Annotated in this window: 104 protein-coding genes, 4 tRNA genes and 1 pseudogene (2 of these 109 cut by a window edge); 53 read left to right on the forward strand and 56 right to left on the reverse strand. The window is 58.9% G+C overall.

The genetic code is table 11. The features are described from left to right. From nhaC to ABD806_RS11785, 6 genes are all read left to right on the forward strand, one after another. Positions 1-209 carry the 3' portion of a Na+/H+ antiporter NhaC gene (gene nhaC / locus ABD806_RS11760; RefSeq protein WP_344958176.1) on the forward strand. 1,255 nt of this gene lie to the left of the window's left edge, so the window shows 209 of its 1,464 coding nt (coding positions 1,256-1,464); the start codon falls outside the window, past its left edge; its stop codon occupies positions 207-209. 53 nt (positions 210-262) lie between these two features. Then, positions 263-1,138: a dihydrodipicolinate synthase family protein gene (locus ABD806_RS11765; RefSeq protein ID WP_344958178.1), complete on the forward strand. Its 876-nt coding sequence runs from the start codon at positions 263-265 to the stop codon at positions 1,136-1,138. Positions 1,139-1,148: 10 nt separating this feature from the next. Continuing rightward, positions 1,149-2,633, forward strand: coding sequence for an aldehyde dehydrogenase (locus tag ABD806_RS11770; RefSeq protein ID WP_344958180.1), 1,485 nt, complete (start codon positions 1,149-1,151; stop codon positions 2,631-2,633). Positions 2,634-2,830: 197 nt separating this feature from the next. Then, a complete protein-coding gene (dctP, locus tag ABD806_RS11775) occupies positions 2,831-3,892 on the forward strand; it encodes a TRAP transporter substrate-binding protein DctP (protein WP_344958182.1) in 1,062 nt (353 codons plus the stop codon). Between the two features lie 246 nt (positions 3,893-4,138). Next, positions 4,139-4,672 carry a TRAP transporter small permease subunit gene (locus ABD806_RS11780; RefSeq protein ID WP_344958184.1) on the forward strand — a complete coding sequence of 178 codons (534 nt, stop codon included), beginning with the start codon at positions 4,139-4,141 and terminating at the stop codon, positions 4,670-4,672. Beyond that, a complete protein-coding gene (locus ABD806_RS11785; protein ID WP_344958186.1) occupies positions 4,665-5,978 on the forward strand; it encodes a TRAP transporter large permease in 1,314 nt (437 codons plus the stop codon). The genes ABD806_RS11780 and ABD806_RS11785 overlap by 8 nt, the downstream gene beginning before the upstream one ends. Positions 5,979-6,041: 63 nt before the next feature. On the opposite strand, the gene rsuA is transcribed toward ABD806_RS11785, so the two are convergent. The 3 genes from rsuA to yihA are packed head-to-tail and all read right to left on the reverse strand — an operon-like array spanning position 6,042 to position 8,092. Continuing rightward, a complete protein-coding gene (gene rsuA / locus ABD806_RS11790; protein WP_344958188.1) occupies positions 6,042-6,728 on the reverse strand; it encodes a 16S rRNA pseudouridine(516) synthase RsuA in 687 nt (228 codons plus the stop codon). A gap of 16 nt (positions 6,729-6,744) precedes the next feature. Then, positions 6,745-7,401 carry a GntR family transcriptional regulator gene (locus ABD806_RS11795; protein ID WP_344958192.1) on the reverse strand — a complete coding sequence of 219 codons (657 nt, stop codon included), beginning with the start codon at positions 7,399-7,401 and terminating at the stop codon, positions 6,745-6,747. Between the two features lie 37 nt (positions 7,402-7,438). Next, on the reverse strand, positions 7,439-8,092 hold the full coding sequence (gene yihA, locus ABD806_RS11800) for a ribosome biogenesis GTP-binding protein YihA/YsxC (protein WP_344958195.1): 654 nt from the start codon (positions 8,090-8,092) through the stop codon (positions 7,439-7,441). A gap of 142 nt (positions 8,093-8,234) precedes the next feature. Here yihA and ABD806_RS11805 point away from each other — a divergent pair, with 142 nt between their 5' ends. From ABD806_RS11805 to hemN, 5 genes are all read left to right on the forward strand, one after another. After that, positions 8,235-8,852, forward strand: coding sequence for a c-type cytochrome (locus tag ABD806_RS11805; protein ID WP_344958198.1), 618 nt, complete (start codon positions 8,235-8,237; stop codon positions 8,850-8,852). 93 nt (positions 8,853-8,945) lie between these two features. Further along, positions 8,946-9,554, forward strand: coding sequence for a class I SAM-dependent methyltransferase (locus ABD806_RS11810; protein WP_344958202.1), 609 nt, complete (start codon positions 8,946-8,948; stop codon positions 9,552-9,554). Beyond that, positions 9,551-10,129, forward strand: a complete 579-nt coding sequence (gene yihI / locus ABD806_RS11815) for a Der GTPase-activating protein YihI (RefSeq protein ID WP_344958204.1) — start codon at positions 9,551-9,553, stop codon at positions 10,127-10,129. Before ABD806_RS11810 ends, yihI begins: the two co-directional genes overlap by 4 nt. After that, positions 10,126-10,584, forward strand: a complete 459-nt coding sequence (locus ABD806_RS11820; protein ID WP_344958207.1) for a DUF2489 domain-containing protein — start codon at positions 10,126-10,128, stop codon at positions 10,582-10,584. The genes yihI and ABD806_RS11820 overlap by 4 nt, the downstream gene beginning before the upstream one ends. A 16-nt stretch (positions 10,585-10,600) precedes the next feature. After that, positions 10,601-11,971 carry an oxygen-independent coproporphyrinogen III oxidase gene (gene hemN / locus ABD806_RS11825; protein ID WP_344958209.1) on the forward strand — a complete coding sequence of 457 codons (1,371 nt, stop codon included), beginning with the start codon at positions 10,601-10,603 and terminating at the stop codon, positions 11,969-11,971. A 54-nt stretch (positions 11,972-12,025) separates the two neighbouring features. Here hemN and ABD806_RS11830 read toward each other — a convergent pair whose 3' ends face one another. Continuing rightward, on the reverse strand, positions 12,026-13,078 hold the full coding sequence (locus ABD806_RS11830; RefSeq protein WP_344958211.1) for a LacI family DNA-binding transcriptional regulator: 1,053 nt from the start codon (positions 13,076-13,078) through the stop codon (positions 12,026-12,028). Between the two features lie 347 nt (positions 13,079-13,425). Between ABD806_RS11830 and ABD806_RS11835 the strand changes: the two genes are divergently transcribed. The 3 genes from ABD806_RS11835 to ABD806_RS11845 are packed head-to-tail and all read left to right on the forward strand — an operon-like array spanning position 13,426 to position 16,973. Next, the gene (locus ABD806_RS11835) at positions 13,426-14,784 is read left to right on the forward strand and encodes a uracil-xanthine permease family protein (RefSeq protein WP_344958213.1); all 1,359 of its coding nucleotides are present in this window, start codon (positions 13,426-13,428) and stop codon (positions 14,782-14,784) included. Between the two features lie 52 nt (positions 14,785-14,836). Further along, positions 14,837-16,276 (forward strand): amidohydrolase family protein, encoded by a 1,440-nt coding sequence (locus tag ABD806_RS11840; protein WP_344958215.1) that lies wholly within the window; start codon positions 14,837-14,839, stop codon positions 16,274-16,276. Beyond that, positions 16,266-16,973, forward strand: coding sequence for a sulfite exporter TauE/SafE family protein (locus tag ABD806_RS11845; RefSeq protein ID WP_344958218.1), 708 nt, complete (start codon positions 16,266-16,268; stop codon positions 16,971-16,973). Before ABD806_RS11840 ends, ABD806_RS11845 begins: the two co-directional genes overlap by 11 nt. A gap of 69 nt (positions 16,974-17,042) precedes the next feature. On the opposite strand, the gene add is transcribed toward ABD806_RS11845, so the two are convergent. The 4 genes from add to ABD806_RS11865 all read right to left on the reverse strand — a co-directional run bounded on the left by add (position 17,043) and on the right by ABD806_RS11865 (position 21,183). Beyond that, positions 17,043-18,047, reverse strand: coding sequence for an adenosine deaminase (add, locus tag ABD806_RS11850; RefSeq protein WP_344958220.1), 1,005 nt, complete (start codon positions 18,045-18,047; stop codon positions 17,043-17,045). 36 nt (positions 18,048-18,083) lie between these two features. Further along, positions 18,084-19,511: a nitrogen regulation protein NR(I) gene (gene glnG, locus ABD806_RS11855; RefSeq protein WP_344958222.1), complete on the reverse strand. Its 1,428-nt coding sequence runs from the start codon at positions 19,509-19,511 to the stop codon at positions 18,084-18,086. Positions 19,512-19,519: 8 nt separating this feature from the next. Continuing rightward, positions 19,520-20,572 carry a nitrogen regulation protein NR(II) gene (gene glnL / locus ABD806_RS11860; protein WP_425583121.1) on the reverse strand — a complete coding sequence of 351 codons (1,053 nt, stop codon included), beginning with the start codon at positions 20,570-20,572 and terminating at the stop codon, positions 19,520-19,522. 71 nt (positions 20,573-20,643) lie between these two features. After that, positions 20,644-21,183 (reverse strand): DUF4124 domain-containing protein, encoded by a 540-nt coding sequence (locus ABD806_RS11865; RefSeq protein WP_344958224.1) that lies wholly within the window; start codon positions 21,181-21,183, stop codon positions 20,644-20,646. 120 nt (positions 21,184-21,303) lie between these two features. Between ABD806_RS11865 and slyA the strand changes: the two genes are divergently transcribed. The 3 genes from slyA to ABD806_RS11880 are packed head-to-tail and all read left to right on the forward strand — an operon-like array spanning position 21,304 to position 23,853. Beyond that, the gene (slyA, locus tag ABD806_RS11870) at positions 21,304-21,744 is read left to right on the forward strand and encodes a transcriptional regulator SlyA (RefSeq protein WP_344958225.1); all 441 of its coding nucleotides are present in this window, start codon (positions 21,304-21,306) and stop codon (positions 21,742-21,744) included. Positions 21,745-21,751: 7 nt separating this feature from the next. Continuing rightward, positions 21,752-22,801: an HlyD family secretion protein gene (locus ABD806_RS11875; protein ID WP_344958226.1), complete on the forward strand. Its 1,050-nt coding sequence runs from the start codon at positions 21,752-21,754 to the stop codon at positions 22,799-22,801. 8 nt (positions 22,802-22,809) lie between these two features. Beyond that, entirely contained in the window at positions 22,810-23,853 is a 1,044-nt protein-coding gene (locus tag ABD806_RS11880; RefSeq protein ID WP_344958227.1) for a DUF2955 domain-containing protein, read from the forward strand. A 134-nt stretch (positions 23,854-23,987) separates the two neighbouring features. On the opposite strand, the gene glnA is transcribed toward ABD806_RS11880, so the two are convergent. Further along, a complete protein-coding gene (glnA, locus tag ABD806_RS11885) occupies positions 23,988-25,397 on the reverse strand; it encodes a glutamate--ammonia ligase (RefSeq protein WP_344958229.1) in 1,410 nt (469 codons plus the stop codon). A 333-nt stretch (positions 25,398-25,730) separates the two neighbouring features. On the opposite strand from glnA, the gene typA reads away from it, so the two are divergent. Next, on the forward strand, positions 25,731-27,557 hold the full coding sequence (gene typA / locus ABD806_RS11890) for a translational GTPase TypA (RefSeq protein ID WP_344958231.1): 1,827 nt from the start codon (positions 25,731-25,733) through the stop codon (positions 27,555-27,557). A 67-nt stretch (positions 27,558-27,624) separates the two neighbouring features. Here typA and ABD806_RS11895 read toward each other — a convergent pair whose 3' ends face one another. Beyond that, positions 27,625-28,272, reverse strand: a complete 648-nt coding sequence (locus tag ABD806_RS11895) for a DUF2959 domain-containing protein (protein ID WP_344958233.1) — start codon at positions 28,270-28,272, stop codon at positions 27,625-27,627. A 111-nt stretch (positions 28,273-28,383) separates the two neighbouring features. Between ABD806_RS11895 and ABD806_RS11900 the strand changes: the two genes are divergently transcribed. The 4 genes from ABD806_RS11900 (at position 28,384) to ABD806_RS11915 (ending at position 31,642) form a co-directional block, all read left to right on the forward strand. Next, positions 28,384-29,286, forward strand: coding sequence for a virulence factor BrkB family protein (locus ABD806_RS11900; RefSeq protein ID WP_344958235.1), 903 nt, complete (start codon positions 28,384-28,386; stop codon positions 29,284-29,286). Next, positions 29,286-30,245, forward strand: coding sequence for a prolyl aminopeptidase (gene pip / locus ABD806_RS11905; protein WP_344958237.1), 960 nt, complete (start codon positions 29,286-29,288; stop codon positions 30,243-30,245). Before ABD806_RS11900 ends, pip begins: the two co-directional genes overlap by 1 nt. Next, the gene (gene dtd, locus ABD806_RS11910) at positions 30,242-30,679 is read left to right on the forward strand and encodes a D-aminoacyl-tRNA deacylase (protein ID WP_344958239.1); all 438 of its coding nucleotides are present in this window, start codon (positions 30,242-30,244) and stop codon (positions 30,677-30,679) included. Before pip ends, dtd begins: the two co-directional genes overlap by 4 nt. Before the next feature lie 72 nt (positions 30,680-30,751). Continuing rightward, entirely contained in the window at positions 30,752-31,642 is an 891-nt protein-coding gene (locus ABD806_RS11915) for a bifunctional GNAT family N-acetyltransferase/hotdog fold thioesterase (protein WP_344958241.1), read from the forward strand. A gap of 64 nt (positions 31,643-31,706) precedes the next feature. On the opposite strand, the gene ABD806_RS11920 is transcribed toward ABD806_RS11915, so the two are convergent. The 7 genes from ABD806_RS11920 to ABD806_RS11950 form a co-directional block, all read right to left on the reverse strand. Further along, positions 31,707-33,737: an AsmA family protein gene (locus ABD806_RS11920; RefSeq protein ID WP_344958243.1), complete on the reverse strand. Its 2,031-nt coding sequence runs from the start codon at positions 33,735-33,737 to the stop codon at positions 31,707-31,709. Between the two features lie 165 nt (positions 33,738-33,902). Next, the gene (gene recG / locus ABD806_RS11925; protein WP_344958245.1) at positions 33,903-35,975 is read right to left on the reverse strand and encodes an ATP-dependent DNA helicase RecG; all 2,073 of its coding nucleotides are present in this window, start codon (positions 35,973-35,975) and stop codon (positions 33,903-33,905) included. 150 nt (positions 35,976-36,125) lie between these two features. Continuing rightward, positions 36,126-37,475: a CDP-diacylglycerol--serine O-phosphatidyltransferase gene (gene pssA, locus ABD806_RS11930; protein WP_344958247.1), complete on the reverse strand. Its 1,350-nt coding sequence runs from the start codon at positions 37,473-37,475 to the stop codon at positions 36,126-36,128. 108 nt (positions 37,476-37,583) lie between these two features. Then, entirely contained in the window at positions 37,584-39,374 is a 1,791-nt protein-coding gene (locus tag ABD806_RS11935; protein WP_344958249.1) for an aminopeptidase P family protein, read from the reverse strand. Positions 39,375-39,383: 9 nt separating this feature from the next. Next, complete coding sequence (locus ABD806_RS11940; protein ID WP_344958251.1) at positions 39,384-39,653, reverse strand: hypothetical protein; 270 nt, start codon at positions 39,651-39,653, stop codon at positions 39,384-39,386. A 33-nt stretch (positions 39,654-39,686) separates the two neighbouring features. After that, the gene (locus ABD806_RS11945; protein WP_344958253.1) at positions 39,687-40,607 is read right to left on the reverse strand and encodes a DMT family transporter; all 921 of its coding nucleotides are present in this window, start codon (positions 40,605-40,607) and stop codon (positions 39,687-39,689) included. A gap of 68 nt (positions 40,608-40,675) precedes the next feature. Beyond that, positions 40,676-40,876, reverse strand: coding sequence for a hypothetical protein (locus ABD806_RS11950; RefSeq protein ID WP_344958255.1), 201 nt, complete (start codon positions 40,874-40,876; stop codon positions 40,676-40,678). 197 nt (positions 40,877-41,073) lie between these two features. On the opposite strand from ABD806_RS11950, the gene ABD806_RS11955 reads away from it, so the two are divergent. From ABD806_RS11955 to ABD806_RS11990, 8 genes are all read left to right on the forward strand, one after another. Further along, on the forward strand, positions 41,074-41,730 hold the full coding sequence (locus ABD806_RS11955; protein WP_344958257.1) for a LysR family transcriptional regulator: 657 nt from the start codon (positions 41,074-41,076) through the stop codon (positions 41,728-41,730). Beyond that, the gene (locus ABD806_RS11960) at positions 41,730-42,029 is read left to right on the forward strand and encodes a hypothetical protein (protein WP_344958259.1); all 300 of its coding nucleotides are present in this window, start codon (positions 41,730-41,732) and stop codon (positions 42,027-42,029) included. Before ABD806_RS11955 ends, ABD806_RS11960 begins: the two co-directional genes overlap by 1 nt. A gap of 349 nt (positions 42,030-42,378) precedes the next feature. Further along, the gene (eat, locus tag ABD806_RS11965) at positions 42,379-43,815 is read left to right on the forward strand and encodes an ethanolamine permease (RefSeq protein ID WP_344958261.1); all 1,437 of its coding nucleotides are present in this window, start codon (positions 42,379-42,381) and stop codon (positions 43,813-43,815) included. 84 nt (positions 43,816-43,899) lie between these two features. Continuing rightward, positions 43,900-44,238, forward strand: coding sequence for a hypothetical protein (locus tag ABD806_RS11970; RefSeq protein ID WP_344958263.1), 339 nt, complete (start codon positions 43,900-43,902; stop codon positions 44,236-44,238). A gap of 9 nt (positions 44,239-44,247) precedes the next feature. Next, positions 44,248-45,270 (forward strand): glutamine synthetase family protein, encoded by a 1,023-nt coding sequence (locus ABD806_RS11975; RefSeq protein ID WP_344958880.1) that lies wholly within the window; start codon positions 44,248-44,250, stop codon positions 45,268-45,270. A 19-nt stretch (positions 45,271-45,289) separates the two neighbouring features. After that, positions 45,290-46,681: an aldehyde dehydrogenase family protein gene (locus ABD806_RS11980; RefSeq protein ID WP_344958265.1), complete on the forward strand. Its 1,392-nt coding sequence runs from the start codon at positions 45,290-45,292 to the stop codon at positions 46,679-46,681. 9 nt (positions 46,682-46,690) lie between these two features. Then, entirely contained in the window at positions 46,691-47,854 is a 1,164-nt protein-coding gene (locus tag ABD806_RS11985; RefSeq protein WP_344958267.1) for an iron-containing alcohol dehydrogenase, read from the forward strand. A 19-nt stretch (positions 47,855-47,873) separates the two neighbouring features. Continuing rightward, on the forward strand, positions 47,874-48,575 hold the full coding sequence (locus ABD806_RS11990; protein WP_344958269.1) for a glutamine amidotransferase-related protein: 702 nt from the start codon (positions 47,874-47,876) through the stop codon (positions 48,573-48,575). A 79-nt stretch (positions 48,576-48,654) separates the two neighbouring features. Here the strand turns inward: ABD806_RS11990 and ABD806_RS11995 are convergent, their stop codons facing one another. From ABD806_RS11995 to ABD806_RS12005, 3 genes are read right to left on the reverse strand one after another with little or no spacing between them, the layout of a single operon-like run. Further along, positions 48,655-51,732: a multidrug efflux RND transporter permease subunit gene (locus ABD806_RS11995; RefSeq protein WP_344958271.1), complete on the reverse strand. Its 3,078-nt coding sequence runs from the start codon at positions 51,730-51,732 to the stop codon at positions 48,655-48,657. A gap of 12 nt (positions 51,733-51,744) precedes the next feature. Then, positions 51,745-52,866 (reverse strand): efflux RND transporter periplasmic adaptor subunit, encoded by a 1,122-nt coding sequence (locus ABD806_RS12000; RefSeq protein WP_344958273.1) that lies wholly within the window; start codon positions 52,864-52,866, stop codon positions 51,745-51,747. Between the two features lie 20 nt (positions 52,867-52,886). Next, the gene (locus tag ABD806_RS12005; protein ID WP_344958275.1) at positions 52,887-53,456 is read right to left on the reverse strand and encodes a TetR/AcrR family transcriptional regulator; all 570 of its coding nucleotides are present in this window, start codon (positions 53,454-53,456) and stop codon (positions 52,887-52,889) included. A 222-nt stretch (positions 53,457-53,678) separates the two neighbouring features. On the opposite strand from ABD806_RS12005, the gene ABD806_RS12010 reads away from it, so the two are divergent. The 4 genes from ABD806_RS12010 to ABD806_RS12025 all read left to right on the forward strand — a co-directional run bounded on the left by ABD806_RS12010 (position 53,679) and on the right by ABD806_RS12025 (position 54,106). After that, a tRNA-Arg gene (locus ABD806_RS12010) sits at positions 53,679-53,755 on the forward strand. Between the two features lie 27 nt (positions 53,756-53,782). Next, positions 53,783-53,858: transfer RNA gene (locus ABD806_RS12015), tRNA-His, on the forward strand. 36 nt (positions 53,859-53,894) lie between these two features. Then, a tRNA-Leu gene (locus ABD806_RS12020) sits at positions 53,895-53,980 on the forward strand. Between the two features lie 49 nt (positions 53,981-54,029). Beyond that, positions 54,030-54,106 (forward strand) — tRNA-Pro (locus ABD806_RS12025). 138 nt (positions 54,107-54,244) lie between these two features. Here the strand turns inward: ABD806_RS12025 and ABD806_RS12030 are convergent. The 5 genes from ABD806_RS12030 to ABD806_RS12050 form a co-directional block, all read right to left on the reverse strand. Continuing rightward, the gene (locus ABD806_RS12030; RefSeq protein WP_344958277.1) at positions 54,245-54,451 is read right to left on the reverse strand and encodes a hypothetical protein; all 207 of its coding nucleotides are present in this window, start codon (positions 54,449-54,451) and stop codon (positions 54,245-54,247) included. Between the two features lie 263 nt (positions 54,452-54,714). Further along, the gene (locus ABD806_RS12035; protein ID WP_344958279.1) at positions 54,715-55,089 is read right to left on the reverse strand and encodes a RidA family protein; all 375 of its coding nucleotides are present in this window, start codon (positions 55,087-55,089) and stop codon (positions 54,715-54,717) included. Between the two features lie 90 nt (positions 55,090-55,179). Then, on the reverse strand, positions 55,180-56,742 hold the full coding sequence (locus tag ABD806_RS12040) for a BCCT family transporter (protein ID WP_344958281.1): 1,563 nt from the start codon (positions 56,740-56,742) through the stop codon (positions 55,180-55,182). Positions 56,743-56,799: 57 nt separating this feature from the next. Beyond that, positions 56,800-57,810, reverse strand: coding sequence for a dipeptidase (locus tag ABD806_RS12045; RefSeq protein WP_344958284.1), 1,011 nt, complete (start codon positions 57,808-57,810; stop codon positions 56,800-56,802). 13 nt (positions 57,811-57,823) lie between these two features. After that, on the reverse strand, positions 57,824-59,266 hold the full coding sequence (locus tag ABD806_RS12050) for an aldehyde dehydrogenase family protein (protein ID WP_344958286.1): 1,443 nt from the start codon (positions 59,264-59,266) through the stop codon (positions 57,824-57,826). Between the two features lie 94 nt (positions 59,267-59,360). On the opposite strand from ABD806_RS12050, the gene ABD806_RS12055 reads away from it, so the two are divergent. The 4 genes from ABD806_RS12055 to ABD806_RS12070 all read left to right on the forward strand — a co-directional run bounded on the left by ABD806_RS12055 (position 59,361) and on the right by ABD806_RS12070 (position 64,294). Further along, on the forward strand, positions 59,361-60,251 hold the full coding sequence (locus ABD806_RS12055; protein ID WP_344958288.1) for a LysR family transcriptional regulator: 891 nt from the start codon (positions 59,361-59,363) through the stop codon (positions 60,249-60,251). Between the two features lie 416 nt (positions 60,252-60,667). Beyond that, the gene (locus ABD806_RS12060) at positions 60,668-62,389 is read left to right on the forward strand and encodes a hypothetical protein (RefSeq protein ID WP_344958290.1); all 1,722 of its coding nucleotides are present in this window, start codon (positions 60,668-60,670) and stop codon (positions 62,387-62,389) included. Beyond that, positions 62,389-63,138, forward strand: a complete 750-nt coding sequence (locus ABD806_RS12065; protein ID WP_344958292.1) for a DUF3726 domain-containing protein — start codon at positions 62,389-62,391, stop codon at positions 63,136-63,138. The genes ABD806_RS12060 and ABD806_RS12065 overlap by 1 nt, the downstream gene beginning before the upstream one ends. Positions 63,139-63,559: 421 nt before the next feature. Then, positions 63,560-64,294: a TSUP family transporter gene (locus ABD806_RS12070; RefSeq protein ID WP_344958294.1), complete on the forward strand. Its 735-nt coding sequence runs from the start codon at positions 63,560-63,562 to the stop codon at positions 64,292-64,294. Positions 64,295-64,352: 58 nt separating this feature from the next. Here ABD806_RS12070 and ABD806_RS12075 read toward each other — a convergent pair whose 3' ends face one another. Then, positions 64,353-64,541: a hypothetical protein gene (locus ABD806_RS12075; protein WP_344958296.1), complete on the reverse strand. Its 189-nt coding sequence runs from the start codon at positions 64,539-64,541 to the stop codon at positions 64,353-64,355. Between the two features lie 400 nt (positions 64,542-64,941). On the opposite strand from ABD806_RS12075, the gene ABD806_RS12080 reads away from it, so the two are divergent. The 3 genes from ABD806_RS12080 to ABD806_RS12090 are packed head-to-tail and all read left to right on the forward strand — an operon-like array spanning position 64,942 to position 68,443. Further along, the gene (locus ABD806_RS12080; protein WP_344958298.1) at positions 64,942-66,438 is read left to right on the forward strand and encodes a sugar ABC transporter ATP-binding protein; all 1,497 of its coding nucleotides are present in this window, start codon (positions 64,942-64,944) and stop codon (positions 66,436-66,438) included. Further along, a complete protein-coding gene (locus ABD806_RS12085; RefSeq protein WP_344958300.1) occupies positions 66,435-67,409 on the forward strand; it encodes an ABC transporter permease in 975 nt (324 codons plus the stop codon). Before ABD806_RS12080 ends, ABD806_RS12085 begins: the two co-directional genes overlap by 4 nt. Before the next feature lie 14 nt (positions 67,410-67,423). After that, positions 67,424-68,443 carry a substrate-binding domain-containing protein gene (locus ABD806_RS12090; protein ID WP_344958302.1) on the forward strand — a complete coding sequence of 340 codons (1,020 nt, stop codon included), beginning with the start codon at positions 67,424-67,426 and terminating at the stop codon, positions 68,441-68,443. A 609-nt stretch (positions 68,444-69,052) separates the two neighbouring features. On the opposite strand, the gene ABD806_RS12095 is transcribed toward ABD806_RS12090, so the two are convergent. Together ABD806_RS12095 and ABD806_RS12100 are read right to left on the reverse strand one after the other, a co-directional pair. Next, positions 69,053-69,823, reverse strand: a complete 771-nt coding sequence (locus ABD806_RS12095) for an amidohydrolase (RefSeq protein ID WP_344958304.1) — start codon at positions 69,821-69,823, stop codon at positions 69,053-69,055. Continuing rightward, a complete protein-coding gene (locus ABD806_RS12100; RefSeq protein ID WP_344958306.1) occupies positions 69,811-70,956 on the reverse strand; it encodes a pyridoxal phosphate-dependent aminotransferase in 1,146 nt (381 codons plus the stop codon). Before ABD806_RS12100 ends, ABD806_RS12095 begins: the two co-directional genes overlap by 13 nt. Before the next feature lie 386 nt (positions 70,957-71,342). Here ABD806_RS12100 and ABD806_RS12105 point away from each other — a divergent pair, with 386 nt between their 5' ends. The 4 genes from ABD806_RS12105 to ABD806_RS12120 all read left to right on the forward strand — a co-directional run bounded on the left by ABD806_RS12105 (position 71,343) and on the right by ABD806_RS12120 (position 73,392). Continuing rightward, positions 71,343-71,957, forward strand: coding sequence for a methylthioribulose 1-phosphate dehydratase (locus tag ABD806_RS12105; protein ID WP_344958308.1), 615 nt, complete (start codon positions 71,343-71,345; stop codon positions 71,955-71,957). Further along, complete coding sequence (gene mtnC / locus ABD806_RS12110; protein ID WP_344958310.1) at positions 71,954-72,640, forward strand: acireductone synthase; 687 nt, start codon at positions 71,954-71,956, stop codon at positions 72,638-72,640. Before ABD806_RS12105 ends, mtnC begins: the two co-directional genes overlap by 4 nt. 2 nt (positions 72,641-72,642) lie before the next feature. Then, positions 72,643-73,185, forward strand: a complete 543-nt coding sequence (locus ABD806_RS12115; protein WP_344958312.1) for a 1,2-dihydroxy-3-keto-5-methylthiopentene dioxygenase — start codon at positions 72,643-72,645, stop codon at positions 73,183-73,185. Positions 73,186-73,269: 84 nt separating this feature from the next. Continuing rightward, a complete protein-coding gene (locus ABD806_RS12120; RefSeq protein ID WP_344958314.1) occupies positions 73,270-73,392 on the forward strand; it encodes a hypothetical protein in 123 nt (40 codons plus the stop codon). 561 nt (positions 73,393-73,953) lie between these two features. Here ABD806_RS12120 and ABD806_RS12130 read toward each other — a convergent pair. The 10 genes and pseudogenes from ABD806_RS12130 to ABD806_RS12175 all read right to left on the reverse strand — a co-directional run bounded on the left by ABD806_RS12130 (position 73,954) and on the right by ABD806_RS12175 (position 84,152). Continuing rightward, positions 73,954-74,982, reverse strand: a complete 1,029-nt coding sequence (locus ABD806_RS12130) for a methionine synthase (RefSeq protein ID WP_344958316.1) — start codon at positions 74,980-74,982, stop codon at positions 73,954-73,956. Between the two features lie 27 nt (positions 74,983-75,009). Continuing rightward, positions 75,010-75,993 carry a DUF1852 domain-containing protein gene (locus ABD806_RS12135; RefSeq protein ID WP_344958318.1) on the reverse strand — a complete coding sequence of 328 codons (984 nt, stop codon included), beginning with the start codon at positions 75,991-75,993 and terminating at the stop codon, positions 75,010-75,012. 762 nt (positions 75,994-76,755) lie between these two features. Further along, entirely contained in the window at positions 76,756-77,640 is an 885-nt protein-coding gene (locus ABD806_RS12140) for a LysR family transcriptional regulator (protein ID WP_344958320.1), read from the reverse strand. 259 nt (positions 77,641-77,899) lie between these two features. Next, positions 77,900-78,051, reverse strand: a pseudogene (locus ABD806_RS12145) (transposase); the annotation flags it as partial. Between the two features lie 261 nt (positions 78,052-78,312). Continuing rightward, on the reverse strand, positions 78,313-79,917 hold the full coding sequence (locus ABD806_RS12150; RefSeq protein ID WP_344958322.1) for a gamma-glutamyltransferase family protein: 1,605 nt from the start codon (positions 79,915-79,917) through the stop codon (positions 78,313-78,315). Positions 79,918-79,931: 14 nt separating this feature from the next. Next, a complete protein-coding gene (locus ABD806_RS12155; protein WP_344958324.1) occupies positions 79,932-81,455 on the reverse strand; it encodes a tripartite tricarboxylate transporter permease in 1,524 nt (507 codons plus the stop codon). Positions 81,456-81,473: 18 nt separating this feature from the next. After that, the gene (locus ABD806_RS12160) at positions 81,474-81,926 is read right to left on the reverse strand and encodes a tripartite tricarboxylate transporter TctB family protein (protein WP_344958326.1); all 453 of its coding nucleotides are present in this window, start codon (positions 81,924-81,926) and stop codon (positions 81,474-81,476) included. Between the two features lie 44 nt (positions 81,927-81,970). Continuing rightward, positions 81,971-82,945, reverse strand: a complete 975-nt coding sequence (locus tag ABD806_RS12165) for a Bug family tripartite tricarboxylate transporter substrate binding protein (protein ID WP_344958328.1) — start codon at positions 82,943-82,945, stop codon at positions 81,971-81,973. A 137-nt stretch (positions 82,946-83,082) separates the two neighbouring features. Continuing rightward, on the reverse strand, positions 83,083-83,616 hold the full coding sequence (locus ABD806_RS12170; RefSeq protein ID WP_344958329.1) for a chromate transporter: 534 nt from the start codon (positions 83,614-83,616) through the stop codon (positions 83,083-83,085). Next, complete coding sequence (locus ABD806_RS12175) at positions 83,613-84,152, reverse strand: chromate transporter (protein ID WP_344958331.1); 540 nt, start codon at positions 84,150-84,152, stop codon at positions 83,613-83,615. The genes ABD806_RS12170 and ABD806_RS12175 overlap by 4 nt, the downstream gene beginning before the upstream one ends. 265 nt (positions 84,153-84,417) lie before the next feature. On the opposite strand from ABD806_RS12175, the gene ABD806_RS12180 reads away from it, so the two are divergent. After that, complete coding sequence (locus ABD806_RS12180) at positions 84,418-85,044, forward strand: GntR family transcriptional regulator (protein ID WP_344958333.1); 627 nt, start codon at positions 84,418-84,420, stop codon at positions 85,042-85,044. A gap of 56 nt (positions 85,045-85,100) precedes the next feature. On the opposite strand, the gene mtnA is transcribed toward ABD806_RS12180, so the two are convergent. After that, positions 85,101-86,132, reverse strand: coding sequence for an S-methyl-5-thioribose-1-phosphate isomerase (mtnA, locus tag ABD806_RS12185; RefSeq protein WP_344958335.1), 1,032 nt, complete (start codon positions 86,130-86,132; stop codon positions 85,101-85,103). Between the two features lie 242 nt (positions 86,133-86,374). On the opposite strand from mtnA, the gene mtnK reads away from it, so the two are divergent. Together mtnK and ABD806_RS12195 are read left to right on the forward strand one after the other, a co-directional pair. Next, entirely contained in the window at positions 86,375-87,571 is a 1,197-nt protein-coding gene (gene mtnK, locus ABD806_RS12190) for an S-methyl-5-thioribose kinase (RefSeq protein WP_344958337.1), read from the forward strand. Between the two features lie 66 nt (positions 87,572-87,637). Beyond that, positions 87,638-88,498 (forward strand): IclR family transcriptional regulator, encoded by an 861-nt coding sequence (locus ABD806_RS12195; protein WP_344958339.1) that lies wholly within the window; start codon positions 87,638-87,640, stop codon positions 88,496-88,498. A gap of 75 nt (positions 88,499-88,573) precedes the next feature. Here ABD806_RS12195 and ABD806_RS12200 read toward each other — a convergent pair whose 3' ends face one another. From ABD806_RS12200 to ABD806_RS12240, 9 genes are all read right to left on the reverse strand, one after another. Further along, a complete protein-coding gene (locus ABD806_RS12200) occupies positions 88,574-89,767 on the reverse strand; it encodes an MFS transporter (RefSeq protein ID WP_344958341.1) in 1,194 nt (397 codons plus the stop codon). A gap of 411 nt (positions 89,768-90,178) precedes the next feature. Further along, a complete protein-coding gene (locus ABD806_RS12205; RefSeq protein ID WP_344958343.1) occupies positions 90,179-90,925 on the reverse strand; it encodes a cache domain-containing protein in 747 nt (248 codons plus the stop codon). A gap of 215 nt (positions 90,926-91,140) precedes the next feature. Continuing rightward, entirely contained in the window at positions 91,141-91,884 is a 744-nt protein-coding gene (locus ABD806_RS12210; protein WP_344958345.1) for a FadR/GntR family transcriptional regulator, read from the reverse strand. 231 nt (positions 91,885-92,115) lie between these two features. Then, positions 92,116-92,826, reverse strand: a complete 711-nt coding sequence (locus tag ABD806_RS12215; RefSeq protein ID WP_344958347.1) for a substrate-binding periplasmic protein — start codon at positions 92,824-92,826, stop codon at positions 92,116-92,118. Further along, the gene (locus ABD806_RS12220; RefSeq protein WP_344958349.1) at positions 92,823-94,199 is read right to left on the reverse strand and encodes a glutamine synthetase family protein; all 1,377 of its coding nucleotides are present in this window, start codon (positions 94,197-94,199) and stop codon (positions 92,823-92,825) included. The genes ABD806_RS12215 and ABD806_RS12220 overlap by 4 nt, the downstream gene beginning before the upstream one ends. 163 nt (positions 94,200-94,362) lie before the next feature. Further along, positions 94,363-95,094 carry a type 1 glutamine amidotransferase gene (locus ABD806_RS12225; protein WP_344958351.1) on the reverse strand — a complete coding sequence of 244 codons (732 nt, stop codon included), beginning with the start codon at positions 95,092-95,094 and terminating at the stop codon, positions 94,363-94,365. A 49-nt stretch (positions 95,095-95,143) separates the two neighbouring features. Then, positions 95,144-95,584: a flavodoxin domain-containing protein gene (locus ABD806_RS12230; RefSeq protein WP_344958353.1), complete on the reverse strand. Its 441-nt coding sequence runs from the start codon at positions 95,582-95,584 to the stop codon at positions 95,144-95,146. After that, positions 95,581-96,861 carry an FAD-dependent oxidoreductase gene (locus ABD806_RS12235; protein ID WP_344958355.1) on the reverse strand — a complete coding sequence of 427 codons (1,281 nt, stop codon included), beginning with the start codon at positions 96,859-96,861 and terminating at the stop codon, positions 95,581-95,583. Before ABD806_RS12235 ends, ABD806_RS12230 begins: the two co-directional genes overlap by 4 nt. Beyond that, positions 96,858-98,078: a cytochrome P450 gene (locus tag ABD806_RS12240; protein ID WP_344958358.1), complete on the reverse strand. Its 1,221-nt coding sequence runs from the start codon at positions 98,076-98,078 to the stop codon at positions 96,858-96,860. The genes ABD806_RS12235 and ABD806_RS12240 overlap by 4 nt, the downstream gene beginning before the upstream one ends. A 309-nt stretch (positions 98,079-98,387) precedes the next feature. On the opposite strand from ABD806_RS12240, the gene ABD806_RS12245 reads away from it, so the two are divergent. Further along, positions 98,388-99,122 (forward strand): type 1 glutamine amidotransferase, encoded by a 735-nt coding sequence (locus ABD806_RS12245; RefSeq protein WP_344958360.1) that lies wholly within the window; start codon positions 98,388-98,390, stop codon positions 99,120-99,122. A 20-nt stretch (positions 99,123-99,142) separates the two neighbouring features. Continuing rightward, positions 99,143-100,639, forward strand: a complete 1,497-nt coding sequence (locus tag ABD806_RS12250) for an aldehyde dehydrogenase (protein WP_344958362.1) — start codon at positions 99,143-99,145, stop codon at positions 100,637-100,639. 189 nt (positions 100,640-100,828) lie between these two features. Here ABD806_RS12250 and ABD806_RS12255 read toward each other — a convergent pair whose 3' ends face one another. The 6 genes from ABD806_RS12255 to gcl all read right to left on the reverse strand — a co-directional run bounded on the left by ABD806_RS12255 (position 100,829) and on the right by gcl (position 109,485). Then, complete coding sequence (locus tag ABD806_RS12255) at positions 100,829-102,280, reverse strand: YfcC family protein (RefSeq protein WP_344958364.1); 1,452 nt, start codon at positions 102,278-102,280, stop codon at positions 100,829-100,831. A 1,116-nt stretch (positions 102,281-103,396) separates the two neighbouring features. Then, positions 103,397-103,897, reverse strand: a complete 501-nt coding sequence (locus tag ABD806_RS12260; protein WP_344958367.1) for an ureidoglycolate lyase — start codon at positions 103,895-103,897, stop codon at positions 103,397-103,399. Between the two features lie 226 nt (positions 103,898-104,123). Beyond that, on the reverse strand, positions 104,124-105,392 hold the full coding sequence (locus ABD806_RS12265; protein ID WP_344958369.1) for a glycerate kinase type-2 family protein: 1,269 nt from the start codon (positions 105,390-105,392) through the stop codon (positions 104,124-104,126). A 317-nt stretch (positions 105,393-105,709) separates the two neighbouring features. Next, the gene (locus ABD806_RS12270; RefSeq protein WP_344958371.1) at positions 105,710-106,597 is read right to left on the reverse strand and encodes a 2-hydroxy-3-oxopropionate reductase; all 888 of its coding nucleotides are present in this window, start codon (positions 106,595-106,597) and stop codon (positions 105,710-105,712) included. 266 nt (positions 106,598-106,863) lie between these two features. Next, positions 106,864-107,646 carry a hydroxypyruvate isomerase gene (hyi, locus tag ABD806_RS12275; protein WP_344958373.1) on the reverse strand — a complete coding sequence of 261 codons (783 nt, stop codon included), beginning with the start codon at positions 107,644-107,646 and terminating at the stop codon, positions 106,864-106,866. 72 nt (positions 107,647-107,718) lie between these two features. Next, positions 107,719-109,485 carry a glyoxylate carboligase gene (gene gcl / locus ABD806_RS12280; protein WP_425583124.1) on the reverse strand — a complete coding sequence of 589 codons (1,767 nt, stop codon included), beginning with the start codon at positions 109,483-109,485 and terminating at the stop codon, positions 107,719-107,721. An 896-nt stretch (positions 109,486-110,381) separates the two neighbouring features. Here gcl and phaP point away from each other — a divergent pair. Beyond that, positions 110,382-111,026, forward strand: coding sequence for a TIGR01841 family phasin (phaP, locus tag ABD806_RS12285; protein WP_344958377.1), 645 nt, complete (start codon positions 110,382-110,384; stop codon positions 111,024-111,026). Positions 111,027-111,067: 41 nt separating this feature from the next. On the opposite strand, the gene phaR is transcribed toward phaP, so the two are convergent. Together phaR and ABD806_RS12295 are read right to left on the reverse strand one after the other, a co-directional pair. Continuing rightward, entirely contained in the window at positions 111,068-111,601 is a 534-nt protein-coding gene (phaR, locus tag ABD806_RS12290; protein ID WP_344958379.1) for a polyhydroxyalkanoate synthesis repressor PhaR, read from the reverse strand. A gap of 126 nt (positions 111,602-111,727) precedes the next feature. Next, positions 111,728-112,210 (reverse strand): cupin domain-containing protein, encoded by a 483-nt coding sequence (locus tag ABD806_RS12295; RefSeq protein ID WP_344958381.1) that lies wholly within the window; start codon positions 112,208-112,210, stop codon positions 111,728-111,730. 373 nt (positions 112,211-112,583) lie between these two features. Between ABD806_RS12295 and ABD806_RS12300 the strand changes: the two genes are divergently transcribed. Further along, on the forward strand, positions 112,584-113,066 hold the full coding sequence (locus ABD806_RS12300; RefSeq protein ID WP_344958383.1) for an FKBP-type peptidyl-prolyl cis-trans isomerase: 483 nt from the start codon (positions 112,584-112,586) through the stop codon (positions 113,064-113,066). Positions 113,067-113,662: 596 nt separating this feature from the next. After that, positions 113,663-113,977, forward strand: partial view of a TRAP transporter substrate-binding protein gene (locus ABD806_RS12305; RefSeq protein WP_344958385.1) — the start only. The gene runs 651 nt beyond the window's last position; the window shows 315 of its 966 coding nt (coding positions 1-315); the start codon lies at positions 113,663-113,665; its stop codon lies off the right edge, out of view.

Below are 113,977 nucleotides of genomic sequence, written 5' to 3' on the forward strand. Positions count from 1 at the left end.
CCTGGTCCGACGGTGGTGTCTTCATGGCCACCACCCTGGGGGTAGGCACCCTCAGCTATCTGCCTTTCCTCTGGTTCCATTTCCTGGTGCTGATCATCTCGCTGATCTACGGCTACGCCAATATCGCCATCTGGCGGGCTGGTGGTCATGGCTCCGTGCCCGCCGACGAATCCGAACAAAGCCTGGCCCCGGCGAAGTCTGCTTCATAACCCACTGTTCCGGGCCTGTGCTCAGGCCCTTTATCACGATAAGGATATAAATAATGAAAATTGAAGGTGTAATGGTTCCTGTAGTGACCCCCTTTGCTCAAGACGGCCAGATCGATTACCCGGCGCTGGCGGCCTTGCTGGCCCATCAACTGGAAGCGGGCGTCAGCGGCATAGTGGCCTGCGGCACCACCGGTGAGTATTACGCCCTGAGCCAGGCCGAGCGCCGCGAGTTGATGGCCTTTATCGCCCGGGAAGTGGGCGACAAGGCGCTGTTGGTGGCCGGCGTCAACGACACCCATTCGGCGGGCTCCGTCGCCAAGGCACTGGAGGCGAAGGAACTGGGTTATCGGGCATTGATGCTGGCGCCGCCCATCTATTGCCTGCCGGAGCAGGACGAGATCATCGGCCATTACCAAACGGTAAGCCGCGAGGCGGGCATGCCCATCATCATGTACAACTTCCCGGCCCGCTCCGGGGTGGAAATCGGCATCGAGGCTATCAAGGTGCTGGCCAGGGATCCCAATATCGTCGGTATCAAGGAAAGCAGCGGCGACTTCACCCGCGCCGTGACCCTGCTCAACCTGGGGCTGAAAGACTTCGAGGTGGTGTGCGGCTCCGATGACCAGGGGGCGGATTACCTGTTCTGGGGCGCCCGCGCCTGGATTGGCGGCGGTGCCAACTACCTGGCCGGGGATCACGTCAAGATGATCGAAGCGGCCAAGGCCGGCGACTGGCAGCAGGTAAGGGGCATCATGGCCCGCATCCTGCCGGTGCTGCAGAACATGGAATCCGGCGGTTATAACCAGAAAGCCAAGCTGGGCTGCGGCCATATCGGTCATCCGGTGGGGCCCGTCAGGGCGCCCCTGTACCCGGTAAGCCGGCAGGACGAAGACGACTTCCTGGCCCTGCTGGCCCAGGTGCTGAATTAAGGAGATGGTCATGTCAGTACAAGTGGAAAGCGTTTTTGCCAGGGCGAAGCGGGGGGAGCTACGGGCCGATGCCATCATCGTCGGCTATATTCCCGGGGATCAGACCCTGGACACCCGGGATCCCTATGACGGCTCCGTGATCGGCCGGGTCGAGGCCTGCACCGAAGAGCAGGTGACGCTGGCGGTGGCCGCCGCCCGGACCAGTTTCGAGCGGGGGGAGTGGCGCACGCTGGCCCCGGCCGAGCGTAAACGGCGCATGCAGGCCTGGGTCGCGCTGCTGGAACAACATAAGGAAGAGCTGGCGGCGCTGGATTGTGTCGATGGCGGCAAGCCGATCGGCGAGTGCCTGAACACCGACATCCCGGAAACCATCAACACCCTGGCCTGGTATGCCGAAGCGGTAGACAAGGTGTTCGGCAAGGTGGCACCGACCGGGGATGACACCCTGGGCCTGGTCGTCAACGAACCCATAGGGGTGGTCGCCGCCGTGCTGCCCTGGAATTTTCCGGCGCAGATGTTTGCCTGGAAGGTGGGACCTGCCCTGGTGACTGGCAATTCGGTGATAGTGAAGCCGGCCGAGCAGACCTCGTTGAGTGCCTGGCGCATGATACAGCTGGCTCATCAGGCGGGGATCCCGGAGGGGGCGCTGCAGCTGGTGACCGGTCTGGGTGAACAGACCGGCATGCCGCTGGGCCTGCATCCGGATGTGGACATGGTGTCCTTCACCGGCTCCACCGAAGTCGGCCGCCTGTTCCTGCAGTATTCGGCCCAAAGCAACCTGAAAGAGGTGGTGCTGGAGTGCGGCGGCAAGAGTCCGCAGCTGGTGTTCGATGATGTGGAGGACCTGGATGCCATCGTCGACGACGTGCTGGCGGCGGCGTTCTGGAACATGGGCGAAAACTGCAGCTGTGGTTCCCGCCTGCTGGTGCAGCGGGGCATCAAGGAAGCGCTGCTGGACAAGCTGTGTTCCCGCCTGTCGGGCTGGACGCTGGGTGATCCCAAGGAGGCGGCCACCATGGTCGGGCCCATGGTGGAGCCGGTGCACTTCAACAAGGTGAAGGACATGGTCGAGCAGGCCAGGGAGCAGGGCGCCCGGCTGCGTTACGGCGGCAACACCCCGGCCTTGGGTGCCGGCTTGTTCATTGAACCGACCATCTTCGATGGGGTGAGCCCCGCCATGACCCTGTTCCGGGACGAGGTATTCGGCCCTGTGCTGGCGGTGACCGAGTTCTCCAGCGAGGAAGAGGCGGTGTCCCTGGCCAACCAGACTCAGTATGGCCTGGCCGCTTCCCTCTACACCAGCCATATGGGGCGGGCCCATAGAGTCTCCCGGGCGCTGAAGGCGGGTACCGTCTCCATCAACTGCTTCAGCGAGGGGGACATCACCACCCCCTTCGGCGGTTACGGCCAGTCCGGCTTCGGCGGCAGGGACAATGGCCTGGAAGCCATGGAGCAATACCTGCAAAAGAAAACCATCTGGTATAACCAGGCCTAAATTAAATAACTGGGGTCGGTGGAGGCAATCCCTGTTGCCTCCTTAATCCCCGGTGCCGTCCGAGGGGAACACCCGCGGGCGACACTCGCGCCCGGGGGGAGGATAACGGATCTGCATATCGGATCCCGGGCGCTGTATCAAATGCCATACGGTTTTCCAAGCATGGGAAACATAAAAGGATTTTAAAGGAGATGGACATGAAAATAGCTAATTCCTGTGGAGCCATTCTGACTGCCTGTGCTCTCTTTGTGGCTCCCGCCATATCAGCCAAGGAAGTGACCTGGAAGGTTCCGACCTCGGTGCCGGAGGGATCTTTTTTCTACAATAACTTCCTGCAACGCTTCAGCGATCATCTGGCGGTCTATTCCGAAGGCGAGGTCAAATTGCGGGCCTTTGGCGCCGGTGTGGTGGTGCCGGCATTCCAGGTATATGAAGCCGTCCAGGACGGTATTGTAGAAGCGGGACACTCCACCCCCTCTTACCTAGTCAACAAGGATCCGACCAATGCCATTTTCGCCGGTTTCCCGGGCGGCATGTCGCCCGAGGCCACCATTACCTGGCTGTATGAGGGGGGCGGGTTGGAAAGCCTGCGGCAATACCGGCAGGAAACCATGGGCCTGCATACCATGGTGGTCGGGTTGGGTACCTCGGAAATACTGGCGCATGCCAATAAACCGATTAACAGCATAGCCGATTTCGAAAACCTCAAATACCGGACCTCCGGCGCCTGGGCCGGGGTATTGAAGAACTACCTGAAGGGGGTGCCCACGGTCGTGCCCCCCGGCGAGATTTATACGCTGCTGCAACGCAAGGGGGTCGATGCGGTGGAATGGGCGACCCCGGGCTCAAACATCATGGAGGGATTCCATGAGGTCGCGCCCTACATCATTACCCCGGGTATCCATCAGCCGACCTTCGTATGGGAATTCTTTGTGAAGCAGGAAACCTGGGATGCCCTGTCTCCCGAGCTGCAGGGGCGCATCGAAGACGCCGCCCGCTTGACCACCCTGGAGTCTTATCTGCATTTCGCCCATGAGGATATGCAGGCCATGGACAAATATAAGGAATATGGCACCCAGGTGATCACCCTGGATAAGGAGGTCATCGCGCAGGTACGGGGATTCGGCCATCAATGGATGCAGGAACAGGCCAGGGAGCAGGCTGAGAAAGGCAACGATAAAATGCAGGGGCTGCTCAAGGACTATCAGGACTACCAGGAGCGCTGGGCGAGGAATTCCTCCGTCCTGGTAAGGGACTGAGCCATCCCGGCTTGTCATTTCTGGTGATGAACGTTGTCTGAAAGTGATAAATGGCGCCCGAGGGTGCCATGCCGTTCACTTAAGGTGAAAAGGGGTGCCCTCCTCCACACACCGACTCGCCGAAATCCCATCCCTGGGGGCTCGGCGACGTCATCCATGACGCCAACGGTCGGCTTGGTAGATGAGGACTCCCCTTAATTGAACAGCATTAGCCCGACGGCGTCATTTATTAACGGGGTATAACCTATGAATGTTTTTTTAGCTCGGCTCGATAGTCTCTCCGACTATTTGGCAAGGATTTCCATGGCCATGGTGGTGGTGCTGGTGCTGTCCATCCTGTATGAAGTTGTCTCCCGCTACGCATTTGGTGCGCCGACACTATGGTCGTTCGACATATCCTATATGGTCAACGGCTCCCTGTTTCTATTGGCCAGCGGTTATTCGCTCAAGGTTGAGGCGCATGTCAGAATAGATTTCCTGTCATCCAGGCTCGCCTTGCGCCACCAGCAGCTTATCAACCTGTTTTTTTATTTTTTCATGATAGGTCCCGCATTTGCCTTTTTCAGCTATGTGGCCGCGGAAAAGGCCATTCATGCTTGGCTGACGGGGGAGGTCGAAAGCGTCAGCCCCTGGTCTCCCCTGGTCTGGCCTTTTTATGGCGCCATCGCCCTGGGCTTGATGGTGTTTACCCTGCAGGTCTATATCGACGGCATCAGGTATTTATCGGGTGATAAGGCTCCGGGCGAGTCGGCAATAAAGGATGAGATGAGTCATGGCTGAATTAATTCCATTATGGATGTTTATTATCCTGTTTGTATTTGTCTTTCTCGGTATCCCCGTGGCCATGTCGCTGATCGTGACCTCGGTGATATTCGGATTTTTTACCTTTGGCGATCTGCTGTTTAATCAGCTTTATGGTGCCATATTGCATACCGCCTCAAACTTTACGCTGTCGGCCATTCCATTATTCATCTTGATGGGAGCCATCCTCGAGAAGACGGGGCTGGCGCTCAGGCTGTTTCAGGCCCTGCAGCTGTGGTTTGGCCGCCTGCCCGGCGGCCTGGCACTGTCCACCATAGTGATGTGCGCCATCTTTGCCGCCGCCTCGGGCGTGGTGGGGGCGGTGGAAATCGTGGTGGGTATGATGGCCTTGCCCGCCATGGCGAAATACAAATACAACAAGGGGCTGATGGCGGGCACCGTCTGTGCCGGCGGCTCTCTCGGAACCATAATACCGCCGTCTATCGTGGTGGTCGTTTACGCCTCCATGGCCCAGCTGTCGATCGGCCAGCTGTTTGCGGCCAGCCTGATCCCCGGGGTAATGATGGTGGCATTCTTCATGATCTATATGCTCGTTGCCTGTCGTTTCAAGAAGGATTTGGGGCCGGCGGTGATCCTGGAACAGGAGGTGGCGCTGTCCGAGAAGTTGCTGATTACCGCCAAGGCCATCCTGCCGCCGCTGTTGCTGATCAGCTCGGTGCTGGGTTCCCTGCTGTTGGGAATCGCATCACCGACGGAAGCGGCCGCGGTGGGTGCCGCCGGCGCGGCGCTGGTGGCCCTGGTCTTTCGCGAGCTGTCCTGGTCCAGTTTCATCGGCGCATTGAAAACCACCATACAGATCACCGCCATGATCATGATGATTGTGGTCGGCGGTACCATGTTTACCAGCATTTTTGCGGTTTCCGGCGGAGGCTGGATGATAGTGGATGCCATCAACAGCCTGGACATCGGCGTCTATCAGCTCACCTTTATCCTGATGGCGGTGATCTTCCTGGCCGGCTTCGTGCTGGACTGGATCTCGATTGTGCTGATCTTTGTGCCTATCTTTACGCCGCTGATCAAAACGGCCGGCATCGATCCCATCTGGTTCGCGGTTATGTTTATGGTGGTGATACAGACCTCTTATCTCACCCCGCCGATGGCGCCTTCGATCTTCTACCTGAAGTCCATAGCGCCGGCCGATATGAGCTACCGGCATATGTACCAGGGGGTGGTGCCCTTCGTCATCCTGCAGCTGCTGGTGCTGTTGTCGGTGGTGGTGTTTCCGATGGCGGCCACCTATCTGCCTAGCCTGATAGCGAGTTAAGTATTACGACTGTGCAGATGAAAATGGCGCCGACAGGCGCCATTTTCATTGGAAAGATTGCATTTATATGGAGCCGATTTCTTCTTCAGTAAGGTGCCGCCACTGGCCGGGTTCCAGGCAGTCGTCCAGCCGGATAGGACCAACCTGCAACCGGTGCAGACCCACGACCTTGTTGCCGACGGCGGCAAACATGCGCTTCACCTGATGGTACTTGCCTTCCTGTATGGTCAGCAGCACCCGGGTGGGAGTGATGACTTCAAGCTGGGCGGGCAGGGTGGCCTTTTCTTCGCCGTGGAGCATCAGGCCCTCGGCAAAGTGCCCGGCCACGTCGTCGGCCAGCGGCTCGGCCAGGTCGACCCGATAGATCTTGCCGCAGGCTTTTTTCGGCGAGCGGATGCGGTGTGACCATTGGCCATCGTCCGTGAGCAGCAGCAGGCCCGTGGTGTCCAGGTCCAGGCGACCGGCGCACTGCAGTCCCCGCTGCAGCCCCTCGGGCAGCAGCCGCAGCACGCAGGGGTGATCTTCATCCTGGGTGGCGCTGATATAGCCGGCGGGTTTGTGCAGCATGAGATAGCGCGGGGAGCTCAGGCTGAGCAACCTGCCCTGGTAGCGGACCGCTTGCTGGTCGATCTGCAAGTCGCCCTTTTTTACTACCACTCCATCCACCTCGACCAGCCCTTTATGGAGGGCCTTTTTGGCGAAAGAGCGGGTCAGGTCCGTGGTTTCCGAGAGAAATCTGTCGAGGCGCATTAGGCTTCCAATGTTGTCAGCAATCCTGTTGCTGTTTATGTAATAGGGCGACGATGTCATCGGCCGCGACCAGGATGTGGCGACGCAGCAGCTCACAGGCTCCCGTTACGTCACCCGCCCGGCACAGTGCCAGTAACTCCCGGTGTTCCGTCTCCGCTTTTTGGACACCGGCGGCATGCAGCAACTGGATACGGATATAGCGGTCCGACTGGGTGTTCAGCTGGGTGATCAGCGCCATGGTTTCCGGTTTCTCGGCGGGGGTATACAGGGCCCGGTGGAAGGCGAAATTATAGTCGCTCCAGTGATCGATATGGCTGGAGGTGTCCAGCATATGATCCAGCTCGCTCAGCAGGGCCTCGGCATTATCCAGCTGCTCCGTTGTCATCCTGGGGATGGCGGCGGCCAGGGTATGGCATTCGAGCAGCACCCGTAACTCAAACAGCTCCAGGATCTTGGGCACCGATAATTCGGTGGCGTAGGCGCCCTTATGGGCCTCAAACTCCACCAGGCCTTCGGCTTCCAGGGTGAGCAGGGCTTCCCGGACCGGTATCCGGCTGACGTCGAACTCCTTTGCCAAGGCATCCTGACGCAGGGCCGAGCCGCCCTTTATTTCGCCGCGTAGAATCTTGGTCCTGATGGCGTCGGCCACAAATTGCGTTCGGGTCTTATGCATATCATTCCTGGCAAAGGTGAAGTGGATGGGGCACTTATTATTCTTGCTCGGCGTCCGGTACCTCTGCGGCGACGGTCTCGCCATCCCCCTGCAGCAGCCAGTCGCTGAGGATTTCCTTGGCCTGGTCCAGCCCCGTGCCCTTGAGCGAGCTGAAGGCTTCGACCCGGATGTCGTCGCCGAACACCTTGACGGCTTCGCGCACCTTCAGCACCTCTGCCTTACGGGCACCGGATTTGAGCTTGTCACACTTGGTCAGCAGTGCCAGCACCGGCAATTTGCTTTCGCAGGCCCATTGCAGCAGCTGCTGGTCGATGTCCTTGAGCGGATGGCGAATATCCATCAGCACCACCAGGCCCTTTAGACAGGCGCGTTTCTGCAGGTATTCCGACAGGGCCTCCTGCCATTTCAGCTTCATTTCTTCCGGCACCTTGGCATAGCCGTAGCCGGGCAAATCGATGAGCCGCTTGCCTTCGCTCAGTTCGAAGACGTTGATCAGCTGGGTACGACCTGGGGTCTTACTGGTTCTAGCTAGACTTTTCTGCTGTGTTATGGCGTTAAGAGCAGATGATTTGCCGGCATTTGACCTTCCTGCAAATGCAATCTCTACACCGGTATCTTCCGGCATATGCTTAATATTGGGCGCGCTGGTGATAAAGCGGGCGACTTGAAAATTTATCTGCTTGCTATTCAATGTTAAATCCCCGTGGTTCTGAACCAGCCTTGCTTACTTTCTCGCAAATTTGTGTAAAATGGTGCCGTTTTCTAAGTCGCATTGTAACATGCCCCATCAGGTATGTGATCTGGAAGCTATTACAACGAGAAGTCGGAACATCATGAAAAAAATTGTCTTCACGCTAGCCTTAATGCTCGGAGTGGTCGGTGTAGCGCAGGCCCAGGGCGATGCCGAAGCCGGCAAAGCCAAGGCAGCCACCTGTGCCGCCTGTCATGGTGCTGATGGTAACAGCCCTACCGACATGTATCCCAAGCTGGCGGGCCAGCATGCCAGTTATCTGGAAAAACAGTTAGTCGAATTTAAAGCCGCCGCCAGCGGTGGTGCCGGCCGTAGCAACGCCATCATGGCCGGTATGGTGATGCCCCTGTCCGAGCAGGACATGGCTGATCTGGCCGCCTATTTTGCCAGCGAATCCGTCACCCCCGTTGCCGTTTCTGAAGACGTGATCGAGCAGGGCTCGGCCCTGTATCAGGGTGGCGACATAGAGCGTGGCATTACCGCCTGCATCGCCTGCCACGGCCCCCGTGGCGAAGGCCTCGAGTCTGCCAAGTTCCCGCGCATTTCCGGTCAGCATCCGGCCTATGTGGTGGCCCAGCTGAAGGCATTCCGTGCCGGCGAGCGGGAAAACGATCCCAATGGCATGATGCGCGATATCGCCAAAAAGCTGACCGATGAGGATATCGAAGTCCTGTCTCAGTATGTAGTTGGTTTACGCTAACGCCGAAGGGGGCCTGCGCCCCCTTTCCCAGGCTTTCCCATGTAATGTCGGTCTAGCTCCTTGTTGTGTCCCCTCTGCGAACATACCGGAATTTTGCCTTTCTGGCAGGATAAAACCCGAAATTATTACCGTTGTGACCGTTGCCGGCTGATTTTTGTCGATCCCGCCCAGCGGCTGAATGCGGATGCGGAAAAGGCCATTTACGATACTCATCAGAATGATCCCGGCGATCCCGGTTACCGCCGTTTTCTGGCACGTCTGGCCGAGCCGTTGGCGGCCCGGCTGGCGGCGGGCAGCCGGGGCCTGGATTTTGGCTGTGGTCCGGGTCCGGCACTGGCTTTGATGATGGAGGAGGCCGGTTTCGCCACCCGGACCTATGATCCCTATTATGCGCCTTATCCCGAGCACCTGGCGCAGAGCTATGATTTCGTTACCTGTACCGAGGCGATCGAGCATTTTTATCATCCCGGCCGGGAATGGCGGCGCCTGCTGGGCTTGCTCAGGCCCGGTGCCTGGCTTGGTATCATGACCAAGCTGGCCCTGGATAGAAGCGCCTTTGCCAATTGGCATTACAAACAAGACCCCACCCACGTCAGTTTTTTCAGCCGGGAAACCTTTCACTGGCTGGCCGAGCGGGATGGGCTTAACATCGTCATCATTGGTGCCGATGTGATATTACTGCAAAAACCGGAGTCCGTATGACACGTATTAAGAAGACCCGTACCCCGGGTCAAATCGGTTCCCGCAAGGAAAGTCGCGAAAGTGCCGATCAGAGCAGGGAACGCAAACGCAAGGCCAAACGCAAGGGTCTGGCGCCCGGTTCCCGTCATAATACGGAATCGGGTTCGGGCCAGGGTGGCAGTGGCGCCAAGGCAGCCCAGGATCCCCGACTGGGCTCTAAAAAGCCGATCGCGCTGCGTCCGGATGAACCGTCGGCAGCGGTAGTCAAGCAAGCTAAGCCCAGGGCCGACAAGGTCAAGGCGCCGGTCGCCGAGCCAGTCGCCGAACTGACTCTCGAGCAGGAGCTGGAGCAGCTGGAAAATAACGAGTGGCTCAATGAGCTGCTGGATCGGGTGGAGGCCGGCGACAAGCTGAACAAGGATGATACCCTCTGGCTGGACAAGACCCTGGCCCGTCATCAGCAGCTGCTGGAGCAACTGGGCCTGCTGGACGAAGACGACACTGAGGCCGGGGACGAACCCGACGATCTCTGGAATCGTTTTATGGATGCAGAGTTTGATCCTGCTCAATATCAGGAGAAGAAAGACAAGTCATGATCTCCCCCTGGCTCATCGCCGCCTTCGCGGGCGGCGTCATCATCGTCGGCCTGGCCGGCTATGCCGGCATCCTGCTGGCCAGGCTCAGGCAACAGCAGCTGCATCGTGAGCGGGCCATCGCCCGGCGCAATGCCCGTATTCTCGACAGCATAAGGGTAATTGCCTCGGCGGTGCGGGAAGATCAGTGCAACCTGTCCGAAGGGGCGATTCGGCTGACCAACCTGCTCAATACCCTGCAGTTTCGTCGGCCGCGAGACTTTACCGGTGAATATCCTGGCCTTTATGGCCTATACGACAAGGTCAAGGATATGCCGACTCATGAAGCCCGCAAACAGTATAAGCGCAATGAAATCATGCGCATGGATCTGGAGCGGGCCGGTTTTGAACATGAATTGGAAGGGCAGATAAAAGCCGAGGTAGCGCAGCTGGCGGCCCTGGAGCTGCCCGACCGATAACTTATCGGAGGCGGGCATGTCGCTACAGGCAGAATGGGATCAGCGGTTAATCGAAAAATATAATTACTCGGGTCCCAGGTACACCTCCTACCCGACGGCGCTTGAATTCAACGAGGCCTTCGGCATGGGGGAATTCGAGGCCGCCGCCGGTCGCTACCCCGAGCGGCCCTTGTCCCTCTATGTGCATATCCCCTTCTGCCACAAGCTCTGTTACTACTGCGGCTGCCAAAAGGTCATCACCCGCCATCAGGGCAAGGCCGACACCTATCTGGATTTTCTCGAGCGGGAAATCAAGACCCTGGCGCCCCGCTTTGCCGGCCGGCTCGTTACCCAGTTGCACTGGGGCGGCGGTACGCCCAGCTTCCTCACCGAGGCGCAAATCCGCCGACTGACCGGCCTGCTGCGCCGCCACTTTAATTTTGCCGAGCAGGGCGAGTTCTGCATCGAGATCGACCCGCGGGAAATCGAACTGGATGTGCTGGAGCTGCTCAAGCGGGAAGGCTTCAACCGCATCAGCCTGGGGGTGCAGGACTTCAACAAGGCCGTGCAGGAGGTCGTCAACCGGGAGCAGGATAACGACTTTATCCGGGCGCTGGTGCTGCGCGCCCGGGAGCTGGGTTTTGTATCCACCAGCCTGGACCTGATCTACGGCCTGCCGCTGCAGACGCCGGAAAGCTTCCGCCATACCCTGGAGCAGATAGTGGCCCTGTCGCCGGATCGGCTGTCGGTGTTTAACTATGCGCACCTGCCCAGCCGCTTCCCGGCCCAGCGCAAGCTGAGCGAGGCGGATATGCCCAAACCGGCCCAGAAGCTGGCCATGCTGCAGGATACCATCGGCTACCTGACCGCCCAGGGCTACCAGTTTATCGGCATGGACCACTTCGCCAAACCGGACGACAGCCTGGCGGTGGCCCAGCGGCAGGGTCAGTTGCACCGTAATTTCCAGGGCTACACCACCCAGGGTGATTGTGATCTGCTGGGCCTGGGGGTCTCGGCGATCAGCATGATCGGCGATGCCTACTCCCAGAACCATAAAGATCTCAAGCGTTACTACGGGCAGCTGGGCGAGCTGGGCCATGCCCAGTGGCAGGGCTATGCCCTGAGCCGGGATGACCGCCTGCGCCGGGATCTGATCAAAACCCTGATCTGTCATTTCGAGCTGGATTTTGCGTCGCTGGCGCAGGCCTACGATATCAACTTTTCCGATTATTTCGCCGAAGATATTCGCCTACTACAGACCTTTATCGATGATGGATTGCTGGAGCTCACCGCCGCTGGCCTCTTTGTCCCACCCAGGGGGCGGCTGTTGATCCGCAATATCTGTATGTGCTTCGACGCGCACCTGCGCCGGCAGGCCCGGCTGCAGCAGTATTCGCGGGTGATTTAATGGTGCGCTCGGAGCACTGACAGTCGCTGTTTGGGGCTCCTTGGCGCGTGCCGTTCAGAGGGCCGGTTTATCTCCTGTCCTCCCCGAGGAGGCACGGACGATCAGCTGTGGGCTGGGGCCTCTGACGATGGTGCGTTTTCCTTTGCCGTTGATGTGTTCCAGCAGCAGTGCGATGGCCTGGGCGGAGATATCTTCCAGGTGCAAATTCACGGCCGTCAGCGGCGGCTGGCATTGCTGCGCCCGCAGGCCGTCGTAGCGGGTTACCACCCTGACGTCTTCCGGTATTCGCCGACCGGCCTGCTGTAGGGCCCTGACGGCACCGACGGCAAAGGCATCCACGGGGGCGCAGATGGCGTCCAGATCCGGATGGCTGGCCAGCAGTTGGCGGCAGGCTTCGGCTCCCGCGGCTTCGCCTCCGGCCTCGTCGGCCTTGGCAACCAGGCAGGGCATGCCCCAGGCCGAAGTGAACTCCCGATAGGCCTGCTCTACGTCCACATAGGAGTGACGGCGTTGGTCGCCGATCAGCAGGGCTATCTGCCTGGACCCCTGCTCTGCCAGATGATCCAGCAACAGCAGGCCGGTTTCCCCGGCCTGCAGATCGATATAGGGCAGGGCTGTGTCTGCCTCCGGCTGACGGCCGATGGACACTATACCGATACCACGACGCTGAAGTTGGGCTATCTGGGGATCCTGAGCCACCGGCTCTATGATGATGGCGCCGTCTATATCCAGCTCGTCCAGCAGCCTCCTGGCTTCCGCCAGGGGCGGTACCAGCACCAGCGCCAGCCCCTGTTTCAGGGCCGCTTCCGCCGCCGTGGCGGCAATCTCCATCATAAAACCCAGGCGGGAGGCTCCGCCGGCCACGGCAAAAGGCATGGAGGAGAGCAGGGCGATGGAGTTGGTGCGCCCGGTGCGCAGCCGCTGGGCCCGTAAATTGGGCCTGTATCCCAGCAGCTTGGCGACCTCCTTGACCCTGGCCCGGGTCTGGGGATCCACCTGTCCCCGGTCGTTGAGGGCATGGGATACCGTGGTACGGGACACCCCCGCCGCCTCGGCGACATCGGCAATGGTAAGGCGACGCGACCCGTCGTGCTTGACTGAGCTCATAACTTCCCTGGACGCTGATAGCAGGATCTATCGAGTATACAGGAGCCCGGGCCCCAACCAAATCGATTTAGGCTTGCACGGAAGCCCGACTAAATTCGTGCCGATTCCCGGTTGACAAGCCGATAAACCCGGATTATGGTTTAACCAAATCGATTTGGGTAAACGATGTATAACTCCGAAATCGATTTTATCTGAACCTGCTCCGATGGGGAGGGGCGACCCGTAGCGAAGATACCCGGTACGGGTTGTTTTTTACCCATCTCCCAAATCGATTTGGGGTTGGTTCATGATGACAAGGACCCGGTTTATACCGCCACCAAGCAAGGTATTGCTTTAAGGAGATTATCATGTTGAAAGAGCACAAGGACGTCACCGCCCCGGTAGACGAAAAGTTGCCGCTGAAGACGCTGCTGGCGTTCGGACTGCAGCATGTACTGGTGATGGCGGCTTCCCCCATCGCCTCCGTGTTCCTGATGGCCACGGCCCTGAACTTCCCTCCCGAACTCACCATTAACCTGCTGAGCGCCACCTTTATCATCTGCGGCATAGGTACCCTGCTGCAGTCGGTCGGCTTCAAGGGTTTCGGCGCCCGCCTGCCCTTTATCATGCTGCCGGGCGGCGCACCCATCATCCTCTTTATCCTGATCGCCCAACAGACCGACGTGGCCACGGCCTCGGGGGCGGTGATACTGACGGCGCTGTTCTATTTCCTGGTATTGCCCGTCTTTAAGAAGTTCCTGCGTTTCTTTCCCTCGGTGGTGGTGGGCACCATGCTGTTGCTGGTCGCCGTCAACCTGGTGAAGATCTCCGGTTTCCTCATCGTGGGTAAGGCCGGCTCGGCGGATTATGCCAACCCTACGCATATCTTGCTGGCTTTCGCCACCATAGCGTTCACCGTGCTGTTCGCCCGTCTGCTCAAAGGTATGTGGAGCCAGCTGGCCATCCTTCTCGGCCTGCTGGGGGGCACCCTGGTGGCGATGGCCCTGGGCGCTTTCCATTTCGAGCACCTGTCGCTGTTTCCCCTGTTCAGCCTGCCGTTGCTGATGCCTTTTGGTATGCCCAAGTTTGACCTGTTCGCCGCCCTGCCGCTGATGATCTTCTGCGTCATCTCCATGGTGGAGGCCACGGGCCAGACCATCGCCATCGGTGAGGTGGTGGACAAGAAACTCGACATCGAAAACGACGTCGCCAGGACTATCAGGGGGGATGCCGCCGTTTCCCTGCTGGGGGGGCTGTTCGGCACCTCGCTGATCATCACCAGCGGTGAGAACATCGGCGTGGTGCGGGCCACCGGTATCCGCTCCCGCTATGTCACCCTGATGTCCGGCCTGATGCTGATTGCCTTTGCCCTGCTCGCACCCCTGGCCCGGGTTATCCACGGCGTGCCCGAGGCCGTGGTCGGCGGCACCGGCCTGGTGGTGTTCGCCATCGTCGGCACCATGGGCATCGACATGCTGCGGCGGGTCGATCTGCGTCATCACGCCAACATGTATGTGGTGTCCGTGGCCCTGGCGGTGGGTCTCTTCCCGATACTGGTGCCGGGGGTGTACAGCCAGTTCCCCGCCGGGCTGGCCTCCTTCTTGGGTAACGGCGTGGCCATGGGTGCCATCACCGCCGCCCTGATGAACGCCCTCTTCCACTGCCTGGGCAAAAAAGCGGCCCAGGCTCCGGTTACCGAGGAAAAGCCTGAGTTACAGGGCCAATAACCCCATGGGCGGGGCGGTTTCGCCCTGCCCCCAGTTTGACACAAGGATCAATATGAACAGTCAACTCAGCCCCCAACAGTTCGACAACCAGGCGCAGCTCCTGGCCCCCGACTGGTTGCTGCTGCCGGAAGGACCGGCACGGGATCAGGCCATCCTGGTGGACGGCGATAAATTTGCCGCCGTCGGCCCCCTGGCCCAGCTGCAGGACAAGTACCCCGGCCTGCCGTTGACCCGGCTCCCCGGCAAGCTGCTGATGCCCGGTTTTATCGATACCCATCATCACCTGACCCAGGCCTTCGGCAAGGCCCTGGTATTCGGCGAACCCTCGGAGATCTTTCGCCGGGTCTGGGTGCCGATGGAAGCCAGCCTGAACCCGGAACGCCTCTACCTTACTGCCAAGCTGGCGGCCCTGGAGGCCCTGCGCGGCGGTTTTACCACCGTCTGCGATGCCGGCACCCGGGCAAGCCAGGGTCTGGACGCCATCGCCCGGGCGACCACAGAGGCGGGCATCCGCTGCGTGTTGGGCCAGGTCTGTAACGACAAACGGGGCCCGGAGCAGCTGGACAGGGCTCCGCTGTTGAGCCAGGCCGAACGGCACATCGCCGCCTGGGAAGGGCATGATCTGGTGGTGCCTTCCCTGGCGATCCCCATCCCGGAGATCGCCACAGATCCCATGCTGCACGCGGTTTCCTCGCTCTGTGCCGAGGCCGGCATCGTGTTCCAGACCCATGTCAACGAGCATCTGGTGGCGGTTGAGCGCTCCCTGGAACAGCGTGGCCTGAGGCCGGTGGAGCACCTCTACCGGGTGGGCGCCCTGGGCCCCCAGGCCCTGTTGGCCCACGCCACCCTGCTCACTCCCACCGAGCTCAAGATGGTCAGGGACACCGACGCCGCCGTCAGCTACAACCCGGTGGCCAGCGCCTGGAAAGGCAACGCCGTGGCCCAGGCTCAGCTGATGGACACCCTGGGTATCCGCCTCGGTCTGGGTACGGACGGCACCCGCAGTGACGGCTTCCGGCTGCTGGACTATGCCGAGGCAGCCCAGCGCTTCGCCTTCGGGCTGGCGGTGGGGGATGCTTCCTGCGGTGGCGGTTGGCCCTGGCTGGAGCAGGCCACCCAAGGCGGGGCCGGGGTGTTGGGCTTGGCTACGGGGGTGATAGCCGAGGGCAAGGCTGCCGATTTCCTGCTGGTGGATCTGGAGGTGCCCGAGATGCTGCCCTCCTGGGATCTGTCCTGGGAACTGGTGCGGCTGGCTAACCGGGATCAGATCCAGGGCGTTTTTGTCGCCGGACGGCTGAGGCTGTGGCAAGGCTGGCCCCTGGACTGGGATGCCAGGACATTGATGCGGGAAGTCAGTATGCTGGCCAAGACGGCCGTGGAGCAGGCCCCAATCCAGAAGATCCACGCCTTCTCTTCCCAGCACCGGAGCGAGCGCAAGGAGCTGCCGACCCCGCCTTGCTGCACGATGACGGAAAGTACACATGAATCCTGATACCTTTATCTGGGTCGCCTTGGCGGTGGCGGGGGGCGCCTTTATCCAGGGTACTACCGGCATGGGCTTTGCCTTGGTCGTGGCGCCCGTGCTGGGGCTGCTGGCACCGTCGTTGCTGCCGATTAGCCTGCTGTTGCTGATGTTGCCGCTCAACGCACTGGTCGCTTGGCGGGAACGGCACGCCATCGATTTGTTGGGCACTAAATGGATATCTCTCGGCCGGGTATTGGGGACTTTTGGCGGGCTCTGGGTGCTGGTGGTGTTGCCCCTGAATCAGCTCAATATCCTGATCGGTGTGTCTACCATCGCCGCCTCCCTGGTCAGCTGGTTGGCTCCGGCCTTCTCTCCGGGCCGCAAGGCCTTTGTTTCTACCGGGATCATCACCGGCATTACCGAGACCGCCACCGGTATCGGCGGGCCGCCCCTGGCCCTGGTCTATCAGCATATGCCGGTGGCGACCCTGCGTGCCTCGGTGGCGCTGTGCTTTCTGATTGGTGAACTGGTGTCATTGCTGGTGTTGGCGGCCAGCGGCCATCTGCACGGTGAGCTGCTGCTACCGGTGGGCTGGATGCTGCCGGCCTTGGCGGCCGGCCTGATCCTGAGCCAGCTGGTACACAAGACGGTCAACGCCCGTTTCCTGCGTCAGTTCGTGCTGGTGTTTGCCTTGGGCTCGGGCATCTTAGTGTTGTTGCAATAACCCGGAGGTGCCGTGCCCTGTCGGGCACGATCAGCCTATCCAGAGACAGAGCCAGAAGGAGTCCTGCTGCTATTGTCGTTCGGCGCTGGCCGTCAGCAGCGCGGCTTTTTCCCCGGCGCTGATAAAGGCCATGGCCAGGGCGTTTTCCTGGCATAGGCGGGTCTGAGCCGGGGTCAGCCCGGCCCTGACGGCGGCGATCTGGTATTCATGGCGCAGTTCAATGCCTTCTACCGCCGGGTCGTCGGTATTCAGGCAGACCGGTATGCCGAGCTCCAGGAAGCGGTGTATTGGATGGCTGCTCAGCTCGGCCACCGTGCTGGTCTGCAGGTTGGAGGTCAGGCAGGATTCGATGCCGATACGTTGTTCGGCCAGGTAGCTCAACAGAGCGGGATCCTGCACGGCGTTGACCCCGTGGCCGATACGCTCGGCGCCAAGCGACCGGATGGCTTGCCAGATGCTGGCGGCGCCGGCGGCTTCGCCCGCATGGACGGTGATGCGCAGGCCCGCCTCCCGCACCCGCCTGAAATGATCGTTGAACAGTTCGCCGGGAAAGCCCAGCTCGTCACCGGCCAGGTCCATCGCCACCAGCCTGTCTTTGTGGGCTAGGCAGGCGGCCAGCTCCCGCTCGCAGGCGTCCTGGCCGAAGGTACGGCTCATGATGCCAATCAGCTTGACCGGTATGCCGAAATCCCGGCTGCCGGCGGCCACGCCATCGATCACCGCCTCTACCACCCCCTGCGGATCCAGACCGTGGCTCATGGCCATATAGGCCGGGCTGAATCTGAGCTCGGCATAATCGATGCCGGCGCTTTGCAGATCTTCGACATTTTCGAAGGCGACCCGGCGGCAGGCATCGTAGTCGCCCAGCACTTTGACGCCCCAGTCCAGCTTGCTGAGGAAAGACACCAGATCCGGGGCATTGTCCACTACCTGCACATGGGGTCTGAGTCCGGCCAGTTCGGTGGCCGGCAGCATCATGTCGAAGGCGCGCCCCAGCTCCAGTATGGTGGCGGCCCGAATGTTGCCGTCCAGGTGGCGGTGCAGATCGAGCAGGGGCAGGCTTGGGTCTATCATGGTGTTTTCCTTAATCGTTGCAGTCTCCGCTAGATGTTAGTCCTCGACCAGGCTGTCGTCACCATGCAATTCTTTTAACTTGCGGGTCAGGGTGTTGCGCCCCCAGCCCAGCAGGCGGGCGGCTTCCTGTTTATGGCCCTGGCTGTGGCTCAGGGCGCAGTCCAGCAGGATGCGCTCAAATTCCGGCTGCACATCGGCCAGCAGATCCTGCTGGCCCTTGGCCAGCGCCTGTTCGGCCCATTCTTTCAGGGACTGGCGCCAGTCATAGCCGGTGCCGTCCCGTTCTTTTTCTCGCTCTTTGTGCATCAACTCGGGGGGCAGATCGGCGATCAGCACTTCCTGGCCGGACGCCATCACCGTCAGCCAGCGGCAGACATTTTCCAGCTGACGTACATTGCCCGGCCAGGACAGGGTTTGCAGATAGGCCTGGGTATCCGGATGCAGGCTTTTGGCCTCTACCGACAGCTCCTTGGCCGCCCGGGCCAGGAAATGCCGGGCCAGCTTGGGGATGTCTTCCCGCCTGTCCTTCAGCGCTGGCATATGCACCCGGATCACGTTCAACCGGTGGAACAGGTCTTCCCGGAAATCCCCGGCCTCCACCTTCTGTTCCAGATCCTGGTGGGTGGCGGCGATGATACGCACATCCACCTTGATCGGCTGATGGCCGCCGACCCGATAAAACTGGCCATCTGCCAGCACCCGCAGCAGCCGGGTCTGGATATCGAGCGGCATATCGCCGATTTCATCGAGGAACAGGGTGCCGCCGTCGGCCTGCTCGAAACGGCCCTGACGCACGCTGTTGGCACCGGTAAAGGCGCCTTTTTCATGGCCGAACAGCTCGGATTCGATCAAGTCTTTGGGGATGGCCGCCATATTGAGGGCGATAAACGGATTACGCGCGCGCGGGCTGTGCTTGTGCAGGGCGTGGGCGACCAGCTCCTTGCCGGTCCCGCTCTGGCCGTTGATCAGCACGGAGATGGAGGAGCGGGCCAGCCGGCCTATGGCCCGGAATACCTCCTGCATGGCCTGGGCTTCGCCGATGATCTCCGGGGCATTGACGGCCTCCTGCTCGACGACCTTGCCCTTGGACTTGCTCTCCTTGAGATGGGCCACGGCGCGCTGCACCAGGGCGACCGCATCGTCGATATCGAAGGGCTTGGGCAGATACTCGAAGGCGCCATGCTGATAGGCGCTGACCGCGCTGTCCAGATCCGAGTGGGCCGTCATGATGATGATCGGCAGCTGGGGGGCCTGACGGTGGATGGCATTGAGCAGTTCCAGGCCATCCATGCCGCCCATGCGGATATCGGAGATCACCACGCTGGGCCGGCCCTGAGGCAGGGCCGCCAGCACGCTCTCGCCATCTTCAAAACTGTGGCAACGAAAACCGGCCTGACCCAGGGCCCGTTCCAGTACCCAACGGATTGAGCTGTCGTCGTCCACTATCCATACCAGTTCAGCCATAAGTCCTCCTATCGTCGTAGCGGCAGATAGATTATAAATTCGGTGTGCCCCGGCCGGCTCTGGCATTCGATGCGGCCCTGGTGCTGATGGATCAGATCCTGGGCAATCGACAGGCCAAGCCCGGTACCGCCTTCCCGGCCGGTCACCATGGGATAGAAGAGGGTGTCCCGCAGTTGCTCGGGAATACCGGGGCCGTCGTCGATGATGCGGATTTCCGCCGCCAGCCGGTAGCGACGCCCCTGCAGCATTACCTGGAAGGCGGTGCGGGTGCGGATTTGGATCTGCCCCCGGCCGGCCAGGGCCTCGACCGCGTTGCGCACTATGTTGAGTATGGCCTGCTGCAATTGCTCGGGATCCATTTCAAAGTCGGGGATGCTGGGGTCATAGTCGCGGCCGATGTGGATTTCCTGGGGGATCTCCATGGCCACCAGCTGCCGGACCTGCTCCAGCACCGAATGCAGATTGGTGACCTGACGCAGCCCCGGTCGCTGAGGCCCCAGCAGCCTGTCTACCAGGTTCCGCAACCGGTCGGCCTGGGCGATGATCAGCTGGGTGAATTCTTTCAATTCTTCCTGCGCCAGCTCCCGCTCCAGCAACTGGGCCGCGCCGCGCAGGCCGCCCAGCGGGTTCTTGATTTCATGGGCCAGGCCGCGCACCAGCTCCCGCGCCGCCTGCTGCTGGGCCCGCTGCTGCAGTTCCTGGCTGATTTTCTTTTGCTGATCGATCAGGCGCAGTTCGATCAGGGCCAGGGTATTACCCTCGAGAATAAACGGCGAGACGGTCACATCGACCCAACGGGGGGCGCCGTCGATCACCAACTGCACCTCGCTGTCGGTAAAACCCTGCTCGGTCTCGATGCAACGCTTGATACGCCGGGTATCCAGGGAAATATCCTCGACCAGATGATCAAGATAGGCCTCCTGCAGCCGGCGTTGGCTCAGGGTCAACAACTGCTCGGCGGCGGTATTGGCAAAACAGACCGACAAGCTGCCGTCGACCACCAGCACGGCGGTCAGCAGGTTATCGATAATCGCTTTGGTGGTGATTTGGGATCCCAACACCTTGCCCTCTCAATGGTGGTTGCACCAACATGGTGCATTTATTCTAACCGGCTCGGATGCGGTCTGCAGCCTTATGGTGCGTCCTGGCTGGCCTGCTCGACCCGAGCCCGGTGTAGGTAGAAGGTTATGGTAGAAGATTCTGCAAGAAACTTGCCGTCTTTATCGAGCAGCTTGAAAAAAGCCTGGTATTGCTCCTCCGCCAGGTTTTCCAGGGTCAGGCTGGTGCAGTTACTGACCCGGACGGCGGCCTGGCCATCCAGCCACAGCTCCAGTTGATAGTGTTCCGGTAGCGGGTCGAGGAGGGCGGTCAGGCGGACCCTGTCCTGGTGTTCGAAGAGGGTGTCACCATCTCTCGGATGGCCGAAGCTAACCTGGTAGTTGGTAATGGGCAGGGGCGGAGCCGCGGCCATGGGCGAGGAGTCGTCGGCGGCGGGCATGGTTGCCGGTGGCAGGCTGTCCGGGACAGGCACTACAGGGTTCACCGGGGCGGTCTTGGCGTCCGGGTGGGGGCGTTCGGAAGCATGGCCGACCCCGCTGTCATCGACCCGCTGGTACAGGGGGTCGGCCGCCGCCGGCAGGCTCAGCAGCAGGGGTAACAAGCAGTATTTCATCACAGCCCCCAAAGGCTTGAGCATGTTCTAAGCATAGTGAACGGCATCGGTGAGATAAATAAATCTTGTACAAAAAATTAGCAAGAATATAATTAGCATGCTAACTATATTGGAGCTGAGATGAATACATTGGGTATGACCCTGGCCTATATCGTGCGTCAGTGGCGCTGGGTGAATGACGAACGGCTTAAACCGCTCGGCCTGACCCAAAGCCGCTGGATCACCCTCTACCACCTGAGATTGAAAGACGGTGTGTTGCAGACCCAGCTGGCTCGCTGTGTCGGGGTGGAAAATCCGACCCTGGTACGCACCCTGGACGGGCTGGAGGCGGCAGGCCTGATCGAGCGCCGCCCCTGTCCCGATGACAGACGCGCCAAAACAGTGCATCTCACCGAGCAGGCCACGCCCCTGCTGGTGCAGATGGAAAAAGTACTGGACGACAGCAGGCAGCAGATATTGACGGGCCTGAGTGAACAGGATTTACAGCATTTCAGTCGGGTGATGGAGCAAATCAAGGATAACCTGCAGCACATCAGCGGCCATTCCCACTTATCAAGCTGAGGTAATCATGACTCCAGAACAAAGTTTCAGCCGCTGGGTCAGGGGGGCGCTGCTCGCCTTCTTCCTGCTCTTTGCCTATTTTATTCTCGCCGACAACTATATGCCGATGACGCCCCAGGCCCAGGTTCAGCGCTTTGTGGCACCGGTTGCGGCTCGGGTGGCCGGCCAGGTGAGCCGGGTATATGTAGAGAATAATCAGCACGTCGAGGCGGGCACCCTGCTGTTTGAGGTGGATGACAGCGACTATCGGCTGGCCGAGCAGCAGGCCGAACTCAAGCTGGCGCTGGCCAGGGTGGAGCAGGGGCGCTTAGGGGCGGCCCGGCAGGCCGCCGAAGCGACCCTGCAGCAGGAGCGGATCCAGGCGGATGAACTGTCGCGGGAGGCCAGGCGGGTCGGCCGCCTGCACCGGCAGGGGCATATGTCGGTGCAGCAGCGGGAACAGGCGGCCAGCCGGGCGGAGCAGGCGCAGAGCCGGCTGCGGGCCATCGAAGCCCGGCTGGGCGAGACGGTGCAGGCGGGCAAGGCGGGCGAGGTGCAGTTGCGGCAGGCGGAAAATGCCCTCAGCCAGGCCCGGCTGGCCCTGTCCCGCACCCGGGTGCGGGCCGAGGTGTCCGGGAAGATCGGCAACCTGCAGTTGCAGGAGGGCACCTATACCCAGGTCGGTCAGCCGTTGCTGGCGCTGGTGTCGGACCAGGCCTGGGTGACGGCGGATCTGCGGGAAAAAAGCCTGCGTCATGTGGCCGGGGGCACGCCGGTCGATATCGTCTTCGATGCCTTGCCCGGGCAGATCTTCAGCGGTCGGATCAGCAATATCGACAGTGGGGTGCGCGACGGCCAGCAGCTGGCCGACGGCCGGCTGGCGCAGCCGGCCAACTCGGATCGCTGGGTGCGTGACGCCCAGCGGCTGCGCACCCATATCCGCCTGGAGCAGGACTGGCCGCCGCTGGCCACCGGTGCCAAGGCCACGGTGCAGCTGTATCCCAGCGATAACCTGTTGTTGCGTGGGCTGGGCAGGATGCAGGCCTGGTTGGTCAGTCAGCTGCGCTATCTGTACTAGGAGGCGGCATGGAGCTGAGTGAAGATCGGCTGCGACTCTGCCTGCGGGTTGCCATCGGCAGTACCGCCGGCATGCTGCTGGCCAAGGGGATGAACTGGAACTTCGGGGTGTTCTTTACCGTCTACCCCATGTTGCTGCTGGGCATGGTGCCGGTGCTCAACCGTTTGGTGGCGTTGCAGTTTATCGGCTCGTCCCTGCTTACTTCCCTGGAGATCATGCTCCTGCCCGGGCTGCTGAGCCACTGGCCGCCGGCCTATACGGTGGCGGTGTTCGTGTTGTTCCTGGCGCGCTTCTTTTTAATGGCCAAGGGGCCGCTGATGCTGTTCGGGGCCACGGGCTGCGTCAGCCTCAGTATCATGCTGCACTTTGCCAGCTATCGGCAGTTCGATCTGATGGATATGGCGATGAGCAATATCACCGCCTCGGTGCTGGCGGTGGCGGTGGCCTATCTGCTCTATGCCCTGCTGCCCAATACCGAGCCACCCCAGGCGCGGGCCTTGCCGGAGAAGGGCGCCAGCCTGATCCGCCACCAGGCGCTGTTGGGAGCCATAGTGGCGACCTTGAGTTTCGTGGTCTTCCAGACGGTGGATCTGGCCGACTCGTTGTCGGCTCAGGTGGCCACCGTGCTCGTCCTGTTCCCCATGAGCTTTGCCGGGTCGGTACAGTCGGGCCGGCAGCGCTGCACAGGTACCCTGCTGGGTTGTGGTCTGGGCATGCTGTTCCAGCTGCTGCTCTATGACCATTACCATCACTTGTTGTTGCTGATGCCGGCGTTCTGGGTTTGCGCCATGCTGTTTGCCCGTGTGCACGCCAAGGAGGGCTTGCCCGGGGTCGGTTTCGCGGGATTGACCACCATAGGTATTCTGTTTGGTCAGTATGTCACGCCGGAGCACGATCTGGTGTACAGCGCCCTGTACCGGATGAGTTCACTGACGGTGGCCGTACTGCTGACCCTGTGCTGCGTCTATCTGGTGCACAGGCTGCTGAACCTGTTTCCCGCCACCAGGTGCTGTGAGCGGGAAGTGTTTAAGCCTGCCAGCCCGGCTGTTTGAATTGACGAAGAGAAAGGCAACAGGGCACCTCCGCCGATAAGCCGCAAGCGGCGGTATCCAAGGCTCGGACCAAAGAAAAGGGCCCGGTTTCCCGGGCCCTTTGACTTCCAGCTTCCAGCCTGTGGCTGTTGGCTTTATACGGAATAGTACAGATCGAATTCCAGCGGATGAACAGCCATGTTGATCATCTCGGCTTCCTTGCGCTTGTACTTGATGTAGGAGTCGATCAGGTCGTCGGTGAACACGCCGCCACGGGTCAGGAACTCGCGATCCTTGTCCAGGCAGTCCAGGGCGTTGTCCAGAGAAACGGCCACGGTCGGGATCTCGGCGGCTTCTTCCGGCGGCAGGTCGTACAGATCCTTGTCCATGGCATCGCCCGGGTGGATCTTGTTCTGGATACCGTCCAGGCCGGCCATCAGCAGCGCGGCGAAGCACAGGTAAGGGTTGGCGGCCGGATCCGGGAAGCGGGTCTCGATGCGACGGGCCTTGGGTGAGCTGACCAGCGGGATACGGATGGAAGCGGAACGGTTACGGGCGGAGTAGGCCAGCATCACCGGGGCTTCGAAGCCGGGCACCAGACGCTTGTAGGAGTTGGTGGACGGGTTGGTGATGGCGTTCAGGGCACGGGCGTGCTTGATGATACCGCCGATGTAGAACAGCGCCATTTCTGACAGGCCGCCGTACAGGTCGCCGGAGAACAGGTTTTCACCGTTCTTGGCCAGGGACTGGTGCACGTGCATGCCTGAGCCGTTGTCGCCTACCAGCGGCTTGGGCATGAAGGTCGCGGTCTTGTTGAACGCGTGGGCGACGTTGTGAACGACGTACTTGTAGATCTGGATCTCGTCCGCTTTCAGGGTCAGGGTATTGAATTTACAAGCAATTTCATTCTGACCTGCGGTGGCCACCTCATGGTGGTGGGCTTCAACCACCAGACCCATTTCTTCCATGATCAGACACATGGCGGAGCGGATGTCGTGGGAGGAGTCAACCGGGGCAACCGGGAAATAACCACCTTTCACGCCGGGCCTGTGGCCCTTGTTGCCTTCTTCGTAGTCGCGGCCAGAGTTCCATTTGGCTTCCACATCGTCGATCTTGAAGAAGCTGCCGGACATGTCGGTGCTGAAGCGCACGTCATCGAACATGAAGAATTCGGGTTCCGGGCCGATCAGCACGGTGTCGGCGATGCCGGTGGATACCAGGTATTCTTCGGCGCGGCGGGCGATGGAGCGCGGGTCACGGTCGTAACCCTGCATGGTGCTGGGCTCGAGCACGTCGCAGCGGATGTTCAGGGTGGCATCTTCGGTGAAGGGGTCCATCACCGCGGTAGAGGCGTCAGGCATCAGCACCATGTCAGACTCATGGATGGTTTTCCAGGCGGTCATGGAAGAACCATCGAACATCTTGCCGTCTTCGAAGAAATCTTCATTGATCTGGTTGACCGGCAAGGTAACGTGCTGCTCTTTACCTTTGATATCGGTAAAACGCAGATCGATGAATTTGACATCGTGTTCTTTGATCATAGCCATTACGTTTTCAGCTGACATCTGTGTCGACCTCCAAAATTAATTATCCTAGGGTCTGATGAGCAAATTCATCAGTTGCCAAAATATAAAGCGAAAACCATGCCAGATCGTCAACCCGTTGTCACACAGGGATTTTAACCTCAGGCACAGGCCAGAATATGCCGGCATTGCACCACTGTGGTGCATTCCTGGATCTTTTTGGTGCAAATGCCCGCTGGCAATGGCCATCATGGTGCATTCTGGCCCGCTTGAACAGTCGTTGCACAGTAATTTTCAAATCTGCTAGGCAGATCATCGGTGGCCGAGTAAAATGACCGACCATTTTTTATCCACCCCGGTATTTTTGAGGCAGGAATGTTAGACAACTTACGTAATATCGCCATCATTGCCCACGTTGACCATGGCAAGACCACCCTGGTAGACAAGCTGCTGCAGCAGTCAGGCACGCTGGAGTCACGCGGTGAAGCCGAAGAGCGGGTCATGGACTCCAACGATATAGAGCGGGAGCGCGGCATTACCATTCTTGCCAAGAACACCGCCATTCGCTGGACTTCTCCCGAAGGCCAGGACTACCGCATCAACATCGTGGACACCCCGGGCCATGCCGACTTCGGTGGCGAAGTCGAGCGGGTCATGTCCATGGTAGACTCGGTGCTGCTGCTGGTCGATGCCCAGGAAGGTCCCATGCCGCAAACCCGCTTCGTGACCCAGAAGGCGTTTGCCCAGGGCCTGAAGCCGATCGTGGTGATCAACAAGGTGGACAAGCCCGGTGCCCGTCCCGACTGGGTAATGGACCAGGTGTTCGATTTGTTCGACAACCTGGGCGCCACCGATGACCAGCTGGACTTCCAGGTGGTCTACGCTTCCGGCCTGAACGGCTGGGCTTCTCTCGACGCCGATACCCCGGCCGAGGACATGACCGCCCTGTTCCAGACCATAGTGGATCAGGTGCCGGTACCCGATGCCGACATCGAAGGCCCCCTGCAGATGCAGATCTCCCAGCTCGATTACTCCTCCTATGTGGGTGTTATCGGCGTCGGCCGTATCAAGCGCGGTACCGTCAAGGTGAACCAGCAGGTTACCGTGATCGGTGCCGACGGCAAGACCCGTAACGGCAAGATTGGCCAGGTCATGGGTTACCTGGGCCTCAAGCGCCATGAAGTCACCGAAGGCAATGCCGGCGATATCGTGGCCATCACCGGCCTGGGCGAGCTGAAGATCTCCGATACCGTCTGTGCCCAGGGCGCGGTAGAAGCCCTGCCGCCGCTGTCGGTCGATGAACCGACTGTGACCATGACCTTCCAGGTTAATACCTCACCCTTCGCCGGCCAGGACGGCAAGTACGTCACCTCCCGTAATATCCTCGAGCGCCTGACCCAGGAGCTGGTGCACAACGTGGCCCTGCGCGTGGAAGAAACTGGTGATCCCGATAAGTTCCGCGTTTCCGGCCGGGGCGAGCTGCACCTGGGGATCCTGATCGAGAACATGCGTCGCGAAGGCTTCGAATTGGCGGTGTCCCGTCCCGAGGTTATCCTGAAGGAAGAAGACGGCGTCAAGATGGAGCCCTTCGAAACTCTGACCGTGGACGTGGAAGAAAACAGCCAGGGTTCGGTGATGGAAAAACTGGGCGAGCGCAAGGCCGAAATGACCAACATGGTTCCGGATGGCAAGGGTCGGGTGCGTATCGACTTTATGGTTCCTGCCCGTGGCCTGATCGGTTTCCAGACCGAGTTCATGACCATGACTTCCGGCTCCGGCCTGATGTACCACACCTTCGATCATTATGGTCCGCATAAGGGCGGCAACATCGGCCAGCGTAACAACGGTGTGCTGATCTCCAACGGCAAGGGCAAGGCCCTTGCCTATGCCCTGTTCAACCTGCAGGAGCGTGGCCGTCTGTTTATCGAGCATGCCACCGAGGTGTACGAAGGCATGGTGATCGGTATCCACAACCGTTCCAACGACCTGACCGTCAACTGTCTGAAAGGCAAGCAGCTGACCAACATCCGTGCCGCCGGTACTGATGAAGCGCTGACCCTGGTGCCGCCGATCAAGATGACCCTGGAGCAGGCGCTGGAATTCATCGATGACGATGAACTGGTGGAAGTCACTCCCAACCATATCCGTATCCGCAAGCGTCTGCTGACCGAGAACGATCGCAAACGCGCCGGTCGTGCATAAGCCGATAGGCAAGTTGGATGCAAACAAGGGCGCTTCGGCGCCCTTTTTTATGGTGGCGGGTCCGGGCTCAAGCCTTGAGATGGCGGATAAAGGCCTCGGACTCGCGGATGGATTTATCCATGTCCTGCAGCAGCCGGCCGACATCGCGTTGCAGGCTGTCCACCTCGCCCCGCAGGGCACCGATGGCGGCGGCGTTCAGGTTGTGCTTGAGATACAGCATATTGTCCCTGAGGGTCGCCAGTACCGGTTCCATGGTCCCCTCGGCCCGGCGCATGGCGGCCAGCAGCTGGCGATAACGCTCCCGGGTGCTGCCAAGCTTGGCGGCGCTGTCCCGGCGCAGGCTGGCACTGCTGTATTGCTTCAACTCGTTTTCCCATTCCTTGAACAAGGCACCGGCAACGTCGTCCACCGCTTCGATCCGTGCACTGACCTCCCGGGCGGCGGTCGCGCTGTGCTCATAGGCGGAGCGGGTCTGCTCATAGGCCTGCTCCAGCTCGCCGCCCCGAAAGCCGGTGAGTTCCTTCATCCGGGTCAGGGCATCCTTAAACTCGGCCTGGGCTTGCTGTTGGGCGTCGCGGGCCGCGGTTACCCGGGTGACCAGAATGTCCCGTTTATGCACCCCCACCTGTTCCATGGCGTCGTAATAGACACTGGAGCAGCCGGCCGGTAACAGGGCGAGCAACACGGGGCAAAACAGAAACAGGACCCTTTTCATCGGTATTATCCTTAATCAAGCCGCTTATTCGTCAAGATTAACATATATCCAACTGGAACTTAGACGGCGTAATTTGTCAGAATAGGCCAGAGCAGCGCAGCCGGAGTCCTTATGAGTACGTTTTTTGCCCGCCTCGGGCATCGCCTGAGCTTTATTCAGCACCACGGTACCGATTATGGCCGCTTCTTGCTTAAACGAGTCAGCCAGGATCGGCTGACGGTGACCGCTGGTTACCTGGCCTATATCACCCTGCTGTCGCTGGTGCCCCTGGTCTCCGTGGTGTTCGCCATGATGTCGGCGTTCCCTATGTTTGCCGAGTTGAGGGATAGCCTGCAGAACTTTGTTTTTGCTAACTTTGTGCCGACCGCCGGTGAGGTGGTCAAGCAGCATATCCAGGGCTTTGTGGACAATGCCACCGGCATGACCGCGATAGGGGTGACGGCCCTGGCGGTGACCGCCATGATGCTGATCTCCACCATAGAGCAGAGCTTCAACCATATCTGGCGGGTCACCAACAAACGGCGCTGGTCGGTGGCTTTTTCCACCTACTGGATGATCCTGACCCTGGGGCCGATACTGGTGGGGACCAGCCTGGCGGTGAGTTCCTATGTGATCTCGCTGGGTATCTTTGAGGGCGAAAGTTTCTTCGGTGTCGGCGCCTTGTTGCTGCATCTGCTGCCGTTTCTGCTGTCGACCCTGATGTTTTTGGTGTTTTACATGGTGGTGCCCAATACCCGGGTGCGCTTCGGGCATGCCATCTGTGGCGCCCTGGTGGCCGCCCTGTTGTTCGAACTGGCCAAGCGGGCGTTCGCTTTCTACATCACCCAGTTTCCCTCCTACCAGGTGATTTACGGCGCCCTGGCGGCCATACCCATACTGTTTGTCTGGGTATATGTCAGCTGGCTGGTGGCGTTGCTGGGGGCTGAATTGACTGCCAGCCTGGGTGACTATGAACGCAGCCACGGGCTAAGCTTTAGGGAAAATGAAGAACAATCAGCGAAGGATGGGCCTTGATGCGTGTTTTATATCCGGCGATTGCCGAGAATCACAGCCGCTGGCTGGCGGTATCCGACCGTCACCGGCTCTATGTGGAAGAAAGCGGTAATCCGCTGGGTATTCCGGTGGTGCTGGTCCATGGTGGCCCGGGGGCCGGAACCAGTCCGGAACACAGGCGTTTTTTCGATCCGCAGCTGTATCGAATCATACTGTTCGATCAGCGTGGCGCGGGCCGCTCCGAGCCTCACGCGGAGCTGGCCGACAACCATACCCAGGCGCTGGTGGAGGATATGGAAGCCATCCGCGGCGAACTGGGCATAGAGCGCTGGCTGGTGTTTGGCGGCTCCTGGGGCTCTACCCTGGCGCTCTGTTATGCCCTCGCCCATACCGACCGGGTACTGGGGCTGGTGTTGCGGGGCCTGTTTCTGGGCAGGGAGCAGGATCTGCATTGGCTGTATCAGCCCGACGGCGGGGCAGCCCAGTTGTTTCCCGATTATTACCGGGATTTCCTGGCGCCCCTGGACGGCGATGCCCGACACCTGCTGAGTCATTATTACCGGCTGCTGACCAGTAACGATGAGCTGGCCCGGCTGCAGGCCGCCCGGGCCTGGGCCATCTGGGAAGGGCGTATCTCCACCCTCTTGCCCAGGCTCGATGCCGAACAATATTACGGCGAAACCCACAGCGCCCTGGCGTTGGCCAGGATAGAATGCCATTACTTTGTAAATCATTGTTTTTTCGTAGAAAATCATATCATCCGTAATATAGAAAAGATTCGCCACCTGCCGGCTGTGCTGGTCCATGGCCGTTATGACGTCATCTGCAAGCCGGCCGGGGCCCTGAGCCTGAGCGACCATTGGCCCGAGCTGGAGCTGCAAATCGTGCCCAATGCCGGTCATTCCGCCTTTGAACCGGGTATGATAGATGCTTTGGTTAAAGCCACGGATACCATGGCGCGGGAGTTGGCACACGCATGATTGCATTGATCCAGAGAGTGACCCGGGCGTCGGTGACCGTCGCGGGAGAGCAGGTGGGGGCCATAGGGCCCGGCCTGTTGGTGTTGTTGGGTGTTGAGCGGGAAGACGACAAGCCCAAGGCCGATAAGCTGCTCAACAAGGTATTGGGCTACCGGGTGTTTACCGACCCGGCGGGCAAGATGAACCTCAACCTGAAGCAGGCCGGCGGCGAGCTGCTGGTGGTGTCCCAGTTTACCCTGGCGGCGGATACCAACAGCGGCTTGCGGCCCAGCTTTTCGCGGGGAGCCAGTCCGGCGGACGCCGAGCGCTGGTACGATTACTTCGTCATGGCGGCCCGCGATCAGGGGGTCCGGACCGAGACCGGCCGCTTCGCCGCCGAGATGCAGGTGTCCCTCAATAACGACGGCCCGGTAACCTTCTGGTTACAGGTATAATTCCCCGCCTTAATTGCACTCTGCCGGCACTCGCGGCAAGATGGGTACTGACAAACCAAACAGGAGCAGACCATGTACCGGGTGGTCACCCCGCAAACGGACGCGGAACTGGAAGCCTATTACCAGCTGCGCTGGCAGTTGCTGCGCAAACCCTGGCAGCAACCCAAGGGTTCTGAACGCGATGAATTTGACGAATATGCCCTCCATCGCATGATGGTGGACGATGACGGCAGGCTGGCCGCCATCGGACGTCTGTATGTGAGCGGGGACGAGGCCCAGATCCGCTTTATGGCGGTGGTACCCGATTGCCGCGATAAGGGCCTGGGCACGCAAATGGTGCAGGCACTGGAGCAGGTCGCCCGTCAGCAAGGGGTACGCCGGCTAGTAATGAATGCCCGGGAAGAAGCCGTGGCCTTCTACAGCCGCTGCGGTTTTACCGTGGTGGGGGAAGGCCCGATCAGCTTCGGCAAGATCCCCCATCGGCAGATGATCAAGACCTTGGCGCCCATCCACCAGATCAGTCATAGGCCCGAATTATGTGACGAACTACAACGGCTGTGGCACAGGCGCATCCCCATCAGCGACAAGATGGGGGTCAAGATCATTCAGTACACGGGCTCCAGGTTTAAAACCAAGGCCAACCTCAATGCCAACCTCAACCTGCATGAGTCCATGTTTGCCGGCAGTATCTACAGCCAGTGCGTGTTGACCGGCTGGGGGCTGATCTGGCTGCAGATGCAGGAGTTCGGCGTTACCGGCGACATAGTGCAGGGCCATGGTGAAATCAAGTACCTGACACCGGTATGGGACGAGCCCACAGCCGAGGTCCAGGGGCGGCTGCGGGAGCAGCTGATGCCGCTGAAGCGGGGCGAAAGGGTCAAGATTGAGCTGGATGTAACCCTCTATAGCGGCGAAACCAAGGGCGCCCGGTTCAGCGGCCGTTACGTGATACTGCCGCAATAAACCTTTTTGCAATCAGGGAGCTATAAATCAGGCTCCCTATTCCTTATTCCTTATTCCTTATTCCTTATTCCTTATTCCCCGGGCTCAGCGCCCCCTTCAGCCGTCCCGGAATCCCGGCGGCGGGATAGGGTACGGGTCCCCGATACCAGGCCTTACAGGGCTCGGCCAGGGGCGGCTGATAGAGGCTGAGGGAGGGGGTTTGCCAGCCTCCGCCGAGGCGGATGGCCAGCTCGCGACAGCCACTGTCGTTGATGGCACCCAGTTCAAGCTGCCAGCCACCGGCCAGATCCAGCTCGCCGCGGATGGCAAGCAGGTGGCGCACCGTCTGCAGGGCGCTGCCGGTCAGCCGCCAGCGTCCCCGGTTGATGGGGCCGGCCAGCTCTGCCTGGTGGATAAAGGCACTGCCCCCGGTCAGCGCCATGGCGGCCAGCAGGGGGTCCACCTGCCTGGGGGAGGGATACTGTTCCTGCAGCCTGTCCCTCAGCCAGGCGTCCAGGTTGAACTGCTCGATAAAAATATCCTGGCCGGACAGCGCCAGCTGCCCCTGCCAGCCGGGAATATCTCCAGGCGTCCCCGCCAGCCGGCCACTGATATCCAGCTTGCCGGAGAAATCCTGGTCGGTCCGCAGCCAGCGACTGATCCGGCTTAAATCGAGCTGGTGGCCGTTGAGTTCAAGCTCGGCCAGGTAAGGAGGGAAGACGGCCATGCTGCCATGGGCACTCAGCTGACCGTCCAGCAGCTGGCCGCTCAGTTGGTCCAGATAAAGGCGGGTATCGGTCAGCCGCGCCGCGACGCTGGTCTGGCGGGCGATCAGGCTGTCATAGGCCAGCTCAAACCAATTGCTGTCCAGCCGTGCCTGTTCGGTCAACGGCCGCCACTGATCCCCGGCCCAGGCCAGGTCGGTGACGAACAGCTGCCAGCCGTGGATCGACAGGGGCAGCGCCGGATCGGCCGACAGCAGCTCGCCCTGGCTCAGGTTCAGCTTGTGGATGCGAATGTCCGGCAGCGGCCAGCGCAGTTCGGGCAGCCATGCCAGCTTGGTGTTCAACAGCTGCAGCTTGTCTATATCCAGCCGGCCCTGCTCCGGATACCAGCCCAGTTCCGCATCGACACTGCCTTGATAGGCCTTGCCCTGCAGGCTCAGGCCCAGGCGCTCCCGGCTGCCGAGCAGCTGACCCCTGTGCTGACCCAACCGGAGCCAGTCGAGAACGGCTTCTTCCGCCTGCCATTGACCGCGCATCTCGGGTAGACCCTCTTCCTGCCATTCTCCGTACCTCAGGGTACCGCTGACGCCGTTGGCGGTCAGGGCCGGAAAGTTCAGGCTGAGATCGCTGAAGCTGGCCCGGTTGACAAAGATTTTCCAGTCCGGTGCCAGGCTGGGCAGACGGGAAAACTGCAGCCGGTTGTGGCTGAATTGGGGGCCGGTCAGTGTCAGCTCCCGCGCGGGCCATTTCAGGCTCAGCTGGCTGTCGAACAGGCCGTCATAGAGGCGGCTCTGCAGCTTGTTCAGGGTGAGTTGCTGCCCGCGGATATTGCCTTCCAGCTCGATCTGGGAGGCTTCCAGCAGGGGATGGGACAGCTCGCCGGCGGTGCCCGATACCATGAGCGGAGACCACAGCTGCCACCGACCGTCCTTCCTCGGCTGCCAGCCGCTCAGATGGAGATTGATATCATGCGCCTGCCAGTCGGCCAGGGTCAGCGACAGGTTGTCGGTATTCAGTTCCTGGATCTGTACATTGGCCAGGTTGGCGGGTAAGGCGACCTCGGTGGCCCGATCCAGGGCGATATAGGGGTCTATCAGATCGACCAGCTTCACGCTGACCCTGCCTGAGCGAGGCGACAGCTCGGCCAGCTCCAGATAGACCTCTTTGGCGCTGAACCAGTCGCCCAAGCGCACATCCTTGGCCAGCAAGGTGTAGGGATGCAGGGGGTTGAAGTCGAGGCTGCCGACCTCCAGGGCCAGCTCGGTCTGTTGGTTCAGCCAGGACAGCACCGGCTTTTTCAGCCTGTTGGCATCGAAAAAGCCCAGCAGCAGCCAGCCGGCGACCAGCAGCAGCAACACCAGCACCAGCAAAAAACCGCCCAGCTTCTTCATGCATCATCCCTTTTAAATCCATGACTTAGCCATCATACCCGGCTTGGGGTAATGCGCAAACCAGCGGTCACCGAAAACGGGGTTAACAGGCCTTGATGCCGGCCGTTGGCCCCAGGGAAGGCGTGTGCGAGTCGGCACGAGGGCGGTCAATTCCGTGATGGCCGCTCACACCTTGCCGTAATGATCGCGCAGCCCCAGCCAGCGGCGGATCAGCGGTGCCACCACCTGGGGGTGCCGGTCCGCCAGGTAACGGGCCAGCCGCTGGACTTCGGGCAGCAGGTGCTGATCCCGCACCAGATCGGCAATCTTCAGGTCGGCCAGGCCGGTCTGGCGGGTGCCGAGCAGCTCGCCCGGGCCGCGGATTTCCAGATCCTTCTGGGCGATGACGAAGCCGTCGGCGGTATCCCGCAATACCCCCAGCCGCTGGCCGGCGGTTTTCGACAGGGGCGCGTGGTAGAGCAGCACACAGTGGGAGGCGGCGGCGCCCCGACCGACCCGGCCACGCAGCTGGTGCAGCTGGGCTAGCCCCAGCCGCTCCGGGTTCTCGATGATCATCAGCGAGGCGTTGGGCACATCCACCCCCACCTCGATCACGGTCGTGGCCACCAGCAGGTCCAGCCTGCCGTCCTTGAAGTCGGCCATCACGGCCTGTTTATCCGCCGCCTTCATCCGGCCGTGGACCAGGCCCACCTTCAGCTCGGGCAATTGCTGTAGCAATTGGGCGGCCGTGTCTTCCGCCGCCTGGCATTCCAGCACCTCCGACTCTTCGATCAGGGTGCACACCCAGTAGGCCTGCCGGCCCTGTTCCCGGCACACCTCTCGCACCCGGGCAATCACCTGCTCGCGGCGGGTATCCGGGATGGCGACCGTGGTCACCGGGCTGCGCCCCGGTGGCAGCTCGTCGATGATCGAGGTGTCCAGATCCGCATAGGCGGTCATCGCCAGGGTGCGGGGTATGGGGGTGGCGGTCATGATCAGCTGATGGGGATAGACCTCGCCCTGGCTGCCCTTCTCCCGCAGCGCCAAGCGCTGATGGACGCCGAACCTGTGTTGCTCGTCGATGATCACCAGTTCGAGGGCGTTAAACACCACCTGTTCCTGAAACAGGGCATGGGTGCCCACCACCATCGCCAGCTCGCCGCTGGCGATCCTGGCCAGCTGCTCGGTGCGGGCCTTGCCCTTGACCTTGCCCGCCAGCCAGCCGACCTCTATGCCCAGCGGCTTGAGCCAGGCGGAAAAGTTGGCCGCATGCTGTTCGGCCAGCAGTTCGGTGGGGGCCATCAGAGCCACCTGAGCCTGATTGCCGATCACCTGCAGCGCCGCCAGGGCCGCCACCAGGGTCTTGCCCGAGCCCACGTCGCCCTGTACCAGCCGCATCATGGGCACCGGCTTGTGCAGATCCCGGCCGATCTCGGCCACTACCCGCGACTGGGCGCCGGTCGGTTCGAAGGGCAGCCGGGCCAGGAAGTCGTCTATCAGGGACCGGGGGCTGGGCAGGGGGCGGGCGGCATGGGCCTGGCTCTGCTCGCGCACCTGTAGCACCGACAGGTTTTGGGCCAGCAGCTCTTCCATGATCAGCCGGGTCTGGGCCGGATGGCTGCCCAGCTCCAGCTGTTCCAACGCCACATCGGGCGGTGGCCGGTGCAGCAGGCGAACCGCCTGGTTCAGGCCGAGCTGATGGGGATAGAGGCCATCGGGCAGCCATTCCTGCAGCGGCTGCTGTTCCAGCAGGGTCAGCGCCTGCTCGGTCAGCTGGCGCAGGCTCAGCTGACGCAACCCCTCGGTGGTGCCGTAGACGGGGGTCAGGCTGGCCTCGGCCGACACGGGTTCGTCGGCACCGAGCAGGCTGTATTCGGGATGGATTATTTCCAGGCCATGATGGCCGGGGCGAACCTCGCCGAAGGCCCGTATCCGGGTACCGGCGGTCAGGCTGTTTTTCTGGGCGGCGGCGAAGTTGAAGAAACGCAGGGTGAGCGAGCCGCTGTGATCCTGCATCCGACAGGTGAGCATGCGCTTGCGGCCGAAGACCAGGCGGTTGTCGGTGATCTCGCCCACCACTGTTACGTGCATACCGGGTATCAGCCCGGCGATGGGGTAGACCCGGGTCCTGTCTTCGTAGCGCAGGGGCAGATGGAACAAGAGATCCTGCACCGTTTCCAGACCCAGACGGTGCAGTTTTTCCAGCATCTTATCACCCACGCCCTTGAGCAGGCTGAGGGACATCTTGTCCAGATTCATAGCGGCCCTACACTGTAAATATTTACAGAGGATAGCAAAGCCGGGTTCAAAATGGGACTGGGGACTGGGGACTGGGGACTGGGGACTGGGGATTGGGGATTGGGGATTGGGGATTTTCCTGTCCCCAATCCCCGGTCTCAAGTCCCCGTCTCAGAGCAGCCGTTTCAGCAGTACATTGGCGCGGGTGCGCTGGACGCGTTTCAGCAGTTTCTGTACTGCCTGAGGATAGTCATCCAGCTCTTCTATCTCGCTGAAATGTTCGATGCGCTGGCAATGGGCCAGGATATTTTCCCGCTCCGCCTCGAAACGGGGCTTAAGCAACAGCTCAGGATCCTGCACCAGCAGGCCGTTTTCCAGATCCAGGCCCCAGGCACGGGGGTTGAGGTTGTTGCCGGTGATCATCGCCAGGTCGTCATCGACGAAGAGCCCTTTGAGGTGGTAGGAGTTACGCTCGTGGCGCCAGAGCATGATATTGAGATGACCCTGGTAGATAAAGGTCTGATTGGCGCGGGCGAAGCGGCGCAGGTTGGATTCGTAAAGATAGGGCAGGCCGCCAATGGTACGAAAGCTCTCTTCCGGCGCGATATAGAAGTCGTTGGCGGTTTTATCGCCGAGTACCAGGGTGACCTCGATCCCCTTCTTCAGCAGGTTGCGGATATCCCGGGCCAACGGCTTGGGCAGGTTGAAATAGGGGGTGCAGACAAACAGCCGCTGGCGGGTGCCCCGCACCAGGGTGCGGATGGTACGGTTCAGCCGGTTGCCGCGTTTGCCCAGGCCGGCCAGCGGGGTGATGCACACCTGTCCCGGGTTGCGGGGGGTGTCGCGAAACTGGTACTGGGTGCGGCGCAGCGCCTGCTTGAACAGGCGGATTTCGTTGCGCAGCTGGCGGGCCCGGGGGATATCCGCCCGGGTCAAGGGGGGCACCGCCGGGTTATCGATAAACAGCTCGCGGACATAGTTGACCATGGTCTGGGCCAGCTGGGGATGGGTTATCTGGTGGTAGCGATCGAAGCGGTACCTGTCCTGCTGGTGCAGATAGATATCGTTCAGGCTGGCGCCGGAATAGAGCAGGGTGTCGTCGAAGATAAAGCCCTTGAGGTGCAGTACCCCCAGGATTTCCCGGCCCTTGACCGGCACCCCGTGGATGGCTATCTGTTGCGGGTAGCGGGCGGCGAATTCCTGATACATCAGGTGGTTGCCGCCTTGCCCCTGATGGCCGATCAGGCCCCGCTGGGCCCGGTGGAAGTCGACGAACAGGCGGATATCCAGGGCCGGGTTGGCCTGTTTGGCCTCATAGAGGGCGGTGAGGATTTCCCGGCCGGCCTGGTCATCCTGCAGGTACAGGGAGACCAGGTAGATGCGGGTTTGGGCCCGGCTGATCAGTTCCAGCAACCGCTGCTTGAATGCCCTGGCAGAATGGAGCACCTGCACCTGATCGGCGTCGACCGCCAGCTTGGGCATGCGTTCGAGCAATTTTCTGTAGTAATTCGCTAGCTGCATAGATAACCCTGAAGAAGATAGGTTGCCGTTTAAGACCATACCCAAACGACAAAATTCGGGGGCAGTGTACCGAATTTATCGGAAGGGCGGCAAATTGCCGCCCGGGTCTTACAGCGGCCTGGTCGCCTGCTTCAGCCAGTCCAGCTCTTCCCCGTCCAGCTGCGGGCTGACTTTTTCCCATACCTGCCGGTGGTAGTCGTCGAGCCAGGCGATGTGCTTGGGCTCGAGCCAGGTTGGATCGATCAGCCGGCGGTCGAAGGGCACGAAGGTCAGGGTTTCCAGCTCGAACACCGGGATGTCGCCGTCGGTGGCGGCGGGCTGCACCACCACCAGATTTTCACAGCGGATGCCGAAGGCATCCTCCCGGTAATAGCCGGGTTCGTTGGACACTATCATGCCGGTGGTCAGCGGTACCATGCTGCCTTTGGGCGAGATCCGCTGGGGACCTTCATGCACGCTGAGGAAGTGGCCGACCCCGTGGCCGGTGCCGTGATCGAAGTTATAGCCCTGCTGCCACAGGGGCATGCGCGCCAGGGCGTCGAGCTGCAGGCCGCCGGTACCGGCGGGGAAGCGGGCCTGGGCCAGATCGATATGGCCCCGCAGCACCAGGGTGAACAGCTTGCGCATGTCGTCGTCGGGCCGGCCGACCGCCACGGTACGGGTAATGTCGGTGGTGCCGTCCAGATACTGGCCGCCGGAGTCGACCAGGTAGATGGCATCCTGGCCCAGGCGGCGGGGCACGCCATTGACATGATGGTAGTGGCACATGGCGGCGTTGGGCCCCAGGGCCGAGATGGTGCTGAAACTGGGCTCGACAAACTCCGGGCTCTGCCGGCGGCAGGCCGCGAGCCGATCGGCCAGGGTCCCTTCGTCTTCCTGTTCGGGATTGGGTTCGGCCAGCCGGCGGTCGAGCCAGGCCAGGAAGCGGCATACGGCGGCGCCATCGCGCAGATGGGCGGCGCGGCTGCCGTGCACTTCGACCGGATTCTTGCAGGCCTTGAGCAGCATGCAGGGATCGTCCCCGTAGATCAGCTCGGCTCCGGCCCGGCTCAGCACCAGGGCGCTCCAGGCGTTGGCGGTGCTGGGGTCCAACTGGACCCGGGCACCCTGCCGGCCCAACTCGGTCAGCGCCTGTTCCAGGGCATCCATGGGCGCCAGGGTCACGTCCTGGCCGCAGTGGGCCTGCAGCTCCAGATCGGTGAATTTGTCCGGGTCGGCAAACAGCTGTACCCGGCCGTCCCGGTGCAGCAGGGCGAAGCTGAGCACCACCGGCAGGCAGGGGATGTCCCGGCCACGAATATTGAGTAGCCAGTTGATCGGCTCCGCCTGGGTCAGCAACTGGGCGTCTATGTTGCCGGCGGCCAGGGTTTCGGCAATGCGGTGGCGTTTGGCCTCGCTATGCTGGCCGCTGTACTCCTGGCTGAGCAGGCTGGCGGGATGGTGGCCGGGGGCGGGCCTGTCATGCCAGAGCCGGTCGATGGGATTGTGACTCATGGGCACCAGGTTGATCCCCTGGTCCGCCAGCCTGGCATCCGCATCCTGATACCATTTCTGGCTGTGCAGCCGGGGGTCGAAGCCGACCCGGGCACCGCCCTCGAGCCGTTCGGCCAGCCAGTCCAGGTAGGGTTCGTTGATCAGGTGGTGGAATGCAAACAGCGTCGGGTCGCACTGGTGGCGCACCTGCACCGTGTAGCGGCCGTCGACAAAGATGGCCGCCTGTTCGGCCAGCACCACGGCGGCCCCGGCCGAACCGTTGAAACCGCTGATCCAGTCCAGCCGCTCGGCGTAGGGGGGAATGTATTCACCCAGGTGTTCGTCGTCATGGGGAATAATAAAGGCATCCAGGCCCTGTTGCTGCAGGCGCTGGCGCAGATCGGCAAGACGGTTGGCGTGCATCATAAAGCTTCCTTAGCGAGAATTGAGCGGTTGTTTAATGGACTGACCCGCCGATTCGATATGCGGTTTCAGCAGGGCCGCGGCTTCGAACTTGCGGCGCTGGCGGCACAGCTGCGACAGCCGGCTATATTCCCGCTCGGCGGTGATGATGCCCTGGCGGGAGTGGAGCAGTTCCGGCTGAATATACCGGTCGCAGCCAGGGTCGAGCTGCTCGACCGGCGCCAGGGCAAGCAGGTATTCAACTACCGGCGGGGTCAGGGTTTTATGGAGAGCCCGGCTCATCTGAGATCGTATAGGGTCTTGGTTCTGGTCACTCTACTCCGCCTTACGACCCTTGGCAAACGGGCGCGAGGCCCGTACCGGCCCCCTGATCTGCTGGATCAGCAGGGCCGCCACTATCATCAGCAGGCCCACCAGGGTGGCGGTATAGATTTCTTCGCCCACCAGCAGGCGCAGCAGCAGCAGGGAGGCGAAGGGCGCGATGAAGATCAGGTTGGAGATGCGCGCCGTGTTCTCCGCGTGTTTCATGGCCATCAGCCACATCACGAAGGCGAAGCCCATCTCGAACAGCCCCACATAGACGGCGCCGACCCAGCCCTGCCAGGCGCTGAGGTTAAAATCCGACCAGATGGCGGTGGCCAGGGCAATCACCGGCAATGCCAGCATAAAGCTCAGGGTCAGCGCCACCACCGGATCCCCCTGGTTGCGGGTGTTGAGGATCCAGTAACCGGCCCAGATCAGGGTGGAGATCAGCGCCAGGGCTACGCCTATCGGGTCTTCAAAATCCAGGCTGAGCAGGTCGCCTCTGGTGGCGATCACCATGGCGCCCAGGTAGCCGAGCACGATGGCAACCCAGTCCTGCCTGCGTATCCTCTGACCCAGGAAGGGCACCGCCAGCAGGGTCAGGGTGATGGCCCAGGTGTAGTTCAGGGTCTGTGCCTGCTGGGCCGGCAGCCGGTCATAGGCCTGGAACAGGATCAGGTAATAGAGCGCCGGGTTGAGCAGGCCCAGCAGCAGGTAGAAACCGGGACGGGCCCGCAGGTAGGTGCCGAGCAGGGCCAGCTTGCCCTGCCGGACGAGCAGCCCCAGCAGCACCAGGATCGAGCTGGCGGTGGCCACCAGCAACAGCTGGGGTGGGGAAAAATAGTTCAGCGACAGCTTGAAGGCGGTCGCCACCGTCGACCAGCAGGCGACCGCCCCCAGTCCGAACAGATAGGCTTTCTTTTGATCTTTCATTGTGGTTATCGACCCGGGCACAGAATGGGCCAGTGTAGGAAGCTCAGTGACGGGGAGCAAGGGCCCGCTCATTCCAATTCCTCGAAGGGCCGCCGCTTTTCCTTTTCCAGCACCAGGCTTTCCAGGGTGGACACCCGTTCGTGCAGACGCCGGTTTTCTGCCTCCAGGGCATTCAGCCTGGCCTCCAGGTCGGCCCGGGAGCGTCCGTGATTGATGAACAGGAACAGCAGCAGGCTGGCACTGGCGAGCAGGAGTATCCACATCAGCATAAGGGCCCGCCTTTAGGTCACAAGATGATTCTATGGCTGTTTGAACAAACTAACCCATGTGTCTTGTGGAATATAGACCCGCTTGCATGGGGATGAGTATAACGGGCATAGATAAGAGAATTTGTGCTTATGGTCCATGTTCATTGATCTGGCTAACCGTTACAGTGAGCGGACGTTAAGGATTGATGACGAAGCCTATGCATAACTCATTCGGTTTTGATCTGCGGGCACTGGAAGTGTTCATCCAGATAGTGGACGGCGGCAATATGACGGCGGCGGCGGAACGCCTGGGCATGACCCAGTCATCCATTTCCCAGAGCCTGGCCAACCTGGAAAAGAACCTGGACACCCAGCTGTTGGATCGCTCGGTGCGCCCCATAGAGATCACCCGGGCGGGGCGTTTTTTCTACGATAAGGCCTGCCAGCTGTTGCAGGAGGCCAGGACCACCAGCCAGGCCATGCAAAAGGGCCGTTTCGACAAGCTGCGCCATGTGCGCATCGCCTTGGTGGATTCGCTGGCCACCGCCGTGGGCAAGCCGCTGGCGGATGCGGTCAAACGCCACACCGAGCAGTGGTCGATGACCACAGGCCTGTCCCATATGCATGGTGAAGCCCTGCTCTCCCGCACCGTGGATATCATCATTTCCGATGATGCGCTGATGGATTATCCCGAGTTGAGCCGGTTTCGTATCCTGCGCGAGCCTTTCATGCTGGTGTTGCCCAAGAGCTTTACCGGCGAAGTCAAACAGCTGGAGCCGCTGATCAAGCAGCTGGATTTTGTCCGCTATCCCGCCCATTCCCTGATCGGGCAGCGTATCGAGCGCAACCTCCGCTACCGCCGCACCGGCTGGTGATGGACAACAGCTATGCGGTCTCATCCATGGTGGCTGCCGGCCTGGGCTGGACCATCACCACCCCCCTGTGCCTGTTCCAAAGCGGGATCTGGTTGTCCCAGGTACGCTGCCTGCCGCTCCCCGGGGGCAGTTTCTACCGAAATCTGACCCTGCTGACCCGCAAGCACGAACTGCATGAGTTGCCTCAGGTGATCGCCAACGACATCCGCCACATCCTGACCAGCGAGTATTTATCGGAGGTAACCAGGCACCTGCCCTGGGTAAGGGACATGATTGAAATAGGCGAGTTGTCTCATTGATACCCAAGGGAAGACTGCCATTGATGGATGCTCCCAGGCGGAGCCCCATGGGTTCCCTCGTGTCCCGTCGCAGGCTCCTGGTTTGCCTGACGATGTCATCCCGTCCTGCTCCGGGGAATGGTGGCACAAGGAGAATAACCGAGAGTGGATTTTATCATCTTGAAATATAAGCACTATTTATAAAACTTATACTGCTTCTGCAATAAAAAGTGATGCTTGTTGAGATGTTCTCAATGAGCTTTAGACTGGTTCCGACGACTAAAGACACGCAAGGAATGCTGGAGCTCGTCGGTTCGATGTCTGCCTGTCTTTTACCCAACAAACACACCACAAAGGATGAAGGTGAGTTATGTCTGAGTATGAAATGACCAAAACGGTGTCGTACGATTCCGTATCACAGGACTATCTGGAAAAACGCCAGTTGCAGAAGGGGGCCGCCGGCTGGATATTGCTGGCCGGCCTGGGGGTTTCCTATGTGATTTCCGGCGACTTCGCCGGCTGGAACTTCGGCTTGAGCCAGGGCGGCTTCGGCGGCATGTTGGTGGCGACCATACTGATGGCGGCCATGTATATCTGCATGGTACTGGGGCTGGCGGAACTGTCTTCTTCCTTGCCCACCGCCGGTGGCGGTTACAGCTTCGCCCGGCGCGCCTTCGGTCCCTGGGGCGGCTACCTGACCGGCACCGCCATCCTGCTCGAATATGCCATCGCCCCCGCCGCCATCGCCATCTTTATCGGCGGCTACGTCAATGAGCTGTTCGGCTGGGACGGTCCGCTGGTGTATGCCCTGTTCTACACTGTGTTCGTGGGCATCCATTTGTGGGGGGCCGGCGAAGCGTTGAAAATCATGTTTGCCATTACCGCCCTGGCGGCGGTGGCCATACTGGTGTTTATCCTCGGCCTGCTGCCCCATTTCCAGTGGGACAACCTGTTCAATATCGCCGTCAATTCCGCCGCCATCGGTGCGTCAGATTTCCTGCCCCAGGGCTATATGGGCATCTGGGCCGCCCTGCCTTTTGCCATGTGGTTGTTCCTCGCGGTGGAAGGGGTGCCGCTGGCGGCAGAGGAAGCCGGCGATCCGGCCAGGGACATGCCGAGGGGCATCATCACCGCCATGGTGATCCTGCTGGTGTTCGGCGGTTGTGTGCTGTTGCTGGCGCCCGGCGCCGCCGGAGCCGAGCTGATCCAGTCTCATGGCGCGCCGCTGGTGGGTGCCTTGCAGGCGGTGTATGGCAGCGATTCGCAACTGGCGTCCTTTGTTAACCTAGTCGGTCTGGCCGGTCTGATCGCCAGCTTCTTCTCCATCATCTATGCCTATTCCCGCCAGGTGTTCGCCCTGTCCCGGGCCGGTTACCTGCCCCGCTTCCTGTCGCTGACCAGCAAGCGCAAGGTGCCGGCCCTGGCGCTGATTGTCCCGGGCGTGATCGGCTTTATGCTGTCCCTGAGCGGGGAAGGAGACCTGATGATCACCATGGCGGTGTTCGGCGCCACCCTCTCCTACGCCATGATGATGCTGGCCCATATCGTGCTACGCCTGCGTGAGCCCGGGCTGGCCCGCCCGTACAGGACGCCGGGCGGCATACTGACCACCGGCATAGCCCTGATCCTGGCGGTGGCGGCCTTTATCTCCACCTTCCTGGTGAGCCTGGAGGCGGCCCTCTGGTCGGCCCTCTTCTACGCGCTGATGGTCGGTTACTTCTTTTTCTATAGTCGTAAACGCCTGGTCGCCCAGGCTCCGGAAGAGGAATTCGCGGCCATCGCCCAGGCGGAAGCAGAACTGCAATAACCATAATTCAGGCCCGGTGTGGCCGGGCCGACAGGCGGCCAGAGTGAATTTGGCGCGACACTGACAAGGAACCAAGGTGACAATATGTTAGACCCAAGACAGGTAACCAATGCCGAACAGGCCCGCCAGATCGTCGAAGAGCGCGGCCTCACCCATGTCAAGGTGGGCATTTTCGACCAGGACGGTGTCTTGCTCGGCAAGTACATGAGAAAGGACAAGTTCTTCTCGGCCCTGGAAGGCGGCTTCGCCTTCTGCAGCGTGGTGCTGGGCTGGGATTCCAAGGATCAGCTCTACGACAACGTCAAGTACACCGGCTGGCATAACGGCTACCCCGACGCCGAGGTGCGCATCCTGCCCCATACCTGCCGCGAGCTGCCGCTGGAAGACAATATGCTGTTGTTCCTGTGCGAATTTACGGGGTAGGCCGAGGCCATTTGCCCGCGGGGCACCCTCAGGCGGGTGCTGGAGATGGCCGACAACATGGGCCTGAATGCCAAGGCGGCCCTGGAATATGAATTCTTCATGTTCAAGGAGACCCCCGAGTCGGTGCGCCAGAAAGGCTATCGTAACCTGGAGCCGCTGACCCCCGACTGGTTCGGTTATTCGGTGCTGCGCAACTCGGTGCATGCGGAGCTGTATCACCAGATCATGGGGCTGGGAGAAAGCATGGACTTCCCTTTGGAGGGCATCCATACCGAAACCGGCCCGGGGGTCATAGAGGCGGCCATCGCCGTGGATGACGCGGAAAGCGCCGCCGACAAGGGCGCCCTGTTCAAGACCTTTATGAAGGTGCTGGCCCAGCGCAACAACCTGATGGCCACCTTTATGGCCAAGTGGTCCAATAAGTACCCGGGCCAGAGCGGCCACATCCATATCTCCCTCTACGACGGCCAGGGCAACAACGTCTTCTTCGACCCGGGCCAGGAGCACAACATCAGCCAGGCTCAACGCCACTTTATCGCCGGGCAACAGCAGCTGATGCCGGAATTCCTGGCCATGCTGGCCCCGACGGTAAACAGCTATAGCCGGCTGATCCCCGGGTTCTGGGCGCCCACCGAGGCCACCTGGGGGGTGGAAAACCGCACCACGGCGTTGCGGGTCATCCCCGGCAGCAACAAGAGCCAGCGGGTGGAATACCGTCTGGGTTCGGCCGATGCCAATCCCTACCTGGCGCTGGCGGCAGCGCTGGCGGCGGGTTTGTATGGCATCAAACACCAGTTGGAGCCTGCGGCCGAAGTCCAGGGTAATGCTTATGCCCTGCAGCATCCGGAGCATCTCCAGCTGCCCCGCACCCTGTGGGAATCGGCCCAGCGGCTGAAGCAGTCGGAGGCGGCACGGGAGATGTTCGGCAATGACTTCGTCGAGCATTTCGCCGCCACCCGGGAGTGGGAGGAACGGGAGTTCCGCAAACACATTACCGATTGGGAAATGGATCGTTATTTCGAAATTATCTAATTGAACGGAGCCTGCTGATATGAACGACAAGGTAACAACCATTTCTCCCATCGACGGGCGCGTCTATGTGGAACGCCCCTTCGCCGACCAGACCGCCATCGCCGAGGCGCTGTACCTCGGCAAGCGGGCACAACAGCATTGGTGCCGGGTGCCCTTGGCCGAGCGGGCAGCCCTGTGCAACCGCGCGGTGGACGCCTTCGTGGCCAACAAGGCGGCGATCGCCGAGGAAATCAGCTGGATGATGGGGCGTCCGATCCGCTACGCCGGTGGCGAAGTCGACGGCCTGGCCGAGCGGGCACGTTACATGATCGGGGTGGCGGAAGAGGCGCTGGCGCCGGTACGCCTGCCGGAGAAGCCCGGTTTCGAGCGTTATATCAAGCGGGAGGCCCTGGGCCTGGTGCTGGTGGTCGCGCCCTGGAACTTCCCCTACCTCACCGCCATCAACGCTGTGATGCCGGCGATCATGGCGGGCAATACGGTGATCCTCAAGCATTCGGCCCAGACCCCGCTGTGCGCCGAACGTCTGCGCGATGCGTTCGACGCGGCGGGTCTGCCCAAGGGGGTGTTCCAGTATCTGCATCTGTCCCATCCCGACACCGGGGCGCTGATCCAGGCTCCCGAGGTGGACTATGTGGCCTTCACCGGCTCGGTGGCGGGCGGTGCCGCGGTCGAGCAGGCGGCGGCGGGACGCTTTATCGGCGTCGGGCTGGAGCTGGGCGGCAAGGACCCGGCCTATGTGCGGGCCGATGCGGATATCGAGCAGGCGGTGGACACCGCCATCGACGGCGCCTTCTTTAACTCGGGCCAGTCCTGTTGCGGCATAGAGCGCATCTATGTGCATGCGGATGTGTATGACAGCTTCGTGGCCAAAGCCGTGGCCCTGGTCAAGGGCTATCGGCTTGGCCGCTCCGACGATCCGGAAACCACCCTGGGACCCCTGGTCCGGGCCGGTGCCGCCGATTTCGTGCGTGGCCAGATAGCCGAGGCGGTCGCCTTGGGCGCCACCGCCCATATCAATCCGGCGGACTTTCCCCTGGACAAGCCCGGGACTCCCTATCTGGCGCCCCAGGTGCTGACCGGGGTCAACCACGGCATGCGGGTGATGACCGAAGAGTCCTTCGGCCCCGTGGTGGGGATCCAGAAGGTGCGGTCCGACGAGGAAGCCATAGCCCTGATGAACGACAGTGACTTCGGCCTGACCGCCGCCATCTTTACCCGGGATGTGGCCACCGGTGTCGCCCTCGGTGAACAGCTGCATACAGGTACCTTCTTTATCAACCGCTGCGACTATCTGGATCCGGCCCTGGCCTGGAGCGGGGTCAAGCAATCCGGACGGGGCTGCACCCTGTCGAAGCTGGGCTATGAAAGCCTGACCCGGCCCAAGTCCTTCCATATTAAACTGCCGAGCTGAGGAGAGACGATGACTACCTATGTCGCCAACTGGAATTACCCCACCCAGGTCAGAGTAGGAGGGGGACGTATCAAGGAACTGGCCGATGCCTGTCGCCAGCTGGGCATGACGGCACCGCTGCTGGTCACGGATCCGGGTCTGGCCGCCCTGCCCATGGTGCCCGCCATCGTCGCAAGCTGTCGGGAGCAGGGGCTGGCGCTGGCGGTGTTTTCCGCCATCAAGGGCAATCCGACCGGAGAAAATGTCGCGGCCGGGGTGGATGCGTTCAGAAACGGCGGCCACGACGGCGTGGTCGCCCTGGGCGGTGGCTCGGCGCTGGATGCGGGCAAGGCGATCGCGCTGATGGTCGGCCAGGACAGGCCCCTGTGGGATTTTGAGGATGTGGGCGATAACTGGTCCAGGGTCAGGGAGGAGGGCATGGCGCCGATCGTCGCCGTGCCCACCACGGCGGGAACCGGCTCGGAAGTCGGCCGGGCCTCGGTAATCACCGACCAGGCCAACCATATCAAGCGCATCATCTTCCATCCCAGGATGCTGCCGGCCATCGTCATCCTGGATCCCGAACTGACGGTCGGGCTGCCGGGCAAGATCACCGCGGCCACCGGCATGGATGCCTTGTCCCATAACCTGGAGGCATTCTGCGCACCCGGCTACCATCCCATGGCGGAAGGCATCGCCCTCGAGGGCATCCGGCTGATCCATACCTATCTGCCCCGTGCGGTGCGCGATGGCAGCGATCTGGAAGCCCGTTGCCAGATGCTGGTCGCTTCCAGCATGGGGGCCACCGCCTTCCAGCGGGGCCTGGGCGCCATGCATGCCCTGGCTCATCCCATGGGGGCCCTGTATGACGCCCATCACGGCCTGCTCAATGCCATCCTGATGCCTTATGTGCTCAAGGCCAATGAGAAGGCCATTACCCCGGCCATCGAGCGGCTGTCCCGTTACCTGGGGCTGGAACACGGGGGCTTCGGCGGCTTCCTGGACTGGGTGCTGACCCTGAGGGCCGAACTGGGCATTCCATCCAGCCTGGGTGAGATCGGTATCGAGCTGGACAGGGCGGCCCAAATCGGCGCCATGGCGGCGGTCGATCCATCGGCCGGCGGCAATCCCATCCCGTTCACCGCCGCACAATATGAGCAACTGTGTCGCAAGGCCATTACCGGCAGCCTGTGATGCCGGTTGAGGAGCGCCGATGAAAATAGGTATTTTACAGTGCGACGACGTACTGGACCAACTGCAGCCCAGGCATGGCAATTATCCGCAGATGATCCGCCAGCTGCTGACCGCGGTGGACAGCAGCCTGGAATTTGCGGTTTATCGAGCCCTGGATAATCAGCTGCCGGACGATCCTTATGCCTGTGATGCCTATATCACCACCGGCAGCCGTCATGGGGTGAACGACGGCCACGGCTGGTGCAACCGGCTGGCCGATTTCGTGGCCCTGCTGTACCGGGAAAAGCGTAAGCTGGTGGGGATCTGCTTCGGCCATCAGCTGATCGCCAAGGCCCTGGGCGGTGAGGTGGTCCAGTCGGATAAGGGCTGGGGCATAGGGGTGTCATTCAACCAGGTCCATAAAACAAAGCCCTGGATGGAACCGTCGTCCCAGGCCCTGGATCTGGTGGTCAGCCATCAGGATCAGATCAGCCGTTTGCCGGCCGAGGCCGAAATCCTGGCCGGCAGCCCCTTCTGCCCCTTCTACATGGTGCAGTACCAGGAGCATTTCCTGAGCATACAGGGTCACCCGGAGTTCAGCCGGCCCTATTCCGCCGATCTGATGGCCACCCGCCTCGAGCGCTTCCCGCCCAACCGTTATCGGGAGGCGCTGGCTTCACTCGGTGCCGAGGTGGATGATCATTTGCTGGCGCGCTGGATACTGGCGTTTATGAAAGCCTGAGGTGCCCCGTTCCATTAGCAAATAAAGAAGGGCTGCATATCGCAGCCCTTCTTATTTCTATGCCGGCGATTTCCTTGCGTCAGTGGAGTCCCTTGGCCTTGGGGGCCAGTTCTTCGTCAAATACGGGCAGGGGCTTATGGCTGGACGCCATAAAGGTGTAGATCACCGGCAGCACGAACAGGGTGAACAGGGTGCCTATGCTCAGCCCGGAAACGATGACGATACCCATGCCGAAGCGGGAAACGGCGCCGGCGCCGACCGCGAACAGCAGCGGGATCAGGCCGGCGACCATGGCGGCCGTGGTCATCAGGATGGCGCGCAGGCGGATGCGTGCCGCCACCCGGATCGACTCGGTGCGGCTGCGGCCGTTATGCAGCTGCTCTTCCTTGGCCACCTCGCACATCAGTATGCCGTGCTTGGTGATGATGCCGACCAGGGTGATCAGGCCCACCTGGGTGTAGATGTTCATGGTCGCCAGGCCCCAGGCCAGGGCCACCAGGGCCCCGGAGATGGCCAGCGGCACCGACACCATGATCACCAGCGGATCGCGCACGCTCTCGAACTGGGACGCCAGCACCAGGAAGATGATGAACAGCGCCAGCAGGAAGGTCATGTACAGGGCATTGCCTTCGGTGACGAACTGGCGGGCCGCGCCCAGGTAGTCGTGGTTGTAGCCGCTGGGCAACTGGGCGGTCACCTCCTGCTCGAGGAAGCCGATGGCGTCACCCATGGACACGCCCGGGGTCAGCACGGCCCCTATGGTGGCCGAGTTCAGCTGGTTGTAGTGGGGCAGGGCGCGGGGCTGGGCTTCCATGGTGATCGACACCAGGTTGGCCAGCGGCACCATGTCGCCGTTGTGGGCGCGCACATAATAATCCTTGATGGAGTCCGGGTTGAGCCGGTTCTCCCGGGCCACCTGGGGGATCACCTCATAGCTGCGGCCGTCCAGGTCGACCCGGTTGACATAGCCGTCGCTCATCATGGTCGACAGGGTGATGGCGATGTCCTGCATGGTCACCCCGTAGGCGCCGGCCTTGTCCCGGTTGACCTCTATCTTCATGGTGCCCGAATCGAAGGCCAGATCCAGCTCGCTGTAGACAAACAGCGGGCTCTGGCTGACCTTGGTCAACACCTCGGCGGCCACTTCATACAGGCTTTCGAAGTTGTTGGGCGTGGTCAGCACATACTGTACCGGCAGGCCGCTGGAGGCGCCGGGCAGCTCGGGAAACTCGAAGGCACTGATGGCCACCGCCGGGATGGCCTGCAGCGGCGGGGTGAGCCGGCCGATGACGTCTTTCTGGGCATCCCGCTGGCTCCAGGGCTTGAGCACCGCCACCGCCAGCCCCTGGTTGGCATTGGGCACGCCGGCGATGGTCAGCGAGGTCGCCAGGGCATCGTCCTGGTTGAGCACCTCCACCGCCTTGCGCATATTGTTCTCGATATAGTCGAGGTTGGCGGTGTTGGGGGCCTTGGCCATCATCAGGAAGGCACCTCGGTCTTCGTTTGGCGCCAGTTCGCTGGGGATAAAGCTGAACAGCACCGGCAGGGTGCCGAACACCAGCACCGCGAAGGCGATCACCACGGGGCGTTTCTGCAGCACCGCGTCCAGCATGCGGGCATAGCCGTCGGTGAGCTTTTCCAGGGTGTTTTCCACCCCCTGTTCAAAGCGGTTGGGATTGTCGTGGGCCTTGAGCAGCTTGGAGCACATCATCGGCGACAGGGTCAGCGCCACTATCCCGGAGATAAACACGGCGCCGGCCAGGGTCAGGGCAAATTCCTTGAACAGCGAGCCGGTGATGCCGCTCATCAGCGCTATGGGCGCATACACGGCGGCCAGGGTGATGGTCATGGTGATCACCGGCAGGGCGATTTCCCGGGTACCCAGGATCGCCGCCCGGTAGGGAGGTTCGCCGGCCTTGATGTGCCGGTCGACGTTTTCCACCACCACGATGGCGTCGTCCACCACCAGGCCGATGGCCAGCACCATGGCCAGCAGGGTCATCAGGTTGATGCTGAAGCCGAACATGCTCATCAGCATGACCACCCCGATCAGCGACAGGGGGATGGTGATGATGGGGATCAGCACGGCACGCAGCGAGCCCAGGAACAGGGTGATCACCACGATAACGATCAGGGAGGCTTCGAGTATGGTCTTGACCACCTCGAAGATGGACTCGTTGATGGCTTCGGTGGCGTCGTACAGCAGCTTCATCTCTATGGTGTCGGGCATGTTGCGTTCGAGGCTCGGCAGCATGGCACGCACATTATCCGCCACATCCAGGGGGTTGGCGGAAGGCGTGGGATCGACGCCGATAACCACCGCCGACTGCCCGTTGGCCAGGGCGCGCACCACGTCGTGGCTTTTCTCCAGCGAGACCTTGGCCACGTCGCGCAGGCGCACCACGGCATCGTCGCGGGTGGCGATCACCAGCGACTCCAGCTCCTCGGTATTCTCGACCTGGGAGTTGATGTCGCTGTTGTAGAGCATGAAATAGCCGGTGGACTGGCCGGCCGCGGCCTGGTAGTTGTTGGTCTGCAGCACCGACAGGATTTCACTGGCGGTCAGCTGATGGGCGGCCATGCGCAGCGGATCCAGCCAGATGCGCAGGGCAAACTTGGCGCCGCCGAACAGGTTGATCTTGGCCACCCCGTCCACCGAATAGAACTGGGGCCGGATCACCCGTTCCAGGTAGTCGGTGATCTGGGAGGCATTGAGCTGCTCGCTGCTGAAGGCGATGTACATGATTGAGGTCGATGAGCCCGTGGTCATCTCCAGGCTGGAATCTTCCGCCTCCTGGGGCAACTGGGAGCGCACCGAGTTGACCCGTGCCAGTATATCCGACAGGGCCGCATTGGGGTCCGTGTTCAGCTTCATCTGCACCGTGATCTGGGAGCTGCCGTTACTGCTGGAGGAGCTCATGAAATCGATGTTGTCCGCCTGGGCGATGGCCTGCTCCAGGGGTTGGGTGATAAAGCCCTGGATCAGGTCGGCACTGGCACCGTAGTAACCGGTGCTGACGGTGACCACCGTATTGGTCATCTCCGGGTATTCACGCACCTGCATCTTCTGTAGGGCCTGCAGCCCCAGCAGCACGATCAGCAGGCTGATGGAAACGGCCAGCACCGGCCGTTTGATAAAGATATCGGTAAAGCGCATCAGATTCTCCGCTTACAGCAGGGGGGCAGACTCGGGGGTGTCCAGGGCGTTGCTTTCCGCCGGGGTGACCCGGCTGCCGTTTGACAGGCGCACCTGACCCGAGGTGACTATCTGTTCACCCGCCTGCAGACCCTTGATAACCCGGGCGACGTCTTTTTCCCGCTCGGCGACTTCCACTACCCTTTGCCGGGCGATCAGCACTGTTTCGCCGTCATCGGCTTGCTGCTCTTCCACCACATAGACGGTCTGACCGTAGAGGGTGAAGTTGATGGCGTGCTGGGGCACCAGCAGCTGATCGGTAAGGGCCGGCAGATTCACATTCAGCTTGGCGAACATGCCCGAGCGCAGCTTGCCGTCCTTATTGGGGATGCTGGCTTGCACCTGCACCACCCCCGACTCCGGATCCACCACCGGCTCGATGGCGGTGATTTCACCCTCGAAGGGGGTATCCGGGTAGGCGTCCACATAGATGTTCAGCGACTGTCCCACCTTGATCTCGGCGATACGGGTCTGGGGGATGGTAAAGCGGATGCGGAAACGGCTGGTGTCTTCCAGCCGGGCGAGATCCGTGCCGGCGGTCAGGTACTGGCCCAGGAAGGCGTTGCGGATACCCATGATGCCGTCGAAGGGCGCGCGTATGGTGCGTCGCTCGATGGTGGCCTGCAGCGAGTCTATCTGGCCCTGCAGCTCGCGGTAGTCGGCCTCGGCTTCATCCACCTGACCCCTGGAGACCGAGCCGCGGCCGTACAGCTCACGCATCCGTTTCAGGTTGGCCTGTACCGAAGGCAGCCGGCCCTGGGCGCTGCGCAGGTTGGCTTTTTCCACGTCCGCATCCAGCTCGACCAGCACCTGCTCTTCGGTAACCTGCTGGCCCGACTCAAAATTAATGGCGCGGATGATCCCGGCCGATTCGTTGCTGACGTTGATGCCCTGGATCGGCTCGATAAAACCGATGGCGGCGATGCTGGGTGACCAGTCCTCGGCCTCTAGCGTCAGGGTGGTGACCGGGAAGCTGGGCACGGGCTGGTTGGCGAAAAACTGCGCCATCATCTTTTGTTTGAACAGATTAAAACCGATTACACTGCCAAAGATAACTATCACTATCAGCAGCATGGACAGGGTCCATTTTTTCATCAGGTAGCTCCCGCAAATTTTTATCGTTTTAGGATGGCATTCCAGCTGGCGTCGATCAGCGATTCATACAAGCCTTCGTGCAGATCGATACAGCCCTTGGTGTGTTTCTGGGTCAACAGCATCAGGTTTTCCAATGCCAGGCTGCCCAGCAGCTCGGCCGGCAGATCCCTGAAGACCCCCTCTTGGCGGCCTTGCTCAAAAAAATCAAAGATAGGTTTGAAGTAACGGTCGTGCAGTTCCTTGTCTTCTTCTTTGCTGAACAGGGGCGAGGCTTCGTATTGCACCCGGTAAAGCAGGGCATCCGGGCTGTCGAGCAGGCAGCGGATGGTATTCAGCCAGAGGGTGCGGAACTGCTCATAGCGGGGGGCGTTGGGGTCGACGTCCCGGATGATACTGGCTCCGACTTCCCGCATCCGCTCTTCATGGACACAACGCAACAGGGCTTCCTTATCGGCAAAGTAGCGATAAATGGTGCCGGTGGCGACGCCGGCCTGGGTAGCCACCAGCTGCATGGACATGCCACGAAAACCATACTGGGCGATAAGGGATTCAGTTGCATCCATAATTCGTGTTTTTTTGTCTTTTTCCATCGTAATCACCCATTAGTGAATGACCGTTCATTCATTTTTTGTGATTGTAGAGAGTCTGACGGCCAAGTCAACCGCCGCCGCCGGAGCAATGGCGGGCCGAACCCGATAAAACGTGCTAAATATAGCCAGCCTGGCGACAAATCCGCCAGCTGACCGCTTTTTATGAAAAAGTGCTGGACAAGGTAGGGGCTGGGTCTTAGTATTCGCGACGTCCAATATCGAGCGCCCGTAGCTCAGCTGGATAGAGCGCTGCCCTCCGGAGGCAGAGGTCACAGGTTCGAATCCTGTCGGGCGCGCCATCTGGTAATGGACGAGAAGTTATTGTGGTGACCGTAGCTCAGTTGGTAGAGTCCCGGATTGTGATTCCGGTTGTCGCGGGTTCGAGCCCCGTCGGTCACCCCAGATTTTGCCCTATGGGTAGGATAAGGCAGTAAAAACGCGAGGGTGGCGGAATTGGTAGACGCGCTAGCTTCAGGTGTTAGTGTCCTATGGACGTGGGGGTTCAAGTCCCCCCCTTCGCACCACTGCTTTATAGGTTAGAGTGCTGCTCTAGCAATGATTTTAAAAGTTTCTCGGCGTTTAGCGCAGCTTGGTAGCGCATCTGGTTTGGGACCAGAGGGTCGCAGGTTCGAATCCTGCAACGCCGACCACTTTCGAAAAAGCCAGCTTAAAATAGCTGGCTTTTTTGTGCCTGCGATTCGGTTGTCTTATGCCAAGTCCGGCAAGGGGCGGAGAGTATCCGCCAGGCTCCAGCACGTCTCGTTTCAGTCAACCGAGTTCTTGGCGGATTAAATGCCTTTCGCCGGCAGTGGCTGGATACGAATTTGGGACTCTCGCAAGTCGGCCATTCTCTTCTCGAAATGATCGATACCATCGCCGTCACTTTGCAGGGTCAGGTGGCCAGGATCCCGGCTGGACTGCAGCTCGGCGGCTTGAGTGGTACCGACGGCAAGCAGGGATAACAAAGCGATGGCGGGCAGTAGTGGGGTACGCATAATTATTCCCTCTCAATATTATTAACTAAGAATTTTGTTACCCGGCTATGTTATTCAAGGCCTACTGCTCTTGAAATCAACAATAGTTGACTAAGATCGTCAGTTATTTTGAAGGAGTCTTACGGTACAGAAAGGCGAACCATCGGGAGCGGCTGTCTTCGGGGTTGTCATTGGGACATGGGCAGGGTGGCGCATTTCCATAAAAACAGGGCCTGCTTTCCCCTTAAGCAGGCCCTGTGTCGTAATGATCTTAACTGGCCGGCTCAGGGCTGGGCGGCGTAGGCCACGATTTCGCAGAGCATTTCTTCCCGGGCCAGGCCGGCGACGATCATCGCCGCCCGGTTGGGGTAGGGGGCTTCAAAGTACTCGGCATAGACCTTGTTGAACACCGGCAGCTGGTCACGGGCGGTGACATAGATCAGCACCTGAGTCACGTCCGCCATGGTCAGGCCGGCCGCCTCCACCGTGTGCTTGAAGTTGTCCATGGTCTGGCGGGCCTGGGCTTCGATGCCGCCATCCACCACCTTGCCTTGCGCATCGATGGGGATCTGGGCGGTATAAAACTGGCCGTTGGCCATCACGGCCCATTCCAGAGGGGCCTTGGAGGCGAAAAGCTCAGTTTTTACGACTGTTTTCATCTGTTTATCCTCTACTGATAGGGTGAAAAAAAGAGCGGCTGACGCCGCTCGAAAATGCTGCAGGGAAACCACCGAACAGCATGCTGTTGCTTAGAGACCCTGCTCTTTTGCCATTTTTTTAATGATTTTCGGTGCCGTCCACAGGGTGGGCAGCAACACCAGGGAAACCGGTACCGCGGTGACCACGATGAAGGACTGCAGGGCTGAGATACCACCCGAGCCGATGGAAATCAGGATGGCGGCTACCACCCCCATCATGATGCCCCAGAATACCCGCACGCCGGTGTGGGGATGGTCGGTGCCGGTCATCACCATAGAGACCGCATAGGTCATGGAGTCGCCGGTGGTGGCGACAAAGATGGTGGTCAGCACCAGGAACAGCACGGAGATGGTAAAGCCCAGCGGCAGTTGTTCGGTGATCGCCAGCAGGGCGGCGGGCAGGTTAAAGCCGGTGAAGGGGCCGGATACGCTGCCGGGGCTGGCCAGCTCAAAGGCCAGGCCGCTGCCACCCATGATGGTGAACCAGAAGCAGGTGATCATGGGCGCTATGATGGAAATCAGCATGATCACCTGACGCACTGTGCGGCCGCGGGAGATACGCGCTACAAACATCGCCATCAAGGGACCATAGCCGAGGAACCAGCCCCAGAAGAATACCGTCCACCAGTCCAGCCAGGCCGGATCGGCGCGGAAGGTCGCCATCGGGATAAAGTTATCCAGATAGGTGCCGAAGGCATGCAGGTAGGCGTCGATAATAAAAGCCGTCGGACCGAACAACAGGATAAACAGCATCAGGAAGGCCGCCAGCAGTACATTGATGTTACTGAGGATCTGAATGCCGCGGGTGACACCGCTGACCGCCGACAGGGTATAGATGGCGATCAGGCCAAGCAGTATGGTGACCTGAGTGCCATAGGTATCGGGGATGCCGAACAGCTTCTCCAGGCCAAAGCTGACCTGCAGGCCCAGGAAGCCGATGGGGCCCACGGTACCGGCGACCACCGCCAGCACGCAGCAGGCGTCGACCAGGGCACCCAGCCAGCCTGTCATGACCTTGTCGCCGAACACCGGATAGAGCAGGGTGCGGGGCTTCAGCGGCAGGCCCTTGTCATAGTGCAGGTGCATGAAGACCACGCCAGTCAGGCTGCCGAGGATGGCCCAGGCCAGGAATCCCCAGTGCATAAAGCTCTGGGCTAGGGCATTGAGGGCCATGCCGGTCTTGTCGGTCTCGCCGGCATACAGGGGCGGCGGCGATATGAAGTGGGCCATGGGCTCGGCGGCGGCCCAGAATACGCCTCCCCCGGCCAGCAGGGTACACATGATGATCGACATCCACTGGAAGGTGGACATCTCGGGCACGCTCAGGCCGCCCAGGCGAACGTTGCCGCCACGGCCCGCGGCCATGATCAGGCCGATCAGGAAGGTCAGCAGCAGTAACACCTGCCAGTAGGCGCCGAACAGCTTGGTCGATACCGCAAAGGCGCTGTTTACCCAGGCGGAGACCAGTTCGATGTCATACAGGGCCAGCACGACGAACAGTAGCAGGGCACCGCCACTGATCAGGAATACCGGAAGATCGAGTCCGGTCAGGAAGGTGGGCTTGGCGTTGATATCCTTATTCATGGCCAGGGTTGCCTCTGTTTTGTTGCTCATGTTCGCCTCCATAATGGAACATCATGCACGGGGGAGCGAGGGCTCCCCATATAATCCTTAACGACTCGCGGTTTGCGGCTGCAATGCATCATCGAGGAAGTTGAGCCAGTTCAGGCCCATGATCTTGGCCACGTCTTCCTGGCTGAATCCCCGGGCCAGCAGGCCCTGGGTCAGGTTTGGAAAGTCGCGGCTGTCCTTGAACCAGGACAATGGCCGGGGCCAGTCGGCATTGGACTTGGAACCTTCGCCGTAGTCCATGGACTTCGACCAGCGACCGTTGCGCATCCACTCCAGCACCGACAGCGGCTGGTTCTGGCACAGGTCGGTGCCGATCCCCAGCCGGTCCACCCCCATCAGGTCGGCGGTACGGGCGATCATGTCGCAGTACTCTTCCAGGGTGCAGTCGGGGCCATTCTTCAGGTGGAAGGGATAGGCGCTGAACCCCAGCAGACCGCCGGATTCGGCCAGCGCCTTGAGTACCGTGTCCGATTTGTTGCGCTTGGCTTCGTGGAAGCTCAGCGGGTTAGCGTGGGAGATGACTATGGGGCGTTCGGAGATCTCGATCGCTTCCAGGGTGCTGCGCTCGGCGCTGTGGCTCATGTCCACCACCATGCCGACCCGGTTCATTTCCTGGATAACCTGGCGGCCGAAGCGGGTCACGCCACTGTCGACCGCTTCGTAGCAACCGCAGGCCAGCAGGCTCTGATTGTTGTAGGTCAGCTGCATGATCATCAGGCTCAGATCTCGCATCACCTCAACCATGCCGATATCATCTTCGATGGGGGAGCAGTTCTGCGCCCCGAACATGACCCCGACCTTGCCTTCGGCCTTGGCGCGGCGGATATCCGCCGCGCTGCGTACCGGCATGATCAGATCGCCGTGTTGCTCGAACTGACGGTTCCATTCGGCAATGCGCATCAGGGTTTCGCGAATTTGCTCATGGTAAACGATGGTGGCGTGCACCATGGTGACCCCGCCCTCGCGCAGCTGTTCGAAGATCTCCCGGTTCCAGTTGGAATACTGGAGCCCGTCGATCACGATCATCTCGTTATGGAGTTCTCTGCTCATTGACCCGTCCCCGTTATGCGCGGATGTAGGTGGTTTTCACAACGGTGTAGAATTCCTTGGCATAAGTACCCTGTTCGCGAGGACCGAAGCTGGAATCTTTACGACCGCCGAAAGGCACGTGGTAATCGGTACCGGCCGTCGGCAGGTTTACCATCACACAGCCGGTCTTGGCGTTGCGTTTGAAGTCGGTGGCATACTTCAGGGATTCGGTGCAGATACCGCCGGTCAGACCGAAGTTGGTGTCATTCAGGGTAGCCAGCGCTTCGGCGTAATCCTTGACCTTGATGACGCAGGCGATCGGCGCGAAGGCTTCTTCCCGGTTGATGGTCATGTCGTTGCTGGTGTCGACAAACAGCGCCGGCTGCATGTAGTAGCCTTCGGTTTCTTCGGTGATCACCTCACCGCCGTAGACCAGCTTGGCGCCTTCGTTCTTGGCCAGCTCCAGGTATTTCAGGTTGGATTCCATCTGGCGGGCATCGGCCACGGCGCCAATGTGCACGCCTTCCTTCAGCGGGTTGCCGACCACCAGTTTCTTCATACGCTCGATCACGGCGGCGACAAAACGGTCGTGGATGCCTTCGGTGACGATCAGGCGGGAAGACGCGGTACATTTCTGACCGGTACCGCCGTAAGCACCGCCCACGGCGCACTCTACCGCGTTGTCCAGATCGGCGTCATCGAGCACGATCAGGGCGTTCTTGCTGCCCATCTCCAGCTGGCACTTGACCAGGTTGCCGGCGGTGGCCGTCGCCACCTTACGGCCGGTTTCCAGCGAGCCGGTGAAGGTCAGGGCATTGATCTGGCGGGAGTTGATCAGCACATCACCGACCTCGGCGCCCGGACCCATCACTAGGTTGAAAGTACCGGCGGGCAGGTTCTGGCGGGAGATGATTTCGGTCAGGGCCCAGGCCGATGCAGGCACCTGGTTGGCCGGTTTCCAGACGATGGCATTACCGAATGCCAGTGCCGGGGCGATTTTCCAGGCGCCGGTCGCGGTCGGGAAGTTCCAGGGGGTGATGATGCCGACCACGCCCACCGGCTCGCGGCGGGTTTCAATTTCGACGCCGGGGCGTACGGAATCGGCGGTTTCGCCCATCTGACGCAGTACTTCGGCGGCGTAGTAATGGAAGAACTGGCCGGAACGATAGGTTTCACCGACACCTTCTGCCAGGGTCTTGCCTTCCTCCCTGGCCAGGATCCGACCCAGTTCGTCCTTGCGGGCGATGAGTTCGTCACCTATGGCCATCAGCACGGCGTAGCGCTGCTCCAGACCGCTCTTGGCCCACTCCAGCTGGCCTTTAACGGCGGCGTCGATGGCATCCTGGGTCTGGGCTGCGTCGGCCTGGGCGTAGTGACCTATCACATCGCTGAGGTCGGCAGGGCTCACGTTGGCAACGGAACCCGGGCCTTCAACCCATTCGCCGGCAATATAGTTACGAAAAACTGAATCAGACATAGTAGACCTCCTTTACCTAGTTGGAATCATCATAGGAGCTGTGCTTTAATAACAAAAATTAATTAATGATATTGCTTGATAAGGAAGACTTATCATGTTGCCGGAATTCAAGATCACTCAACTGCGTCATTTTGTCTGGGTCGCCGAGCTGAAAGGCTTTCATGTCGCGGCGGAAAAGGCGCACCGTACCCAGCCGGCCATCTCGCTGTCGATTCGCGATCTGGAAAACAAGCTGGGCGAGGCGTTGTTCGAGAAACGCAACAGCCGCACCGCCAAGACCGAGTTGACACCATTTGGCAAGCATTTCCTGCCCAGGGCCAAGGAGCTGATCGCCCATCACGATCGTATCGCCGAAGATATGACGCTGCTGGCCGAGCACAAGACTGGCCACCTGCGGCTGGCCTCGGTCCCTTCCATCGCCAGTCGTTTTTTGCCGGAGTTGTTGCTGAACTTTATCGGCGACAGTGAACTGCACGTCAGCGTGTTTGACGACAATTCCAGTGCCGTGCTGCAGATGGTGGAAAACCAGCAAGTGGATTTTGGTATCGCCGGCCTGTTCGATGAACAGGAACAGAGTGAAAAACACTTTATCCCGGTCTGGGAAGACCATATCGGGGTGGTCTGCCCCCACCAGCATCCGCTGGCCGCAAGCAGCGGATTGCACTGGCAGGAGCTGAGGCCCTACCGGTTGATCCGCAACGGTACCTCGCGACTGCTGGAAGACAGCGAGGCGCAACCTTTGCTGGCGAATTCCCAGTACTACATCTCCAATATGATCTCGCTGATCGCCATGCTGGAAGCGGGGTTCGGCATCACCACCCTGCCCTGGTACGCCTTTCCGACAGACAACACCAAGCTGGCATTTATTCCCTTGCATACCCCCCTGGTGCGCCGGCGTATCGGCATCGTGACCCTCAGCAATAAATCGCTAACCCCGCCGGCCCAGGCCCTGGTCGATTTTATCCTGGCCAGCCGGCCAAGCTGACCAGGATGGTTGCCGGTTCCCCTCCGGCCAGTTGCTGTTTTCGACAACCCGCTCGATTACTTCCGTCCTTTGTAAACGAAATGAGTGTGTTTCGGTCAAGCCGGATGGCCTCCAATATCAGTAATGACGCGGCTTGTTATCATTTAGATAAATTATACTTATCAATTGATATAGCCTTTTAACTTGTCTGAATTTATTGCTTTGGATGATGATGAAGCACATGAGGAAAGCAACAGCACCGTTACTCGGGGAATGGCTCAGTCCATCCGGTTTGCCGCCACGCGCAGTCTGACAGCACCTGGTTCGGGGTCTCTATAAGCTTCAGGTGTCGCTTCCTCTGGCAACACAGTACCGTTGCCGGGCCTAGAGTCCGGCCGATGGCGCTTAAGGACAGTAGCAATTAATCGAGGATAGAAATGATGAGGTTAGCTGCGATTAAAGCCTCTTTGACAGGCCGGAATGCCCTGCCGCTGCGACCTGTCAGCCAGGTGATGGATCTGGAACGGCTGGGGGCCATGCATCAGAGCCGGTTGAGTTTTATGCGTACCCTGGTGCGCCGCATCATGCTGGAACGCTGGCAGATCGACACCGTTCGCCTCGATCTATGTGCCGACGGCTACGGTACCGTCATCTATGAAATCAATACGCCGCAGGGTTTATTCAGCTTTGTTATCTTTTCCGACTATCTGAGCCCGGAAGAGCGCAACGACAGGGTAATCGCCAGCAAATGGGACCTGACCATGGCCCTGGTTGAAGGGCGGGTCGAAGACGATTACCTGGACTTCCTGCGGCAGAATGTTCCCTTGCAAGAGGCTGGGAGGGTGGATGCCCGTGTATTCGTGTTGTCACGGGCCAATCGCAGCGCCCGCAACTTCGATTATGTGGTGGAGCAACTGGCGAAGGGCGAGCAGCCCGACGTGGCTCAGATTGCCCGGGTCGGATATCTCTATCGCACTACGGCCGTCTATGGCAGCGGCAAGCTGGGCATGGCCGACTGGGACAAGGTCAGCACGCGTTATCCGGATTTTGCCCGTCCCTTTGCCGCCGAGATGTTTGTCTGTTTTATGCTGAGAAATTTCAGCCTGTTGCAGGTGGAGCATATTGCCCGGCAACGGGCCCCGCGGCAGTTTGTACCGATGAAGACCGAAATAAAACGCTACTTCGGCATCGGCAACTCCACCGGGCTGGGCATGGCGCCCTATCTGATCAACCACCCCATGCTGATCAACCGGTGGGTGGAAATGCGCGAGCTGGCCCTGGCCCTGGTGCGCACCCTGGGACACATAGACGACGCGGTACGTCGGCAGTTTGACGCCCTGCTCGCACGCTGCGCCCGGCACATGGCCGAGACAGTGACCGAAGATCAGTGGCAGACCGAGAATAACCTGCGGGTGATCGCGGATCTGGCCGCCCTGCGGGAGCAGGCCGGTGCCGCGCTGGACAGCTGGGATGCCCTGCTGGCCTGGAGTGAACGGCATTGCTCGCTGCAGGGACAGGAGCTGCTGGTGTCGGTGATGCTGGAGCTGTACCCGCAACTGGTCGACGGCCTGGACGACTATTATTGCGTGGAAGAGTTTCTCGATCTGGATCCGCTGATGCCGTTACAGAAGCTGAAGGAAGTGATCGAGCGGCGCTATGACTGGGCGCTGAAGATCGACTTCAGCGAAGAAGGCGCCCGGGATATCTTCTGGTATCGCTCGGAAGAAAAAATGGAGCCTCGCCTGGGCCAGTGCGCCCTGGACAGCGGCAAGGAAAAACAGATGGCCCTGGGGGTCGGCTATGCCGTGTTCAAATGTTACGAACAGCTGTGTGAGTACATCGAGGAACAGCCGGAGCATACCACGGCCCGCTTTATGGTGGCCCGGCCCAAGCTGCGCGGCATAGTACGCCGCATCCAGAGCATGGACCGCTGCGTGTACGGCGATATCCAGGCCAACCTGCTGGCCAAGGATATTCTGCCCATGCACTTGCTGCGGGCCAAGCTGTCGTTCTTCGGCGTGAGCAAGTTTGATCCCCGCTCCCGTCTCTGGGTGCGCAATACCATGTACCAGGGTGCCCCGTTACTGGAAGATATAGGCAAGACCTATAACGAAGACTGGTTTATGCCCCTGGCCCCCGGACAGCAAGGAGAAGCCTGATGCAGGTATCGATGAATGAGCTGAAGGCGGCGCTGCGCCGCTGCTTCGAAGCCGCCGGTTATTTTGTCGGCAACTATGAAGACGCCGCCAACATGGTGTTATGGCTGGAAAAGCACGGCCTGGACGGGCTGGCGGAGCTGGAGCGGGCGCTGCCCTATATCAAGTCGGATGCCGACAAGCCGCTGAGTACCGTGGTCTATGAGGACAGCACTTCGGCCATTATCGACAGTAATGGCCGCAGCGCCCTGAACTGCATCGCCGCCTCGGTGGACCTGGCCCATGCCAAGGCGCTGGAAAGCGGTATCGCCACCATCACCGTGCATAACTGCCATAACCGCATGTTCGCCCTCAAGGCCCTGACCGACTGTGGCCGCCGCGGTATCAGCGTCACCGCCTACTGGCAGAACGGCAGCCAGACGGTCAAGGAATACGCGGCGGCGATCAAGGCGGGGGAGCGCTACCCCAGCTTCAGCGAGGCGTCCACCAGCCTGGTGACCAACCCGGATGAACAGCAGACGCTGACCATTGTCTGCAGCTCCCGGGTTGATCTGGCCGGTTCGCTGCAACGTTCGAAGGGCAACCGCAATGCTCGCTATATCAGCCCCGAGCAACTGGCCGCACATAAGGAATATATCATCGACAACGGCATCGAGATCGACGAGGCGCTGTGGGCCGAGATCAACCGGATTGGCGACGGTATCCTGGTGGAAAGCACCGAACGTTCCCGCCAGGGGGCGGGGGGCCAGTAATAGCATCAGGTATCTGATTATCGTATCCCGGCCTGAAGGTAACAGGGACACCCCGCCGACTCTCCATATATGGAGTCTCGGGCGACACCGTCTGACCGTCATGGATGACGGATATGCCGGAACGGCTGCCTCTTCATGGCATCAGAATAGGCCGGTGGAGCGCCAACAGGCGTTGCCGGAGCTTGAAGTAGGATAAAGGGAACTCAGCCGAGCTTCCGTTTCAGGGATGAAGCGGAGAGCGTGCATGGATGTATCCACAGTGTGTCGGCGGAGTGGGACCTTTGGCCGGTCTGCAAGTGAAAATCAAATAGCCCATTCATTTAATCCGATTGGCATTGAGCTCTACATGAGATCATTTGGCCCGCGGTGTTATCCACGCCCGTGGTAGACTGCCAAATCCCGTCGTCCTGGATACCTGACCATGCTGTATTCCCCCGATGAACTACTGGCCTTGCTAATCGTGACCGGCGGCATACTGGTGCAGGCCTGGGTAGGCATCGGTTTCGGCCTGCTGGCCGCTCCCTTGTTGTATTTGATTGATCCCGCTTATGTACCCGGCCCGGTGCTGGTGCTCGGCTGGCTGCTGTCGGTGGTGGTGGTGGTGAAGCAGCGGCATTCGCTTAACTGGCGGCGGGTGTTTCCCGCCATTGTGGCTCGTCTGCCGGGTTCCTGGTGCGGCGCCCTGTTGCTGGTGAACATAGCGCCTTATCAGCTGAGCCTGTTCTTTGGCGCCTCCCTGCTACTGGCGGTGTGGTTGAGCAGCCGTCACTATGGGTTGGCGCTGAGCCCGGCCAGCCTGACGGTGGGCGGCTTTTTTTCCGGGCTGCTGGGCACCGCCACTTCGGTCGGCGGTCCGCCCATGGCCCTGCTTTACCAGCATGAGCCGCGCTTGACCGCCCGCAATGAAATTGCCGCCTTCTTCCTGATCGGCACCCCCATGTCCATGCTGATGTTGCTGTCGCGGGGCGGGCCGGCGCTGCTCAGCCCCACGCTTACCCTGAAGATGATCCCCGGCGTTCTGCTGGGTTTCTGGTTGTCCCGGCGACTCGAGCGTGTCTTCCAGAAAGACAGCGCCCGGCCGGCGATACTGCTGATCTCCGCGGCATCGGCCTCGGTGGTGTTATGGCAAGGAATAACGGCAGGGCTGGCGGGCTAGGGTCATGCGCCTTGGCAAAAGCCGGCGTGAGCCATCGGCGCCGGCTTTAGTTCGCGGGTCATCCGTTTTTTTCCTGGCAGGCTCGGCGGCGCTCGGCCATTCTCTTCTCGAAACGATCCACACCGTCACCGTCGCTTTGCCATGTTATGCGCGCCGGATCCTGGTAAACCGGTATGGCGGCGGCCTGCAGGCTGCCTAAGGGCAACAGCGCAGCCAGGGTGAGTATGGACAGCATATGTAATTTCATTGTGGATACCTCTCGGTTGGGTGAAATGATGCGTTGATCCCCTCCCATAGTAAAAATAGCTCCTTGCCATTAAATCAGCCGTCCTTCAGCCCAATGCCGTTCACTTAAGATGAAAAGGGAAATCCTCCTCCACACGCCGACTCGCCGAAATCCCGTCCCTGGGGCTCGGCGGCGTCATCCATGACGCCAACGGTCGGCTTGGTAGATGAGGACTCCCCTTAACTGAACAGCATTAGTCCTTCGGCCCGACTTGGGCGGGTTTTTTACCGCCATGGCGGGGTGGTATCGCGCTCGGTTGGTCGTCTGGGGAGCAGACAGAGGTTTGTTCCATTTGACAACAAGTTACCGGATAGATAAGTTGCCCGGTGGCTAAGTGTTTAGACGTCTGGATGGAACTTTATTGGAATTACAGGATACCACCAAGGCCTTTGGCCCCCACCAGGTCTTGAAAGGGGTGAACCTGCGGCTGCCGGCCGGCCAAGTCACCGCGCTGATGGGGGCGAACGGCGCCGGCAAGTCGACTCTGGTCAAGGTGTTGTGCGGGGTACACAGGGCCGATGCGGGGAACTTGCTGCTCGACGGCCGTCCCGTGGTCTTTCAGGATCCCCGCCAGGCCAATGCCGCCGGTATCGTCACCGTGCATCAGCAGATCAACGACAATGTGGTGCTGTCCCTGACGGTGGCGGAAAACCTGCTGCTGGACCGGCTGAGCGACGGTCGCTTGGGGGGCCTGCTCGGCCGCAAGCGGCTGGCGGAGCAGGCCGGGCCCCTGGCCGAGGCGGTGGGGCTGAATGTGCCGATGGACACCCAGGTGGCGGCGCTCGGCCAGGCCGAGCGCCAGCTGCTGGCCATCGCCCGGGCCCTGGCCCATCAGCCCCGCCTGCTGATCCTCGATGAACCGACCTCCACCCTGTCCGATGCGGAGGCCGAGCGGCTGTTCGTGCTGGTGGAGCGGTTGCGGGCCCGGGGCACCGGGGTACTCTATATCAGTCACCGGCTGAGCGATATCCGTCGCCTGGCGGATCGGGTGGTGGCGCTGCGCGATGGGGTGATCGTGCTGGAGCAGGAGACCCCGGATTTGCCCAGGGCTGTGCAGGCCATGCTGGGTCATGGCCTGGGCGAGGCGAGCCACGAATACCGGCGCGGTGGCCGGGAGCGGTTCCGGTTGCAGCAGGCCCGGCTGGTTGCCGGTGCCCCCCCTTTCTACCTGAGCCTGCGCGAGGGGGAGATCACGGTGGCCACCGGCCTGTTGTCGAGTGGCGGCATGGGCCTGCTGCAGGCCATCTACGGCCTGGCACCCCTGGCCGCCGGCACCATGTACAAGGGGGGCAAACCCTGGCGACCCCGGAGTCCGGCCGAGGCCATCGCGGGAGGGGTGTTTATGGTCCAGGAAGACAGGGCCAGGGCCGGCATCATTCCCGGTTTTTCCCTGCGCCATAACCTGAGTCTGCCGTTCCTGTCCCACCTCAGCCGGCTGGGAATGATCGATCGCCGGCGGGAAGCCGAGCGTGGCAAACACAGCCTGGATCAGGCCGGGGTTGTCTATCGGTCCGACCGGCAGCCGATGAGCGCGCTGTCCGGCGGCAACCAGCAAAAGTTGATGCTGGCCCGTTGGCTGCAGCAACCCTGTGAGCTGTTGCTGCTGGCCGAGCCCTTTCAGGGGGTGGATATCGGCGCCCGGCGGGATATCGCCCGCCTGCTCAGGCGGACCGCCGACGAGCGGGCCACCCTGGTGGTGTGCACGGATCTGGAGGAAGCCCTGGAGCTGGCCGACCGGTTGCTGGTATTCAATCACCACCGGCTGGTGGGTGACCACAGGGGCGAGCAACTGAATATGGAGCAGGTGCTGCAGCAGATAGCCGCCCTGCCGGAACACATTGATGAGGAACTGAGATGATACGGCAAGGTGCCATCAAATACGGGCTGGTTGTGCTGCTGGTGGCCATGGTGCTGGTATTCAGCTACCTGCAGCCGGCCTTCGGCAGCATGCGCAACAGCTTCATTATCCTGCAGTCGGTGTCGATTGTTGCCATCCTGGCCCTGGGCGTCACCGCCACCCTGGCGGTGGATGGCTTCGATCTGTCGATCGGCGCCACCGCCGCCCTGGCGATGATGACCTCTTCCTATGTGCTGGTGGTGCTGGACGGCGGCACCCTGGCGGCCGTGGTTGCCGCCCTGGGGGTGGGGGTGCTGGTGGGGCTGCTCAACGGCTTCCTGACGGTGCAGATGCGCATCCCGGATCTGCTGGCGACCCTGGGGGTGATGTTCCTGCTGCTGGGGCTGCAGTTGATCCCCACCGAGGGCCGCTCCATCGCCGCCGGCATGATACTGGGCGACGGCGGCTCGGCGCCGGGCCGGTTCAGCGCCGCCTTCCTGGCGCTGGGGCGAACCCGGCTGTTCGGGGTGGTGCCGGTACCCGTGGTGATCATGCTGGTGCTGGCGCTGATCACCTGGCTGTTCCTGGAACGCAGCCGGTTCGGCCGGCTGTTCTACGCCATCGGCGGCAACCGCTCGGCGGCCTGGCTGGCGGGCGCCAATGTGTCGGCCTACCGCTACGGTGCCTATGTGATTTCCGGCGTCTATGCCTCCATCGGCGGCATCCTGTTGGCGGCGCGCATGGGGCGGGGCGACGTCAGCTCCGGCAACAGCCTGCTGATGGACGCGGTGGCGGCGGCACTGGTGGGCTTTGCCGTGCTTGGCGCGGCCCGACCCAATGCCCTGGGGGCCGTGGTGGGGGCGCTGTTCGTGGGGGTGCTGCTCAATGGCCTGACCATGCTCAATGCTCCCTACTATACCCAGGACTTTATCAAGGGCGCCGTGCTGGTGGTGGCGCTGATGTTTACTTTTGGTCTGGCTAAACGTACTTAAAAAGGAACGAGATGATGAATTGGTGGAAACCCCTCGCTGCCGCGGCCCTGCTGCTGCCGGCATTGACCCAGGCGGCCGAATTGCCGGCCGGGCTGGAAAACAAGAGAATTGCCCTGGTGCGCTTTATCTCCCAGGGGGACTTCTTCCAGGCTTATCTGGCCGGGGTCGAGGCCCAGGCCGAGGCGCTGGGTCTGGAACTGCAGGTGTTCGATGCCCGCCAGGACGCGGCCCGCCAGCGGGACATGCTGGACCAGGCGATACTGCAGGGCTTCGACGGCATACTGCTGCAGCACGGCTTTACCGACAGTATCAAGGACAAGGCCGCCGAAGCGGTGGATGCCGGCATCAAGGTGGTAGCCTTCGATGTGGATGCGGAAAACGAGGCGATTCCCCAGATCCAGCAGTCCGATGCGGAGCTGGCCCGGTTGGCGCTGGAACAGGCGGTGGCCGACCAGGGTGAGCAATTCGATGTGGGTTATGTCTATGTGTCCGGTTTCCCGCCCCTGGAGCGGCGTGATGCGGTCTTCAGTGAATACAAGCAAACCTATCCCGGTATCAGGGAAGTGGCCCGCTTCGGCACCGTCAACAACCCCATCGCCAATTCGGTGGCGGATCAGGCGGCCGCTGTGCTGCGCGCCAACCCCACCATCAGCGTGATCTTGGCGCCCTTCGATGAATTCGCCAAGGGCGCCAAGATCGCCCTGGAAGAAGCCGGCCTGGCCCAGGATGTGAAAATCTACAGTGCCGATATCTCCACCGCCGATATCCAGGCCATGCGCGAGCCGGGCAGCCCCTGGGTGGCCACCGCCGGCACCAATCCGGCGGTGATGGGCGAGGTGAGCGTGCGGGCCCTGGCCATGCTGCTGGCCGGCGAAAACCCGGGCCGGCAGGTGCTGGTGCCGCCGACCCTGATCACCCAGCAGCTGCTCAACGAGCAGGATATCCAGAACATGGAGCAGCTGGGCCAAAAGCTGCCCGCCTTCGCCCACGCCGAGGTGGCGAATCCCGAGTGGATGCGGCTGCCCAAGCGGTAATGAACAAGGGCCGAAGCATCATGCCGGTCAGTTAAGGAGATTGATTGGCTTTCAAGCCGACCGTTGGCGTCAGGGTCGAAAAATGCTCCTGCATATTCGATATTTCCGCCATCCATGGTGGTCAGATGGCGCCGCCTAGCCCTCAGGGGTCGAGTTTACTCGCCGTGACAAGTGGTTTCAGCCTGACCGAACATTCTGTGCATGTTCGCAGCAGGCTGAAACGACGAGTGTCATATTTTGCGGCGTATTAGCGTGGGAAACCTTATCCTGACTGGCACCTTACGCTAACTGAACGACAGGAGCCTCGAGGTACCCTTTATATTGCTGATCGAGGGGGAAATAAAAACAGCCCCACAGGTGCTCCCTGTAGGGCTGTTTTTATTTGAGTTGGGTGTTATTGAGATTTGTTGAGGACGAGCCTTTTTGTTACCTGACCCTCCTCTCTATTCCAACAGTCTTTGTGGGAGCCCGACCTCTGGGCGATGAGGGACTGCGGCTCTCGTCTTCGCGGCGGGGTCGCCGCTCCCACAGCCCCGGGTATGTCTACTCCAGCCGGAAATCGTCCGCGTTTATTCTATGTAGCCCGGGAAGCGCTTCCTGCGGGGCTGCCTACTCCAGCCGGAAGTCGTCCGCATCCATCCAGGCCGGGAAGCGTTCCCGGTAGTCGCGCAGCTCGGTCAGGCTCAGGCTGGCCTGCAAAACGGCGGCTTGGTGAGCGTCGGCCTTGGCCAGGATGCCGCCCTGGGGATCGATGATCAGGCTGTTGCCGCTGTAACTCAGGCCGTTGTGGTCGTGGCCGACCCGGTTACAGCCGGCGACAAAGGCCTGGTTTTCGATGGCCCGGGCGGTCAGCAGGCTGGTCCAGTGGTGGGCGCGGGGGGCCGGCCAGTTGGCCACATAGAGCGCCAGATCATAGTCTCCCCGGTTGCGGGACCAGACCGGGAAGCGCAGATCGTAGCAGATCTGCGGCAGTATCCTGAACCCCTTCCAGTCGATCACCAGCCGCCGCTCGCCCGGCTGATAGACCTCGTGCTCGCCGGCCATGCGGAACAGATGGCGCTTGTCGTAGCGGTAAACGGCGCCGTGCGGATCGACCAGGATAAAGCGGTTGACCGCGCCCTGCTCGGTCTGCAGGGCCACGCTGCCGCCGATCATGGCATGCAGGCGCTGGGCATGGTCGAACAGCCAGTCATAGACTTCGCTCTCCGGCAGGGCATGGCGGGCGGCGTCCATGGCGAAGCCGGTGGTGAACATTTCTGGCAATACGATCAAATCCTGATCATGCAGCCGGGCTAGCAGGCCGTCGAAATGGGCCAGGTTGGCTGGGCCGTCGTGCCAGTGCAGCGGCTGCTGCAGCAGGCTGAGATTCAGAGTCGGCATAAACGGGCTCCCGCTTCATCCAGAGTGGCGTCTTGCTTAGCAAAGCATAGCCGAACCAGCTTATGGGGGAAGGGGCCGGCCGAGAACACCGACAGCGGAATAGCGGCGACGCCGGCATGCTCGGTCAGCCAGCGGGCGAAGGCCACATCGTCCAGCTCGCTGATGGCGCTGTAATCGACCAGCAGGAAGTAGGTACCCTGGCTGGGCAGGACGGTGAAGCGACTGCCCGCCAGTGCCTTGGCAAAGCGATCCCGCTTGGCCCGGTAGAAGGCGGGCAACTGCTGCCAGTGCTCGGGATGGGCGTTGAGCATATCCGCCAGCGCCAGCTGGGCCGGGGTATTGATGGAAAAGGTCAGATACTGGTGCACCTTGCGCAGCTCCGCGCTCAGGGCGGCGGGGGCGATGGCGTAGCCCACCTTCCAGCCGGTCATGTGGAAGGTCTTGCCGAAGGAGGACACGGCGATGGTCCGCTCCCGCAGGTTGGGATGTTCCAGGGCGCCGACATGGCCCTCGGCGGTGAAACAGATATGCTCGTAGACTTCGTCGCTGAGCACGAAGATGTTCCGGTCGGCGATGGCCTGCCACAGCTGGTTGTAGTCGTCGGCCTGCCACAGGGTGGCGGAGGGATTATGCGGGCTGTTGATGATCACCAGCCGGGTGCGCGGGCTCAGGGCGGCGCGAAAGGCGGACCAGTCCACCTTGAATGCAGGTGGATTCAATTGCAACCTAACCAGCTTGCCACCGGCCAGGCTGACCGCGGGGGCATAGCTGTCGTAGCTGGGATCGAAACAGACCACCTCGTCCCCGGCACGCACCAGGGCGGTGATGGCGGCATAGAGGGCTTCGGTGGCGCCGGCGGTGACGGTGACCTCGTTGTCGGCACAGACGGATATGCCATACTGTTGCTGGGTTTTGGCGGCGATGGCCTGGCGCAGCGCCGGGACTCCGGTCATGGGTGCGTATTGGTTGGCGCCCTGGGCGACATGGTAATTGAGTCTGTCTTTCAGGTAGGCGGGGCCATCGAAGTCGGGGAAGCCCTGGGACAGGTTGATGGCCTGGTGCTCGGCCGCCAATGCGCTCATCTGGGTGAAGATAGTGGTGCCCAGATCGGGCAGTTTGCTTTCCAGGTTCATCTAGGGCTCCTCGCTCGGCGTGTTGCCCGGCACTATAGCAGAGTGTTAGGATTTGGCAATCGAGACACTTGGACGGTTAAACGTCTAAACAGCCGGACTCAGATTGCTTATATAGAGGGGATGGATTGGCTGTTAAGCCGACCGTCCGCGCCAAGGTCGAAAAATGCTCCTGCATTTTCGACATTTCCGCCATCCTTGGCGGTCAGTGGTGCGGTCGAGCTTACATGGGGCAGCTTGCTGCCTGCACCAAACTTTAAGGTTGACCGAACATCCGGTGAATGTTCGCAGCAGGCGTAAAGTGCAGGTGGCCTTGACCCGCAGCGCGTCGGTGTGCAGCCAGCCCTCCCCCTCCTTCGGCCATCGCTGTTTATATAAAGGAAATCATTATGTTGTATCCCTCCGGGCTGGCCGAGCTGGTGGCCGCCTGTCATTGGATTGGCGCCAAGGGCTGGTGCCCGGCCACCGGCGGTAACATGTCCCAGAGGCTGGACGCCGAAACCTGCCTGGTGACCGAATCGGGCAAGGACAAGGGCAGTCTGAGCGAAGCGGATTTTCTGACCGTGCGCCTGGCCGACAACGGCGTGGCCGATGGTCGTTGTCCGTCCGCCGAAACCGGTCTGCACACCCTGATCTACCGGCTGTTGCCGGAGGCAGGGGTGGTGCTGCATACCCACTCGGTCAACGCTACCGTGCTGTCCCGGGCAGAAAAGGGGGCGGCGCTGGCGCTGAACGGCTATGAGATGCAAAAGTCCCTGTCCGGTCAGCAGACTCACTTGGGTACGGTGCAGATCCCGATTTTCGATAACGATCAGGACATCGACGCCCTGGCCATGCGGGTGGCGGATCACCATCGGCGTCAGCCGCTGGCCTACGGTTTCCTGGTGCGCGGCCACGGCCTGTACTGTTTCGGCCGCACCGTGGCCGAGGCCCGCCGCCACCTGGACGGGCTGGAGTTTTTATTTCAATGCGAACTGACCCGCAGACTGCTGGAGGCAAAGTGATTAAAGCCATAGTTACCGATATAGAAGGCACTACCAGCGATATCCGCTTCGTGCACCAGGTGCTGTTTCCTTATGCCCGGGAGCGGATGGCCGACTTCGTGCAGGCGACCGCCCATGATGCGGAAGTCATGGTGCTGCTCAATGATGTCCGCGCCGAGATGGGCCGGCCCCGGGCCTCGCTGGACGAAGTGATCGCCGAACTGCGGCGCTGGATAGACGAAGACCGCAAAGCCACCCCGCTCAAGGCCTTGCAGGGCATGATCTGGCGCCACGGCTATGTGAACGGCGACTTCAAGGGTCATATCTATGAGGACGCCGTCAACTGCCTGCAAGACTGGCATAGATCCGGTATTCGTCTCTATGTCTATTCGTCCGGTTCAGTGGCGGCCCAGCAGCTGTTGTTCAGCTACAGCGAGGCGGGGGATCTGACCCCGTTGTTCAGCGGCTATTTCGATACCAAGATCGGCGCCAAGCGGGAAGTCGGGGCCTATCAGACCATAGTGTGGGAGCTGGCGCTGCCGGCTGACGCGATCCTGTTCCTGTCGGACATTCACCAGGAGCTGGATGCCGCCGAAGCCGCCGGCATGCAAACCTGCCAGCTGATCCGCGGCGAGCCGGACCCCGCCAGCCATCACCATCAGGTGAGCCGTTTCGATGAAATCAGCCTGACAGCCAAGGAGTGACCATGAGTGTCTTAACCGTTTTTGCCGACAACAACCCGGCCCAGCCCCTGTTTTCCAGCCGGGATGGCGCCGCTATCGCCACCGAACTGGCGAAGATCGGGGTGAATTTCGAACGCTGGCGGGCCGACCGCGAGCTGGCCGCCGATGCCGATAACGCCACCATCCTGGCCGCCTATCAGGCCGAAATCGATCGGCTGGTGGCGATGGCCGGTTATCAGAGCTGGGATGTGGTCAGCATGCAGCCGGAGCATCCGGATCGGGCGGTGTTTCGCGAGAAATTCCTGTCCGAGCACACCCATGGCGAAGATGAAGTGCGTTTCTTCGTGGAGGGGGCCGGGCTGTTCTGTCTGCATATCGAGGGCAAGGTGTATCAGGTGCTGTGCGAGAAGCATGACCTGATCTCGGTGCCGGCCAACACCCGCCACTGGTTCGATATGGGCTCGGCCCCGCGCTTCACCGCCATCCGCCTGTTCAACAATCCGGAAGGCTGGGTCGCCCAGTTCACCGGTGACGGCATCGCCGACGGCTTTCCCAAGCTGGATTGATAGCATTCACAGGCGATCTGCCGTAACCGTAGAGAGGCGGCAACAGGGCCGCCTCCGCCGACACGCCATGGAGAAATGACACCGATGGTTTCAACCTGCTGCGAGGTGACCACGCCGGTGTCCCGCACCCAGCCACTGATAAGCTCGGCCGGGGTGAGATCGAAGGCGGGGTTGAACACCCGCGCCCGCTCCGGTGCCCATTGGTAGCCGAAAATAAAAATAACAAAAAACGTTCCCACTTATTACAAAGTGGGAACGTTTCGTCATTGGTTGCAGTTGTGTCGTCAGCCGTACTTCAGAAAATAGTGTTGAACCTTAATAGTGGATTTGGACGTCACAAATAAACTATTACCAAGCGACGGCCGCGCCGTCGGTACGGGGCTAGGTCCCAGCACAAAGTGTTCCGCTCTCTGAGTCACGCAAGATAATCCGGCCTCGACCGAGGCTCAGCGAATCTGTGCGTTTTATGACATTATGGCCTCTACACATAAGCGCTTGATCGCTCTCGTGTAAAAAGCCACGTCTGCCCTCTGGGCGCGCTTGCTGTTACTGCTGTAACCGGGCGAGATCAGCGGCATTCATCAACTGAAGAATGGAGTTAATGAATCCTTCCAGTGCCCGCAGTGACAGGCCAAAGAAGACCTTGAGCATGAGGGCGGGTTGCTGATGTTGTGCCGCGCTTTGGCCATCTGTCTGCTCTTGAGTTCATTCGTCAGGCGATCAGGTCATGGGTGAGACAGATAGTTCACTGATTTAGGAAACAACGCCCTAGGCCGAGAGTTCTCTGCGGAGGATTTCTGCACCTGCACTTAAGGCATTTAGCTTGCCTCTTGCTACCCGACGAGATAAGGGTGCCATGCCACAGTTGGTACAAGGGTAGAGCTTGTCGGCATCTACAAACTCAAGTGCTTTTCGCAGAGTATTGGCTACTTCCTCTGGCGTCTCAATGCTATTGGTTGCAACATCAATGGCCCCTACCATCACCTTTTTACCTCGAATGAGTTCAAGCAGTTCGATTGGGACACGAGAGTTGTGACATTCTAAGGATATAATATCGATATTAGACTTTTGCAGTTTGGGAAAGACCTCTTCATATTGTCTCCACTCAGAACCCAACGTCTTTTTCCAATCCGTATTGGCTTTGATGCCATAACCATAGCAAATATGTACAGCAGTTTCACATTTAAGGCCTTCAATGGCTCTTTCTAAAGCTGCAATCCCCCAATCATTTACCTCATCAAAAAACACATTAAATGCAGGCTCATCAAATTGGATAATATCAACACCAGTTGCCTCTAATTCTTTGGCTTCTTGATTGAGTATTTTGGCGAATTCCCAGGCTAGTTTTTCGCGACTTTTATAGTGGTCGTCATAAAGCGTATCTATCATAGTCATGGGGCCTGGCAGCGCCCATTTAATGGGTTGCTTGGTTTGCTGACGTAAAAACTTGGCATCTTCAACAAAAACCGGCTTGTGGCGACTTACTGCGCCAACGACCGTCGGTACACTCGCATCATAGCGATCACGAATTTTAACAGTCTTACGTTTTTCGAAATCAACACCGCTAAGGTGCTCAATAAACGTAGTCACAAAATGTTGGCGCGTTTGCTCGCCGTCACTGACAATATCAATACCTGCTTGTTGCTGCTCTTGCAACGACACACGTAAAGCATCGTGTTTACCATCAATCAATTCCTCTTCTTGCAATTTCCAAGGTGACCAAAGTGTCTCAGGTTGTGCAAGCCAAGAAGGTTTGGGTAAACTGCCCGCAGTTGAAGTGGGTAATAATTTCTTCATGAAAATACCTTTTTACATTCCCGTTAATTATAAAGCGCAATTGGCAGACCATTGCTCAAGAATAGATTGGTATGGCCTGATGAAATGCTTCTCAGCAAATTTACCCTGCTTAATACCTAACTTGCTACGTTCTTCTCGATCATAAATGATTTGAGTTAATGAATGATCCAGGTTCTTCAAGCTTGGTTTATAGCACTTTCCTGCTGCAGCGTTAGCATTATAAATCTCAGGTCGGTAAATCTTTTGAAAAGTTTCCATCGTGCTGATGGTACTTATAAGCTCAAGATTACTGTAATCATTAAGCAAATCACCAAAGAAATAAAAAGCCAGAGGAGCAACGCTATTTTGCGGCATAAAGTAGCGGACTTCCAACCCCATTTTTTTGAAATATTGCTCAGTCAAAGATGATTCATTTGGCTGGTATTCAACACCCAGTGCGGGATGCTGATTTTCAGTCCGATAATAGGTCTTGTTATCCGAAATACTGAGACAGATAACAGGGGGTTTAATAAAGTTTTGTTTGTAGGCATCTGAGTTCACAAAGCACTTGAAGAGTTTTCCATGCAGATCGCCAAAATTATCTGGAATGCTGAATTTTGGTTGATTCTTATTATGATCCAACAGCAATACGCTGAAATCATAATCTCGCACATAAGAGGAAAAATTATTTCCTACAATACCTTCAATACGTTTGTTAGTTTTGTGATCAACAATATTCGTTTTCAATACTTCAATCGTAGGGAAGGTATGACCCTTGCCTTCATTATCAATATCCATATCAACGGAAATTATTTCAAGTTCGACAGAATAACGATCTCCTTTGGGATTATCCCAATGCGCCAAGGCATTGAAACGATTGTCAATCATCTTTAAGGCGTTGCGCAAGTTCTCTTGGCGGCTCTCTCCTCTAGCCAAATTAGCAAAGTTGGTAGTAATACGCGTATTGTCTGAGGGCTGATAATTTTCATCGAAACCAATGCTGTTTATAGCAAATGTAAAGTCGTTACTCATCGTGATCTGGCATCCAATTTTCCGAGATAAAATCTGAATTTATTTATTGCTATTTCTGGGCTTACTTATTTTTTCATCGCCAAGCGGCACAGTCCTTCCTGGTTTTGTCTAATTAACAATCAATGGCAATGTTATCTAGAAGTCCAGATGTCTAGAGCTAAGCGTAGATATGTTATACAGGGATGGTTACATGAAAAATAATGATTTCATTTCATAAAAACATGAACAAAGCTCATGATTCGTTGTAAGCCAGCGGTCAAGCGGTATGCCACATTTACGGTGTGGGTGCACTTGCAGATGCAGCTGTATCCCGGCGGGTCAGGGTACGTCTATCAGCTGAAAAATGGCAGTATCACTGCCGGATAGCCTCTTCATCCATCCGAAAGGTCAGTAAACTGCGATTGACCAAGGTCAGGTTGTATTGCAGACAGTTGCCGATGTTGTGCCGTGCTTTACTTATCTTTTTATGCCTGAGTCCGTTCGTCGGTTGATCAGATCATAGCGGAGACAGATAGTTCACTGTATAGGAAACAACGCCACCTGACAGTAGCAGCAGCTGTATTAGTGAAAAGATGTGTGAGTTTAAATAACTGTTCCTAATTGTGCTATAGAAATCAGGATCGAACGCAGACACGCCGTAAACCCATCCTTGGGGGCTCCGCCGCGCCATCCCTGGCGCGGAGGGTCTGCTAATCGAATCCTGACTTCTGTCTCGAAATGTAGCGGTATTTGTATCAGTTATTTAAAGGCAAGACTGAGTAATTACCTGATGTGCTGAGCCTGAGCAATGAAATCACTCAGGTAATTAATCTGTTCTTCGCCTTTTCGCATTCCCAAAAAGATCTGTTTTCTAATCCCATGGTTACCGAACCGGAGGCTTTTAATAGCCATTGTTTTGGCGAATTCATCCACTAACCAACCAGGCAATGCACAGACGCCTCTGCCTGCTGCCACCATTTGCAACATGATTTCCGTCGTTTCGATGGTCTTGTGTTTTTTGACCGTGCATTTTGCGGGGTTTAAAAACTGACTGTAAATATCCAGCCGCGCAGGCTCTACCGGATAGCTGAATAAAACTTCTTCATTTAGCTGTTCAGGCATGATCGAGTTTTGTATGGCAAGGGGGTGAGATGCCGAAACGACGAGTCTATGTTCATAGTCAAATACCGGTATAAACGTCACCTTAGGTTTATACAAGGGATCAGGTGTGACGAGGATATCTATTTCGTAGCTATGCAGGGCGCCTAGACCACCGAACTGAAATTCCTGCTTCACGTCAATGTCAACGTTTGGCCACTTTTCAAGATAAGGTTCAATCACTTTTAACAGCCATTGATAACAAGGGTGGCATTCCATGCCGATGCGAAGTGAACCCATTTCGCCTTTCGCTATCTGACGCAATAGAAGTTCAGTGTGTTGAAATTGCGGCAATACCCGATTGGCAAGAGTCAAAATTTGTTCACCTGCATTGGTAAGGCACAAGTTTCTACCTTCTTTTTGCCAAACAGGTGTTTTGATCTGGCCTTCTAATTTTTTAATGCTATGACTCAATGCAGACTGGGTTAAATTTAACGATTCAGCAGCCTGGGTTAAGGTTCCTTGCTCTTTTATTGCTGCCAGTACTTCAAGGTGAAACCGCTCCAACATAACTTAACTCCGGTCTTTAGCACTTAATAATATGAATATAATTCATGATTTATTGAAAATATATCATTATTTTCATTGTTTAAATGTCGTCAATGCATATCTAGAAGTATTTTTGATGCAAACTAATTGACGTTGTTGATCAAAGCAGAGCCGGGACAGTCTATCCCCATTGGGGTAGATGCCTTTAACTGGTCGGCTGACGAACAGGCATACCGAGCCCGATGACTTTGTTCATGACCTTCACGTCGCCGAGGCTTGACCGGCGTTGAAGGGGGTTGAGCAAGGTGGGCAAGACCTCGTTATCCGCCGCATTCTCCAGGCTGATTTCAGCAACGATGACCTTGTGGGTGTACGCATCGACAGCAAGGTGCAACTTACGCCAGACACGGCGCTTGTCCTGCCATGCTTGCGCTTACAGATGCTGCTGCGGGGTGACCACGCCGGTGCCGGCACCCGGCCACTGATAAGCTGGCCGGAGTGACATCGAAGGCAGGGTTGAACACCTGCGCCCGCTCCGGTGCCCATTGACAGCCGGAAATTAGAATAACAAAAAACGTTCCCACTTATTGCAAAGTGGGAACATTTCGCCATTGGTTGCAGTTGTGTCGTCAGCCGCCCTTCAAAAAATAGTGTTTAACCTTAATGGCTGACTTGGACGTCACAAATAAACTATTACCAAGCGACGGCCGCACCGTCGGTACGAGGTTCGGTCCCGGCACAAAGTGTTCCGCTCTTTGAGTCACGCAAGATAATCTGGCCTCGACCGAAGCTCAGCGAATCTGTGCGTTTTATGACATTATGGCCTCTACGCATAAGCGCTTGTGCAAGATGATCAGGAAAATGGGGCTCAACTTCAACGGTTCTTCCTTCAGTCCATTTCCAGCGAGGCGCATCGAGCGCCGCCTGCGGATTGTAATGTTCGTCCAGCATGCTTGTGATGACCTGCACATGACCTTGTGGTTGCATAAAACCACCCATAACACCAAAGGGACCAACGGCTTGGTTATCGCGGGTAATAAACCCGGGGATAATCGTGTGATATGTCCGCTTCCCCGGTTCCAAACAGTTCACGTGCTCTGCATCCAGGGAAAATGACCACCCACGGTTTTGCAGGCTGATACCTGTACCGGGAACGACCACTCCAGACCCAAAACCTTTAAAGTTGCTCTGGATAAAAGAAACCATATTCCCATCGGCATCGGCAGTGGCCAAGTAGACGGTTCCACCTTGGATGGGGTCTCCTGGTTGAGGATGCAGGGCTCTGTCACCGATCTCTGCACTACGCTGCAGAGCGTAATGGGGGGAAAGTAGTTCCTTCAAATCGACTTGCATATGTTCCTGTTCGGTGATGTAGCGAAAGCCGTCCACGTAGGCCAGCTTGGTGGCTTCGATACGCCGATGTAATGTTTCCACTTCGTCATTGGAAGCGTTCATGCCCTCCAACATATTCAATGCCATCAAGGCAATCATGCCGGAACCATTGGGAGGCATTTCCCAGATGTCATAACCACGGTATTTGACACTCACAGGCTCAACCCACTCAGCTTTGAAGGCGGCCAGATCGCTCTCGCGTAAAAAGCCACCATGCTCAGCCGCATGGGCAGCAATTTTGGCGGCCAGCTTGCCATGATAAAAATCTTCGGCGTGACTCTCTGAGATCGCACGTAATGTGTTGGCATGATCGGGGGCTTTCCATACTTCACCTATACGTGGGGCTCGTCCATCGATACTGAATGTGTCAAACCAAGGTCTGAATACGGCATCATCGTAAGCACTATAGGCCGCATGTGCCTCTTCCCACATCTGGCTAACCACGGGTGAAATAGGAAAGCCCTGTTCAGCAATGTCGATGGCCGGAGCAAGAAGCTGTTTGAAAGGCAACTTACCGAAACGTTGGGACAAGGCTGCCCATGCAGCCGGCGCCCCTGGAACTGTAACGGGAATCCAGCCATGGGTTGGCATCTTTTCATGGCCTAAGGCACGAACCGCCTCCCGTGAAATACTTTTCGGTGCTGGACCGCTGGCATTCAGACCATGCAATTCATCATTGACCCAGACAATTGCGAAGGCATCACCACCAATTCCATTGGAGGTAGGTTCAACCACTGTAAGAGCAGCAGCGGTAGCGACCGCAGCATCTATAGCATTTCCTCCCTGCTTAAGAATATCCATTCCTACTTGAGCGGCTAACGATTGAGAGGTAACTACCATTCCTCGCTGACCATAGGTAACCATTCGACGAGAGGGGGATGGATAAAAGAGAGCATCATTTTTCATCCGTTAACTCCTGTTTAGGGGCGTGCTTCAATTGTCGCCTTGGGTTTGAGGGTGTGCGCAATCCTGCGATTTTGAAGGATAGAAAATACGACCGAAATAAGTGCCAGCGCGAAGAAAAAGGCCGAGAATGGGCGTGTGAAAAAAGTGGTCCAGCTCGGATCTAACTCGAGAGCACGAAACATTTGAGTTTCTAGATTATTACCTAAAACCACACCTAAAATTAGTGGCGTGAGAGGAACTGCTGCTTTCCACAGTAAATATCCGAGAATACCGAAGATGAACAGCACCCAGACATCAAATAAATTATTGTTTAATGCAAAAGATCCGACAGCACAAAGCATTAATACGGAAGGAACTAATATCTGCTGAGGGACTTTCGATATTTTAGCAAACCAACGTAGAAGGAGTATTTGACAGAATACCATGACAAAGGCAGCAATTAACAGGCTAGCATAAATACTTCCTACGAGGATGGGGTTCTGCTCGAACATAAGTGGTCCGGGAGTGATTCCATGTAATATCAGTACTCCCATCATGATGGCCATTGGCAGATCACCTGGAATTCCAAGTGCCAGTGTTGGGATAAAGGCCCCGCCTGCAACGGCACTATTGGATGCTTCGGATGCAATGATCCCATCGGGAATGCCGGTGCCATATTTACTGGGGTCGCGTGATAGTTTTTTTGCTTGATCGTAACTAAGGAAATTAGCCACGGTTCCACCAGTCCCTGGTAGGGCGCCGACCAGGCCTCCGATTATCGAGGAGCGTATTATGTTTATTTTCTGACGGGAAAGGTCAATGATTATCTTACGGTAAGGGATTTTCAATGATGTGCTTATTCCTTCCTTCTTGCCACTTTGCTCGGAACCCAATGATTGAACATTGCTCATTAGTTGAGAGAAGGCGAACACACCAATCATAACGGGCAATATTTCAAAACCGTCACTCAAAGGCTCAAAGCCAAAGTCAAAGCGTAGGTTGCTATTTCTATCAAAGCCAACTGTGGTAATAAATAACCCAATCGCCGCTGCCATCAAGCCTTTAAGCAAAGCCCCGTTGGATAGACCAGCCACTAGCGTTAAAGCAAAAACAATTAAAGCAGTAATCTCCCATGGGCGGAAGTTCATACTAAACTTAGCAATCAGTGGCCCAAAAAATACCAGCATTAGAATACTGATCAAGGTGCCGAAAAATGAGGCGAACATGCCAATTCCAAGCGCTCTACCAGGTTCTCCTTTTTTAGCCATGGGATAACCATCGTAAACGGTGGTTATCGATGACGGGGTACCTGGGATACCAAGCATAACTCCCGACACGATACCGCCAGAATATCCCCCAACGAAAACACCCACCATAAGAGCGATACCGCTAACTGGATCCATCGAAAAAGTGAATGGAAAGACAACCAGGATAGCCATTGTCACTGTAAAACCAGGAATGCTTCCACCAATAATACCAAATAACACACCAGCAAAAATCAAAGATAGTGTATATAAGTCACCGACCTGCGTCAGCGCTTGTAGCAATGACTCACCCATTAGTGCGCTCCGTAACTGTTAAGGTAGCCAGACGTTCAGGCCGAATTTAAAAATAACGTATACCAGTGGAACCATGATTCCTGAAGTTAAAATATTGACAACCCATTTTTTAGGTGTATTGACTTCCAATAAAAGTCCCTGCATGGTGACCATAAATACCATGGTGGAAATTAGGTAGCCGAGTATAGGGAGAAGTGCTGCGTAACTGCCAAATATGACAAAGATACCAAATACTTTCCAATCGAATACCAGTCGTTTTTTTGAACCATCTTGTTCAATTGGTGCGATGTTAATAAATGATTTAAGTAAAACCAGGGTTGCGGTGACACCAATGATCCCTAAAAGGATCTGGGGATACAACGCTGACCCATAAGCTTGCCAGCTCGTCTTTTCAGGAATATTTTCTGACTCAATGAACAGTATGACGACCATGAGCAATACAGCTATAGCAAGATAGCGGTCCTTATTCATGTTCTTATTAACTCCAGATTAGGTTGATAGGGTAACCATACTCATTACTTGGAAAAGTCCACCTTCTTTGCGACATTCTTAAGTACGACTTCACCATCCATTAGGAACTGCTCATATTCATTGTGGGGAAGGTAATTTATTACTGAGCCAAACTCGTTTTCGATTCTGTTAACAACGCTATCATTCTCAAGAGCTTGCTTATAAGCGTTTGCAATCACTTGGATATCTTCTTCTGGAGTACCTTTAGGTGCAAAAATACCACGACTGGTAGTGTTGACAAGATCAATACCTTGCTCTTTAAGGGTTGGGGTATCAGGAAGGGCATCAAGACGCTCGTTATAGGCAACCCCTAGTGGCCGGAACGTACCTTCTTCGAAGAATGAATTGCCCGCAGCCATGTTGAGCAGGGTGAAGTCAATCTCATGTGCGAGCAAGGCAGAGACTTGTGAACCCGTATCTGGGTAGCCTATTAGACGAATATTTTCTAACGGAATTCCTGCTGCTTCAAAGAACTGGATCCAAAAGAAGTGATCGGTGGAGCTAGGGATCATACCTACACGCACATTACCCGGATTTTCTCTGACATACTGGGCTATGCTCTTAGCGCTTTTTACAGGGTGATCAGCATAAGTAGAGGGCATGTTGACTGTTTTAGTCAGAAGGGCAACCGGTTCAAATGCGTCATAAGAATAATCGACCATCCCGGAGATTTTTGACAAAGCAATAGTTTCATGACTACCAAGTATGGTGTATCCATCAGGCTTGGCATTTTTTACCTCACGCGAACCTCGGGTAGCCCCAGCCCCCTGAATGTTGACCGGTATAATGGATTGGCCGAGATTTTTTTCTGCCTCTTGAGATATAAGTCTAAAGATAATATCAGTAGCCCCACCAGGACCATAGGGTATAACTAACTTAATATCTTTCTCAGGAAATTTATTCGCAGCATGTACTGAGGTGGCGGCAACAAGCGTCAATGAAGAAATTGTAATAAGAGCCGTTAATGACTTGAGTTTCATATCCACACATCCTTGTTAAAAGTGTTTCTGGTTCAAGTGATTAAATAATTAAAAATAGCAAGTATTAACTAAGTTGGAAATGCTTCATGCAATACTGACAATAATTAATTTCTTTTAGTTCTTGTTCACTATTTGACTCATTGGTTGAGCAGCAACCCTCCATAAATAAGTGAGAAAAAGACTACGAAAGCTGGGTGAATTTTAAATTTAATCAGGGCAACTCCTGATAATGAAGCTATTACTAGCATATGTATCAGCCCTGGGTTATCAATCCCTTCGGTAAAGAACCCCATGGTCAACCAAGCCATCATAAGTGCAATAACCGGCCGTACCCACTGGCTCATACGCTTTACCCGGAATGAATCACGATAGCGATAAAGCACACCAAGGGAGCCTAACATTAATAATAATGAAGGGACCACAGTGGCAAGCACGGCAACCATCGCACCGGTAATACCAGCCACTTCGTAGCCCACGTAGCCCGCCATCTTGGTTGCTATCGGGCTGGGGAGTGCATTACCCAACGCCAAGGTCTCAGCAAATTCTTGAGAATTCATCCAGCCATAATGGCCAACCACCTCTGATTCAATTAGCGGGATAATCGCCGGTCCACCACCATAGCCGATGATGTTTGGAACAAAAAAAGCACAGAACAGATCCCAGTAAATCATTCAGTGGCCTCGTTATTTTTATATGTCCGTTCGGGGAGCAGCCATGCCATAATCAGTAAGCTACCAATAACCCAACCCGGATGGATTCCCAGCCAATAGATAAGCACGCCGGCCACAATCATAATAACTAAGCTCATGAACAGTCCAAGGGTCTTGTAGGATTTATCCCAAAAATCCCAAGTAAGTTGACCCATCATGACCATGACCACTGGTATGACTGCTTGGCCCATGCCGTGAATCCATCCAATATCCCGATATCGACTGAATATACTCAGTAATAGGATCATTCCTGCAATCATCGGCAGAATAACGGCCAAGACAGTGCTGATACAACCAAGTACACCACCAACGCGATAGCCGATATACCCGGGGAGCTTAGTGGCTATTGGCCCAGGCAAGACGTTGGCAATGGCTAGCACATCGGCGAATTCTTCCTCTTCGAGCCAGCCGTAACGTTTGACCACTTCTTGATGCACTAGAGGGATCATCGCTGGCCCACCGCCGAATCCAAGCAGGCCAATTCGTATAAAGGCCATGAAGAGCGCGCCTTGTGATGCTGGCCTCATACGAAATGCCTCGCATGCAAGCTAGGCATGAGGCAAAAACAAAAAAATGTTATCTTCGGCTGAAGAGTTTCCATAAAGTATTTTTCCTTTTTAATCGTTATTTTTATGAAAAATCGATTATTATTGGAATCTATACTTAACGTGATGTTGCGTCAACCCTTCATCTAGAATTGTTTAATCAGGAGAAATAGTGGACATGAAGCACACTAGTAGCAGTACCACGGCGGCTAGCTGTATGTTCGAGACATTACGCCAGGATCTGATTAACGGACGCTTTGCTGCGGGAGAGAAAATCTCTATCAGTGCGCTCAAGGAGCATTATCAAGTAGGGTTGAGTCCACTTCGCGAAGCGCTGAACAGGCTGGCTGCCTACGGCCTGCTTATCCAGGAGAATCAACGTGGTTTTCGTGTGCCTAAACTGTCACGCAACGAGCTTGACGACATTACCGACATGCGCTGCAAGCTGGAAGGAATGGCATTAGAGCGAGCCATATCCAATGGAGATGCAGAGTGGGAGTCTCAGCTGGTAGCAGCCGCATATCGACTGAATCGCGTAGAGCATGGTCAAATGGAGACCTCTGAGTGGGAAGCTGTTCATGTACACTTTCACCGGACCCTGGTAGCCCCCTGTGGCTCCGAGTGGTTAACGCGTTTCATCGAACAATTGCATGATCAATTTGATAGGTACCGGCGTTTGGCTCCACCGATACCCGAAAGCCGTACTATTTTGGACGCACAGCATAATGAACTCGTAGAACTAGCACTCCAACGCAAAACTATTGAAGCTCAAGAATTGTTAACAGAACACATCCGTTTGTCCTATAAGATAGCGCTGGGTAGCTGTCGGGGTCAGCATGATTGATCATGCAGTGGCTCCTGCCATTCTGCCGCGGAGTTTGCGCGCCCCAGCCGCCTATATTACCGCAATGCTTGTTTGAATATGCCTGCCTCGACCTGCTGCGGGGTGACCACGCCGGTGTCCAGCACCCAGCCGCTGATAAGCCCGGCCGGGGTGACATCGAAGGCGGGGTTGAACACTTGTGCCTGCTCCGGTGCCCACTGGCAGCTGCCGAAACTGCCGGAGACCCCGGTGACTTCCGTCGGCTCACGTTGTTCGATAGGAATGGCGCTGCCGTCAACGCAGGCCGGATCGTGGGTGGTGTGGGGAGCCGCCACATAGAAGGGGATGCCATGGTGTCGGGCCAGCACCGCCAGGTTATAGGTACCTATTTTGTTGGCCACGTCACCGTTGGCGGCGATGCGGTCGGCGCCGACCCAGATGGCATCCACCTCTCCCCGGGCCATGGCCACCGCGGCCATGGAGTCGCAGATCAGCTGATAGGGAATATTCAGCTGGCCCAGCTCCCAGGCGGTGAGCCGGCCGCCCTGCAGCAGGGGACGGGTTTCATCCACCCAAACGCCGGCCACCTTGCCCCGCTCATGGGCGCGACGGATCACCCCCAGGGCGGTGCCGACGCCGGCGGTGGCCAGGCCACCGGTATTGCAGTGGGTCAGCAGCCGGCTGCCGGGCTTGACCAGCTCGCTGCCCTGGTCGGCGATGGCGTCGCAAAGCCGCCTGTCTTCTTCCACCAGCCGGTAGGCTTCGGCGATAACCGCCGCCGCCATGCCGGGCTGTTCAATGGCCTGCGCCATGCGATCCAGGTTGTTCATCAGGTTGACCGCGGTGGGGCGGGAGGCGCGCAGGGTGAGCAGTGATTGCTGCAGCTCGGCCTTGTCGGCGCCACGGCTGGCCAGCACCGCCAGCAGCAGGCTGGCGGACAGGCCGATCAGCGGGGCGCCGCGCACTTTGAGGGCGCGGATATGGGAGACCAGTTCCTCGACCGACTCGCAGGGCAGCCACAGGCTTTGCTGGGGCAGGGCCTGCTGGTCCAGTATCCACAGGCGGCCATCGTTCAGTTTCAGGCTGGTGGCGGCAAGGTCTTTCATCATCACAGGGCTCCTCTCGGCGGTTGCGCATCTGCCCTCATTCTGCCAACATGCCGTTTGGATGTATAGGCGTCCACACTCTTTTACGCCTATCGGTTTTTATTCTAAATAACCGCTCCGTATCTGACAGAAGCTTCTGGCCCCGGCGTAGCAGGTCTGCCTGCCAGATCCTGATTTTTGTCCCGGGAGGAGTGGCATTAACTTACTCTAGTGAATATCACCAGCAAGCAGGGAGACCTTGCCTCATGAGCCGTTACCGTATTTTCAACACCCAAGATGCCATCGAATACGCCCGCGAGTTTGGCCGCTGTTTCAGTTCCGACAGCCGGCTGAGCGCCGAAGAGATCGGTGATGGCAACCTGAACCTGGTGTTTAAAATTCACGAAGAAGGCACGGATCGGCGGCTGATCGTCAAGCAGGCTCTGCCTTATGTGCGCTGCGTGGGGGAGTCCTGGCCGCTGACCCTGGACCGTGCGCGGATCGAGGCGGAGGTGCTGCTGCGTCATGGTGAATTCTGCCCCGAGCACACGGTGGCGGTACTGCATCACGATGCCGAGCTGGCGATCATGGTGCTGGAAGATCTGTCCCACTGCCAGGTCTGGCGCGCCGGCCTGATCGCCGGCAAGGCCTACCCCAAGGCAACGGCCCAGCTGGGGGAATACCTGGCACAGACCCTGTACCACACCTCGGATTTTCATCAGCCGTCCCAGGACAAGAAGGCCGATGTGGCCCGCTTCATCAACCCGGAAATGTGCGAGATCACCGAAGACGTCTTCTTTACCGATCCCTATCGTGACCATGAACGTAACAATATCAACCCGGATATTCGTGCCGACGCCGAGCGGCTGTGGGCCGACCGGCCGCTGAAGGCGAGGGTGGCGTCGCTCAAGCATGCCTTCCTGACCCGGGCCGAGGCGTTGCTGCACGGCGATGTGCACTCCGGCTCCATCTTTGTCGACGAAGATACCCTCAAGGTATTCGATGCCGAATTTGGCTATTACGGCCCCATGGGCTTCGATGTGGGCTCGGCCATCGGCAACCTGCTGCTGAATTTCTGCGGCCAGCCCGGCCTGCAGACGCCGGAACAGGCGTCGGCCGCCCAGGACGCCCGCATCCAGGATGTGCTCATCCTGTGGCAGACCTTCAGCCGACGGTTTGCCGCCCTGGCGGCCGGCAATCGGGATCAGGCCCTGGCCGAGCCCGGTTATCTCGATGCCTTCCTGGGCCAGGTATGGCGGGACAGCCTGGGCTTTGCGGGTACCGAGCTTGTCCGCCGCACCATAGGCATCGCCCATGTGGCCGATCTGGACGGTATCGCCGATGCGGCCGCCCGGGCCCGCTGCCAGCGCACCGCCCTGGCGCTGGGCCGGGACCTGATCTTGTCCGCCGATGCCCTGCACGACAGCGGTGCTTTGGTGAATCTGCTCACTTCTTACCGCTAAGAGGCGGGACTTGGCCGGTATTTATCAATACAATGTCGGCCAGGTCTTTATAGCTGACGGTTTTCCATGGCAGACGAAACGATAAAAACCAAGAAGACGAAAACACCAAAACCGGCCAAGCCGGCAAAACCGGGCAGCGGCAGCCAGGTGCAGTCCCTGTCCCGTGCCCTGCTGCTGCTGGAACGGCTGGCCGCTTCCGATATGGGGATGTCCCTGACCGAGGTGGCCGGCAGCCTGGGGCTGGCTCCTTCCACCACCCACCGGCTGTTGAACAGCCTGCGCAGCCATGATTTCGTGGATGTGGACGAGGCCCAGGGCCTCTGGTCGATCGGGGTCAATGCCTTTTCCATCGGCAATGCCTACCTGAAAAAGCGGGACTATATCGCCCAGGCCCGGCCCTTTATGAAACGGCTGGTGGCGGAAACCGGTGAAACCTCCAACCTCGCCATCCTGGAAAAAAACAGTGTGGTCTATGTCGGCCAGGTGGAGTCCCCCCAGACCATGCGCATGGTGGTGTCTCTCGGCAACCGTTCGCCGCTGCATGCCTCGGGTGTGGGCAAGGCCTTGCTGTCGGCCATGCCGCGACGGGATGCCATGGACATCATCAAGAAAACCGGCATGGTTACCTTCACCGGCAATACCATCACCAGTCCCAACCAGTTTGAGCAGGAGCTGAACAAGATAGGCCAGCAGGGCTATTCTCTGGATGATGAAGAGCAGTTTGAAGGCCTGCGCTGCATCGCCGCCAATATCTATAACGAGCATGGCGAAGCGGTCGCCGGCATCTCCATCTCGGGCCCGGCGGTACGGGTCAAGTGGGAGCGCATACCCATGCTCAGCGCCCTGGTGATGGACGCCGCCCGGGAGGTGACCAAGGCCATCGGCGGCCAGGTACCGGCGCTGTTGAAAAAAGCCAATGATGGCTGATATCACCAGCCCTCGCCAATAAACGACAAAAGCACCACGAAGGTGCTTTTGTCGTTTATATGATGGTTTCCGGGGTTATACGGTTGCGGCCGCGGCCAGTACCCTGTTGCGTTCCTTGGCCCTGGAGAGGGGGATCATCAGCGCTATCAAGGTGGCGATGGAGACGGCGGCAATCCCCCACCCCGCCAGCGGATAGCCGCCCATCGAGATCAGCATGCCGGATATGGCCGGGCCCAGCGCGATCCCTAGGGTCAGGAAGCTGCCACAGGCGGCGACGACCCTTCCCTGCTTGTCCAGAGAGGCGGCCAAAGCGGTAAGGTAGGCCAGGGCATAAAAATAGGTGAAGGAGATCATCATGACCGCAATGGTATACATGGTCTTGGAGTGTTCGCCGAGCACATAACCCAGGCTAACACCGCCGCAGGCCAGCACGCCTATGATCACCGGGGTACTCATGCCAAACTTCTTGCCGATAATGGCCGCCATCAAGGGCCCGATCAAACCGACAAAGGACTGAAACGAGAACAGCATCCCTAGGGTTTCTCCATCGTAGCCGACCCGGATGCCGACCTGTTCGACAAAGGCCCAGCCCATGGTGTCGCGGGCGGCAAAGAGAAACATGGCCAGCATCATGCTGATGGCCACGCCGGAAAGCAGCTTGCTGTCGGGCGCGGCCTGATGGTGCACATGGTGTGAGGTATCGGCGTACTGCTTCATGAAGAAGATGGGCAGCAACATCACCGTCATGGTGATGGCCATCGCATAATACAGGCCGGACAGGCCATAACTGGCCATGGCACTGGCGAAGGCCAGCATGACCACTATCATCAGGCCCACAAAGAAGACATTCATGTAGCCGGCAACCTTGTCGGGATCCTTAGCGCTGGAAACGCAGGCATTACCGCAGGCAAACGCCAGGCCGGTGCCGACGCCGGTGATGCAGCGCAGTGCCGCCAGCAGTTCCACTTGCTGGATCGAAGCCGAGGCCAGGTTGGCCCCGATTGCAATAATGGAACCAATCAGGGCCATTGTCTTGCGAGGGGCCCGGCCCATCAAGGGGGCCACGATCAATGAGGCCAGCATGGTAAAGACAAACTCCGCCGACAGCAGCAAACCGGCCTGGGCTTCATTGAGGCCAAGATCATTGATCACGGCACTGATCAAAAAGGGCAATGCGAGTAAAGCAAGCAAACCGACGCCGTAGGCGGCAGCGAAAGAAGAAAGCACCAGGATCCAGCTTTCCGGCATGAAATCACGTACCTGTTTCATATCAAATCCCTCCGATGGATTGCATCGTAAAACCGAGCCAATAGTTATTCATCAATAACAAGGTGACATTGCGCTTCACGTGTGTTTTCTGGCCCCGCAGGGGCCCTTTGTTCGTCACCCCCCTTGCTATGTTGCTCACTGCCTGAGCCTAACGCGGACAGGGTGTCGGTGCGCTGACGGGCAGCTTGTCAAAGGCTAGCACAGGACAATTCATATTTCATATGGATTTATATGTTTTGTCGAATTGAAATGCCGCTACCGATTGGCTCATTGACCCTTCACTTATCTGGAAGCGTAAATTGCCCCAACTTTGTGCAAAGTCAGGCAGATAAGGGGAGTTCGGCACGGTTCACATCTTGTCTGCCAAGCAGGGAAAACGGGCGGGACGAGGGCGGCCGCCTGTGCCCGAATTCAGGCGGCTCCGGCGAACCGGCGCAGGCAGTGCCTGGCGACCAGAGTCCAGTGTGACATGGTCTCTTTCAGTTCGGCGTGCTGATGCTGTGTTTCATCGCGGGCAAGAAATTGTTTGGCCATGTCACCGGCGCACCAGTTGGCCGTGTTGGCTGCCACGACCCGGCCCTCATGGGTGACGATCAAGGCTTCCTCCGGCACCTGCATCAATTCGGTAACGAGTATCCTTTCAAGTTTGTGCAGGGCAATATCCGCACCGGCAATACCGACAAACTCACCGCCTATGTGAATGGGTCTGGAGAAGGTCAGGATGTACATGTCCTGTCCATAAAGATCCACGTAGGGTCCGATAACGGCACTGTGAGCAGTTTCCCTTGGTCGGGAAAACCACGGCATTTTTATGTAGTTGTAATAGTTTTCGCTGTTCTGGTTGAAGTTCAGCGGAAGGGGCGCCAGCCGGTCACCGGTACTCTTGTGCCACCATTCGCAACACATTTCCCTGTCGATGAAAATATTGGGAGCAAATACCACGCCATTGCCCTGGATGCAGGGGTGGCCCGTGGTCAGATGGGCCGATATTGAGGATTTGAGTGGGGACAAGTCCGCTGACTTCGGTCGAATACCCTGATGGGCAAGCGGCTGCAGGATGGCGGTCACTTCATCATGGATAATATCTATCTGCTTGAAGATACTGGCGATAGCAGAATTTATCCGGGTGGCACATTGGTTGAGTCTGGCTTCATCCATGATATAGCCCTTCTTTCATTATTCGCGGACTAACATCCAAGCCGGTCGGTTTTGCGACTTGAATGTATCTCTGTTCGGCGGCGCGGATATGTTACGCGGATAAAAAGGTTAACATATGGTTACGTATTTTAACAGGTGGTTTTTTTGTAACCAGCGGCATCGTGTCCGGCGTCTCGGTTACAGCGCCAAACCAACAACGCAGGGGGCCTGCCCAATCATTCATTTTGGTTGGACAACATCTCTAACTTGAGGTTGATCAGTTTTTTTATACCCCGGGAGACGTGGGCTTCCGCCAGGGCGCCGGCCAGGTTGATGTCACCTCCGGCAATGGCCTCATAAATGGCTTCATGTTCGCTTTGAATGGCTTCGGGACTCGAGGTCCCCGGTAACCATAGTAACTCCCCCAGCTCGGCCTGCAGGCGGATTTCGGCATGGGTGAGCCTGACCGACTGCGAGGCGACGGCGACTTCAATGTGAAAGCGGGCATCGGCCCGGCGGCGTTCCCGTCGCGACTCCGCCTTGCCGAGTGCCTGAATATAGTGTTCCAGCCGCTGATGGTGCTCCGGGGCCGCCCGTTTTGCCGCCAATCTGGCCGAGGTTCCCGAGATGGCGAGGTGTTCATCGCACAGATCCCTGAGCTCTATGGTGCTGAGCTCATGCAGGCGCTTGAGCAGTATCTCTGTCGGGAGTTCTGCGGCGTGACGCACAAAGCTGCCGCCATTGCGTCCCCGGCGTGTTTCAATGGCGCCTTGCTGACGCAGATAAGCCAGTGCTTCTCGCAGGGTGACGGTGGCGACCCCGAACTGCATGGCCAGTTCGGTTTCACTGGGCAGCTGTTGTCCTTCCGCAAACAAACCGAGATCAATCGCCTCCATCAAACGGCGTACCACTTCTTCGGTTCGGCCTTCCTGGCGGATCCGAATAAATGAGCCAGAGTGCTGGGCGAATGTATCGTTCATGCTTCTTGAAACCTTATCTTGAGCTGCTATTGGGCCGGAGCTATTGATGAATGGCTATTTCCAGACTAAACAGCGGTTAATTGATGCTAACTTGAATAGCAGGCTGGATATCCGCCAAAGCAGTATATCATCAAAGCATAAATGTACAGGAGGAGGCAACTGAATCGCTCGGAGGCGACGGGGGTTAGCTATCATCGCGGTATGCCCTCGAAGCATACCGCGATTGGGGGATCAGAACGGGTAGCGCAGGCTCGGCATCCACCATTTCCAGAGTGCTTCAAGTTCGCCGCTGGCTTTCACCGCCGCCAGCGCCTCGTTCACCCTGGCCAGCCATTCCGGCCGCCCTTTGCTGATGGCGATGCCCCATTCATTCCTGGTGGGAGCGGTAAAGGCAATCGCCAGATCCACTTCCTCGGCCAGGGGCACCAGGGCCACATCATCATCCACGAAGGCGTCGATGTCACCATTACGCAGGGCCTGGACCATGTCTCCCATCACGTCATCGGAGTTGCCGGCAAAAGGCACGGTGATACAGCCGGTAAAGGTTTCGGCCAGCGCCATGTTCAGGCTGTTGGCGATGGCACCCACCCGCTTGCCCACCAGGTCGGCCGGGCCCTTGATGGGGCTGTCTCGCAGTATCATCACCGCCTCATCGAACACCGCATAGGGTTGGGTGAAGTCGGCGAGAGTCTTGCGGTATTCGGAGATACCCTGGCCGCACAGCAACATATCCCCCTGGTTCGCCTCCAGCGCCGGATAGAACTCGGCCCAGCTCTGATACACCAGCTCTGTCTCCAGCCCCATTTTGCTGGCCAGCAGCCTGGCGACATCGGTCTCGTAGCCGTGGCGATAGCCGTTTTCATCCTTCCAGAATAGGGGCGGAGCCGGCAGATCGGCACAGATGACCCTGAGTTTCTGATCCTGTTGTTCGGCAAGGCTCATGGCAGGTACTCCATATACATTTTCTTCTCCCAGTCGGTGACCACGGCGCAGAAGCGGGCCCACTCATCGGCCTTGAGATCCCGATACAGGGCGGCCATTTCCCCGGGCAGGGCGCTGCGGATCACCTCATCCTGGTCAAAGCAGTGAATGGCCTCGCCCAGGGTTTTCGGCAGCATGCGGGACCGATCCGGCGTGGCCGGAATGCTGTTGCTGTTATCCGGCGCCCCCGGATCCGTCTTGTTGCGCAGCCCGTCTCGCATGGCGGCGAGCAGCAGGGTGTGGGAAAGATAGGGGTTCACGCTGGCGTCGGGAATCTTGTACTCCAGACGACCGTTGGCAGACAGGCGCACGGTACAGGTTTTGTTGTCCATGCCCCAGTTGACGCAGTTGGGGGCGAACAGGCCGGCGTCCCAGTAGCGCTTGTAGGAGTTGACGGTGGAAGCCATCATCATCATGGAGCCGGGGGCGTGTGCCAGGACGCCACCCAGTGCATGCTGACCGATCTCGGTCAGGTGCAGGTCGCGACGTCCCGGTTCGGCCAGCACGTTATGATTGCCCCGCCACAGGCTGAAGTTGTGGTGGCAGCCATTGCCCATGCTACCGGTGGTGGGCTTGGGCATGAAACTGGCCTGCACCCCGAACTCGCTGGCGACCTGGCGGCAGATCATGCGATAGGTCATCAGCCGGTCGGCGGTCAGCTCGCACTGGTCGAACATCCAGTTCAGTTCCAGCTGGCCCGGATCCTCGTAATCGCCCTCGATCATGTCCAGCCCCATGGCGGTGGCGTATTCCATCACCCGCTTGTAGATGGGGCGCATCAGCTCGAGGTTGCCCATGTGATAGGCGGGGCTGGCACCTGGACGAACATGGACTTCCAGCTTTTCGCCCAGCCAGGACATTTCGGGCTCGCAGCCGGTTTTCATCTGCAGGCCGGTTTCATCCCGGAAGGCCCTGTGGGTGTCGATCAGCAGGCTACGCGCATCCGTGGCCAGGGTCTGTCCGCCGATTTCGGGGATGTGCTCCGGCTCGTAGAGACGGCAGAAGAAGGAGCCGACAGACTCATCCCAGGGCAGCACATTGAAGCTGTCCATGTCCGGCATGGCGGTAAACTCGGCCGCCTGGGCGCCCCCGCCGAGCAGCACGCCATCCCGGGTGGTCTGTAGATCGGCAATGGCGGTGCGATGGAACTGAATGCCTTTCTCAAGATTGCGCAGCAGGTGCTTGGCCGGGACCACCTTGGCGATGACCCGGCCCGTCAGGGTCACCACCTGATAGTAGAGATATTCAACGCCGGAGTCCTTGACGCGAGCCGCGAGTTCCCGGGCCTGAACGGAGCCGGTATTGTGCTCTCTGTGTAAATCTAAAGCGGTCATTTTAACTCTCCTTGTTGCGCCTTGAGCGCTACGCAATGGGTGCAATTTCTGATTTGGTCGGTGCCATCTCAGGTCAAATTAAATATAAAATATGGTTTTATAGTTTTCAATGTGAAAGTCACCCCGATAACACATTTTTTACATCGTCGGTGAGGTGACATGATCAGGCGGTGATCGGGCGGTATTTGCGGAAAAAGTTCGCCACCCAGGCGGCGGACCGGGTGTTATCGACGCTCAGTTGCTCCAGGCTGCTCAGGGCGGTATCGGCCTGTTCCCGGGTCAGCATGGTGCCCGCATAGCGGTGTGCCAGGGCGCTCATGTAATCGGTGGTGAACTCGGGGTGATATTGCACCGAAAGCGCCGGGAACGGGTAGCTCAGCACACCGTGACGGCAATGGCCAGAACCTCCCAGCACCCGGGCCTCGGGCGGCAGCTCCACCACCTGATCCTGGTGGAAGACAAAGGCGGCGCCAGCCGTCGGGCCTTCTTCCGGATAGTGGTACTGCTGGGCCCCCAGGCCCCATCCCTGCTCTGCCTTGCGGGTGCGGCCACCGTAGGCGTCCGCCATGATCTGGTGGCCGAAGCAGATGCCGAACACCGGGCGTTGCAGCTCGCGTAATCGCTGTAAAAAGCGCAGCAGAGCCTCCATCCAGGCGGCGCCTTCATAGCAGCTGTGGCGTGAGCCGGTCAGTATGTAACCGTCGAATGCCAGCGGATCCGGCAGGGGTTCCCCCGTTACCGGAGACACCTGGCTGAAACGGGCCTCCGGCAGGGCGGGGACCAGCCAGCGTTCGATCATCGCCGGATAACTGGCAAAGCTGCCCTGTAAATCTTCCGGCACCAGGCCGTTTTCGATAACGCACAAGCGCAATGGGGCGCGAGTCACATGTTCCATGGGCTGTCCTGTTTATTGAGCAAGGGATAAGGTCCGGCAAGTTGGGCGGTTACAGCGAACTCACCACTGTCTTGAGCCAAGCCAGCGCCACGTCACCGGGCAGTTCGCCGCTGGAGGCGTCGTGCCGGCCCCGTTCGGCGATCTCCGTGGCGCCCAGGGCGAGGAGCTGATCGGCCATGATCTGGCTGCCCTTGTTGAAGGTTTCATAGAAGCTGTCGCCCAGGCCAAAGGTAGCGAAGCGAAGCTGGCTCAGCTCCGGTTGCTCGCTGACCAGCATGTCGAACAGGGGCTGGGCCGAGTTTGGCAACTCACCGTTGCCATAGGTCGAACAGACCAGGAGCAGCACGTCTTCCTGCCGGATGTCGTGAATATCGAAATCCGCCATGTCATGGGCACAGGCCTCGAAATCGGAGGCCAGCGCCTCGACGATATCGTCGGCCACCATTTCCGCATTACCGGTTTCGGTACCAAACAGTGTGATAATTTTCATGATTGAGGCTCTCCCTGATGGATATCGTTCACAATCCGCAGCATCTCGGCGGTATCCCTTATTTTTTGGCGTATTCTTCCTGCGGGCGCGGCGGCGACTTCGGCCGCGTCTATGCGTTTCCAGCCGGCATAATCGACGAGCTTTCCGGTAATGGCGGCTGGCAGAGCGGCAAAGCCGGGCTTGCCGAGGCCCATGGCGGCCGCCTGGGCCAGGATCAGCGCCGCAACGGCCTTGGCGTCGGCCCGGTTTTCGGGAATGGTGCCGGTTGGCCCCCGCTTGAACCATCCTGTGCAATACAGTCCCGGAGCCAGCTGGCTGGCGTCGGGATCGGCACCGGTACGGCTCAGGCCGTGCTTACAGAAGTGGCTGTCCGGCTGCTGGGTGAAACCGATGGCGGTGATCACGCTGTCGGCGGTTAGTCGCAGGCTTGTCTTACTGCCGTCGGTGGCCTTGAAGCGGAAGCGGTAGCCGTCCTCCTCGGTGTTTAGCGACTCGGGCTGCCAGCCAAAGTGAAAGCTGATGTCGAGCTCTCCCTGTCCGACTCTTTTCAGGGCGCGCAACGCCTCCAGTTTGGCGGCCACGGCCTTGTCTTCCTCGCCGCCCGGCTCCGGCAGGTCGCGAATATCGAAACGGGCGCGCCGCAGGCCGGCCAGCTCGCGCAGCATCAGGGTATCGAACTTGGCCTGCCGGGCCGGCGAGCGGCCGACGATATGAATGTGCCTGAGCGGGGTTGCAAGCAGCCGGCCCAGTACCTCGTCGGTGATTTCCGAGTTGTCGAACTCCTCGACAGACTTGGCCAGCAAGCGCAGCACATCGATGGCCACGTTGCCGTTGCCGACGATGACGGTGGTCTCGCCCAGTCGGGGGCGGAAACCCTGTTCGTCGGGATGATCGTTCAACAGCCGGGTCAGCCGGCCCGCACCATAGACTCGGGCCTGGTCGGCACCCGGAATATCCAGCGGACGATCCCCGTGTAGGCCGGTGGCCAGCACCACGATATCGTAAGCCTCACGCAGGACATCCAGCGGGATATCCCTGCCGATCTCGACATTGCCGGCAAAACCGATGTTGTCTCGTTCGAACAGCCGCTCGAACTGGCGGACGACGTTCTTGGTGCCCGGATGGTCGGGGGCCACGCCGTAACGCACCAGACCATAGGGCACCGGCATGCGGTCAAACAGGGTTATCTCGGCGTGCGGCCATTCCTTGCGCAGGGCCTGGGCGAGGTAACACCCGGACGGACCGCTGCCGACGATGGCGACGGTCGGGCTCTTCATGCCATCACCACGGCGTCGAATGCGATTGGCATGGTGATGGCCCCGGTGTTGCCGCTATCGGGCAGCCAGGTGGCATGACCGTTGTAGCGTGGATTGTGCATCCGCTGGGCCAGCAGGGCGAGGGCTTCGGTCATGTCGCCCCGGGCGATGAAGTGGCCGATGCAGTGGTGGGCACCGGCGCCGAATCCGAAGTGCGGGCAGCGTTTGGCGGTGATATCGAACTCGGGGTTGGGCATGGCCCTGGGATCGGTGCCGGCCGACTGGCTGAACAGATGGACGGTGGTGCCCCGCTTGATATCCAGCCCCTGGAAGGTGAAGTCTTCCAGTGCCTCGCGGGTCACCCAGGTGACGGTGGGGCGCACGCGCATCACTTCTTCCACGGCGGCCCGGGCGAGTTCCGGTTGCTGGCCCAGCAAGGCCCACTGCGCCGGATGCTGCATAAACATGTCCATGGCCAGGGAAAGCTGGTTGCGGGTGGTGTCAATGCCGCCAAAGATGGCCAGCACTATCATGTCGTACAGCTCGGTATTACTCAGGGCTTCCTGATCTTCCTGGTTGGCCCGGATCAGGTTGCTGAGGAAGTCGTCGCCCAGCCCCTGCTGTTTCAGGTTGGCGACCGCCTGCTCCGCATACTGGAACAGCTTGTCGGTGGCGGTATTGACGACGCTTTCGTCCTGCTTGAAGGTCACGCCCAGGGCCAGGCCCATGTCGCTGGCCAGGATTGCCAGCGCTTTCCACTCGGATCTGGGTAGGCCCAGCAGGGTACAGATCACTTGGGTGGCGTAGGGCTCGGCAAACTGGGAGACAAAATCGCAGTGACCATCATTGATGAAGTCATCGATCAGCTCGCGGGCGATCTCCTGAAACACCGGGGTCAGCTTCTTGACCAGTTTGGGGGCGAAGGCCGGATTGGCCAGGCGGCGCAGGCGGGAGTGATCCGCGCCTTCACGGCTCAGCAGCATGCGTATCCACCAGTCGGAGAAGCTGCCGGTGGCCTTGTTGTGGGCCGGCCAGGCATAGCTACCCTGACGCAGACGCTGGTCGCGCAGCAGGTGGTTGACCTCGTCGTAGCGCAGAACGGCAATGCCGTAAGGTGTTCGCGCGCACCAGCTTTTCTCCCTGGCAGCGATCACCTCGGGCGAACGCATGGAGAACGCGGGATCGGCGACATCGAGATAGGGGATATCTTCGAGGGTGTTCTGGGGACAGGAAAGCATGGACTACCTCCGTATATATGCTGCCTTTGATATTCCGTTCAGGCTTGTCGTATTCGTTAGTGACGGTGAGTCACGGATCGTGTTCGTGTTACGGGGCGGGTCGTGAGACGGGCCCGAGTACCAATAAAGTTAAAATATGGTTTTATATTTTTCAAGGATAATTTCAGCCATACTTGCCCTGCTGTGGCGTTGACAGCGCTTGCTTTTCCGGTTTCCAGGGCGAAGGGCACGAAAATAACGGGAGTGATTGGCAAAAATGGTGAGTTAAGATATGGTTTAATATGTTTTAAGCCAGGAGGATGATTTGCCATGAACATTAGCCGTGCCGTCGCACTGATTCATGCGGAGACGGATCTCCCCGGCAGCCTGCCGGAACTGCTGTCGGAGCTGGGAATTACCCTCGATGTTATCTCCGTCAACGATGTGCTCCCGGCGCCATCGGAGCTTGAACTGCTGTTCGTCATGGGCAGTATCGAATCCGCCTATGACGACAGCTTGCCCTGGATGGCAAAAGAGGTGGCCTGGTTGCGGCAGGTGGTGGACAGCGGGGTACCTGTGCTGGGTATCTGCTTTGGCAGCCAGCTGCTGGCCAGGCTGCTGGGGGGAAGCGTGTCGCGCAATCGCCAGCCGGAAATCGGCTGGTGCCACATCGATACACCGGACGACGGCTGGTCGCACCAGGGGCCATGGCTGAACTTTCATTTCGATGCGTTCATCGCGCCGCCGGGGGCGACCCTGCTGGGCAAAACCGAGCTGGCCCAGCAGGCGTTCCGTCATGGCAAGGTCATGGGGGTTCAGTTTCATCCGGAAATAACCGTGGACATGTTCGATACCTGGACGGCGGGCTGGCGGCAGACCGGGGAGGGGCGTCGCTTCCTGGAGAAGGTAGGCGACCTGCCCGACCGGCTTCGCCGGGAAATCGAACAGAGGCAGCCGGAAAACAGGGCCAATTTGAGCCGGCTGTTGCAGGACTTTCTGCAGTCCCTTGGCGCAGTCGGTGCCGGGATGGAGCCGAATTGTGTTCAGACACCAGTGAGTCAATAGGCTGATATAAGGAAACCGAAATGAGCCAGATAAGCAAAACGGATTGGGAAGCGCGTTACGAGCAGCTGCAAATAGAGGGGCGCTGCTTTATCAATGGTCAGTACCGGGAGGCGCAGCAACAGCAGACATTCGACTGTATCAGCCCCATCGATCAGCGACTGCTTGCCAGGGTTGCCAGTTGTGATCAGGAGGATGCGGAGCTGGCGGTCAGCAATGCACGGCAGACCTTCGTGTCCGGGGTGTGGTCGCGCCTGGCACCAGTCCGGCGCAAGGCGGTGTTGTTGCGCTTTGCCGAGCTGATCACCGAGCATGGCGAGGAACTGGCGCTGCTGGAAACGCTGGACATGGGCAAGCCTATCGGCGATTCGCTGGCGGTGGATGTGCCGGCCACCGAGTGCGCCATTCGCTGGTCTGCCGAGGCGATCGATAAAATCTACGATGAGGTGGCCGCCACCGGCCACGATGAGCTGGGTCTGGTCACTCGCGAACCCGTCGGCGTGGTGGCCGCCATCGTGCCCTGGAACTTCCCGATGATGATGGCCTGCTGGAAACTGGGGCCGGCCCTGGCGAGCGGCAATTCGGTGATCCTCAAGCCATCGGAAAAATCCCCGTTGACCGCCATTCGGCTGGCGGCGCTGGCCCTGGAAGCGGGCCTGCCCGCCGGTGTGCTGAATGTATTGCCCGGTTACGGCCACGCGGTCGGCAAGGCGCTGGCCCTGCATATGGATGTGGATACCCTGGTATTTACCGGCTCCAGCCGGATTGCCAAGCAATTGATGATCTATGCCGGCGAGTCGAACATGAAACGGGTCTGGCTGGAGGCCGGCGGCAAGAGCCCGAACATTGTCTTTGCCGACGCACCGGATCTGGGCGAGGCGGCCCGGACGGCGGCGGCGGCCATCGCCTTTAACCAGGGGGAGGTCTGTACCGCCGGCTCCCGCCTGCTGGTGGAAGCCTCCATCAAGGATCTCTTTGTAGAGAAGGTGGCGAACGCGCTGCAGGAGCACTGGCAACCCGGGCACCCGCTGGATCCGCAAACCCGGGTCGGCGCCCTGGTGGATCAGGGGCAAACCGATACCGTGCTGGGCTATATCCGGGCTGGTCAGGAGGAGGGAGCCCGGCTGGTCGTGGGTGGCCGGCGGGTACGGCAGGAAAGCGGTGGTTTCTTTGTCGAGCCGACCCTGTTTGACGACGTCACCAACGAGATGCGCATCGCCCGCGAGGAAATCTTCGGCCCCGTGTTGTCGGTGATCAGTTTCGAGGGTTTCGAGGAGGCCATCGCCATCGCCAACGACACCATCTATGGCCTGGCGGCGGCGGTGTGGACCCGGGATCTGTCCAAGGCGCACCTGGCAAGCAAGGCCTTGCGCGCCGGCAGCGTATGGGTGAACCAGTACGACAGCGGCGACATGACGGCCCCCTTTGGCGGCTTCAAGCAGTCGGGCAATGGCCGTGACAAATCCCTGCATGCGTTCGACAAGTACACCGAGCTGAAGGCCACCTGGATCAAGCTTTAGGCTCAGAACAAGCCATGCTGCTGTTATCAACGTAGTCAGGGCATAGGCGCGAGATAACCAGGAGCCATCGGCGGCCAGGTAGCGCACCGTTGAAAAAGCCGGAGATGGCCGACGTCAGCAGCCCTCGCCAATAAACGACAAAAGCACCACGAAGGTGCTTTTGTCGTTTATTGGCGAGGGATTAAAGGCTTAGCCGACCCACTGGGTGAACTGGGCGAAGATCAGGAAGCCGATGGCGATGGCGATCCAGATGGCGAACAGCGGCAGGAAGAACTTCACCCACTTGTTCCAGGTGACACCGGCCAGGGCCAGGGTCGCCATAAAGTAGCCAGAGGTGGGGTAGAGGATATTGCTCAGGCCGTCACCCAGCTGGTAGGCCAGGACCGCGGTCTGGCGGGTCACGCCGAGCAAGTCGGACAGGGGCGCCATGATCGGCATGGTGACCAGGGCCTGACCGCTGCCTGACGGGATAATGAAGTTGAAGCCAAGCTGCGCAAAAAACATGCCGATGGCCGACAGGACTGACGGCAATCCACCGACCAGGTTGCCCAGGCCATAGACCAGGGTATCCATGATCTGGCCGTCTTCCAGGACCACGGCAACGGCGCGGGCGACACCGCAGATCATGGCGCCGACCAATACGTCACGGAAACCTTCGTTAAACCCTTCGCAGATATCGGTGGTGTTCAGACCGGCGATCAGGCCGACGGTGATCCCCATGATGATAAACAGGCCGGCCATTTCCATCATAAACCAGCCCTGGGTCATCACGCCCCATACCAGCAGGCCGAAGAAGCCGAAGGCGGCGAGGGCGGCCCATTTCTGACGTGTGGTCGCGTTCAGTTCAGTCTCGTCGGCCCCATGCAGGTAACGGGCGCGCTTTTCCTTTTCCTTGGCGTCATCGCCCATCAGGCTCAGCTCGGGATTATTACGTACTTTCAGGGCGTAGCGGGTGACGTAGAAGATACCGACCAGCAACACGGCGGCAAAAGCCAGGGCGCGCAGCAGCATGCCCGAGTAGACCGGCAGATCGGCCAGTTGCTGGCCAAGGCCGGTGTTGATGGGGTTGAGCACACCTGTGGTAAAGCCGGCGGTGGTGGCGCACAGGGCGACGGCGGCGGCGGTGACCGAGTCGAAGCGCAGGGCGATCATCAACGGCAGGATCACGGGCACATAGACCAGGGCCAATTCCTGGGTACCGATCAGGGTGGCGATCACCGCAAAGGTGGTCATCAGCACCGGTATGATCACTATCGTGTTATGGGCAAACTTGCGGGTCAGCTTATCGACCCCCACCTCGATGATGCCGGTGCGGCGCAGTACCATGAACATGCCGCCGATGACAAAAGTGAAGAACACCACGGTACCGGCGCTCATCAGGCCCTTGGGGATGGCCAGCATAAAGTCGACCAGGCCAATCGGGTTGGACTCAATCACTTGGTAGGAGTTGGGATCTATGGTGATTCGGCCGTTGGGGCCGGGGATCCGATCATACTGACCGGCGGGCACTATGTAGGTAAGCACAGCGGCGAGCGCGCTGAACACGAACAAGATGACATAGATATGGGGCATCTCGAACGACTTTTTCTTCTGTTCCACTGTGTCGGCGGAAAACTGATTGGCTTTAGGCATGGGTTCCATGACCTCTCCCTCTTTCACATCAACTGATTAAAGTCCATTTATGCTGGGCTTGCGTAACTCTTTACAAGGTGATGGGCGCAACTCGTTTCCAATATTAATGGGGCTGGTTTGAATCGCACCACTTATCAACCTCACAGGCATTATTAAATATTTAATAACAAGAGATCAACATATTTTGGAATGTATTTCCATTGAGTGGAAATTGAGTTTTTTGTGACTTTAAAGTCAGATTTTTAATTGATGGTTTTCTTTAAGTTGTTGTTTTTGATTGGTTTTATTTTTTGTCGCCGAGTTTGGTAATGATGCCGGTATTATTTGTGTCATTTGGTTTAACTTGTTGTTTTATTTATTTTTCAGTTCGTTTGTTTTGATTTTAATAGAATAAAAATACAATCTAAAAAGTTAGTGTATTATTTATTGAGTTGAGTTTTGTTGTTTATTTTTAGTTATTTTGTATCGCTTGGTTTTGTTCATTGTGGACATAATTTATGTTTTAATTCTTAATCTATAATTATGTAATTAATTGTGGCTGGCAACCCATAGGAAGCGGTTTTTATTGAATCTCTTGGGTGGCGAAGGGAGCTTCCTATCGCGGCTCAGGGCTGCACCACCGGTGGTGGTATCTCAAGGTGTGGTTGGCGGTGAGGATAAGCATGATGGAGCGAAGTGCTGCGCCCGGGAAGGGCATCTTGCCACGACAGGCGGCACGGAGGCTGCTTTCAGCCGGGTAAGAGTTGCTGGCGCCCGCCATATTGGGCACGACGGAAAGCCGGAAGAGCCTATTTCCGTTCGTGTGGCCGAGGCGTTATCGCGCGCGCCGCCTTAACTGCCCGTCATGGCCCATGGCGTTGTTTCATACGCCAGGGAACATCCGCCGCAGCGGGGCTCATGCCAATCCCATTCAGTCTCTGATCATCTTTTGGGCCTCAGCTCCAGAGGCAACAGCAACCGGCTCCTCTTGAGCACCGAGTCGTCCGCAGGCAGCGCCAACAGACTGCTGTGATGCATCAACGAGGGTAAAGGGCGGCACGGGCCTTGACGGCCCCTGGGATTGGGCAGAGGGAAATAAATAACCCGCCAAGCGGCGGGTTATCAGGCATCGGTGAGCGGGGGCGATCAGGAAAGGGCGACTTCCAGCTGGCCCGGCTCGATATGGAACAGATCGCAGTTGTCATCCTTGCCGATGCGGTCAACGATGATAAAACGCTGGGCGTCCTTGAGGGACACCAGCGGGTGGTGCCAGGAGTCGGTGTGATAGTTGATGCCCTGGCGACCATTGGTGATGAACGCCTTGATCTCTTCTATTCTGATCTCGGGACCGCGGGGGGCAACAATCACCAGGAAAGGCTCATTATCCAGCGGGATAAAGGCTTGGGAACCCTTGGGGTGCTTTTCCATCAGGGTGACGGCCAGCGGCATCTGGTAGGGAGCGACGTCCACCAGGCTGATGCCGACATGGGCCGCATCGCCACTGAATTCGGCCTTGGCTACATCATGAAAGCGCAGGGCATTGCCGTCGTTGATGTGGAAGCTGTGCTGACCTTCAGATTCAATCACGTCCCCGAAAGGGGCGAAGGCTTCGGCCGTTAACGGCTGGGCAATAATTCGTAATGTCATAGTTTATCCTTGGCGCTTGGGCCTGAACGTGCTTTACCGAACAGACGCCGGCGGTGAACGCCGACGTCTGCATAGATGTTTATTTTTTATCTTGGCCAGCCGCTCCGGTTTATCGGGTCTGGCAGCCAGACCCGATTCTCGGTGGAGGGCCGGCCGTTGACCGAACGACAACCGCTTGCTGGTGGGGGCGAGTTAACCGTCTGCGCCCCGCGGTTAAGCGCGTCCCTTACTCGGGTAAAATCAGGATCGCGCGAAAATCATTCACATTGGTACGGGTCGGGCCGGTTTCGACCAGCGCATCCAGCTGAACAAAAAAGCCATAGCTGTCGTTATTGGCCAGATAGTCTTCCGCCTTCAGTCCGGCCTGCTCGGCCTGCTGATACAGCTCGGGGGTGATCAGGGCTCCGGCGTTGTCCTCCACCCCGTCGATACCGTCGGTATCGGCCGCCAGGGCATAGACCCGGTTCAGCCCTTTCAGCTCGTTGAACAGGCTCAGCATAAATTCGCTGTTGCGGCCGCCCCGGCCATTGCCCTTGATGGTGACCGTCGTCTCACCGCCGGACAGGATCACGCAGGGCGCCGAGATCGGCTGGTCGCATTTGACCACCTGTTTGGCGATGGCGGCATGAACCTTGGCCACTTCCCGCGCTTCCCCTTCGATGCAGTCACCCAATACCAGCGGGGTGATGTCGTGGGACATGGCCAGATCGGCGGCGGCGTCCAGGGCGTCCTGCGGGGTGGCGATCATATGAAACTCGGCGCGGCTGAGACGTTCGTCGCCGGGCTTGACGGTTTCCGACTCCGGGCTTTGCAGCCAGGCGCGCATGTGGGCCGGCACTTCAATACCATAGTTGTCCAGGATGCTCAGGGCCTGGGCCGAAGTGGTGGGGTCAGCCACGGTGGGGCCGGAAGCGATAACCGTGGGCTCGTCGCCGGGCACGTCGGAAATCCCCAAGGTGATCAGCCGGGCCGGATAGACGGCGGCGGCCAGGCGGCCACCCTTGATGGCGGACAGGTGCTTGCGCACGCAGTTCATCTCGTCGATGGCGGCACCGGATTTCAACAGCGCCTTGTTGATGGCCTGTTTGTCGGCCAGGGTCAGGCCCGGCGCCGGCAGGCTCAGCAGAGAGGAGCCGCCACCGGACAGCAGGCAGATCACCAGGTCGTCTTCACCCAGGGAGCTGACCAGTTCCATCATGCGGCGGCCGACCCGCTCGCCGGCATCGTCGGGCACCGGATGGGCGGCTTCGATAACCTCGATGCGCTCGCAGTCGGCGCCGTGCTCGTAGCGGGTGACCACCAGGCCGGATAATTCACCTTCCCAGATGGCATCCAGCTCGGCGGCCATGGACGCGGCTGCCTTACCGGCTCCGATAACAACGGCTTTTTGACGAGTATCTTCCGGCAAAAAGGCGGCCAGGTTGCCTTTGGGCAAGGCGGCGGCCACGGCGGTGTCGAACAGTTGCCGCAATAATGCTTTTGCGTTTACATCCATAGCAAAATACTCCTGAAAAAGCCTTTATTAATTATTGGGTGAGTTACAGATCGAGCGCTAGCCAGCGGCTCAAAGGTTAATCTATGGGATGGGGCAGCCGACAAGCTTAAGCTCTGAGCTGGGGTGACGGAAGGGCAGTACGGCCAACGCGCGGTGAACAATCTCCCTGGGCGCTCGTCCGCAGCCTCCTTGCTGCGGACGGTCGACTTAACTGTTTCCTTCCATCTCCCGTTGCCGTACGGGTCTCACCGGCGAACAGGCTTGTCGTTTATTGCAGTCCATCACCGCAATACAATTTATTTGCTATCAGCCGATACTCACTCACCACGAATATTGTGGTTAGCCAGGTGCTCCAGGGCTTTTACCATGCCGGAGTGATCCCAGCCGGCGCCGCCCAGGGCGCTGCAGGTATTGAACAGCTCTTGGGCGCTGGCGGTGTTGGGCAGGGCAACACCCAGCTCACGGGCACCGCTCAGGGCCAGGTTCAGGTCCTTCTGGTGCAGGGCGATACGGAAGCCCGGATTGAAGGTGCCCTTGACCATACGCTCGCCGTGTACTTCCAGGATCTTGGAAGAGGCGAAACCACCCATCAGCGCTTCACGTACACGGGCAGGATCGGCACCGGCCTTGGAGGCGAACACCAGGGCTTCGGCAACCGCTTCGATGTTCAGCGCAACGATGATCTGGTTGGCAACCTTACAGGTCTGTCCGTCACCATTACCGCCCACCAGGGTGATGTTCTTGCCCATGGCGTCGAACAGCGGCTTGACCTGGTTAAACACGGACTGCTCGCCACCAACCATGATGGTCAGGGTGGCGTTGATGGCACCCACTTCACCACCGGATACCGGGGCATCCAGGTAGTCGGCGCCGGTTTCATTGATGCGCTTGGCAATGGCCTTGGTGGCAATCGGAGAGATGGAAGACATGTCGATCACGATTTTGCCGGCGGACAGGCCCTCGGCCACACCGTTGGCACCGAACAGCACTTCTTCTACCTGGGGGGTATCGGGCACCATGGTGATGATGACTTCGGCTTCTTGAGCCACGGCGGCCGGGTTGGCCAGGGCAATGCCGTTGTCACCCAGCAGGTCGGCCGGAGCCTTGTTGTAATGCTCGGAGAAATACAGGGTGTGACCGGCTTTTTGCAGGTTCTGTGCCATGGGCTTGCCCATAATACCGGTACCGATAAAACCTATTTTCATGGGATCTTCCTTCTTAATTTGGGTGGGCGCGGACCCCGGAGGGAGCTAGTACTTCAGGGTCCGCGTCCTTAAACATGTTCAGACGGTGCTCAGGTGAAGGAAGGATGCAGCCAAGCCGGCCGTTAGCGCCAGGACCGGAAAATGCTCCTGCCGTTCCGGCATTTCCGCCCTCCATGGCGGTCAGTGGCGCCGCCGCCCCCATGGATGGGGTCACGGCGTGTCGGCGTGTTGCGCCTTCCTTCGCCTGTTCCAACCTTCAGATCTGGTCAGTGCAGGTTGTACTGCTGCAGCCAGCCCAGACCGGCTTCGGTGGTGGTGGCCGGCTTGTATTCACAGCCGATCCAGCCTTCGTAGCCCACTTCGTCCAGGTATTTGAACAGGAAGGCGTAGTTGATCTCGCCGGTGCCCGGCTCGTGGCGGCCCGGGTTGTCGGCCAGCTGCACGTGATTGATGTTGGCCAGGTTGTTCTTCACGGTACGGGCCAGGTCGCCTTCCATGATCTGCATATGATAGATGTCATACTGCAGGTACAGGTTGGCGCTGCCCACTTTTTCGCGGATGGCCTGGGCCTGCTTGGTGTTGTTCAGGAAGAAACCGGGAATATCCAGGGTGTTGATCGCTTCCATCACCAGTTTGATGCCGGCGGCTTCCAGCTTATCGACGGCAAACTTCAGGTTGGCAACGAAGGTGGCCTCGGCCTCTTCGTAGGACACACCCGCCGGCTGGATGCCGGCCAGGCAGTTTACCTGGGAGTTGCCCAGCACCTTGGCGTAGGCGATAGCCTGATCCACACCGGCACGGAATTCTTCCACCCGATCCGGATGGCAGGCGATACCGCGCTCGCCGCCGTCCCAGTTACCTGCAGGCAGGTTGAACAGCACCTGGGTCAGGCCGTTGGCGTCCAGGCGGGTTTTTATATCATTAACCGGGAAAGCGTAGGGGAACAGGTATTCCACCCCCTTGAAGCCGGCCTTGGCGGCGGCATCGAAGCGGTCCAGGAAGTCCACTTCGGTAAACAGCATAGACAGATTGGCAGCTAATTTCGGCATAACAATGTCCTTCACTTAATTCATTTGAGCCGAGCGGTTAGCAGGGGATTGCATCCCCTGCTAGAGACCAGCTTAGTCGAGCAGTGAAATGGCGGTCGGGGCGTCGGCGCCTTTCTCGGCCAGTGCTTCAAACTCGTTGACGGCGTCGATTTCCACACCCATGGAGATATTGGTGACCCGCTCCAGGATGACTTCAACTACCACGGGTACCCGGTGCTCGGCCATCAGTGCCTTGGCCTGTTCCAGGGCCGGGGCGATCTCTTCCGGCTTGAATACCCGGATGGCTTTACAGCCCAGGCCTTCGACCACCGCCTTGTGATCGACACCGTATTCACCCAGTTCGGGGGCGTTGATGTTTTCGAACGACAGCTGTACGCAGTAGTCCATATCGAAGCCACGCTGTGCCTGGCGGATCAAGCCCAGGTAGGAGTTGTTCACCAGCACATGGATGTAAGGCAGCTTGAATTGGGCACCCACCGCCAGTTCTTCAATCATGAACTGGAAGTCATAGTCACCGGACAGGGCGACTACCTGGCGACCGGGCTCGGCGGCGCACACACCCAGGGCTGCAGGAATGGTCCAGCCCAGGGGGCCGGCCTGGCCACAGTTGATCCAGTTACGTGCCTTGTACACGTGCAGGAACTGGGCGGCGGCGATTTGCGACAGACCGATGGTGGAGACATAGGTGGTGTCGCGGCCGAAGACCTTGTTCATCTCTTCGTATACACGCTGTGGCTTGACCGGTACGTTGTCGAAGTGGGTCTTGCGCTGCAGGGTGCGTTTGCGCTCCTGGCACTCGCCAACCCAGGAACTGCGGTCTTTCAGCTTGCCGGCCGCCTTCCATTCTTTGGCGACTTCCACGAACAGCTTCAGCGCTTCGCCGGCGTCGGAGACGATGCCCAGGTCCGGACCGAATACGCGACCGATCTGGGTCGGCTCTATATCCACGTGCACGAACTTACGGCCCTTGGTGTAGACGTCGACGGAACCGGTGTGGCGGTTGGCCCAGCGGTTGCCGATACCCAGCACGAAGTCGGAAGCCAGCAGGTTGGCGTTACCGTAGCGGTGTGAAGTCTGCAGACCGCACATACCGGCCATCAGCTCGTGATCGTCGGGAATAGTGCCCCAGCCCATCAGGGTCGGGATCACCGGTACGCCCAGCACTTCGGCAAACTCGGTCAGCAGGTCGGCGGCATCGGCGTTGATCACGCCACCACCGGAAACCAGCAACGGCTTGTCGGCATCGTTGAGCATGGTCAGCGCTTTTTCCACCTGGATGCGGGTGGCGGCCGGCTTGAACGGGGTCAGCGGCTGGTAGGCTTCCGGATCAAATTCGATCTCGGCCATCTGTACATCGAACGGCAGGTCGATCAGCACGGGACCGGGACGGCCGGAGCGCATGATGTGGAAGGCCTGCTGGAAAGTACCGGGCACCTGGGCCGGTTCCATCACGGTCACCGCCCATTTGGCAACCGGCTTGGCGATGGATTCAATGTCGACCGCCTGGAAATCTTCCTTGTGCATGCGGGCGCGGGGAGCCTGGCCGGTGATGCACAGAATCGGAATGGAGTCGGCAGAAGCCGAATACAGGCCGGTGATCATATCGGTGCCGGCGGGACCGGAGGTACCGATACAAACGCCGATATTGCCCGGGTTGGCGCGGGTGTAACCCTCGGCCATATGGGAGGCACCTTCCACGTGGCGGGCCAGCACATGACTGATCGAGCCAAGACCGCGCAAAGCGGCGTAGAAGGGGTTGATGGCCGCGCCGGGAACACCAAAGGCTTTGGTTACACCTTCCAATTCCAGGATTTTGGCGGCTGCTTCGATTGCTTTCATTTTAGCCATAGCTGGTACCCATTCATCTGCGGTGCCTGAGGCACCTGAGTTATGTATCTATACTGGGGTTGGAAAGCGGTCACGCCCGGTGATGGCGATTAACAACTGCTTAACCCATGCACAGATAATACAAAAAAAAATGTGACGATCAACATATTTTTGGAAATCGCTTTTGTAATGTGGAATTAGTTTGTGGCGCGAATGTTCGGGCAGGTTCGGCTATTTTATTTGTAACATACTGTTTGTTATTTTGTTTTCTGTGTTTTTTGTTGAATGTTAAGCACAATTTAGGTTGCTGAGTAAGGGTGTGGAGGGATTTTACTTGTTTTCCATATAGTGGAATTCAATGCTGTTTTTAATTAAAGCGCTTCGGACAGGCCGCTGGACACCTATAGTCGTCGGCATCTTCATTTCTCTTATTGATAAGCGGTGTCATCAGGTCGCGGCCAGGTAGCGGCCGTCATCCAGGTGGATTTTGTTTCGTCTGGCAAGCCGAGACGGAGCCGCCAAGGGTCTGAACACAGGGTCGGAGCCCAAGTAGATCGATCTTTGATTTTATTGCCCTGCAAAAAATGACTGCCTCCTGAACCGCATCTTAGCCATCGGCACTGCTGGATCCTGGGGATGCTCAGCTGTTTGAGCGGTAACTCGATCCTATCGAGTGAAGCACTCCGGCGTTTACCGCATTATTTTCCCTGTATCTTCTGGTGGTTCTAGCCAGTCGCCGCTCCGATTGAGTGTGGCGGCTCAAGAGGGGCGTTTTGCGATGCACAAAAATAACTTGCAAACGCTTTTTGTGCGGTGCAATAATGCAGTGGCGCGCCGAAGCTGTTGTCTTGGTCTGACTGTTGGCGTGCCGGGCGATATGGCCCCCTCATTCTCAGGAGACTTCAGATATGTCATTTTTCGATTTCGATAAGATTCAGAACGCCCAGAAAGCCAACCTGGAGCTGTTGCAGCAACTGAACGGTGCCTTGTTTGCCGGTGCCGAGCAGCTGGGCCAGCTGCAAGTCAAGGCGCTGCGTACCATCGGCGAAGAGAGCTTCGAGAACGCCGCCAAGTTTTATGCGGTACGTGACGCTCAGGCCTTTGCCGAGCTGCAGGTTTCCCTGTTCAACCCGACCGTACAACTGGAGCGGGTACTGGAGTTCAATCGTGAGGCCCTCAGCCTGATCTCCGGTGTACAGGCCGATATCGCCAAACTGGGTGAGCAGCAGGTTGCCGCCGGCACCAAGCAGGCCAAGGAAGTGGTAGATGCCCTGGTCAAGAATGCCCCTGCCGGGTCCGAGCCTGCCGTCGCTGCCCTCAAGTCGGTCATGGCCAATGCCGACAGCGCCTATGAGAGCGCGCAGAAAGCCGCCAAGCAGGCAGCTGAAATCGCCGACAATGCCGGCAAAAAAGCCGCTGAGTTTGCCGAGAATGCCGCCAAGCAGGCCGCCGAGATCGCCGAAAAAGCGACCAAGCAGGCCGCCGAGACCGGTATCAATGCCGCCGCTGCGGCCAGCAAGAACAACCGTGCCGCCAGCAAAGCAAGTGCATAACCACTAACTAAGCGGTACAGAGGTGTTTGCGGCGACCTGGATTATTCCTCGTCGCCGCTTTTTTTGGTATCCAGATCGCCGGCGTCGGGCTTGTCCGCAAAGCCGCCAAACAGGCCGAACATATTCTGGGTATTCTGATAAAGGGCCTTCGACTGCTCCATATACTGGTGCATCAGCTCCTGCATCATCGGCGCCTGGCCATGCATAAAGTCGCGCCAGGCCTTGGATGACTGGGTGCCGGCCTGTGCCTGAATATCGATCATCGACTGGATGCTGTCTTCCAGGTAGCTGCCGAGCACGCCCTGAAAGGGGCCGTAGAAGCGGATGATGTTTTTCAGCATGTTGCTGGAGAAGATGGGGTTCCCGTCGCTTTCCGCTTCCTGGATGATCTGCAGCAGAATGCTGCGAGTCAGATCTTCGCCGGTCTTGGCGTCCACCACCTGAAACGGCTCCTGTTCGAGCACCAGGCGGCGAATGTCGGCGAGATTGAGGTGGCTGCTGGTGCGGCTGTCGTACAGGCGGCGGTTGGGGTATTTCTTGATAATGCGGATATCGTCCTGGCTGCTGTCTGACATGCGACCTGCCCTTATTGCTTGAATATAAAGGCAGTGTATCCCAATCGACGGCACCGCTCAATTTAGCGGCGGCTCCCCGGCCCGTGCCGCGCAGGCCCGAACCGCGGACGGACGGGCCCGGATTACTTACTGGCGCGGATCATCGGCCGGATTGACGTAGTTGACCTCCCAGGGGCCGACCGAGGTCAGCTGAACCACGGTTTCACCCTCGGCAATGGCGTAGTGGCGCATGGCCGGCGGCATGGCGGTGTAGCTACCGGCCGGCAGACGCTGCGCGTTCTCCTTGGCCTGGCTGTCATCCATGCCCAGGTAGAAGATGCCACTCAGCACCGTCACCCGCTCGACCCCGGGATGCGAGTGCAGCGGTACCCGGTAACCATCGGGCAATAGCAGCCGCAGGGTAAAGATACCGGGCTCGGCCGGGTTACCTTCCAGTACCACAAAGCGGGAGCCGGCCGGCAGCGAGGCCGGACCATCCTGCCAACTCATCTGGTCTGGCTGGTAGAGCAGGTGCTGCCCCGGGCCCGGATCCGGCAACTCGACGGCCAGTGCCAGCATGGGCACGGTGGCACTCACCAGACAGCCGGCCAGGGCGGTTCGGAATTTCATGGTGTTTTCCTCCCTCTGACGGGCCCGGTCACCCAACCGGGCCCTGTTTAAATAACTGATACAAATACCGCTACATTTCGAGACAGAAGTCAGGATTCGATAAGCAGACCCTCCGCGCCAGGGCCGGAAAATGCTCCTGCCGTTACGGCATTCCCGCCATCCATGGCGGTCAGTCGTGCGGCGGAGCCCCCAAGGATGGGTTTACGGCGAGTCTGCGTTCGAGCCTGATTTCTGTAGCACAATTTAGGAACAGTTATTTAAAGCGTAATACAGAAGGCAGGGTGCGGAGCCGGTGGATGGGAATGCTGAACAGGATCCGGCCATCTGCTATGATTCCGTTCGGTCAGAGGCTCAACTTATATTAGGACGACAGATGCAGATTGCCGATAACACAGTGGTTCAGTTCAATTACCGCCTGAAGGGCGAAAACGGCGAGGTGCTGGAGAGCAATGCCGGCCAGGCGCCGCTCGCCTACCTGCATGGCCACAACAACATGATGGTTGGGGTGGAGAAGGCCTTCGCCGGCAAGGCCGAAGGCGACAGCTTCACCGTGACCCTGCCTCCCGCCGAGACCTACGGAGAGCGCAAGGAAGGCTTTACCCAGCGCATTCCGGTCAAGCATCTGCTGGGCGCCAAGCGCTGGCAGGCGGGCATGACCGCGGTGGTGCAGTCCGAGCAGGGCCAGCGGCAGGTGACCATCCTCAAGGTGGGCAAGTTTATGGCCGATGTGGATTTGAACCATCCCTGGGCCGGCCGCACCCTGACCTTCGATCTGGAGGTGCTTTCGGTGCGGGCCGCCAGCGAGGAAGAGATCGCCCACGGCCATGCCCACGGCGAAGGCGGCCATCACCACTGATGGAGAGGGCGGCCAAGGCCGCCCCTTTTGCATCAGGCTCCTGATCATCTATAGTGACTCGAGTTACACTGGCATCATCTCCATCCCGTCGATGACCACAGCAGTTTTGCCATGACATCCCTTCTTGCTTTGACCCACTGTCCCTGATCCCTGTCCGAAAGGTAGCAGCCTTAAAATCAGCCACTTAGCGAGTGGTCATATATTTTTTTGATTTTTGGCCTGACCAGTTAGTGGTTTTTTATATCATTCAATCCCTTTCCTAGCCTAAGCACTCCTCCAATTAATCATAAACGCTGCTTTTCCTCAGATACGGCTGTCGCACGATGTTCGCCCATATTGCTGTTATATCGTGCATCCCCTCCTTGGGGAGGCTACTTTATCCTGATTAATAGATCCGCTTCACAAATTTAACAAAGAATGGTGTACTTAGATTGATCAATAACTGGCCTGATCTTAATCTTCGCGCTGGTCATGACAATGGTTGAGTTTGGTCAGGCCAAAATAACTGAGTTCAAGTTTACATCGAGCTTGGAAGCTCTGGTAAGCGTCAGGCCCCACTGTGGCGGGCCTATCGTGATCACAATGAAGGAGTCAAGATGAAAAGGTCATTGATTAGTGCGAGCACCCTCGCCCTCGCCCTGCTTGCCGGTTCGGCCCAGGCGGCAGAGTTCGAACTGAAGTTGGGCCATGTGGCCAACGAGGACAATAGCTGGCACCAAGCGTTCGAGAAATTTGCCGAGCTGGTGGAGCAGAAATCCGCTGGACGACTGGAGATCCAGCTCTATCCGAACTCTCAGCTGGGCAATGAAACGGATCTGATCAACGGTATTCAGCTGGGCATCGTTGATATGACCATGAGTGGTGAAACCCTGCAAAACTGGGCGCCCAAGGCAGCCCTGTTGGCGGTTCCC

The sequence above is a fragment of the Zobellella aerophila genome (genome assembly GCF_039539325.1).
In the GTDB taxonomy this organism is placed as follows: Bacteria; Pseudomonadota; Gammaproteobacteria; order Enterobacterales; family Aeromonadaceae; genus Oceanimonas; species Oceanimonas aerophila.

Excerpts from the sequence above, each read along its gene's own strand:
- ABD806_RS11765 (WP_344958178.1), top strand. The coding sequence starts at position 263 with ATGAAAATTGAAGGTGTAATGGTTCCTGTAGTGACCCCCTTTGCTCAA.
- ABD806_RS11770 (WP_344958180.1), top strand. The coding sequence starts at position 1,149 with ATGTCAGTACAAGTGGAAAGCGTTTTTGCCAGGGCGAAGCGGGGGGAG.
- dctP (WP_344958182.1), top strand. The coding sequence starts at position 2,831 with ATGAAAATAGCTAATTCCTGTGGAGCCATTCTGACTGCCTGTGCTCTC.
- ABD806_RS11780 (WP_344958184.1), top strand. The coding sequence starts at position 4,139 with ATGAATGTTTTTTTAGCTCGGCTCGATAGTCTCTCCGACTATTTGGCA.
- ABD806_RS11785 (WP_344958186.1), top strand. The coding sequence starts at position 4,665 with ATGGCTGAATTAATTCCATTATGGATGTTTATTATCCTGTTTGTATTT.
- rsuA (WP_344958188.1), bottom strand. The coding sequence starts at position 6,728 with ATGCGCCTCGACAGATTTCTCTCGGAAACCACGGACCTGACCCGCTCT.
- ABD806_RS11795 (WP_344958192.1), bottom strand. The coding sequence starts at position 7,401 with ATGCATAAGACCCGAACGCAATTTGTGGCCGACGCCATCAGGACCAAG.
- ABD806_RS11805 (WP_344958198.1), top strand. The coding sequence starts at position 8,235 with ATGAAAAAAATTGTCTTCACGCTAGCCTTAATGCTCGGAGTGGTCGGT.
- yihI (WP_344958204.1), top strand. The coding sequence starts at position 9,551 with ATGACACGTATTAAGAAGACCCGTACCCCGGGTCAAATCGGTTCCCGC.
- ABD806_RS11820 (WP_344958207.1), top strand. The coding sequence starts at position 10,126 with ATGATCTCCCCCTGGCTCATCGCCGCCTTCGCGGGCGGCGTCATCATC.
- hemN (WP_344958209.1), top strand. The coding sequence starts at position 10,601 with ATGTCGCTACAGGCAGAATGGGATCAGCGGTTAATCGAAAAATATAAT.
- ABD806_RS11830 (WP_344958211.1), bottom strand. The coding sequence starts at position 13,078 with ATGAGCTCAGTCAAGCACGACGGGTCGCGTCGCCTTACCATTGCCGAT.
- ABD806_RS11835 (WP_344958213.1), top strand. The coding sequence starts at position 13,426 with ATGTTGAAAGAGCACAAGGACGTCACCGCCCCGGTAGACGAAAAGTTG.
- ABD806_RS11840 (WP_344958215.1), top strand. The coding sequence starts at position 14,837 with ATGAACAGTCAACTCAGCCCCCAACAGTTCGACAACCAGGCGCAGCTC.
- ABD806_RS11845 (WP_344958218.1), top strand. The coding sequence starts at position 16,266 with ATGAATCCTGATACCTTTATCTGGGTCGCCTTGGCGGTGGCGGGGGGC.
- add (WP_344958220.1), bottom strand. The coding sequence starts at position 18,047 with ATGATAGACCCAAGCCTGCCCCTGCTCGATCTGCACCGCCACCTGGAC.
- glnG (WP_344958222.1), bottom strand. The coding sequence starts at position 19,511 with ATGGCTGAACTGGTATGGATAGTGGACGACGACAGCTCAATCCGTTGG.
- ABD806_RS11865 (WP_344958224.1), bottom strand. The coding sequence starts at position 21,183 with ATGAAATACTGCTTGTTACCCCTGCTGCTGAGCCTGCCGGCGGCGGCC.
- slyA (WP_344958225.1), top strand. The coding sequence starts at position 21,304 with ATGAATACATTGGGTATGACCCTGGCCTATATCGTGCGTCAGTGGCGC.
- ABD806_RS11875 (WP_344958226.1), top strand. The coding sequence starts at position 21,752 with ATGACTCCAGAACAAAGTTTCAGCCGCTGGGTCAGGGGGGCGCTGCTC.
- ABD806_RS11880 (WP_344958227.1), top strand. The coding sequence starts at position 22,810 with ATGGAGCTGAGTGAAGATCGGCTGCGACTCTGCCTGCGGGTTGCCATC.
- glnA (WP_344958229.1), bottom strand. The coding sequence starts at position 25,397 with ATGTCAGCTGAAAACGTAATGGCTATGATCAAAGAACACGATGTCAAA.
- typA (WP_344958231.1), top strand. The coding sequence starts at position 25,731 with ATGTTAGACAACTTACGTAATATCGCCATCATTGCCCACGTTGACCAT.
- ABD806_RS11895 (WP_344958233.1), bottom strand. The coding sequence starts at position 28,272 with ATGAAAAGGGTCCTGTTTCTGTTTTGCCCCGTGTTGCTCGCCCTGTTA.
- ABD806_RS11900 (WP_344958235.1), top strand. The coding sequence starts at position 28,384 with ATGAGTACGTTTTTTGCCCGCCTCGGGCATCGCCTGAGCTTTATTCAG.
- pip (WP_344958237.1), top strand. The coding sequence starts at position 29,286 with ATGCGTGTTTTATATCCGGCGATTGCCGAGAATCACAGCCGCTGGCTG.
- dtd (WP_344958239.1), top strand. The coding sequence starts at position 30,242 with ATGATTGCATTGATCCAGAGAGTGACCCGGGCGTCGGTGACCGTCGCG.
- ABD806_RS11915 (WP_344958241.1), top strand. The coding sequence starts at position 30,752 with ATGTACCGGGTGGTCACCCCGCAAACGGACGCGGAACTGGAAGCCTAT.
- ABD806_RS11920 (WP_344958243.1), bottom strand. The coding sequence starts at position 33,737 with ATGAAGAAGCTGGGCGGTTTTTTGCTGGTGCTGGTGTTGCTGCTGCTG.
- recG (WP_344958245.1), bottom strand. The coding sequence starts at position 35,975 with ATGAATCTGGACAAGATGTCCCTCAGCCTGCTCAAGGGCGTGGGTGAT.
- pssA (WP_344958247.1), bottom strand. The coding sequence starts at position 37,475 with ATGCAGCTAGCGAATTACTACAGAAAATTGCTCGAACGCATGCCCAAG.
- ABD806_RS11935 (WP_344958249.1), bottom strand. The coding sequence starts at position 39,374 with ATGATGCACGCCAACCGTCTTGCCGATCTGCGCCAGCGCCTGCAGCAA.
- ABD806_RS11940 (WP_344958251.1), bottom strand. The coding sequence starts at position 39,653 with ATGAGCCGGGCTCTCCATAAAACCCTGACCCCGCCGGTAGTTGAATAC.
- ABD806_RS11945 (WP_344958253.1), bottom strand. The coding sequence starts at position 40,607 with ATGAAAGATCAAAAGAAAGCCTATCTGTTCGGACTGGGGGCGGTCGCC.
- ABD806_RS11950 (WP_344958255.1), bottom strand. The coding sequence starts at position 40,876 with ATGCTGATGTGGATACTCCTGCTCGCCAGTGCCAGCCTGCTGCTGTTC.
- ABD806_RS11955 (WP_344958257.1), top strand. The coding sequence starts at position 41,074 with ATGCATAACTCATTCGGTTTTGATCTGCGGGCACTGGAAGTGTTCATC.
- ABD806_RS11960 (WP_344958259.1), top strand. The coding sequence starts at position 41,730 with ATGGACAACAGCTATGCGGTCTCATCCATGGTGGCTGCCGGCCTGGGC.
- eat (WP_344958261.1), top strand. The coding sequence starts at position 42,379 with ATGTCTGAGTATGAAATGACCAAAACGGTGTCGTACGATTCCGTATCA.
- ABD806_RS11970 (WP_344958263.1), top strand. The coding sequence starts at position 43,900 with ATGTTAGACCCAAGACAGGTAACCAATGCCGAACAGGCCCGCCAGATC.
- ABD806_RS11980 (WP_344958265.1), top strand. The coding sequence starts at position 45,290 with ATGAACGACAAGGTAACAACCATTTCTCCCATCGACGGGCGCGTCTAT.
- ABD806_RS11985 (WP_344958267.1), top strand. The coding sequence starts at position 46,691 with ATGACTACCTATGTCGCCAACTGGAATTACCCCACCCAGGTCAGAGTA.
- ABD806_RS11990 (WP_344958269.1), top strand. The coding sequence starts at position 47,874 with ATGAAAATAGGTATTTTACAGTGCGACGACGTACTGGACCAACTGCAG.
- ABD806_RS11995 (WP_344958271.1), bottom strand. The coding sequence starts at position 51,732 with ATGCGCTTTACCGATATCTTTATCAAACGGCCGGTGCTGGCCGTTTCC.
- ABD806_RS12000 (WP_344958273.1), bottom strand. The coding sequence starts at position 52,866 with ATGAAAAAATGGACCCTGTCCATGCTGCTGATAGTGATAGTTATCTTT.
- ABD806_RS12005 (WP_344958275.1), bottom strand. The coding sequence starts at position 53,456 with ATGGAAAAAGACAAAAAAACACGAATTATGGATGCAACTGAATCCCTT.
- ABD806_RS12030 (WP_344958277.1), bottom strand. The coding sequence starts at position 54,451 with ATGCGTACCCCACTACTGCCCGCCATCGCTTTGTTATCCCTGCTTGCC.
- ABD806_RS12035 (WP_344958279.1), bottom strand. The coding sequence starts at position 55,089 with ATGAAAACAGTCGTAAAAACTGAGCTTTTCGCCTCCAAGGCCCCTCTG.
- ABD806_RS12040 (WP_344958281.1), bottom strand. The coding sequence starts at position 56,742 with ATGAGCAACAAAACAGAGGCAACCCTGGCCATGAATAAGGATATCAAC.
- ABD806_RS12045 (WP_344958284.1), bottom strand. The coding sequence starts at position 57,810 with ATGAGCAGAGAACTCCATAACGAGATGATCGTGATCGACGGGCTCCAG.
- ABD806_RS12050 (WP_344958286.1), bottom strand. The coding sequence starts at position 59,266 with ATGTCTGATTCAGTTTTTCGTAACTATATTGCCGGCGAATGGGTTGAA.
- ABD806_RS12055 (WP_344958288.1), top strand. The coding sequence starts at position 59,361 with ATGTTGCCGGAATTCAAGATCACTCAACTGCGTCATTTTGTCTGGGTC.
- ABD806_RS12060 (WP_344958290.1), top strand. The coding sequence starts at position 60,668 with ATGATGAGGTTAGCTGCGATTAAAGCCTCTTTGACAGGCCGGAATGCC.
- ABD806_RS12065 (WP_344958292.1), top strand. The coding sequence starts at position 62,389 with ATGCAGGTATCGATGAATGAGCTGAAGGCGGCGCTGCGCCGCTGCTTC.
- ABD806_RS12070 (WP_344958294.1), top strand. The coding sequence starts at position 63,560 with ATGCTGTATTCCCCCGATGAACTACTGGCCTTGCTAATCGTGACCGGC.
- ABD806_RS12075 (WP_344958296.1), bottom strand. The coding sequence starts at position 64,541 with ATGAAATTACATATGCTGTCCATACTCACCCTGGCTGCGCTGTTGCCC.
- ABD806_RS12085 (WP_344958300.1), top strand. The coding sequence starts at position 66,435 with ATGATACGGCAAGGTGCCATCAAATACGGGCTGGTTGTGCTGCTGGTG.
- ABD806_RS12090 (WP_344958302.1), top strand. The coding sequence starts at position 67,424 with ATGAATTGGTGGAAACCCCTCGCTGCCGCGGCCCTGCTGCTGCCGGCA.
- ABD806_RS12095 (WP_344958304.1), bottom strand. The coding sequence starts at position 69,823 with ATGCCGACTCTGAATCTCAGCCTGCTGCAGCAGCCGCTGCACTGGCAC.
- ABD806_RS12100 (WP_344958306.1), bottom strand. The coding sequence starts at position 70,956 with ATGAACCTGGAAAGCAAACTGCCCGATCTGGGCACCACTATCTTCACC.
- ABD806_RS12105 (WP_344958308.1), top strand. The coding sequence starts at position 71,343 with ATGTTGTATCCCTCCGGGCTGGCCGAGCTGGTGGCCGCCTGTCATTGG.
- ABD806_RS12115 (WP_344958312.1), top strand. The coding sequence starts at position 72,643 with ATGAGTGTCTTAACCGTTTTTGCCGACAACAACCCGGCCCAGCCCCTG.
- ABD806_RS12120 (WP_344958314.1), top strand. The coding sequence starts at position 73,270 with ATGGTTTCAACCTGCTGCGAGGTGACCACGCCGGTGTCCCGCACCCAG.
- ABD806_RS12130 (WP_344958316.1), bottom strand. The coding sequence starts at position 74,982 with ATGAAGAAATTATTACCCACTTCAACTGCGGGCAGTTTACCCAAACCT.
- ABD806_RS12135 (WP_344958318.1), bottom strand. The coding sequence starts at position 75,993 with ATGAGTAACGACTTTACATTTGCTATAAACAGCATTGGTTTCGATGAA.
- ABD806_RS12140 (WP_344958320.1), bottom strand. The coding sequence starts at position 77,640 with ATGTTGGAGCGGTTTCACCTTGAAGTACTGGCAGCAATAAAAGAGCAA.
- ABD806_RS12150 (WP_344958322.1), bottom strand. The coding sequence starts at position 79,917 with ATGAAAAATGATGCTCTCTTTTATCCATCCCCCTCTCGTCGAATGGTT.
- ABD806_RS12155 (WP_344958324.1), bottom strand. The coding sequence starts at position 81,455 with ATGGGTGAGTCATTGCTACAAGCGCTGACGCAGGTCGGTGACTTATAT.
- ABD806_RS12160 (WP_344958326.1), bottom strand. The coding sequence starts at position 81,926 with ATGAATAAGGACCGCTATCTTGCTATAGCTGTATTGCTCATGGTCGTC.
- ABD806_RS12165 (WP_344958328.1), bottom strand. The coding sequence starts at position 82,945 with ATGAAACTCAAGTCATTAACGGCTCTTATTACAATTTCTTCATTGACG.
- ABD806_RS12170 (WP_344958329.1), bottom strand. The coding sequence starts at position 83,616 with ATGATTTACTGGGATCTGTTCTGTGCTTTTTTTGTTCCAAACATCATC.
- ABD806_RS12175 (WP_344958331.1), bottom strand. The coding sequence starts at position 84,152 with ATGGCCTTTATACGAATTGGCCTGCTTGGATTCGGCGGTGGGCCAGCG.
- ABD806_RS12180 (WP_344958333.1), top strand. The coding sequence starts at position 84,418 with ATGTTCGAGACATTACGCCAGGATCTGATTAACGGACGCTTTGCTGCG.
- mtnA (WP_344958335.1), bottom strand. The coding sequence starts at position 86,132 with ATGATGAAAGACCTTGCCGCCACCAGCCTGAAACTGAACGATGGCCGC.
- mtnK (WP_344958337.1), top strand. The coding sequence starts at position 86,375 with ATGAGCCGTTACCGTATTTTCAACACCCAAGATGCCATCGAATACGCC.
- ABD806_RS12195 (WP_344958339.1), top strand. The coding sequence starts at position 87,638 with ATGGCAGACGAAACGATAAAAACCAAGAAGACGAAAACACCAAAACCG.
- ABD806_RS12200 (WP_344958341.1), bottom strand. The coding sequence starts at position 89,767 with ATGAAACAGGTACGTGATTTCATGCCGGAAAGCTGGATCCTGGTGCTT.
- ABD806_RS12205 (WP_344958343.1), bottom strand. The coding sequence starts at position 90,925 with ATGGATGAAGCCAGACTCAACCAATGTGCCACCCGGATAAATTCTGCT.
- ABD806_RS12210 (WP_344958345.1), bottom strand. The coding sequence starts at position 91,884 with ATGAACGATACATTCGCCCAGCACTCTGGCTCATTTATTCGGATCCGC.
- ABD806_RS12215 (WP_344958347.1), bottom strand. The coding sequence starts at position 92,826 with ATGAGCCTTGCCGAACAACAGGATCAGAAACTCAGGGTCATCTGTGCC.
- ABD806_RS12220 (WP_344958349.1), bottom strand. The coding sequence starts at position 94,199 with ATGACCGCTTTAGATTTACACAGAGAGCACAATACCGGCTCCGTTCAG.
- ABD806_RS12225 (WP_344958351.1), bottom strand. The coding sequence starts at position 95,094 with ATGGAACATGTGACTCGCGCCCCATTGCGCTTGTGCGTTATCGAAAAC.
- ABD806_RS12230 (WP_344958353.1), bottom strand. The coding sequence starts at position 95,584 with ATGAAAATTATCACACTGTTTGGTACCGAAACCGGTAATGCGGAAATG.
- ABD806_RS12235 (WP_344958355.1), bottom strand. The coding sequence starts at position 96,861 with ATGAAGAGCCCGACCGTCGCCATCGTCGGCAGCGGTCCGTCCGGGTGT.
- ABD806_RS12240 (WP_344958358.1), bottom strand. The coding sequence starts at position 98,078 with ATGCTTTCCTGTCCCCAGAACACCCTCGAAGATATCCCCTATCTCGAT.
- ABD806_RS12245 (WP_344958360.1), top strand. The coding sequence starts at position 98,388 with ATGAACATTAGCCGTGCCGTCGCACTGATTCATGCGGAGACGGATCTC.
- ABD806_RS12250 (WP_344958362.1), top strand. The coding sequence starts at position 99,143 with ATGAGCCAGATAAGCAAAACGGATTGGGAAGCGCGTTACGAGCAGCTG.
- ABD806_RS12255 (WP_344958364.1), bottom strand. The coding sequence starts at position 102,280 with ATGGAACCCATGCCTAAAGCCAATCAGTTTTCCGCCGACACAGTGGAA.
- ABD806_RS12260 (WP_344958367.1), bottom strand. The coding sequence starts at position 103,897 with ATGACATTACGAATTATTGCCCAGCCGTTAACGGCCGAAGCCTTCGCC.
- ABD806_RS12265 (WP_344958369.1), bottom strand. The coding sequence starts at position 105,392 with ATGGATGTAAACGCAAAAGCATTATTGCGGCAACTGTTCGACACCGCC.
- ABD806_RS12270 (WP_344958371.1), bottom strand. The coding sequence starts at position 106,597 with ATGAAAATAGGTTTTATCGGTACCGGTATTATGGGCAAGCCCATGGCA.
- hyi (WP_344958373.1), bottom strand. The coding sequence starts at position 107,646 with ATGCCGAAATTAGCTGCCAATCTGTCTATGCTGTTTACCGAAGTGGAC.
- gcl (WP_425583124.1), bottom strand. The coding sequence starts at position 109,485 with ATGAAAGCAATCGAAGCAGCCGCCAAAATCCTGGAATTGGAAGGTGTA.
- phaP (WP_344958377.1), top strand. The coding sequence starts at position 110,382 with ATGTCATTTTTCGATTTCGATAAGATTCAGAACGCCCAGAAAGCCAAC.
- phaR (WP_344958379.1), bottom strand. The coding sequence starts at position 111,601 with ATGTCAGACAGCAGCCAGGACGATATCCGCATTATCAAGAAATACCCC.
- ABD806_RS12295 (WP_344958381.1), bottom strand. The coding sequence starts at position 112,210 with ATGAAATTCCGAACCGCCCTGGCCGGCTGTCTGGTGAGTGCCACCGTG.
- ABD806_RS12300 (WP_344958383.1), top strand. The coding sequence starts at position 112,584 with ATGCAGATTGCCGATAACACAGTGGTTCAGTTCAATTACCGCCTGAAG.